Source organism: Mycobacterium deserti (assembly GCF_025345615.1).
GTDB classification, from domain to species: domain Bacteria; phylum Actinomycetota; class Actinomycetes; order Mycobacteriales; family Mycobacteriaceae; genus Mycobacterium; species Mycobacterium deserti.
The window spans coordinates 399,025-511,110 of sequence record NZ_JAODWD010000002.1; the positions used below are offsets into that span (position 1 = coordinate 399,025).

114 protein-coding genes, 1 tRNA gene and 3 pseudogenes (2 of these 118 cut by a window edge) are annotated in these 112,086 nt (G+C 66.6%); 47 read left to right on the plus strand and 71 right to left on the minus strand.

What is annotated here, in order from left to right:
* Window positions 1–367 carry the 3' portion of an STAS domain-containing protein gene (locus N4S67_RS08095; RefSeq protein ID WP_260992435.1) on the plus strand. Its footprint begins 80 nt before the window's first position, so only the last 367 of its 447 coding nucleotides appear in the window; the start codon falls outside the window, past its left edge; its stop codon occupies window positions 365–367.
* A gap of 3 nt (window positions 368–370) precedes the next feature.
* On the opposite strand, the gene N4S67_RS08100 is transcribed toward N4S67_RS08095, so the two are convergent.
* Window positions 371–1,306, minus strand: coding sequence for an NAD(P)/FAD-dependent oxidoreductase (locus N4S67_RS08100; protein WP_260992436.1), 936 nt, complete (start codon window positions 1,304–1,306; stop codon window positions 371–373).
* Between the two features lie 307 nt (window positions 1,307–1,613).
* Between N4S67_RS08100 and cspE the strand changes: the two genes are divergently transcribed.
* Window positions 1,614–1,817: a transcription antiterminator/RNA stability regulator CspE gene (gene cspE / locus N4S67_RS08105; RefSeq protein WP_260992437.1), complete on the plus strand. Its 204-nt coding sequence runs from the start codon at window positions 1,614–1,616 to the stop codon at window positions 1,815–1,817.
* Window positions 1,818–1,897: 80 nt separating this feature from the next.
* Here the strand turns inward: cspE and N4S67_RS08110 are convergent, their stop codons facing one another.
* A complete protein-coding gene (locus tag N4S67_RS08110; RefSeq protein ID WP_260992438.1) occupies window positions 1,898–2,422 on the minus strand; it encodes a DUF5994 family protein in 525 nt (174 codons plus the stop codon).
* Between the two features lie 287 nt (window positions 2,423–2,709).
* Here N4S67_RS08110 and N4S67_RS08115 point away from each other — a divergent pair.
* Window positions 2,710–3,520: pseudogene (locus N4S67_RS08115) on the plus strand (polyphosphate kinase 2).
* 17 nt (window positions 3,521–3,537) lie between these two features.
* Here N4S67_RS08115 and N4S67_RS08120 read toward each other — a convergent pair.
* Window positions 3,538–3,711 carry a CsbD family protein gene (locus N4S67_RS08120; RefSeq protein ID WP_260992439.1) on the minus strand — a complete coding sequence of 58 codons (174 nt, stop codon included), beginning with the start codon at window positions 3,709–3,711 and terminating at the stop codon, window positions 3,538–3,540.
* Window positions 3,712–3,759: 48 nt separating this feature from the next.
* Window positions 3,760–4,569, minus strand: coding sequence for a DUF1206 domain-containing protein (locus N4S67_RS08125; protein ID WP_260992440.1), 810 nt, complete (start codon window positions 4,567–4,569; stop codon window positions 3,760–3,762).
* Between the two features lie 201 nt (window positions 4,570–4,770).
* On the opposite strand from N4S67_RS08125, the gene N4S67_RS08130 reads away from it, so the two are divergent.
* Window positions 4,771–6,210, plus strand: coding sequence for a DUF4185 domain-containing protein (locus tag N4S67_RS08130; RefSeq protein ID WP_260992441.1), 1,440 nt, complete (start codon window positions 4,771–4,773; stop codon window positions 6,208–6,210).
* 4 nt (window positions 6,211–6,214) lie between these two features.
* Here the strand turns inward: N4S67_RS08130 and N4S67_RS08135 are convergent, their stop codons facing one another.
* On the minus strand, window positions 6,215–7,789 hold the full coding sequence (locus N4S67_RS08135) for a diguanylate cyclase domain-containing protein (RefSeq protein ID WP_260992442.1): 1,575 nt from the start codon (window positions 7,787–7,789) through the stop codon (window positions 6,215–6,217).
* A gap of 348 nt (window positions 7,790–8,137) precedes the next feature.
* On the opposite strand from N4S67_RS08135, the gene N4S67_RS08140 reads away from it, so the two are divergent.
* Window positions 8,138–8,425 carry a hypothetical protein gene (locus N4S67_RS08140; RefSeq protein WP_260992443.1) on the plus strand — a complete coding sequence of 96 codons (288 nt, stop codon included), beginning with the start codon at window positions 8,138–8,140 and terminating at the stop codon, window positions 8,423–8,425.
* On the opposite strand, the gene N4S67_RS08145 is transcribed toward N4S67_RS08140, so the two are convergent.
* The 3 genes from N4S67_RS08145 to N4S67_RS08155 form a co-directional block, all read right to left on the minus strand.
* The gene (locus tag N4S67_RS08145) at window positions 8,422–10,230 is read right to left on the minus strand and encodes a serine/threonine protein kinase StpK7 (protein ID WP_260992444.1); all 1,809 of its coding nucleotides are present in this window, start codon (window positions 10,228–10,230) and stop codon (window positions 8,422–8,424) included. The two genes, N4S67_RS08140 and N4S67_RS08145, sit on opposite strands and share 4 nt — an antisense overlap.
* 116 nt (window positions 10,231–10,346) lie before the next feature.
* The gene (locus N4S67_RS08150) at window positions 10,347–10,778 is read right to left on the minus strand and encodes a hypothetical protein (RefSeq protein ID WP_260992445.1); all 432 of its coding nucleotides are present in this window, start codon (window positions 10,776–10,778) and stop codon (window positions 10,347–10,349) included.
* 45 nt (window positions 10,779–10,823) lie between these two features.
* A complete protein-coding gene (locus N4S67_RS08155; RefSeq protein WP_260992446.1) occupies window positions 10,824–13,265 on the minus strand; it encodes a S15 peptidase family protein in 2,442 nt (813 codons plus the stop codon).
* A 177-nt stretch (window positions 13,266–13,442) separates the two neighbouring features.
* Between N4S67_RS08155 and N4S67_RS08160 the strand changes: the two genes are divergently transcribed.
* Window positions 13,443–14,306 (plus strand): VOC family protein, encoded by an 864-nt coding sequence (locus tag N4S67_RS08160; protein ID WP_260992447.1) that lies wholly within the window; start codon window positions 13,443–13,445, stop codon window positions 14,304–14,306.
* 148 nt (window positions 14,307–14,454) lie between these two features.
* Window positions 14,455–15,228, plus strand: coding sequence for an aminoglycoside phosphotransferase family protein (locus N4S67_RS08165; protein WP_260992448.1), 774 nt, complete (start codon window positions 14,455–14,457; stop codon window positions 15,226–15,228).
* Here the strand turns inward: N4S67_RS08165 and N4S67_RS08170 are convergent.
* Entirely contained in the window at window positions 15,188–16,501 is a 1,314-nt protein-coding gene (locus N4S67_RS08170) for a diguanylate cyclase domain-containing protein (RefSeq protein ID WP_260992449.1), read from the minus strand. The two genes, N4S67_RS08165 and N4S67_RS08170, sit on opposite strands and share 41 nt — an antisense overlap.
* A 315-nt stretch (window positions 16,502–16,816) precedes the next feature.
* On the opposite strand from N4S67_RS08170, the gene N4S67_RS08175 reads away from it, so the two are divergent.
* Window positions 16,817–18,124, plus strand: a complete 1,308-nt coding sequence (locus N4S67_RS08175) for an EAL domain-containing protein (RefSeq protein ID WP_260992450.1) — start codon at window positions 16,817–16,819, stop codon at window positions 18,122–18,124.
* On the opposite strand, the gene N4S67_RS08180 is transcribed toward N4S67_RS08175, so the two are convergent.
* Window positions 18,084–19,439, minus strand: coding sequence for a cytochrome P450 (locus tag N4S67_RS08180; RefSeq protein ID WP_260992451.1), 1,356 nt, complete (start codon window positions 19,437–19,439; stop codon window positions 18,084–18,086). The genes N4S67_RS08175 and N4S67_RS08180 overlap by 41 nt on opposite strands.
* Before the next feature lie 86 nt (window positions 19,440–19,525).
* Between N4S67_RS08180 and N4S67_RS08185 the strand changes: the two genes are divergently transcribed.
* Together N4S67_RS08185 and N4S67_RS28105 are read left to right on the plus strand one after the other, a co-directional pair.
* Window positions 19,526–19,930 carry a lipoprotein LpqH gene (locus tag N4S67_RS08185; RefSeq protein WP_260992452.1) on the plus strand — a complete coding sequence of 135 codons (405 nt, stop codon included), beginning with the start codon at window positions 19,526–19,528 and terminating at the stop codon, window positions 19,928–19,930.
* A 392-nt stretch (window positions 19,931–20,322) separates the two neighbouring features.
* Window positions 20,323–20,616 (plus strand): hypothetical protein, encoded by a 294-nt coding sequence (locus N4S67_RS28105; RefSeq protein ID WP_449288832.1) that lies wholly within the window; start codon window positions 20,323–20,325, stop codon window positions 20,614–20,616.
* A 7-nt stretch (window positions 20,617–20,623) separates the two neighbouring features.
* Here N4S67_RS28105 and N4S67_RS08195 read toward each other — a convergent pair whose 3' ends face one another.
* Window positions 20,624–22,174 (minus strand): alkaline phosphatase D family protein, encoded by a 1,551-nt coding sequence (locus N4S67_RS08195; protein WP_260992454.1) that lies wholly within the window; start codon window positions 22,172–22,174, stop codon window positions 20,624–20,626.
* Window positions 22,175–22,515: 341 nt separating this feature from the next.
* Between N4S67_RS08195 and N4S67_RS08200 the strand changes: the two genes are divergently transcribed.
* Both N4S67_RS08200 and N4S67_RS08205 read left to right on the plus strand, forming a co-directional pair.
* Window positions 22,516–23,448 carry a cyclopropane mycolic acid synthase family methyltransferase gene (locus tag N4S67_RS08200; protein WP_313959931.1) on the plus strand — a complete coding sequence of 311 codons (933 nt, stop codon included), beginning with the start codon at window positions 22,516–22,518 and terminating at the stop codon, window positions 23,446–23,448.
* 99 nt (window positions 23,449–23,547) lie between these two features.
* Window positions 23,548–24,399 carry a cyclopropane mycolic acid synthase family methyltransferase gene (locus N4S67_RS08205; RefSeq protein WP_313959932.1) on the plus strand — a complete coding sequence of 284 codons (852 nt, stop codon included), beginning with the start codon at window positions 23,548–23,550 and terminating at the stop codon, window positions 24,397–24,399.
* Window positions 24,400–24,407: 8 nt separating this feature from the next.
* Here the strand turns inward: N4S67_RS08205 and N4S67_RS08210 are convergent, their stop codons facing one another.
* Window positions 24,408–25,658 carry a KasA/KasB family beta-ketoacyl-ACP synthase gene (locus tag N4S67_RS08210; RefSeq protein ID WP_260992456.1) on the minus strand — a complete coding sequence of 417 codons (1,251 nt, stop codon included), beginning with the start codon at window positions 25,656–25,658 and terminating at the stop codon, window positions 24,408–24,410.
* 278 nt (window positions 25,659–25,936) lie between these two features.
* On the opposite strand from N4S67_RS08210, the gene N4S67_RS08215 reads away from it, so the two are divergent.
* Together N4S67_RS08215 and N4S67_RS08220 are read left to right on the plus strand one after the other, a co-directional pair.
* Window positions 25,937–27,211: a glycoside hydrolase family 5 protein gene (locus N4S67_RS08215; RefSeq protein WP_260992457.1), complete on the plus strand. Its 1,275-nt coding sequence runs from the start codon at window positions 25,937–25,939 to the stop codon at window positions 27,209–27,211.
* Between the two features lie 40 nt (window positions 27,212–27,251).
* Window positions 27,252–27,734, plus strand: coding sequence for a hypothetical protein (locus N4S67_RS08220; RefSeq protein WP_260992458.1), 483 nt, complete (start codon window positions 27,252–27,254; stop codon window positions 27,732–27,734).
* 6 nt (window positions 27,735–27,740) lie between these two features.
* On the opposite strand, the gene N4S67_RS08225 is transcribed toward N4S67_RS08220, so the two are convergent.
* The 5 genes and pseudogenes from N4S67_RS08225 to N4S67_RS08240 all read right to left on the minus strand — a co-directional run bounded on the left by N4S67_RS08225 (window position 27,741) and on the right by N4S67_RS08240 (window position 34,411).
* On the minus strand, window positions 27,741–29,153 hold the full coding sequence (locus N4S67_RS08225; RefSeq protein ID WP_260992459.1) for a S1C family serine protease: 1,413 nt from the start codon (window positions 29,151–29,153) through the stop codon (window positions 27,741–27,743).
* Between the two features lie 88 nt (window positions 29,154–29,241).
* Window positions 29,242–30,885, minus strand: a complete 1,644-nt coding sequence (locus N4S67_RS08230) for an alkaline phosphatase D family protein (RefSeq protein ID WP_260992460.1) — start codon at window positions 30,883–30,885, stop codon at window positions 29,242–29,244.
* A gap of 166 nt (window positions 30,886–31,051) precedes the next feature.
* Window positions 31,052–33,463 (minus strand): annotated as a pseudogene (locus N4S67_RS08235) (arylsulfatase).
* A gap of 331 nt (window positions 33,464–33,794) precedes the next feature.
* A pseudogene (locus tag N4S67_RS28110) lies at window positions 33,795–33,946 on the minus strand (DUF1622 domain-containing protein); the annotation flags it as partial.
* 382 nt (window positions 33,947–34,328) lie between these two features.
* A tRNA-Tyr gene (locus N4S67_RS08240) sits at window positions 34,329–34,411 on the minus strand.
* A 100-nt stretch (window positions 34,412–34,511) separates the two neighbouring features.
* On the opposite strand from N4S67_RS08240, the gene N4S67_RS08245 reads away from it, so the two are divergent.
* Both N4S67_RS08245 and N4S67_RS08250 read left to right on the plus strand, forming a co-directional pair.
* A complete protein-coding gene (locus N4S67_RS08245; RefSeq protein ID WP_260992461.1) occupies window positions 34,512–35,003 on the plus strand; it encodes a YajQ family cyclic di-GMP-binding protein in 492 nt (163 codons plus the stop codon).
* A 30-nt stretch (window positions 35,004–35,033) separates the two neighbouring features.
* On the plus strand, window positions 35,034–36,059 hold the full coding sequence (locus N4S67_RS08250) for an NAD(P)H-dependent glycerol-3-phosphate dehydrogenase (RefSeq protein ID WP_260992462.1): 1,026 nt from the start codon (window positions 35,034–35,036) through the stop codon (window positions 36,057–36,059).
* A 74-nt stretch (window positions 36,060–36,133) separates the two neighbouring features.
* Here N4S67_RS08250 and N4S67_RS08255 read toward each other — a convergent pair whose 3' ends face one another.
* From N4S67_RS08255 to grcC1, 3 genes are all read right to left on the minus strand, one after another.
* Entirely contained in the window at window positions 36,134–36,682 is a 549-nt protein-coding gene (locus tag N4S67_RS08255; RefSeq protein WP_260992463.1) for a hypothetical protein, read from the minus strand.
* 56 nt (window positions 36,683–36,738) lie between these two features.
* Complete coding sequence (gene htpX, locus N4S67_RS08260; protein WP_260992464.1) at window positions 36,739–37,617, minus strand: zinc metalloprotease HtpX; 879 nt, start codon at window positions 37,615–37,617, stop codon at window positions 36,739–36,741.
* Between the two features lie 63 nt (window positions 37,618–37,680).
* Window positions 37,681–38,688: a nonaprenyl/(2E,6E)-farnesyl/geranylgeranyl diphosphat synthase gene (gene grcC1 / locus N4S67_RS08265; protein ID WP_260992465.1), complete on the minus strand. Its 1,008-nt coding sequence runs from the start codon at window positions 38,686–38,688 to the stop codon at window positions 37,681–37,683.
* A gap of 21 nt (window positions 38,689–38,709) precedes the next feature.
* On the opposite strand from grcC1, the gene menJ reads away from it, so the two are divergent.
* A complete protein-coding gene (gene menJ, locus N4S67_RS08270; RefSeq protein ID WP_260992466.1) occupies window positions 38,710–39,930 on the plus strand; it encodes a menaquinone reductase in 1,221 nt (406 codons plus the stop codon).
* Here the strand turns inward: menJ and N4S67_RS08275 are convergent.
* A complete protein-coding gene (locus N4S67_RS08275; RefSeq protein WP_260992467.1) occupies window positions 39,927–40,196 on the minus strand; it encodes a hypothetical protein in 270 nt (89 codons plus the stop codon). The genes menJ and N4S67_RS08275 overlap by 4 nt on opposite strands.
* Window positions 40,197–40,217: 21 nt before the next feature.
* Here N4S67_RS08275 and N4S67_RS08280 point away from each other — a divergent pair, with 21 nt between their 5' ends.
* Window positions 40,218–40,643 carry a GAF domain-containing protein gene (locus N4S67_RS08280; protein WP_260992468.1) on the plus strand — a complete coding sequence of 142 codons (426 nt, stop codon included), beginning with the start codon at window positions 40,218–40,220 and terminating at the stop codon, window positions 40,641–40,643.
* Between the two features lie 63 nt (window positions 40,644–40,706).
* Here N4S67_RS08280 and N4S67_RS08285 read toward each other — a convergent pair whose 3' ends face one another.
* The 6 genes from N4S67_RS08285 to N4S67_RS08310 form a co-directional block, all read right to left on the minus strand.
* Complete coding sequence (locus N4S67_RS08285) at window positions 40,707–41,624, minus strand: TauD/TfdA dioxygenase family protein (protein ID WP_260992469.1); 918 nt, start codon at window positions 41,622–41,624, stop codon at window positions 40,707–40,709.
* 24 nt (window positions 41,625–41,648) lie between these two features.
* The gene (locus tag N4S67_RS08290; RefSeq protein WP_260992470.1) at window positions 41,649–42,710 is read right to left on the minus strand and encodes a PhnD/SsuA/transferrin family substrate-binding protein; all 1,062 of its coding nucleotides are present in this window, start codon (window positions 42,708–42,710) and stop codon (window positions 41,649–41,651) included.
* 25 nt (window positions 42,711–42,735) lie between these two features.
* Complete coding sequence (locus N4S67_RS08295; RefSeq protein WP_260992471.1) at window positions 42,736–43,467, minus strand: ABC transporter ATP-binding protein; 732 nt, start codon at window positions 43,465–43,467, stop codon at window positions 42,736–42,738.
* A complete protein-coding gene (locus N4S67_RS08300) occupies window positions 43,454–44,308 on the minus strand; it encodes an ABC transporter permease (protein ID WP_260992472.1) in 855 nt (284 codons plus the stop codon). Before N4S67_RS08300 ends, N4S67_RS08295 begins: the two co-directional genes overlap by 14 nt.
* A gap of 1 nt (window position 44,309) precedes the next feature.
* Window positions 44,310–45,248 (minus strand): TauD/TfdA dioxygenase family protein, encoded by a 939-nt coding sequence (locus N4S67_RS08305; RefSeq protein WP_260992473.1) that lies wholly within the window; start codon window positions 45,246–45,248, stop codon window positions 44,310–44,312.
* A 95-nt stretch (window positions 45,249–45,343) separates the two neighbouring features.
* Window positions 45,344–46,030 carry a demethylmenaquinone methyltransferase gene (locus N4S67_RS08310; RefSeq protein WP_260992474.1) on the minus strand — a complete coding sequence of 229 codons (687 nt, stop codon included), beginning with the start codon at window positions 46,028–46,030 and terminating at the stop codon, window positions 45,344–45,346.
* 69 nt (window positions 46,031–46,099) lie between these two features.
* On the opposite strand from N4S67_RS08310, the gene N4S67_RS08315 reads away from it, so the two are divergent.
* Window positions 46,100–46,924 carry an SDR family oxidoreductase gene (locus N4S67_RS08315; protein ID WP_260992475.1) on the plus strand — a complete coding sequence of 275 codons (825 nt, stop codon included), beginning with the start codon at window positions 46,100–46,102 and terminating at the stop codon, window positions 46,922–46,924.
* A gap of 23 nt (window positions 46,925–46,947) precedes the next feature.
* On the opposite strand, the gene N4S67_RS08320 is transcribed toward N4S67_RS08315, so the two are convergent.
* A complete protein-coding gene (locus N4S67_RS08320) occupies window positions 46,948–48,075 on the minus strand; it encodes a glycosyltransferase family 4 protein (RefSeq protein ID WP_260992476.1) in 1,128 nt (375 codons plus the stop codon).
* 135 nt (window positions 48,076–48,210) lie between these two features.
* Between N4S67_RS08320 and N4S67_RS08325 the strand changes: the two genes are divergently transcribed.
* Entirely contained in the window at window positions 48,211–48,879 is a 669-nt protein-coding gene (locus N4S67_RS08325) for a DsbA family protein (RefSeq protein WP_260992477.1), read from the plus strand.
* On the opposite strand, the gene N4S67_RS08330 is transcribed toward N4S67_RS08325, so the two are convergent.
* The 8 genes from N4S67_RS08330 to N4S67_RS08365 form a co-directional block, all read right to left on the minus strand.
* Window positions 48,866–49,363, minus strand: a complete 498-nt coding sequence (locus N4S67_RS08330) for a DUF3592 domain-containing protein (RefSeq protein WP_260993050.1) — start codon at window positions 49,361–49,363, stop codon at window positions 48,866–48,868. The two genes, N4S67_RS08325 and N4S67_RS08330, sit on opposite strands and share 14 nt — an antisense overlap.
* A gap of 92 nt (window positions 49,364–49,455) precedes the next feature.
* The gene (gene menD, locus N4S67_RS08335; RefSeq protein ID WP_260992478.1) at window positions 49,456–51,117 is read right to left on the minus strand and encodes a 2-succinyl-5-enolpyruvyl-6-hydroxy-3-cyclohexene-1-carboxylic-acid synthase; all 1,662 of its coding nucleotides are present in this window, start codon (window positions 51,115–51,117) and stop codon (window positions 49,456–49,458) included.
* Window positions 51,118–51,119: 2 nt separating this feature from the next.
* Window positions 51,120–51,902: an alpha/beta fold hydrolase gene (locus N4S67_RS08340; protein ID WP_260992479.1), complete on the minus strand. Its 783-nt coding sequence runs from the start codon at window positions 51,900–51,902 to the stop codon at window positions 51,120–51,122.
* 15 nt (window positions 51,903–51,917) lie between these two features.
* Window positions 51,918–52,295, minus strand: a complete 378-nt coding sequence (locus N4S67_RS08345; protein WP_260992480.1) for a nitroreductase family deazaflavin-dependent oxidoreductase — start codon at window positions 52,293–52,295, stop codon at window positions 51,918–51,920.
* On the minus strand, window positions 52,292–53,164 hold the full coding sequence (locus N4S67_RS08350; protein WP_449288831.1) for a DJ-1/PfpI family protein: 873 nt from the start codon (window positions 53,162–53,164) through the stop codon (window positions 52,292–52,294). The genes N4S67_RS08345 and N4S67_RS08350 overlap by 4 nt, the downstream gene beginning before the upstream one ends.
* A 9-nt stretch (window positions 53,165–53,173) precedes the next feature.
* Window positions 53,174–54,142: a GlxA family transcriptional regulator gene (locus N4S67_RS08355; protein WP_260992482.1), complete on the minus strand. Its 969-nt coding sequence runs from the start codon at window positions 54,140–54,142 to the stop codon at window positions 53,174–53,176.
* A gap of 53 nt (window positions 54,143–54,195) precedes the next feature.
* A complete protein-coding gene (locus N4S67_RS08360; RefSeq protein WP_260992483.1) occupies window positions 54,196–55,356 on the minus strand; it encodes an LLM class flavin-dependent oxidoreductase in 1,161 nt (386 codons plus the stop codon).
* Complete coding sequence (locus N4S67_RS08365; RefSeq protein WP_260992484.1) at window positions 55,353–56,315, minus strand: o-succinylbenzoate synthase; 963 nt, start codon at window positions 56,313–56,315, stop codon at window positions 55,353–55,355. Before N4S67_RS08365 ends, N4S67_RS08360 begins: the two co-directional genes overlap by 4 nt.
* Window positions 56,316–56,564: 249 nt before the next feature.
* Between N4S67_RS08365 and N4S67_RS08370 the strand changes: the two genes are divergently transcribed.
* Complete coding sequence (locus N4S67_RS08370; protein ID WP_260992485.1) at window positions 56,565–57,047, plus strand: TspO/MBR family protein; 483 nt, start codon at window positions 56,565–56,567, stop codon at window positions 57,045–57,047.
* Window positions 57,047–57,676 (plus strand): SOUL family heme-binding protein, encoded by a 630-nt coding sequence (locus tag N4S67_RS08375; protein ID WP_260993051.1) that lies wholly within the window; start codon window positions 57,047–57,049, stop codon window positions 57,674–57,676. The genes N4S67_RS08370 and N4S67_RS08375 overlap by 1 nt, the downstream gene beginning before the upstream one ends.
* Before the next feature lie 165 nt (window positions 57,677–57,841).
* Here N4S67_RS08375 and N4S67_RS08380 read toward each other — a convergent pair whose 3' ends face one another.
* From N4S67_RS08380 to N4S67_RS08435, 12 genes are read right to left on the minus strand one after another with little or no spacing between them, the layout of a single operon-like run.
* Complete coding sequence (locus tag N4S67_RS08380) at window positions 57,842–59,410, minus strand: long-chain-fatty-acid--CoA ligase (protein WP_260993052.1); 1,569 nt, start codon at window positions 59,408–59,410, stop codon at window positions 57,842–57,844.
* Between the two features lie 43 nt (window positions 59,411–59,453).
* On the minus strand, window positions 59,454–61,061 hold the full coding sequence (locus tag N4S67_RS08385; RefSeq protein WP_260992486.1) for an amidohydrolase: 1,608 nt from the start codon (window positions 61,059–61,061) through the stop codon (window positions 59,454–59,456).
* A gap of 44 nt (window positions 61,062–61,105) precedes the next feature.
* A complete protein-coding gene (locus N4S67_RS08390) occupies window positions 61,106–61,888 on the minus strand; it encodes a mannan-binding protein (protein ID WP_390893288.1) in 783 nt (260 codons plus the stop codon).
* A complete protein-coding gene (locus N4S67_RS08395; RefSeq protein ID WP_260992487.1) occupies window positions 61,885–62,514 on the minus strand; it encodes a tetratricopeptide repeat protein in 630 nt (209 codons plus the stop codon). The genes N4S67_RS08390 and N4S67_RS08395 overlap by 4 nt, the downstream gene beginning before the upstream one ends.
* A gap of 14 nt (window positions 62,515–62,528) precedes the next feature.
* Window positions 62,529–63,779, minus strand: coding sequence for an MlaD family protein (locus N4S67_RS08400; protein WP_260992488.1), 1,251 nt, complete (start codon window positions 63,777–63,779; stop codon window positions 62,529–62,531).
* Window positions 63,776–64,996: an MlaD family protein gene (locus tag N4S67_RS08405; RefSeq protein ID WP_260992489.1), complete on the minus strand. Its 1,221-nt coding sequence runs from the start codon at window positions 64,994–64,996 to the stop codon at window positions 63,776–63,778. The genes N4S67_RS08400 and N4S67_RS08405 overlap by 4 nt, the downstream gene beginning before the upstream one ends.
* Window positions 64,996–66,105 carry an MCE family protein gene (locus N4S67_RS08410; RefSeq protein WP_260992490.1) on the minus strand — a complete coding sequence of 370 codons (1,110 nt, stop codon included), beginning with the start codon at window positions 66,103–66,105 and terminating at the stop codon, window positions 64,996–64,998. The genes N4S67_RS08405 and N4S67_RS08410 overlap by 1 nt, the downstream gene beginning before the upstream one ends.
* Window positions 66,102–67,148, minus strand: coding sequence for an MCE family protein (locus tag N4S67_RS08415; RefSeq protein ID WP_260992491.1), 1,047 nt, complete (start codon window positions 67,146–67,148; stop codon window positions 66,102–66,104). Before N4S67_RS08415 ends, N4S67_RS08410 begins: the two co-directional genes overlap by 4 nt.
* Window positions 67,141–68,196, minus strand: coding sequence for an MlaD family protein (locus N4S67_RS08420; protein ID WP_260992492.1), 1,056 nt, complete (start codon window positions 68,194–68,196; stop codon window positions 67,141–67,143). The genes N4S67_RS08415 and N4S67_RS08420 overlap by 8 nt, the downstream gene beginning before the upstream one ends.
* Window positions 68,193–69,800: an MlaD family protein gene (locus N4S67_RS08425; RefSeq protein ID WP_260992493.1), complete on the minus strand. Its 1,608-nt coding sequence runs from the start codon at window positions 69,798–69,800 to the stop codon at window positions 68,193–68,195. Before N4S67_RS08425 ends, N4S67_RS08420 begins: the two co-directional genes overlap by 4 nt.
* Window positions 69,801–70,658 (minus strand): MlaE family ABC transporter permease, encoded by an 858-nt coding sequence (locus N4S67_RS08430; RefSeq protein WP_260992494.1) that lies wholly within the window; start codon window positions 70,656–70,658, stop codon window positions 69,801–69,803.
* A gap of 1 nt (window position 70,659) precedes the next feature.
* Window positions 70,660–71,511 (minus strand): MlaE family ABC transporter permease, encoded by an 852-nt coding sequence (locus tag N4S67_RS08435; protein WP_260992495.1) that lies wholly within the window; start codon window positions 71,509–71,511, stop codon window positions 70,660–70,662.
* Window positions 71,512–71,835: 324 nt separating this feature from the next.
* On the opposite strand from N4S67_RS08435, the gene N4S67_RS08440 reads away from it, so the two are divergent.
* A complete protein-coding gene (locus N4S67_RS08440) occupies window positions 71,836–72,300 on the plus strand; it encodes a YciI family protein (protein ID WP_260992496.1) in 465 nt (154 codons plus the stop codon).
* Window positions 72,301–72,309: 9 nt separating this feature from the next.
* Here N4S67_RS08440 and N4S67_RS08445 read toward each other — a convergent pair whose 3' ends face one another.
* Genes N4S67_RS08445 through N4S67_RS08455 form a run of 3 tightly spaced genes read right to left on the minus strand, consistent with a single transcriptional unit; the run spans window position 72,310 to window position 74,782 of the window.
* Window positions 72,310–72,639, minus strand: a complete 330-nt coding sequence (locus N4S67_RS08445; RefSeq protein ID WP_260992497.1) for a DUF3253 domain-containing protein — start codon at window positions 72,637–72,639, stop codon at window positions 72,310–72,312.
* Complete coding sequence (locus N4S67_RS08450; RefSeq protein ID WP_260992498.1) at window positions 72,639–73,223, minus strand: TetR/AcrR family transcriptional regulator; 585 nt, start codon at window positions 73,221–73,223, stop codon at window positions 72,639–72,641. The genes N4S67_RS08445 and N4S67_RS08450 overlap by 1 nt, the downstream gene beginning before the upstream one ends.
* Before the next feature lie 47 nt (window positions 73,224–73,270).
* Complete coding sequence (locus N4S67_RS08455; RefSeq protein WP_260992499.1) at window positions 73,271–74,782, minus strand: MFS transporter; 1,512 nt, start codon at window positions 74,780–74,782, stop codon at window positions 73,271–73,273.
* Between the two features lie 114 nt (window positions 74,783–74,896).
* On the opposite strand from N4S67_RS08455, the gene fadD8 reads away from it, so the two are divergent.
* Window positions 74,897–76,507, plus strand: a complete 1,611-nt coding sequence (gene fadD8, locus N4S67_RS08460) for a fatty-acid--CoA ligase FadD8 (protein WP_260992500.1) — start codon at window positions 74,897–74,899, stop codon at window positions 76,505–76,507.
* Here fadD8 and N4S67_RS08465 read toward each other — a convergent pair.
* Entirely contained in the window at window positions 76,504–77,106 is a 603-nt protein-coding gene (locus N4S67_RS08465; protein WP_260992501.1) for a nucleoside/nucleotide kinase family protein, read from the minus strand. The genes fadD8 and N4S67_RS08465 overlap by 4 nt on opposite strands.
* Window positions 77,090–77,299, minus strand: coding sequence for a ribosome modulation factor (locus N4S67_RS08470; protein ID WP_260992502.1), 210 nt, complete (start codon window positions 77,297–77,299; stop codon window positions 77,090–77,092). Before N4S67_RS08470 ends, N4S67_RS08465 begins: the two co-directional genes overlap by 17 nt.
* 156 nt (window positions 77,300–77,455) lie before the next feature.
* Here N4S67_RS08470 and N4S67_RS08475 point away from each other — a divergent pair, with 156 nt between their 5' ends.
* The 5 genes from N4S67_RS08475 to N4S67_RS08495 are packed head-to-tail and all read left to right on the plus strand — an operon-like array spanning window position 77,456 to window position 81,198.
* Entirely contained in the window at window positions 77,456–78,676 is a 1,221-nt protein-coding gene (locus tag N4S67_RS08475) for an RNA polymerase sigma factor (RefSeq protein WP_260993054.1), read from the plus strand.
* Between the two features lie 9 nt (window positions 78,677–78,685).
* The gene (locus N4S67_RS08480) at window positions 78,686–79,372 is read left to right on the plus strand and encodes an HAD family hydrolase (RefSeq protein WP_260992503.1); all 687 of its coding nucleotides are present in this window, start codon (window positions 78,686–78,688) and stop codon (window positions 79,370–79,372) included.
* Between the two features lie 2 nt (window positions 79,373–79,374).
* A complete protein-coding gene (locus N4S67_RS08485) occupies window positions 79,375–79,827 on the plus strand; it encodes a nitroreductase family deazaflavin-dependent oxidoreductase (RefSeq protein ID WP_390893289.1) in 453 nt (150 codons plus the stop codon).
* A 10-nt stretch (window positions 79,828–79,837) separates the two neighbouring features.
* Window positions 79,838–80,290 carry a nitroreductase/quinone reductase family protein gene (locus tag N4S67_RS08490; RefSeq protein WP_260992505.1) on the plus strand — a complete coding sequence of 151 codons (453 nt, stop codon included), beginning with the start codon at window positions 79,838–79,840 and terminating at the stop codon, window positions 80,288–80,290.
* On the plus strand, window positions 80,287–81,198 hold the full coding sequence (locus tag N4S67_RS08495; RefSeq protein WP_260992506.1) for a 1,4-dihydroxy-2-naphthoyl-CoA synthase: 912 nt from the start codon (window positions 80,287–80,289) through the stop codon (window positions 81,196–81,198). The genes N4S67_RS08490 and N4S67_RS08495 overlap by 4 nt, the downstream gene beginning before the upstream one ends.
* Here N4S67_RS08495 and N4S67_RS08500 read toward each other — a convergent pair.
* The gene (locus N4S67_RS08500) at window positions 81,189–82,163 is read right to left on the minus strand and encodes an AraC family transcriptional regulator (RefSeq protein WP_260992507.1); all 975 of its coding nucleotides are present in this window, start codon (window positions 82,161–82,163) and stop codon (window positions 81,189–81,191) included. The genes N4S67_RS08495 and N4S67_RS08500 overlap by 10 nt on opposite strands.
* A 71-nt stretch (window positions 82,164–82,234) precedes the next feature.
* Here N4S67_RS08500 and N4S67_RS08505 point away from each other — a divergent pair, with 71 nt between their 5' ends.
* The 7 genes from N4S67_RS08505 to N4S67_RS08535 all read left to right on the plus strand — a co-directional run bounded on the left by N4S67_RS08505 (window position 82,235) and on the right by N4S67_RS08535 (window position 88,683).
* Window positions 82,235–83,227: an SDR family NAD(P)-dependent oxidoreductase gene (locus tag N4S67_RS08505; protein ID WP_260992508.1), complete on the plus strand. Its 993-nt coding sequence runs from the start codon at window positions 82,235–82,237 to the stop codon at window positions 83,225–83,227.
* 93 nt (window positions 83,228–83,320) lie between these two features.
* Window positions 83,321–84,205, plus strand: coding sequence for an SDR family oxidoreductase (locus N4S67_RS08510; RefSeq protein ID WP_260992509.1), 885 nt, complete (start codon window positions 83,321–83,323; stop codon window positions 84,203–84,205).
* A 30-nt stretch (window positions 84,206–84,235) separates the two neighbouring features.
* Window positions 84,236–85,189: an ATP-binding cassette domain-containing protein gene (locus N4S67_RS08515; protein WP_260992510.1), complete on the plus strand. Its 954-nt coding sequence runs from the start codon at window positions 84,236–84,238 to the stop codon at window positions 85,187–85,189.
* Complete coding sequence (locus N4S67_RS08520) at window positions 85,186–85,926, plus strand: ABC transporter permease (protein WP_260992511.1); 741 nt, start codon at window positions 85,186–85,188, stop codon at window positions 85,924–85,926. The genes N4S67_RS08515 and N4S67_RS08520 overlap by 4 nt, the downstream gene beginning before the upstream one ends.
* Window positions 85,923–86,702: an ABC transporter permease gene (locus N4S67_RS08525; RefSeq protein WP_260992512.1), complete on the plus strand. Its 780-nt coding sequence runs from the start codon at window positions 85,923–85,925 to the stop codon at window positions 86,700–86,702. The genes N4S67_RS08520 and N4S67_RS08525 overlap by 4 nt, the downstream gene beginning before the upstream one ends.
* Window positions 86,703–86,723: 21 nt before the next feature.
* Window positions 86,724–88,289, plus strand: a complete 1,566-nt coding sequence (locus N4S67_RS08530; RefSeq protein ID WP_260992513.1) for a long-chain-fatty-acid--CoA ligase — start codon at window positions 86,724–86,726, stop codon at window positions 88,287–88,289.
* Between the two features lie 22 nt (window positions 88,290–88,311).
* Window positions 88,312–88,683, plus strand: coding sequence for a VOC family protein (locus tag N4S67_RS08535; RefSeq protein ID WP_260992514.1), 372 nt, complete (start codon window positions 88,312–88,314; stop codon window positions 88,681–88,683).
* Window positions 88,684–88,686: 3 nt separating this feature from the next.
* Here N4S67_RS08535 and N4S67_RS08540 read toward each other — a convergent pair whose 3' ends face one another.
* The 3 genes from N4S67_RS08540 to N4S67_RS08550 are packed head-to-tail and all read right to left on the minus strand — an operon-like array spanning window position 88,687 to window position 90,569.
* On the minus strand, window positions 88,687–88,992 hold the full coding sequence (locus tag N4S67_RS08540) for a DUF3349 domain-containing protein (RefSeq protein WP_260992515.1): 306 nt from the start codon (window positions 88,990–88,992) through the stop codon (window positions 88,687–88,689).
* A gap of 13 nt (window positions 88,993–89,005) precedes the next feature.
* A complete protein-coding gene (locus tag N4S67_RS08545; RefSeq protein WP_260992516.1) occupies window positions 89,006–89,290 on the minus strand; it encodes a hypothetical protein in 285 nt (94 codons plus the stop codon).
* Window positions 89,291–89,321: 31 nt separating this feature from the next.
* Window positions 89,322–90,569, minus strand: a complete 1,248-nt coding sequence (locus N4S67_RS08550) for an inorganic phosphate transporter (protein ID WP_260992517.1) — start codon at window positions 90,567–90,569, stop codon at window positions 89,322–89,324.
* Window positions 90,570–90,795: 226 nt separating this feature from the next.
* On the opposite strand from N4S67_RS08550, the gene N4S67_RS08555 reads away from it, so the two are divergent.
* From N4S67_RS08555 to N4S67_RS08565, 3 genes are all read left to right on the plus strand, one after another.
* Window positions 90,796–91,098, plus strand: a complete 303-nt coding sequence (locus N4S67_RS08555) for a DUF3349 domain-containing protein (RefSeq protein ID WP_260992518.1) — start codon at window positions 90,796–90,798, stop codon at window positions 91,096–91,098.
* The gene (gene menE, locus N4S67_RS08560; RefSeq protein WP_390893323.1) at window positions 91,095–92,246 is read left to right on the plus strand and encodes an o-succinylbenzoate--CoA ligase; all 1,152 of its coding nucleotides are present in this window, start codon (window positions 91,095–91,097) and stop codon (window positions 92,244–92,246) included. Before N4S67_RS08555 ends, menE begins: the two co-directional genes overlap by 4 nt.
* Before the next feature lie 61 nt (window positions 92,247–92,307).
* Window positions 92,308–92,925: a pyridoxamine 5'-phosphate oxidase family protein gene (locus N4S67_RS08565; RefSeq protein WP_260992519.1), complete on the plus strand. Its 618-nt coding sequence runs from the start codon at window positions 92,308–92,310 to the stop codon at window positions 92,923–92,925.
* A gap of 31 nt (window positions 92,926–92,956) precedes the next feature.
* Here the strand turns inward: N4S67_RS08565 and N4S67_RS08570 are convergent, their stop codons facing one another.
* Entirely contained in the window at window positions 92,957–93,784 is an 828-nt protein-coding gene (locus tag N4S67_RS08570) for a GNAT family N-acetyltransferase (protein ID WP_390893324.1), read from the minus strand.
* A gap of 111 nt (window positions 93,785–93,895) precedes the next feature.
* Here N4S67_RS08570 and N4S67_RS08575 point away from each other — a divergent pair, with 111 nt between their 5' ends.
* The 4 genes from N4S67_RS08575 to N4S67_RS08590 are packed head-to-tail and all read left to right on the plus strand — an operon-like array spanning window position 93,896 to window position 98,078.
* Window positions 93,896–95,251 (plus strand): hypothetical protein, encoded by a 1,356-nt coding sequence (locus N4S67_RS08575; RefSeq protein WP_260992521.1) that lies wholly within the window; start codon window positions 93,896–93,898, stop codon window positions 95,249–95,251.
* Between the two features lie 52 nt (window positions 95,252–95,303).
* Window positions 95,304–96,581 carry a molybdopterin-dependent oxidoreductase gene (locus N4S67_RS08580; RefSeq protein WP_260992522.1) on the plus strand — a complete coding sequence of 426 codons (1,278 nt, stop codon included), beginning with the start codon at window positions 95,304–95,306 and terminating at the stop codon, window positions 96,579–96,581.
* A gap of 1 nt (window position 96,582) precedes the next feature.
* Window positions 96,583–97,044 (plus strand): hypothetical protein, encoded by a 462-nt coding sequence (locus tag N4S67_RS08585; RefSeq protein ID WP_260992523.1) that lies wholly within the window; start codon window positions 96,583–96,585, stop codon window positions 97,042–97,044.
* Entirely contained in the window at window positions 97,041–98,078 is a 1,038-nt protein-coding gene (locus N4S67_RS08590) for a hypothetical protein (protein WP_260992524.1), read from the plus strand. The genes N4S67_RS08585 and N4S67_RS08590 overlap by 4 nt, the downstream gene beginning before the upstream one ends.
* Here the strand turns inward: N4S67_RS08590 and N4S67_RS08595 are convergent.
* From N4S67_RS08595 to N4S67_RS08605, 3 genes are read right to left on the minus strand one after another with little or no spacing between them, the layout of a single operon-like run.
* The gene (locus N4S67_RS08595) at window positions 98,075–98,704 is read right to left on the minus strand and encodes a class I SAM-dependent methyltransferase (protein WP_260992525.1); all 630 of its coding nucleotides are present in this window, start codon (window positions 98,702–98,704) and stop codon (window positions 98,075–98,077) included. The two genes, N4S67_RS08590 and N4S67_RS08595, sit on opposite strands and share 4 nt — an antisense overlap.
* 1 nt (window position 98,705) lies before the next feature.
* Window positions 98,706–99,377: a TIGR04282 family arsenosugar biosynthesis glycosyltransferase gene (locus tag N4S67_RS08600; RefSeq protein ID WP_260992526.1), complete on the minus strand. Its 672-nt coding sequence runs from the start codon at window positions 99,375–99,377 to the stop codon at window positions 98,706–98,708.
* Window positions 99,374–100,027 carry a glycosyltransferase family 2 protein gene (locus N4S67_RS08605; RefSeq protein WP_260992527.1) on the minus strand — a complete coding sequence of 218 codons (654 nt, stop codon included), beginning with the start codon at window positions 100,025–100,027 and terminating at the stop codon, window positions 99,374–99,376. Before N4S67_RS08605 ends, N4S67_RS08600 begins: the two co-directional genes overlap by 4 nt.
* Window positions 100,028–100,133: 106 nt before the next feature.
* Here N4S67_RS08605 and N4S67_RS08610 point away from each other — a divergent pair, with 106 nt between their 5' ends.
* Window positions 100,134–100,817 carry a response regulator transcription factor gene (locus tag N4S67_RS08610; protein ID WP_260992528.1) on the plus strand — a complete coding sequence of 228 codons (684 nt, stop codon included), beginning with the start codon at window positions 100,134–100,136 and terminating at the stop codon, window positions 100,815–100,817.
* Window positions 100,807–101,832 (plus strand): sensor histidine kinase, encoded by a 1,026-nt coding sequence (locus N4S67_RS08615; RefSeq protein WP_260992529.1) that lies wholly within the window; start codon window positions 100,807–100,809, stop codon window positions 101,830–101,832. Before N4S67_RS08610 ends, N4S67_RS08615 begins: the two co-directional genes overlap by 11 nt.
* A gap of 12 nt (window positions 101,833–101,844) precedes the next feature.
* Here the strand turns inward: N4S67_RS08615 and N4S67_RS08620 are convergent, their stop codons facing one another.
* Window positions 101,845–103,179 carry an adenylate/guanylate cyclase domain-containing protein gene (locus tag N4S67_RS08620; RefSeq protein ID WP_260992530.1) on the minus strand — a complete coding sequence of 445 codons (1,335 nt, stop codon included), beginning with the start codon at window positions 103,177–103,179 and terminating at the stop codon, window positions 101,845–101,847.
* A gap of 22 nt (window positions 103,180–103,201) precedes the next feature.
* Window positions 103,202–104,548 carry an adenylate/guanylate cyclase domain-containing protein gene (locus N4S67_RS08625; RefSeq protein ID WP_260992531.1) on the minus strand — a complete coding sequence of 449 codons (1,347 nt, stop codon included), beginning with the start codon at window positions 104,546–104,548 and terminating at the stop codon, window positions 103,202–103,204.
* Window positions 104,549–104,626: 78 nt separating this feature from the next.
* Between N4S67_RS08625 and N4S67_RS08630 the strand changes: the two genes are divergently transcribed.
* Window positions 104,627–105,073 (plus strand): nitroreductase family deazaflavin-dependent oxidoreductase, encoded by a 447-nt coding sequence (locus N4S67_RS08630; RefSeq protein WP_260992532.1) that lies wholly within the window; start codon window positions 104,627–104,629, stop codon window positions 105,071–105,073.
* A gap of 58 nt (window positions 105,074–105,131) precedes the next feature.
* Here the strand turns inward: N4S67_RS08630 and N4S67_RS08635 are convergent, their stop codons facing one another.
* From N4S67_RS08635 to N4S67_RS08660, 6 genes are read right to left on the minus strand one after another with little or no spacing between them, the layout of a single operon-like run.
* Window positions 105,132–106,256 (minus strand): NAD(P)H-dependent flavin oxidoreductase, encoded by a 1,125-nt coding sequence (locus N4S67_RS08635; RefSeq protein WP_260992533.1) that lies wholly within the window; start codon window positions 106,254–106,256, stop codon window positions 105,132–105,134.
* A gap of 13 nt (window positions 106,257–106,269) precedes the next feature.
* A complete protein-coding gene (locus N4S67_RS08640) occupies window positions 106,270–107,085 on the minus strand; it encodes an alpha/beta hydrolase (RefSeq protein ID WP_260992534.1) in 816 nt (271 codons plus the stop codon).
* Window positions 107,086–108,117, minus strand: coding sequence for an NAD-dependent epimerase/dehydratase family protein (locus tag N4S67_RS08645; protein ID WP_260992535.1), 1,032 nt, complete (start codon window positions 108,115–108,117; stop codon window positions 107,086–107,088). It abuts the gene before it with no gap.
* On the minus strand, window positions 108,114–108,890 hold the full coding sequence (locus N4S67_RS08650; RefSeq protein ID WP_260992536.1) for an S-methyl-5'-thioadenosine phosphorylase: 777 nt from the start codon (window positions 108,888–108,890) through the stop codon (window positions 108,114–108,116). Before N4S67_RS08650 ends, N4S67_RS08645 begins: the two co-directional genes overlap by 4 nt.
* A gap of 14 nt (window positions 108,891–108,904) precedes the next feature.
* Window positions 108,905–109,174 carry a hypothetical protein gene (locus N4S67_RS08655; RefSeq protein ID WP_260992537.1) on the minus strand — a complete coding sequence of 90 codons (270 nt, stop codon included), beginning with the start codon at window positions 109,172–109,174 and terminating at the stop codon, window positions 108,905–108,907.
* 45 nt (window positions 109,175–109,219) lie between these two features.
* On the minus strand, window positions 109,220–109,438 hold the full coding sequence (locus tag N4S67_RS08660) for a hypothetical protein (RefSeq protein ID WP_260992538.1): 219 nt from the start codon (window positions 109,436–109,438) through the stop codon (window positions 109,220–109,222).
* Between the two features lie 44 nt (window positions 109,439–109,482).
* Between N4S67_RS08660 and N4S67_RS08665 the strand changes: the two genes are divergently transcribed.
* Window positions 109,483–110,358 (plus strand): 1,4-dihydroxy-2-naphthoate polyprenyltransferase, encoded by an 876-nt coding sequence (locus N4S67_RS08665; RefSeq protein WP_260992539.1) that lies wholly within the window; start codon window positions 109,483–109,485, stop codon window positions 110,356–110,358.
* A 37-nt stretch (window positions 110,359–110,395) separates the two neighbouring features.
* Here the strand turns inward: N4S67_RS08665 and N4S67_RS08670 are convergent, their stop codons facing one another.
* Both N4S67_RS08670 and N4S67_RS08675 read right to left on the minus strand, forming a co-directional pair.
* On the minus strand, window positions 110,396–111,526 hold the full coding sequence (locus tag N4S67_RS08670) for a DUF1214 domain-containing protein (protein ID WP_260992540.1): 1,131 nt from the start codon (window positions 111,524–111,526) through the stop codon (window positions 110,396–110,398).
* Window positions 111,523–112,086, minus strand: the 3' portion of a protein-coding gene (locus tag N4S67_RS08675; protein ID WP_260992541.1) for a TetR/AcrR family transcriptional regulator. It continues 12 nt past the right edge of the window; only the last 564 of its 576 coding nucleotides appear in the window; its start codon lies beyond the right edge, outside the window; it ends in the stop codon at window positions 111,523–111,525. Before N4S67_RS08675 ends, N4S67_RS08670 begins: the two co-directional genes overlap by 4 nt.

Sequence of the window (112,086 nt, forward strand, 5' to 3'; positions counted from 1 at the left end):
GTTCGCCGTCAGACGGCTGTCGTCGTCGCGGCTGGCTGTCGCCGTCGTTGGTGATCTCGACGCCCTCAACGGGCGGGCACTGGGCCGCTACGTCGAGCAGCACACCGGAATCTCCCGGCAACTGGTGCTCGACTTGCGTGCCGTCGACTTCGTCGGCACCCAGGCGTTCACGGCGCTGTACTACATCAGCGTGCACTGCGCTCGCAATGACGTCGACTGGATCATCGTCGGGAGTCACCCGGTGCGACGCCTGCTGTCCATCTGCGACCCCGACCACGAATTACCACTTGTCGCCAGCCTCGTTTCGGGGCTGGCAAGGCTGGACCGCCTCGCGCAGTGCCGGCAACACGTGCCGTCGGCGGGTTAGCGTCTACGTCGGCGGATACGGCAAACCGAACTCGTCAGCCAGCAAGCTCTGCACGATGATCATGGCCGCCTGCGCGCCGGCGGCGATCGCGCCTGCAAGATGCGGTTGCTCGGTGCAGACATCGCCCGCGGCGAACACCCCGCCCGCTTCGGTGCGGTGAATCTGGTCGACACTGATGGCGTCCGCGGCGAGCGGCCCTGGCGTACACGAGGCACCCAGCTGCTCGGCCAGCGGTGACCGCTGCTTCAGCGGCGCCTCCACCAGAAGGCCGTCGCGCTCGAGCCGGGTGCCGTCGGCAAACGCGATCGCGGTCAATTGTCCTTCCTCGCCGATCAATTCGACGACGCGGCGGTCGTCGATCGTCACTCCTGCCGTCCGCAGCGCATCCTCGTCCTCCGACGACAGCTGCGAGTGCCCGTCCGTCAACGACACCACGTCGTCGGTCCACCCCCGCAGCATCAAGGTTGAGTGCACCGCCTCCTCACCCGCGGCGAGTGCGGCCAGCCGCTTGTCCCGCATCTCCCAGCCGTGGCAGAACGGGCACTGAAACACCGACGTCCCCCACAACTCGGTCAGGCCGGGGATCTCCGGCGGGCAGTATTGCATGCCGGTCGCGAGCAGCACGCGCCGCGCGTGGATCACTTCGCCGTCGTCCACCTCGAGCTCGAAGCCGTTGTCGACGCGTCGGCCGACCTCGACACTGGCGCGCCGGTACTCCACGCTCGGATACGACGACAATTCGTCGCGACCTGCTGCGTACAGCTCTGCCGGCGGGCGCTGATCGAACCCGAGCAGGCCGCCGATGCCCGACGAGGCGCGGTTGCTCTGCTGGTCGGCGTCGATCACCACGGTGCGTCGGCGGGCCCTGCCCAACACCAGCGCGGCGCTGAGGCCGGCCGCGCCCGCGCCGACCACAGCGCACTCCCACTGACCACTCATCCGGTACCTCCGACATCGGCTTCGTCCTCGCCCCAACGGTGACGTAAGGGGCATTCGCGTTCCGGTCCGCAGAAAGTTCCCGGGTGGGTCGACGGCAAACCTCCGTTGTCCAATCGGTCAGATTTCGGTCGAATGGCCACACCGCGGGGTCACGTCTGGACGATGTGTGCGCAGATTCAGAGGGCGTTTCGGCCCAGGGCGCCTGTTTTCCTAGGCCCCAACGTCTTTCAATGGTCAGTTGATTAGTGTGCTAAACTTTTTACGGATGTTTTTGGTACATCCGCAAGGAAATGAAAGAAGTAAGTAGATGACACAGGGAACTGTGAAATGGTTCAACGGCGACAAGGGCTTCGGCTTCATCACGCCTGACGATGGTTCGAAGGACGTCTTCGTCCACTACTCGGAGATCCAGGGCAACGGCTATCGCTCGCTTGACGAGAACCAGCGCGTCCAGTTCGAGATCGAGCAGGGCGCCAAGGGCCCGCAGGCAGTTGGGGTCACTGCCGTTTAGTCGGCCTCACACGTGACAGTGGGCTGGTGCGGAATATTTCCGCACCAGCCCATTTTCGTCTGTCTGCGCCCGCTCCATCACTAGTCGTGAACAGGTTGGGCGGCAACGGGATCCGTTGCATTCTCACCGTTCATGTGTGTTGTCCAACGGGCGCTTTCGGCCTCCGCAAGGCGAATCACGGTATTTGCGGTTTCCAACAGTTGCGCTTCACGCCCTGGTTCCGGCGCCGGCATCGCCGCCGCGCAGCGCATCACCATCGTGCCGAGGGCCTGCGGTGTCAGATGCGGAACGACGAGCAGCCTCAAGCACCCGTCGCGACCGGTCACTGCCATCAGACGGGGCCGTCGGTGCTGCGCACCGCGCACCAACCCCGCGCCCGACGCGATCGTGCTCAGATCCATCGCGGCTTCGGAGTTCGACCAGTTGACGCAGATATCGAGGACTTCGCCGAGGGGACGATGCATGAGCTGGATGAATTCAGGCAGCTCACGCGCCACCGCCGCACTGTGCGGCCACCAGGCCCCGTCGATGTCGCCGCCCAGGTCCCGCGCGAGCGACAGCCTGACAGGACGGGCTAGACGCCGGGTTCCCGTCAGCCCGTTCATGAGGGGGACATATCAGTCTTGCCGGTCTGAGAACGAGGGGAGCTGCACCGCTTCTGCAGCGTCTTCCTTGCTCGGTTGAACTTCCGGCTTGTACGGGTGTGAGAAAAGATCGGTTGATTCCATAAAGAGTCCTTGAGAGGTAGGGACGGGCCCGCATAGGGGGTAAAAGCTCACGGCGCCAGAAACGAGACTCAAGGTTGTTGAGGCGAAGCGCCTTGTCCAAGGGTACACCCATACCGACGTTTGCCGTTCGTTCAGTACCGGGTACGACACCCGAGAGGACGTCAATGACTACTGCTGATGCTCAGATCGACCTGGAAGCGCTCGCGACCGCCGAGCACGAGTACACCGTCGACGACGAGGATGACGACGATCCGGTCCTGGTCGACCGCGCCGGCAATCCCACCGAAACGTGGCGCGAGCGCTACCCGTACGACGAGCGCATGCCCCGTCCCGAGTACGAGGAGCGCAAGCGGGCGTTGCAGATCGAATTGCTCAAGCTGCAGAAGTGGAGCAAGCGCACCGGTGCCACGAGGCGCCCGCGTCGTCGCGCTGGAGAAGCCGACGGATCTCGAGAAGTCACAGTGGTACTTCCAGCGCTACGTCACGCACCTCCCCACAGCCGGAGAGATGGTGTTCTTCGACCGGTCCTGGTACAACCGCGCCGGAGTCGAGCGGGTCATGGGCTTCTGCACGCCCCAACAGCACGCCGAATTCATGCGGCAGGCGCCGGCGTTCGAGCAGATGCTGGTCAACGAAGGCATCCACCTGATCAAGTTCTGGTTCTCGGTGTCGCCAGCCGAGCAGCGAACCCGATTCGCGATCCGTCTCGTTGATCCACTTCGGCACTGGAAGTTTTCGGACATGGACATGGAGTCGGTCAACCGGTGGCACGCCTACACGGAGGCGAAGGAGGAGATGTTTCTTGCCACCGACACCGACGCCGCGCCGTGGATCGTGGTCAAGAGCAACGACAAAAAGCGCGGACGCATCAACGCCATGCGCTATCTGCTGTCGCGGTACGACTACGACGACAAGGACGACGACGTCGTCGGCGAACCCGATCCGCTGATCGTGGGCCGGGCCCTGGAGGACTAGCGGCGGACGAAGGCCGGCTACTTTTTGAAGGCGTCCTTGATCTTCTCGCCGGCGTCCTTGAGGTTGGACTTGGCCTGGTCGCCTCGACCCTCGTCGCGGGTGCGCGCGTCGCCGGTGGCGTTGCCCAGGGCTTCCTTGGCCTTACCGCCGACGTTCTCGACCTTGTTCTTTGCTTTATCGGTTGCACTCATGGCCAGGGAGTACCTCCTCAGTGTGCTGCGGAAACGTTCGAAAGGCCCTCACATGCGTGAGTAGCGGGCCAAGGCGAAGCTGTACAGGCCGTAGGCTGCGAAACCCGTTGCGGCGAGAAGCAATATCACTTCGCCGAACTGGGCCCGCCCCAGGGACTCGACCGCGCCATCGAGACCCGTCGCCCTGGCCGGATCGCTCAGGTATGTCGCCACGATCCGCGAAAGACCGGCAGCGGTGACCACCGCTCCTTCGGCGACGTGGCCACAGACACCCAGTACGGTGATCAGCCGCCCACCCGGCAGATTGAGGTCGTCGAGGAACTTCCGCGATGCGCCTTTGTGGACGTAGTAGCTCCCGATCGCGGCGATCACCAACCCAGTGAGGACCAGAATGGTTTTGCCGCCATCGCTCTGCATCAACCGCGCGCTCAGACCAGCCGTCTGCTGACTACCGCGCCGACTGGCGCCGACCGCGAATTGGACCGCAGTGACGGCCACGGCGAGATAAACGAGCGCCAAACCGAAGGCCTTGAGCCTGTTGAGAATCGGCGAGTGCCGACGATGCGCATCAGCGCTTTCCCCGGGATGCAGTCCGAGCACCGTCTCAGCGAGTCTCCACATCGCCAGAGCGATGAGTCCCGCCGCGACCACCCACAGCGAGACGGCCCCGCCGCCCTCGGTCGCGAGCGTGGCCAGCGCACCTGCCTGGTCGGCTTCTCCCTCGGAGCCCAGGGCGATGCGCGCGATCATGTAGGCGACGAGAAGATGGAGCACCCCGCTGATCGGGTAGCCGGCGCGGGCGATGAAGCGCACGGCACGGCTGCCCGTCGCGCGGTGCACCGCCCCCTTGAACGTCACGCCATGTCCAGGCCGAACATCCCGCTCAACTACCCGAGGCATGGGGCACTGAAACGGCCGGACCTCGCGCGCCGCGGGGTTGCGACACGGTCACGAACGCGTACCGAACGGTGCACCAATGATCACTTTGGTCAGCCTGATCACTAACGTCACATCAGCCCGCTGACGTCATAGCGACGTCCGCCTCTGGAAAGGTGTGACATGTCGCCGCGTCATCGAATCGTCCCGATATCGATGGCGTCGTCGGCCGCACTCACCCTGAGCCTCGCGATGGTCATCGCGCCGCCCGCCGCCGCCGACCCGTGCACCGGTGCCACGGCCGCCATCCAACCTCCGGCCGCATCCAACACCGAAGCCACCCCGTCGCTGCCATCGTCCTCCAACGGCAGGCCCGTCGGCCAGCAGCCCAGCGGCGCCGACGAGGACGCCCCGCTGCCCCGACTCGGCCATGTTTCCGAGGCGCTGCTCGGCGTGTTGAGTCCGCGCGAAGCGCAGGTCGACCAGCAAGCTGCCGTCGACCCTGTCCAGCCCTCACCGAACCCTCCGCAGGCCAACGAGATCCAACCCGCCCCTGCTGCCGCCCCGCCGCCACCCCCTGCCCCACCCGGCACCTCGCTCGTCGGTTGGGTCACCGGGCCGGAAAGCCCGAACAACACGGTCGGCCGCTTCGCGGTCACCGGCACCGACCTCGGGATCATGTGGGACAACGGCGATTCCGATAACCGCCAGATCCTCATGGCCTTCGGCGACACCTACGGCTATTGCACCGTCAAGGGCCAACAGTGGCGCTACAACATGCTCTTGCGCACTCAGGACGGCGCACTCGCCAAGACCATCGCGGTGCCCGACGGCCAGGTGTCCAACAAATACTCCGGATCCCCACTGTGGGCGCCGGGCCTGTCCAAACAGATCATCAACAGCACGAAGTGGGCCTCCAACGAGACCGGCATCATCCCGACCAGCGGAATCTCCGTCGGCACAACGCAATACCTCAACTTCATGTCAATCCGAAGCTGGGACAGCCCCGGCCGCTGGACGACGAACTTCTCGGCCATCGCCGTGTCCCCCGATAACGGTGAGCACTGGGGCATCTATCCGGGAACAGTCCGCACGGCCGCCCCGGACCGCGTTTCCGGCGTCACGCACGTCCCCGGGAATGAGAACTTCCAGATGGGCGCGTTCCTGCGGCCCGGCCCCGGCGACCCCTACCTCTACTCCTTCGGCACCCCGTCGGGTCGCGGCGGGTCGGCGTTCATCTCGCGTGTCCTGCCGGCCTATGTGCCCGCCCCGACGAAGTACGAGTACTGGAACTCGGCGCAGAACGCCTGGGTGCCGAACAACCCCGGCGCCGCCACGCCGGTCATCCCGGGCCCGGTCAGCGAGATGTCGGCGCAGTACAACGCGTATCTCAAGCAGTACCTGACGGTCTACGGCAACGGCAACAACGACATCGTCGCCAGGACCGCGCCCGCCCCGCAGGGACCATGGAGCCCTGAGCGACTACTCGTGCCCTCCTCGCAGTTCCCGGGTGGGGTGTACGCGCCCTTTCTGCACCCGTGGTCGACGGGAAGAGAACTCTATTACAACGTCTCGCTGTGGTCGGCGTACAACGTGATGTTGATGAAAACGGTTCTGCCGTAACGGCTCAGCGACGATTACGGCCGGCGCGCTTGGCCTCATACATCGCGAGATCGGCGTCACGCAGGATCTCCTCCGCGGTCCGGCGGTCGTCTGCGAGCACCTCGACCAGACCCACACTCGCCCTTATCGGGGTGGTCGTCGAAGCGATCGAAACCGGACGAGCCAAGTGTCGCTTCAACTTGTCCGCCAAGTCCTCGGGTGGCGCGGAATCGCAGATCAACACGATGAACTCGTCGCCGCCAAGCCGGCCCACCACGTCGCCGGGCCCGACGAACTCCAGAAGCCGATCGGCGGTGGCACACAACAGATCATCGCCCGCCTTGTGTCCCAACGTGTCGTTCGTCGCCTTGAGGTCGTCCAGATCGATATACACCACCACCGTCCTCACATGTTCGGACGCGGCAATCTTGCTCAGCACGTACTCCCTGTTCGGCAGGCGAGTGAGCGGATCGTGGGTGGCGCGGTAGACCAGTTGTTCGGAGGCCGCGCGTTGATCGGTGATGTCGGAGAACGTGATCAGCACGTCGGACTGTCCTGGCAACCCGGGGTGAAGCAGCCGACCGCAAGACGTCAGCCAGGCGCGGTGTCCTTCCACATGGTCGAACCCCAGGACGAGGTGACTAAACGGTTCACCCGTGCGAATGGTGATCTCCGCGGGGCGCTGTCCCGGTGGAATATTGTTGCCGTTCGCGTCGTACAGTGCGAATTGGCCAGTGCGCTCGAAGAAGTCGGTTCCTATCTGATCCTGAGAGATGCCGACCAATCTCATCGCCGCCGGGTTGAGCGACTTGATCATGCCGTTCTTGTCCAAGACGACGACGCCTTCCTCCAGCGACTCCACAACGGACGCGAAGTGCTGTTCGGCACGGCGCTGGGCCGTCAGATCGCAGCTCACCAGCACATAGCCGGTGTCGATGCGCGCCACCGACACTCGCACGTCCAAGGCCGTGCCGTCGGTGTGGTGGTGAACGGAATGGAAGACGCCGCCGCCGGAGCTCGTCATCACACCGAGCTCGGCGCCGAGTGCTTCGATGGCCGGCATGCCGATCGCCTCCTTGGCGCAGCGGCCATAGATCGTCTCGGCCGCTCGATTCCAGCTCTTGACGACATAGTTGTCGTCTATGGCGATGATCGCGTCGCTGATCCGATCGACCAGCGCCGCCTGGTAGCGCAGTGTCGCCTCCGCCGCGCGTTGCGCGCTGACATCGCGGCAGATGACTTGATAGGCCCGTTCGCCTTCCCACAGTGTCAGCACCGAGACCGCTTCGACGTCCAGCCTCGTGCCGTCGAGGCGGACCATCCGCACGATCCACGGCTCGGAGCAGTCGCCGATCTCACGCAGTTCGGCGGCACGCTCCGATACCGCCTCGATCGAGTCGAAATCGATGAAGTCAGTCAATGGCCGTCCGATGAGCTCGTCGGCCGAAGCGGCCCGCATCCATTCCAGACCCGCCTCGTTGACGTAGTGCAGGCGGCCGCGCTGGTGCACGCAGATCGCGTTCGGGCTGTGGTCGACGAGCCGGCGGTATCGCTCTTCGGTCAAGCCGTGGTCGGTGCGTTCGACGTCTTCGCGTGACAACTGCGTCGCAACCCCTCCCCACGTGCTTTGCTGCGGTCACAGTAACGCTCTGCCTGGCGGTTGCGGCAGCGAACGACAACTCTGTCTTGGCCTCCACCAAGTAATTGACTGCTCCGCCAAAAACCGCAACGTGACGTTGCCCGGACGCGCCGAATTCTCATCATCGACACCAGCGGCGACCGCGCATGAGCGATTTTCGCTGGGTTCGACGGTGCCCGTCCTAAACGTTTGCGGAACAGTTATCGACGCGCGCTTTATCGACTGGGGCTGCGGTTTTTGTGTTCGGCAGGTGATTGCCCACGTTAAGATCACACTAGTATCGGGGTCACGCCGCGGCTTGGGGGCGCGATGCGTCGGGTGCAGTGGCCGATCGCTGTGTGCGCGGTCGTTGGTGCCCTGCTGGGGGGTGCCAACTGCACGGCGATTGCCATCGCCGACTCCGGCGATCACCAGTCCGGTCGCAGTGCAGACAGCAACCACGGCGACGCCGACACCGACGAACCGACGGTCCGTGCCGTTGGCGTGCTTTCGGGCAGTCCCGGCGACGGCTCGGAGGGGTCGGGCGTCTGCGTCGGTTATCGCCAGGCCGCCGCGGCACAACACCTGCGACACCGCGGCGTGCAGCGCTTCGGTTAGCGGGTGGCGCCGTTGACCACCGGCGTGGAGATCATGCCCTTCTCGACGCCCCACATCACCGCGATCGTCCGGTACTCACCGGTCGAGATCAGGTGCGCCAGCGCTTGGCGCAGTGACTCGGCCAGCGCTGAACCCTTGGCCACCGGCCATCCGTAGGGAGCCGAGTTGTAGACCTCGCCTGCCGCCTCCAGCGCGCCACCCGAGGTCTTGATTGCGAACCCCGCGACGGGTGAATCGGCCGCCATCGCATCGACTTCGCCGTTGACGAGGCCTTCGTTCAGGTCGTCCTGGCTGACGTAGACCACCTTCTCGATCGGCGCCTGACCGGCCGCCACACACTCTTCGCTCCTGTTCGGAATGTCCTCTGTCTCTTGCAAAGTCGCGTACGAGACCCCCACGCGAAGCCCGCAGGACTTCGACGGGTGGATTCCCGACCCGGTCCGCTGCGCCCACAGCGTGCCGGCCTGGAAGTACGTCACGAAGTCCACCGACTCCTCGCGGTCCTTGGTGTCGGTGAACGACGACATCCCGACGTTGAAGTCACCCGCACGCACCGACGGCAGAATCGCCTCGAAGGCCGTCTCGCGGTACTCCGGCGCCAATCCCAGCGTCCGCGCGACCGCATTCATCAGGTCGACGTCGAAACCGACGATCTGTCCGCTGGCGTCCTTGAACTCGTTGGGGGCATACGGCGTGTGCACGCCGACGACTAACCGCCCGGTCGACCGGATGTCCTCCGGGACCGTCGCAGCGATCGCCTGCACCGCACCCGGCGCAGGAACCGGCGTCGCCGGTGCCGTGCTCTCCGCGAAGCCGGCGGGCCGCGCGTCGCCGCCGCCGCCCCCGCGCCACTGAAGCACGCCGAACGTCGCCAGCGCGGCGACCAGGACCACTGACCCGGCCACCGCCAACACCTTGCGGGACACCTGCGGTCGCTGTCGTTGGGGGGAGCGCCGGGCAGCGTGCCGTCCACTGCCGATGGTGCGCACGCGCGCATCGAGCGCACTGCGCGCCGCCGCGGCCAACTCGCCTGCCGACTGGTAACGCTTGGCCGGCTTCTTCGCCATGCCCTTCGCGATGACCTCGTCAAACGCCGCAAGCTTCGGGTTCATCGCCGACGGCCGCGGTATCGGTTGCGTCATGTGCCCGGCGATCTGTTGCTCGAGGCTGTCCGCCGGATACGGCCGCGCACCCGTCAGGCATTCGTAGAGCACACACGTCAGCGCGTAGATGTCCGACGTCGGATCCACGGGCTTGCCCTCGAACCGCTCGGGGGCCATGTACGCCATGGTTCCGAGCGTGCTGCCCGCCGTCGTCAGACCCTTCTCACCGGCTGTACGGGCGAGCCCAAAGTCGATGAGGTACACGAAGTCTCGACCCGTGATGAGAATGTTGGACGGCTTCACGTCGCGGTGGATCAGGCCTGCGTCGTGCGCGGCGTCCAGCGCCGTTGCCACCTGCTCGACGATCAGCACCGCGAACGACGGGTCCAGCGGCTTGCCGGCGTCGCCGAGCATGGTGCCCAGGTTGCGGCCCTCGATGAGCCGCATGTCCAGATAGAGCCGGCCGTCGATCTCGCCGTAGCCGTGGATGGGCACCACATGCGGGTCGTTCAGGCCGGCGGCGGCCTGCGATTCGCGCCGGAAACGCTGCTGAAAGGTTTCGTCGGTGGCCATGGAGGGCGGAAGTACCTTGAGCGCGACGATACGGTCGGTTTTGGTGTCGTAGGCCTTATAGACCTCACCCATCCCGCCTCGGCCGATCAGCTGGTGCAGCTGATAGTGCCCGAATGGTGTCGCTTCCACCGCTTCACTCCTCGGCAGCGGCTTTCCCCCGCCTCATGTGTCGATCGAAAACTACACCACGTTTGCCAGCGCTGTAACCGCGCTCGTCAATTTCGCGCGAGGAAAACGTCAGCTCGTCACTGCGGTTCGACGAGCCGCAGATAGCCGAGCCCGTACGGTTCGAGGAGCACGTCGCCCGGCCAACTAGGTCCGGCTCCGCGGACGAACTCACCGCTCATCGCCAGCGCTTTGACCACTGCGCCCTCTTTCTCGAACACGAGCAGGCTGCCCGAGGACCCGTAGTAGTCGTCTTCGAACACCAGGTCGCCCACGATGTCCTCGACTTCTTCCCGCGCATCGCCTTCGTAGAAGACGTGCACCTCATCCCAGTCGAAGTCGGTGAGGTCGCGCAACGGCCTGGGGGGACCGCCGTCCTCACTGAACGCGTTGAGTTTCACCTCGACGGGGTCTTCGAACGTCAGCTCCACCGCGGGCCGCTTGAGAAGCCCGCAGCCCGCCATGGCGATGCAAGTGAACACGATGACCAGTGCGGCCCGAAACGCAGTCACCCATCAAGTTTCTCAGGACTCGAGGTGCCGGCGTGTCACCAATTCTCAAGCCGCAGTGGTGATCGCATCCGCATTCGACGGGATCACCGCCGCGGCGTCCGCCGTCGGCAGCGACAGGTGAATGTTCGACACGTTGACCTCGCCCGACGCCCAGAACGTCTGGTACGGCACCGCCGACGCGACGATCTGAAGCTTCACCGACTCGTTCGCCAGCAGTGTGTGCGCCACCATCTCCAGTGGGATGTCGACCTCGTGCTGCTCGCCGTCCAGCGTCACCTTGATCGGTGTCACCTGATTGCCCAGCACCAGGCCCGTCTTCGTGTCGACAAGTTGTGCGTAGATGTGCTGCGCGACACCCGTTCCGGAGTACGTGAACTTCAGCCGCGGTGCGCCGACGAGATACGTGGTCTGGCTGGCCGTCGCGGTGACCTCCACCGCGTTGGTCGCATACGCGCCCGACAGCAACCCCAGTAGTCCGTTGATGGGCCCGGCCTCGAACGCCCGCCAGTTCGGACCCGACCCACCGAACAGCAGCGCCATCGGCAGCTTCCCGCCCTGCCCCGACGCGACCTGGAGCGGAACACCCGCCGGCGGCAGATACTCGTCCGACTCGTACTCGTCGCCGTGCTGATCCACCCACTCGAACTTCCGGCCGGTGTCGACGTTGCGGCCCATGACGTACTTGTTCAGCCAACGCATCGTCCGGTCTTCGATCAATTCGCCGTCGTTGTGGCTGGAGATGCAGGCGCCGTGCCCGCCGCAATACCACACCACCTTCAGAACGACGTTGTCCTGCAACGCGATTGCGTTGTTGTGTGCCTCCTGCAGAGTAAACAGCGTGTCGACCGTGCCCTGGAACAACAGCGTCGGCGCCTCGATCTGGTCCAGCAGCGCGAAGGGACTCCGCTCGTCGAGGAAGTCCTGATCCCGTTGCGGCAGTTGGCCGGTGAACAGCGCGGTGAACACCGCCGTGTAGGTCTGCAAATTGACACGCGCGCCGGTGAACAACAGGGCCGCGGTGAGCAGTGCGCCCCAGCTCGTCTTCGGTGCGCCCGCCTTGTACAGCGAATCGTTGAGGTTGTGCCACGCGATCGTCGGCACGATCGCGTCGACACGCTTGTCGATCGCCGCGGTCACCAATTGGATGCCGCCGCCGTAGGAGGCGCCGACCATGCCGATGCGCGGGTCGAGGTAACCCGCATCGAGCCGCGCTTCGGGCTGGGCGGCGATGAAGCTGATGATCGCCTGCATGTCCTTGCCCTCGTAGTCGGGGTGGTCGATCTGCAGCACCCCACCCGAACTCCACTCCCCGCGCGGGTCCCAGGTGACCACGTTGTAACCGTTGCGCAGCAGTGGCGCCATACCGATGACCTGGTTGGGCAGGAACGGGTTGTCTTCGGCGGTCGGCACCGTCTCCCCCGGCAGCGACAGCCCGGGACCGTTGAGGATCGTCGGCGCCTTGCCACTCTCGTCGAACTTCCACGCCGGGAAGAAGTGGACGTAGATCGCGGTGCCGTCCTCGGAGATGACCTTGTAGTCGCGCGGTGTGCTGCCGCCAGTCCATCCAAGCGGATACCCGACGATCGGATGCAGAACGTCGCCGATGAACGGAATCGCCTTGATGACCCCGACAATCGGTGTCACGAACGCCGGCCCGAAGAGCGGGATCTGCTGAAGCGGCTGCAGCAGCGGCGTCATCGGGATCGCCCTGACGGGTACCGGTGCGAACGCCTCTTCGACCTCTGCGGCGACAAGGCTCATCGTGACCGGATCGACCGCCTTGTCGAGCTTCGGTGCCTCGTCGGTGAACTCGCGGCGCGCCGCGGCCGCCATCGTCCACGCCACCGGTGAGTCGACCGGGCCGCTCGGGGCGTTGCCTGCGAAGGGATCGACGAACGCGTCGACCAGACGCGAGACCGCGACCGTGATCGGGTCGACGGTCTGTTCGGGCTTCGTCTTGGTCGACGTCTTGGTCGACGTCTCGGTCGACGTCTCGGTGGTGGTCGGCAGTTGCGCGCCGACGGGGGCCGGCGTCGGTTCGGCCGGCACAGCGACAGGTTCGGGTTCGGCCTTTCGCTCGGGTTCGGCCATGGGCGCGGCCGACGCCGGCGGCTCCGACGTCGTCTTCGGTCCATCGTCGCCGCGTTCGGTGACGGCCGCCTTCTCGGTCGCCTCCTGCTTCTGCTGCTGTGATTCCCTGTCGCGTCTGTTGGATCGCCGCTCGGAAGCGGCGGCGTCCTTCGGCGCCTTGCCGTCTTTCGACGTCTCCGGGCCGGACGTCTCGTTACCGTCCGACGCGTCCGACGCGTCAGACGTGTCAGACGTGTCAGACGTGTCAGACGTGTCCGATGTGCTCGATGTGCTCGATGTGCTCGATGTTTCCGACGGCTCGGCCCACGCCACACCGGGGCCGGTGAACACCGCCGCCCCGATGCCGAGGGCAACCGCCAGCCCGCCGATTCGTCCGATGTATTTCCCCGCTCCCATACACATGTACTTACCGGGGAGTCAGGACCGCCGTGGCCGTTCCGGGCGAATCGCCCGGGTTTGTCGATTGGCTCGGGGGTATGCGACCGCGAGGAAGTCAGCCCACTGCACCGACCACCTAACTGATAACAGTCGTCACGCCGGGGAGTTCTCACCGCGGGCGTGGACAATGTCTGGGTGAACTCCCACCAGCAGGACGCCGAAGAGAACACGGCAGCTCAACGCAAGTACCCGGCCGGCGTCCCGTGCTGGATCGACACGGAGCAGGCCGACGTCGACGCGGCTGAGCACTTCTATACCGGGCTGTTCGGCTGGACGTTCACCGACGCCGTCCCGGCCGCACCCGGGAGTTACCTGATCGCCACACTGGACGGACGTGACGTGGCGGCGATCGGTCCGGCGGCGTCCGGCATTGGGGCACAGTGGAACACGTACATCGCGGTCGACGACGCGACTGCCGCGGCGGCACAGGTGCGCGCCGCCGGCGGCGCGGTCACCATCGATCCCGTGGACGCCGGTCCCGGTGGGCGGCTGGCCGGATGCACTGATCCCGCGGGCGCGAAATTCCGACTGTGGCAAGCGCGTCGTCGGCTGGGCGCTCAACTCGTCAACGGGCCGGGTTGCTGGAACTTCAGCGATCTCCACACCGCCGAGCCCGTCATGGCGGCCGCCTTCTACACATCAGTGTTCGGTTGGCAGTTCGACGATCTGGGCTTCGCGACGATGATCCGACGGCCGGGGTACGGCGACCACCTCGAAGCTACCGTCGACCCCGACATTCGCGAACGGCAGTCCGGCATCTCCGCGCCGCCGGGCTTCGAGGATGCGATCGCCTGGCTGGCGCCGTTGACCGACGGCAGCGACCGCTGGCACGTCACGTTCACCGTCGCCGATCGCGACGACTCAGTGGCCGTCGCCGAGAAGCTCGGCGCCACTGTGTTGTCGTCTGACGACACAGAATGGACGAAAGCCGCCACGGTGCGCGACCCCCAGGGCGCCGAGCTGACGCTGAGCCAGTTCACGCCGTCCCAGGGACGGTAGCGCACACAGCATCGGCGTCGAAGGGGCGGCGCTGCCTCCCTCGAGGGGGAATCGTCGGCTCCCCCGCAGCGGTCGTCAACGCGATCTATCATGCGAGGGGTGTGCGGGCTCGAGACCGTCCGGTGATGTGCGACGCGCTGCTGACGGCTTGACCACGCGAGAGCTGCTGGCGCAGTGGCAGCTTCGCGACGACGGTGAACCCATCGTCGGGCGCTTCTCCGTCGTGCATCCAGTCCGCACCGCCGACGGCTCACGTGCCGCGCTCAAGATCGGTCAGTCCGAGCACGAACACATCGTCCTGCGGCGCTGGGGCGGCGACGGCGCCGTGCGGCTACTGCGGGCGGACCCTACCCGCCAGGCCCTACTGCTGGAGCCGCTGCACACCGACTCGCTCGAGGCGTTGCCCGACATCGACGCCTGCGACATCGTCGCCGGCCTCTACTCGCGCCTGCACATCCCCGCCGTACCGCAACTACGCACGCTGCCAACGCTTCTCGGCGAGTGGGCCACCGACTTCGACTCACTGCCCCGCAGTGCGCCTATCCCGCACCGGCTCGTCGAACAGGCCGCAACGCTGTGCCGCGAGCTGGCGCAGCAGCCCGCCCCCACCGTCGTGCACGGCAACCTCCACTACGCCAACGTGCTGGCGGCCGACCGGGAGCCGTGGCTGGCGATCTCGCCCACACCGGTCAACGGCGATCCACACTACGAACTGGCCCCGATGCTGTGGCACCGCTGGGACGAGTTCGCCAGTGACATCCGCGGCGGCGTGCAGCGCCGCTTCTATCGCCTGGTCGACGCGGCGGGCTTCGATGAAAACCTCGCGCGCGCCTGGGTACTGGTACGCGTGCTCAGGGAAGCCACCCGTGCCCGCGCCGACCTCACCAGGTTCGTCGCACTCGCAAAGGCGGTGCAGGACTGAATGCGCGTCCCGCTCTCTTGACCTCGTACATGGCCCGGTCCGCGTCGCGCAGGATCTCGATTGCTGTCCGCGAGTCGTCGGGCTCGACTTCGATCACGCCGACACTCGCCCGGATCGGCATCTCCGTACCGACGATCACGATCGGCTCCGCCAACAGATGCCGCACCCGGTCCGTCAGACCGGCCAGCCGGCGACGCCTCGAACCGAACATCAGGATGACGAACTCGTCGCCGCCTAACCGTCCGACGACGTCGCTCGCGCCGACGGCCCTGCGCAACCTCGCCGCGGCCGCCTTCAACAATTCGTCGCCCGCTTCGTGACCCAACGAATCGTTGGTGCTCTTCAAGTTGTCGAGGTCGATGAACAACACAGCTCGCAGCGGCGCGGCGCCGGCCGAAGCGAGCGCGTCGCCGATCCGGCGCAACACATAGGCGCGATTGGGTAGACCCGTGAGCGGATCGTGGTTGGCCTGGTGCATCAGGATCTCGACCTGCGCGCGCTGAGCGGTGATGTCGGAGAACGAGATCAGGATGTCGGAGTTGTCGAAGTCGTCGGGATTGAGCAGTCGGCCACTGGTGAGCAGCCACTTGCGTTCGCCACTCGGCAGGTCCACCCCGAAGACCTCCCGCGTGAACGACAAACCCGCGCGCGACAACCTCTTGGCGGGCTGCCGCTCGAAGGGCAGCTCCACCCCGTCGACGTCGTAGATGGCGAAGGACTCCGCTCCGGTCGCAAGACTCCCGGTGATGTGCTCGCGGCGAAGGCCGAGTATCCGCAGCGCGGCCGGATTGATCGACTTGATGGATCCATCGTGGCGCACCACGAGAACACCGTCTTCGAGGTGTTCCACGACGGCCTCGAAATGCTCAGCCGCATCGGCGGATTCGTTCGGGTGAGTTTCACGGAAGACAACCTGGTAGGCGGGGTGGCCTTCCCACACCGTCAACGTGGCCACGGTATCGACCTTCATGGCGCGGCCATCGAGGCACAGGATTCGCGCCGGGGTGGGCGCCGATGCGTCGCCGATGTCCTCCAGCTTCGCAAGATTCGCCCGCAGCGCGGGCAGAGCGGAGGGTTCGACGAAGTCGGCCACCGAACGGCCGACCAGTTGTGCACTCGAATCGGCGGCAACCCAACGCACCCCGACGGCGTTCACGTACACCAGGCACTCGTCCTGGATCACGCAGATCGCGTCGGGGCTGTGGTCCACCAGCCGGCGATACCGTTGCTCGCTCAGGCCGGTGTCGGTTCGCTGGTCGACCAGCTTCGCCACCGCGGCTACCCTTCGTCGCGCAGTTCTGCCTCTCTACGGTCACCATTCCACCACAGGTCACACATTGCTTGTCACATCGAAGCAAATCCGGCGCGTCCGCGCACCGCGGCTCTGAGGTCTACTTACGAGAGCGAAAACGACTACAGCAAAGCGCAACACGTTAGCGAAATACTTCAAGATCGCTGTCGGTCGGCTTACTCTGAGCTGCAATACCGCATCACCTCGCCGACCAAGGGGAACCGTGGCAAAACTCCACTGCGCTACGGCGGTGCCGCCATGCCTTCTCGCGAGGCACCGAACAGGAGCGATGCACCGATGACCCGGCCGCACCTCGTGCCCCCGGCAACGGACCTACCCCCGCCGGGGCCAAGGCCTTCGCCACACGAAGGGTTGATCAATCAGCTCGGCTTCCGTCCCGACGCCGGAGTGGACGCCGCGTCGACCGGTGTCGGTCTGATGCCCATGTTCCAACCCGTGGTGTCACTGCCCGATGAGGGTGTCGTGGGCTTCGAGGCGCTGGCGCGGTGGCCGGTGTTCGCGTCGGTGACGCCGCAGAACGTGTTCACCTTTGCCAACCAGTCCAGGCGTGCCGACGACCTCGACCGGCAGTGCATCGAAGCCGCAGCCCAAGCGGCACTGGACGCCGAAATGCCCCGGGGCAGCATGCTGCTGCTCAATACCGAGCCGTCCGTCGCGCACGTGCGCCGCAGCCCGCACTCGGCGCTGAGCCAGGCGTGCGAACGGTTCCAGGTGGTTTTCGAGCTCACCGAGCGTCAACTGATCGCCCACCCGCGGGCCCTGCTGGACAAGGTGTCCGCGATCCGCGACGACGGCATCGCCATCGCCGTCGACGACGTCGGCGCACATCCCGAGTCGCTCGCCGTGCTCGACGTCGTGGCCCCCGACATCGTCAAGCTCGACATGACGATGATCCAGAGCAGCCCACAACGAGACCGCGCGTACACGCTCACGGGGGTGCTCGCCTATCAGGAGCGCACGGGCGCGCTGATCATCGCCGAGGGTGTGGAGAACGACGACCATCTCGAGCAGTCGATGGCGTTCGGCGCCAGCCTCGCACAGGGTTTCCGGTTCGGCCACGCCGCGCCGCTGAACCGGCACCAATACACCGCGGAGCCGCCGCGGCTGCTGCACACGAATGGATCGCAGGCTGCGCCGCCCGCCGATCACGACCGCAAGGCACTTCGGGTGGCACGCAGGGAGATCGTCGCGGCGCTCGCCCGACACATCGAGGACCAGGCGCGCCACGCCGTTGACCATCCGATGGTGCTCGCGGCGGTGCAGCGACCCGAGGACTTCACCGTCACGTCGCGTCAGGTCTACAACGATCTGGCGATGACGTCGCCGCTGGTCGCGGTGTTCGGCCGCGGCATGCCCGTCGACATCGGCGTGGGCATCCGCAGCGTCGAACTCGAAGCGGGCGACCCGCTCTGCGACGAATGGGTGCTCGTCACCCTCGGCGCGGACACCTGCCGAGCGCTGGTCGCCCGTGAACTTCCCACGCACGACAAGTGCGATGGCGACCGCCGGTACGAGTTTCTCATCACCAGCGACCGGGCGATGGTCACGAAGGCGGCGAAAAGCCTGTTGGAACGGGTTCCGTAGCAACCGGACGTTTAGCCCGAATCGTGACGCGTGCACCATGATTCGGGATGAGTATGACGTGCTTGACCTTCTGCGACTCGTCCGCGGCGGTGGTGGTCGCGAAGTCCACCCGCCGCAGAATCTCACCGAGTACCACCCGCATCTCGACCATCGCGAAGGTGGCGCCGAGGCACCGGCGATTACCGCCGCCGAACGGGAACCACGTTGTCGGGCTCAGGGTCGCACCGACCATCCGGTCCGGATCGAACCGCTCAGGATTTGGGTAGATCTCCGAATCCTGATGCACCAGACCGATTCCCGGCACCACCATCACCCCGGCGGGCAACCGGTGGCCCGCCACCTCCACCGGTTCTGTGAGGATGCGTCCGACGTCGAACACCACCGGACGGATGCGCAGCGTCTCCTTGGCGACCGCGTCGAGGTACTCGTCGTTGCCTGCCTCGGCAGCCTGCACCGCCTTGGTCAGAATCGCCGGGTGGCGGGTGAGGCGTTCGATCGCCCACGACAGGCCCGTCGCCGTCGTGTCGTGGCCGGCAACCAGCAGGGTCATCAACTGGTCGCGCAATTCCACATCCGTCATCGCGCGCCCGTCCTCGTCGGCAGAGCGCACCAGCATCGCCAGCGCGTCGGTGCGTTCGTCGAGGTTCGGGTCGGCACGCCGCTCACCAATCTCGGCATACAGCAGGCGGTTGGCATCTTCCATGCGCCGCTTCAGCTTTCGCCACGGGCGACGCCGTAGCAGGTCGGGATTCAACAGGGCCAGCGACGTCCACGGGGTCACGTTGAGCAGGGGCGGGATGACCGCGCGCAGCGCCGCCAACCGGGCGGGGTCGCTCGCGCCGATGACCGTCCGCAGGATCACCTCGAGCGTGATCTCGGACATCTTCGGCGCAAGCGCGAACGGTCGACCGACGGGCCACGTGGCGACATTGGCCGCGGTGATCTCGGCCATCACTTCGACCTGGCGCGCGACGGCGTCACGGTGAAACGGCGGCAGCATCAGCCGGCGGCGGTCGCGATGCACGTCGTCGTCGATCACCAGAACCGATGACTCGCCCAGCAATCCGCGCAACATCGCGTTCGCCTCACCGGCATGAAAGACACGGGGATCGCCGGCGAACACCTTCTTGATATCGGCGGGATCGGATAAGTAGACCAGCGTGCCCATCGGCGCGACTCGCAGCGTGAACACCTTGCCGTACCGGCGCCCGCACGCGGAGACGAGCCGCGGCCAGTACTGCATGAAGAGCAGCGATTGGACCGCCGCGGGCAGTCGCGGGCCCCGGGGCAGCGTCGCCGCCGTTGTTGGACTCATGCCTAATAGTGTACGAGCGATCCTCCGTCATTCAAGGCCCGATCACTCATTCGACGGGTTAGCGTGACGTTCGAAGGAGGACGCTGATGAAGAAGTCAGTCGTTGCGGCGGCCGCGTGCATATTCGTCGTCGGATGCTCGGGCGAACCCCAGGTCGAACCGCAACCCGGGGAGGTCGTCGTTGACGGGACCACGCACGCCGCGGACTCCACCAAGTGCGGGCAGGACGAGTGGCGGCTGCGGATAGACACGATCGCCGGCCCCACTGAGTCGCGTGCTTACCTTCGACTCGACGGCGAGACACCCTCGGTCGACGGGGTGACCTTCTCCAGCCCGGAGGGGTTCAACGGCACCGCGGGCGACGGGGTCGGCTCAGCGGAAGTCACGGTCGCGCAAGGCATCTACACCATCAGCGGCACGGCGGAGGGCTTCGACCGCGCGAAGCCGACCGAGAAACGTTCGGCGAAATTCCGCATCGAAGCTCCCTGCTGAGGCGCTTACCTGGGCACTCGGTGCAGCACGAAGCCCCGCAACAATCCAATTAATCTTTTGGTTTCAACTTTGGGCCGACGGGTTACATCCCCGCCATGCTGCAGAAACACTGGAAACTCACACCCGCGCTTCTGGCCGGTGCGGCCGCAAGCGCGATCGCGCTGGCCCCGTTCGCAGTTGCAGGTGGCCCGCCCGGATGCGTCGATCCGTACGGCACCGGTTGCGCGGCACCTCCGCCGCCGCCTCCGCCGGCCCCCGGATATGTGGTGCCGCCGCCTCCGCCCCCGCCCGGATTTGTGGCACCCGGTGGTGTCGCGGGACCTGGCGGCGCGGCGGGCGCGATCCCGGGTGGACCGGGCGGCGTCGCAGGACCTCAGGGCGCTGCCGGCGCGATCCCGGGCGGACCGGGCGGCGTCGCAGGACCTCAGGGCGCTGCCGGCGCGATCCCGGGCGGACCGGGCGGCGTCGCAGGACCTCAGGGCGCTGCCGGCGCGATCCCGGGCGGACCGGGCGGCGTCGCAGGACCTCAGGGCGCTGCCGGCGCGATCCCGGGCGGACCGGGCGGCGTCGCAGGACCTCAGGGCGCTGCGGGCGCCATCCCAGGCGGACCGGGTGGCGTCGCAGGACCGGGTGGCGCCAGCGGATGTCTGCCGGGTGTCGGCTGCGCGGGCGTCCCGGCTCCGTAGCGGGCCATCACAGCGAGTGCAACACCGGCGCGCGGTCGGGTATCCCGAACGTCGCGCCGGTGTGCACTTGGCCGCCCGGCCGTGAGACGACCGGCACGATCCGAAAGTCCGCGCGAATCTCCCCCGCCGTGACTCGGGCGCGCACATAGCCACGGCGGCCGCTGAAATACCGGATGTGGGGGTTCTCCGACAGCACGGCCGCGGTGTCGGCCGCAACGTCGGACCCGTCGCCGCCCGAACTGATCGAGGTGGTGACGAGTTCGGTGGCGACCACCGGTGACGCCGGGTCGGCGAAACGCTGATGGACTTCGGCGGCCCAGTGTGAGTGGATGTCGCCGGTGAGCATGACGGCGTTGCGCACCGGCGAGTTCACGATGCCGGCCACGATCCGGTCCCGATTCGCGGTGTACCCGTCCCACGCGTCGGGGTTGTACGTACGCGCCGGCCCCGGCGTGAGGTCCATCTGCGAGAAAAAGACCTGCTGCCCGAGGACGTCCCACCGCGCCCTCGACTGCTGAAAACCGTTCAGCAGCCACCGCTCCTGCTCGGCGCCCGTCATTGTCGCGGACGGATCGCGCCGCTCGACGCAGTCGGTGCGGGTTCTGTCGCCGCACGCTTGGTCGGTGCGGTACTGGCGCGTGTCGAGCATATGAAACGTTGCGAGGTCCCCCCACGGCACACGCCGGTACAGCTGCATGCCGGCACCGGTGGGCATGGCCGACCGGCGCAGCGGCATATTCTCGTAGTACGCGCGCAACGCGGCAGCCCGCCGCACTCCGAACGCGGGCTGCGGGGTGTCCGGCACGTCACCGGCCCAATTGTTGGCGAGTTCGTGGTCGTCGAACACCACGAGCCACGGCGCAGCGGCATGCGCCGCCTGAAGGTCCGAGTCGGTCTTGTACTGGGCATAGCGTTGCCGGTAGTTGGCCAGCGTCGCGGTCTCCGGCCCCACATGACGACGGACGCCGCCGTCGCGACCGGCATACTCGTAGTGGTAATCACCAAGGTGCACAACGAGATCCGGGTGCTCCTCCGCGAGCCTGCGGTAAGCGGTGAACCAGCCCTGCTCGTAATTCGAGCACGACGCGACGCACATCGTCATCGGCGTCAGCGACCCGGGATCGGGTGCGGTGCGGGTGCGGCCCGCTGTAGAGAGGTAACCGGCGGCGCGGAACCGGTAGAAGTAGTCGGCAGCGGGCCGCAGGCCGGCGAGTTCGACGTGCACACTGTGCGCCGATTCCGGCGTCGCGGTGATGGTGCCGCGCTGCTCGACGCGGGAGAAGCGCTCGTCGGCGGCCACCTCCCAATCGACGTCGACCGGTTGCGCCGGCATGCCGCCGAACCCGTCGTCGGCCAGGGGGTTTGGCGCCAGTCGGGTCCAGATGACCGCGCCGTCGGGGGATGGGTCACCTGATGCGACTCCGAGAGTGAACGGGTCAGCGGGAACGCGGGCGAGACGCAGTCTGTCGCGCGGGCCGGTGGAGAACCCGGCGACCGGCAATGCCGCGAGCACCACCGCACCTTTGAGAACCGCGCGACGGCTCGGAACCACAGACACGGCCGAGTGTCAGGAAGCAACCTTTCGCGGCGGTGACGGGCAGTCGTCAGGTGTCCGCACGCGGTGATGCCGTCGCGCGAACAACGTGTGACGGGCACTCATCGCGGCGGTGTCCTCCCGGCGCCGGTCCGTCGGAAGTTTGCGGAATGGCACTGAAAACGGACTTCTCAGGCCATTCACTCATTTGCCAAGATTTTCATGTGCGTCAACCGGATTGGGCTATATCAGCCACGCCGCCGCGAAGTGTTCAGTGCGCGTTTGATACGCGGTACGCTCGACAAGTCGTGCGAAGAAACTTGCACGCTTGTCAATAACCGATTCAAGTCTCATCAGGGCGGACAGTGACGAATACACCCAGTGCATCGCCGAAGGCCGAGTCCAAGTGGTTGTCGAAGTCGGCGTCGCAGACGCGCGGGTCGGACAAGAAGGAAGTCCAGTTCCACTACGACATCTCCAACGACTTCTTCAAGTTGTGGCAGGACCCGACACAGACCTATAGCTGCGCGTACTTCGAGAAGGACGACTACACACTCGAGCAGGCGCAGATGGCCAAGGTCGACCTGTCCCTCGGCAAGTTGGGTCTGCAGCCGGGGATGACGCTTCTGGACATCGGCTGCGGCTGGGGTTCGACGATCATGCGGGCCGTCGAGAAGTACGACGTGAACGTGATCGGACTCACGCTGTCGGAGAATCAGAAACAGCACATCGAGAACCACTGGTTCGCGAATTCGACCAGCAAACGGAAAATGGAAGTCCGCCTGCAGCCGTGGGAGGAGTTCGAGGGCCAGGTCGACCGCATCGTGTCGATCGGCGCATTCGAGCATTTCGGCTTCAACAAGTACGACGACTACTTCAAGAAGACGTTCAACTGGATGCCCGACGACGGCGTGATGTTGCTCCACACGATCATCATTCCGAGCGACGAGGAGATCAAAGCAAAGAAGCTGCCGCTGACCATGTCCAACGTGCGCTTCATCAAGTTCATCATGGACGAGATCTACCCCGGTGGGCGTCTTCCGTTGGCCGCTCAGGTGACCGACGCAGCCACCCGCAACGGCTACACCATCACGCGCGAGCAGCACCTGCAGCCGCACTACGTCAAGACACTCGACACGTGGGCGGCCAATCTCGAGGCGAAGAAGGACGAAGCCATCGAGATCACTTCGGAAGAGGTGTACGAACGGTTCCGCAAATACCTCACCGGGTGCGCCGACCTGTTCCGCAAGGGTTACACCGACGTCGCGCAGTTCACGTGTGAAAAGGCGCCCGCTTAGCCATCTTACGAAGACTGCGATACAACTTAGGCGGTCAAAACATCGGTCGCATTTCCCAGAGGAGGCCAACCGGAGATGTCGGATAGTTCGGGGACGACAATGAAGGTGGCGTACGAAGATGTCCAAGCTCATTACGACATCTCCAACGATTTCTTCGGCCTTTTTCAGGACCCGACCCGCACCTACAGCTGCGCGTTCTACGAGCGCGACGACATGTCCCTCGAAGAGGCGCAGATCGCCAAGATCGACCTGGCGCTCTCGAAGTTGGACCTGCGTCCCGGAATGACGCTTTTAGACGTCGGCTGCGGCTGGGCGTCGGTGATGAAGCGCGCCGTCGACACGTATGACGTCAACGTTGTCGGCCTGACCCTGAGCCGCAACCAGAAAGCCCTGGGCCAACAGATTCTCGACGAGATCGAGACCGACCGCAGTCGGCGCGTATTGCTGAAGGGCTGGGAGGAATTCGACGAACCCGTCGACCGGATCGTCAGCATCGAGGCGTTCGAAGCGTTCCCGAAGTCGCGCTACAAGGCGTTTTTCGACATGTGCTACCGGATCATGCCCGACGACGGCCGGATGGTCCTGCAGACGATCATGGGTCATCCGCTCAAGCGTTGGCCGGAGATGGGCATCCCGATCGTGATGTCGGACTTGAAGTTCATGCGGTTCATCTCCAAGGAGATCTTCCCCGGCGGCTCGGTTCCGTGCGACGAGGACGTCGTCGAATTCAGCGAGAATGCGGGCTTCACCGTCGAGAAGCTCGAGACGATGACACCGCACTACGTGCGCACCCTGGACACCTGGGCCCAGGCGCTGGAAGCCAACAAGGACAAGGCGATCGAGGTGACGTCGCAGGAGGTCTACGACCGCTACATGCGGTACCTCGTCGGCTGTTCGGACTTCTTCCAACGCAACGTCAGCTACGTCGGGCAGTTCACGCTCACCAAGTGATGCGGTAGTCAGTACTTCCCGAACGTCAGCACCACGTTGTGCCCGCCAAGGCCGAAGGAATTCGTGACCGCGTAGCGAAAGTCGCCCTGGCGCGGCCCGCCCGCCACCACGTCGAGGTCGATATCCGGGTCCGGATTCTCGAGGTTCAGAGTCGGCGGGACGACACCGTCGCGCAACGCCTGCACCGTCAGCACGGCCTCGACTGCGCCCGCGGCGCCCAGCGAGTGGCCGAGTGCGCCCTTCGGCGCGTAGACCGCGGGGGCGTGGCTGCCCATGGCGTTGCGGATGGCGCACGCCTCGGCCAGGTCGCCGAAGTCGGTGCCTGTCGCATGCGCGTTGACGTGGTCGACGTCGGTCGGCGTCAGCCCGGCCAACTGGATCGCGCGGGTGATGGCCTCACCGGCCTGCACGCCGCTGGGATCGGGCTTGATGATGTCGTAGCCGTCGGACGTCATTGCAGCGCCCAGCAGCCTCGCGAGGATCGGCGCACCGCGCGCCTTGGCGTGCTCCTCGGTCTCGACGAGCATCAGTGCGCCACCCTCACCGAGCACCATGCCGTCCCGGTGGGCGTCGAACGGGCGGGGGGCGCCTTGCGGGTCGTCGTCACTGATGGACAGGCTTCCCTGCTCCAGGAATGCCGCGACGGGCACCGCCTCGATCTGCGTCTCGACACCACCGCAGATGACGATGTCGGCTTCGCCGAGGATGAGGTGCCGCCACGCCTCCGCAATGGCTGCGGCCCCCGAGGCGTCGGCCATGAGGGGCGAAATGATACCGGCTTTCGCCTGGCGGTCCAGTCCTACCGCGGCGGCCGGGGCGTTGGGCATGTACATCTGGACCGCCAGCGGTGACACCGCGCGCAGGCCCTTCTGCCGCCAGTCGTCGTATTGCGCCGGGATCTCCTCCGTCGAGCCGAGAGCGAGTCCGATCGAGACTGCGAGCCGGCGGGTGTCGACCTCCGGTGCGCCGCTTGCCTCCCAGAGACGGCGGCCCAGGACCGTGGACATCTTCTGCATGTATGCCAGCCGGCGCAGTTCGACGCGGTTGAGGTAGGTGTCGAAGTTCTCGACGAGCTGGCCGCCGATTCGGACAGGCGACTCGAGTTCACCGATGAACCACTTGTCCAGCGCGCGAATGCCGCTTCGACCCTGCTGCAGCAGCTGCCAGGTGGCCTCGGCGTCGGCGGCCAACGCGGTGGTCGACGCGACGGCGGTGACGACGACGTCGGGCAGTCCCTCGCCGGTTCTCAACGCTGCCATCTTGGTAAGCCCCTGATCTTGTCCGATGACGTTGCGAACGACCAGTTCACATTTTAGAACTTCACTCGCGAAACGGGAGATGCGATCTGCGCCCTTCTGCACCCGCCGAGCACGGCGTGCCGTACACACCTGATGTCGCAGACAGCAACGCCGGCGCCAGTAGCTGTTTCGTGCCCTCCCCGCCTACCTGGCCGCATGCCGTGATCACAGGTAGTTTGGTGCGTGAACGGCGTCAGATCGCCGACATCTTCGAACGATCGGTGATTGCGCTAACAACTATGGCAATGACATTGTGCCGCCTGCTGAGCATCGCGACACTCATGGTGCTCGCCGTGGCCGGCTGCGTCGCTGAGCCGCCGCCCGAGCCGGTCAAAGGTCCGTATCTGCGCGGCGTCAACACCATGACGTTTCTCTGGTTCGAGGGCTATGAGGACCAGGCAGGCAACGAGTCGCCGGCGTCGTACGAGTTTCTGGCGCGCCACGGGATGGCGACCGTGCGGCTGCCGATCTCGTGGGAACGGATTCAGCCCCAACTCGGCGGCGAACTCGCACCGGTCGAGGTGGCCAGGCTGCGCACGGAGATCGCGCGGGCCCACCAGGCAGGCCTGGGCGTCATCGTCGACCTGCACGCCGGCTGCCGACATCGCGGTCCGGACGGGGCCACCAAGATCTGCGGTACTGGCATCTCCGCCGAACAGTTCAGCGACGTCTGGACTCGGCTGTCCCCCGTACTGCGCAACGACCCGGGCGTCGTCGCCTACGACATCATGAACGAACCGCACGACCTCGTCGGCGACGAGAACGGCCGCGCCGACGCCGAGATCTGGGAAGAGTTCTCCCAAGCCGCGGTCGACGCGCTTCGCGGTGCCGGTGACAGGCACCGGCTGATGATCGAGGGCGTCAGCTGGTCGAACGTCGACACCTTCGGAACGTTGCATCCCACACCGTGGATCACCGATCCGCTCGACAACGTCGTCTACTCCGCGCACCAGTACTTCGAGCAGGCCGGCCGCTACACGGTGTCCGGCGACGACGTGCCGCAATGGCGGTACTCGTTCTGGGCGAAGCGATTCGAGAGCGACGGCACCACCGGCGGTCGACCGTTCGACGAGTGGAATCTGCAGCGCCTGGAGCATTTCGTCGACTGGCTGGCGCACCACCAGGTGCGCGGCGATATCGGTGAGGTCGGGTGGCCGTCGCATCAGGAGATGGTGGCGGCGGGCATTCCGGCCGCCGAGGCCGCCGACGAAACACGACAATGGAATTCCCTGGCCGACAGGTGGTTTGCCATCGCAGACGCGGCGTATCTGTCGGTCACCTACTTCGCTGCCAGCGGGCTCCAGTTCATCGAATTCCCCGGTTCACCGCCGGGCCTACCGGAGGCCAACGCGGTGTTCGTGCACAGCGGCGGCAACGGCGAGCTGCGCGACGCTTCGGGTCAGCTGCTGCTCGACGCGAACGGCGACGTGCAGCCTCGTGTCGTCGACACCGCCAACTCGCAGTACGACGTGCTGTCGAAACACCTGTCGCGTACTGACCTTCCCGTCGACTGATCCGCCGCCGAAGAGCCTGGGCGTCTCCTACCGTGAGCGCATGGCAGATCAGTCATTCGCAGTCACACTGGCGCATCCCCATACGGCGCTCCTGCGCGCCGTGAACCCTCTTGTGGGTCGGCTTCTGCGCAGCCGGCTCGCCGGATCGCTGCGTCGGCACTTGATGGTCGTCAACGTCACCGGACGCAAGAGCGGACGGCGGTACTCGATCCCGCTGAGCGCACACCGGATTGACGGTGTCCTGTACGCGTTGACGAGCGCGGCGTGGAAGAACAACTTCCGCGGCGGCGCCGACGCGGAGGTGGTGCACGACGGGAAGACCGCGTCGATGCGCGGCGAACTCATCACCGACCCCGGTGCCGTCGCCGACGTGTCCCACCGCTGCGCACAGTCCTGGGGCGTCAAACGCGCGCAGACGATGATGGGGCTGAAGTTCCGCGACGACCGCATTCCCACCGTCGAGGAATTCGAGGAAGCGGCGCGGCGCGAGCGGTACGCGGCGGTGCGGTTTACGCCCGCTTAGCCGTCCCTAGTCAGACGTCGCCTTGCCCGCTTTCGGAGTGACGGAGAGCGTCACGGTCTTGTCGCCCCGGACCACCTCGATCGGCGCAGCCTGCCCGATCTGAAGCTGGCGTACCGCCACAGCGAACTCGTCGACATCGTGAACCGGTCGGTCGCCGAGTTTGACGACGAGGTCGTCCTTCTGCAGTCCCGCATTTTCGGCGGGGTCGCCGGGGACCACGCTGAGCACTTTCACGCCCGACTGCAGCGAGTCGTCGCCTTCAGGGCTGCCGTCGGATCCGATTTCGATCCCGAGAGTGGGGTGCGAGATCTTGCCGTCGCGGATCAGCGTCTCGACCACGCTCCGAACTTCGTTGACCGGTATCGCGAAGCCGAGGCCGCTGGCGCTCTCGCTCAGGGACTTGCTTGCGGTGTTGATGCCGATGACTTCGGAGTTCATGTTGACCAGCGGCCCGCCGGAGTTGCCGTGGTTGATCGAAGCGTCGGTCTGCACCGCGGCGATGACGACATCGTCGGACCCATCACCGGGAATGCGCACCGCCCGGTTCAGCGCGCTGATGATGCCCGCCGTGTCGGTGCTGCGCAGGCCCAGCGGCGCCCCGGCGGCGATCACCTCGTCGCCGACGCGCAGCTTGTCGGAATCCCCGAGCCGACCGACGGTCAAGTTGTCGACGTTGGTCACCTTGAGAACGGCCAGGTCGGTCGCGGGGTCGCGGCCGACCAGAGCGGCGGGAACCTGCTTACCGTCGTTGAAGATCACCGAGATCGTGAACTTGTCCTTTTGGCCGGCGGCGTCGGCGATCACGTGGTTGTTGGTGACGACGTATCCGCGGCTGTCGACGACGACGCCGGAACCCTGTGATCCGGCCTCGCTGCTCATGGTCTCGATCGTTACTACCGAATCTGCGACTGCCGCAGCGACTTTCGTGAGCCTGCCTTCGGGCAGCTCGCCGCTGTCGGTGCTGGACAGCGGAACCTTGGGGATGGTGAAAGCTTCGATGACCTCGGAGGTCTTGCGCCCCACCCAGCCGCCGACGAGTCCGAAGAGCAAAGCAAGGACAGCGAGAACGACCAGCGCGGTGTAGGTCAGCCGGCCGCCGAAAAGCACGTCGCGTACGCCGAGCTTCTTGACCGGCACGGCGGGCGGTGCAGGAGCGGTCGGAACCGGCGCGGGCGCAGGCTCGGGCGGGAAGTCGACGGGGTCCTCGACGACCATGCTGCGGGTCTCGGGCTGGCCGAAGACGTCAGCGAGCACCGCGTCGGGGGCCTGATCGGTGGGCGTGTACTCGCCTCGATCGACCCGTCGGTCGGGTGCGGCGAAGGCACCGCTGACGCCGTCGGGCCGGCCGAAGGCGCGCTGTTGCACCTCGTCGATGGTGGGTGGCGAGGTGTCGCCGCCGGACCGGTTCTTTCTGCGCACTGGACAACTCTCTGTAGCTTGCGCACCAGACTACCGACGGCCGTCGGACGGACCTCGACACCAATGACGCCCCGGCTCAGTGCACGCCTCAGGGCCGGCTGAGCACGACCCGACCGACTTCCTCCAACGCATCCGGGCTTCGGGGCTGCTCGAACCGCACCTCGGCGCTACGGCCGTCTACCTGGATGGTGGCGATGGTGTTGCCGAACAACGGACCGCAGGTGTTCGACCAGCGCAGCGGAAGCGGCGGGATGCCGCGGCGACGGGCCCACCACCGGAACAAGGTGGCAGCGGGCCGTGTCCAACCCAGGGTGAACACCGGCTTGATGAACAGCGGCACATAGTTGTGCACCGGCGAGCACACCAACTGATGCACGGCCGCGCCACCGGGCTGGGCATCACCCACCCACTCGGCGCGCGCGGCATAGCTGTGGTGCACGTCGCCGGACAGCACGCTGACCGTTGCCGGCCCGTTGGGATGGCCCGCGATGCCGGCGATCATCTCGGCGAGTCGCAGGAATGAATTGCAAAAGGCGGGCCAGTGCTCGAAATCTGCTGTTTGACGAACCTTCTCGGCGAGTCGTCCGCGCCGTCCGGGTCGATTGGCGTTGCGCTCATTGACCGACTCCAGATCACCGATTGCAGGCGGCATCAGCCACGGCACCGACGAGGCCAGCATCAGATGGTCCAGCTCGTCGACTCCTTCGGCCGCCTGGGCCTCAAGCCAACCGAACTCGTGCTCCCCCATCATCATGCGTTCGCCCGACTCGAGGATCCGGCCGTTCCGTGAGTCGATCATGATGAGCCGGCTGCGACCGAGATCCCATCGATAGCTGAACCGGACACCCTTGTTGCAGTCCACCTCGCTGTCGGCCCGGTCGGCCAGATCGACCAGCTGCGGCCAGGTGTCGCCGTCGGTTGCCAACAGTCGCCGATAGTCCTCGTCGTCGGCCAATTCGGCCGGGCTCATGTTGCCCAGATGCTGATACACCCAGTAGGACGCCAGTCCGGCTCGGATCCGATCTCGCCACCAGGGCTTCTTCTTGACGTCGGCGCGCCAGGCCGCGGACGTGTTCCAATCGTCCCTGATGTCATGATCGTCGAAGATCATCGCGGTGGGGACCGTCGACATGAGCCACCTGATCTCCGGGTCCCCCCACGAGTGTCGGTAGAGCCGTTCGTATTCGGTGAAGCTCACGACCTCGTCCGGCGGGCGTTGGCCTTGCCGGTTCAGGCGGGTGCGGCGACCGGCCATGCGTTTTCTTGAGTCCGGGGTGAGCTCATCGGCGTACAACTGATCTCCGAGCAGGATGAGCGCCTCGGGCCACTCGTCGATGGGCTGTGTGGCCATTCGGGTGGCGTATACGTCCAGCGCGTCGAGTCCGAGTTTGGAATCGACCTTGTGGTCGTCGGTCTTGGGGTATCGGCACGATCCGAAGATCGCCTGCAGCCGGTGAGTCGACGCGGGGCCGCGCGTCCGGATGATGCTCGGCGGATAGGGCGAGTCCGCGAACGGCCAGACCAGTTCACCGTCGACCTTGACGTCGTATTCGGTGACGGTGTCCGGGGTCAGGCCCGTCACCGTGACGAGGGCGTAGTGATGGCCCTGTACGGCAAACGTCCGCGCTGAGCAGCCGAGGACCTCGACGGTTGCCGCGTTCTCGGTCTGCACCCACACCAGCGCGGTGGTGTCGGAAACGTGTCGTAGGGCGGGGCCGAGCAAGAGTGCCACTGAACCACCCTACGGACGCGACGGCACATCTACCGTCCGCCCCCCAGGACGGGCGCACCGTCGCCAACGTCTCGGCGCTTGTGATACTCGAACGGAGACGAGCGAACGCCCGCCGTCTCACCCGTTACGCCGTCCGGCATGGGTTGACGGCGAGGTCGGCCGGTGACTACTGGCGCGCCATCGCGATCCGGAAACGTTCGTCTGGCTCGATGTAATGGTCGGCATCCTTGGCATCGTCACCCAGATCGATTCGTACCCACTCGATCTTGCCGGTGAACTTGCTGGTGTGGGCGGTGTAATCCGGGCTGACGGTGGTGCCGGATTCGTAGCCGATGTCGGTGGTCTCGTCGGCGGAGAAGATGAACCCCTGAGTTTGGTCGACTCGACCCTTGCCGACTTCATTGCCGTCGTAGTAGAGGGTGACGTCTCCGCCCTTGCCCATGCCACCGCCGTCGTAGGCGAACTCCATGCGAACCTGGGTGGCGCCGGACGGCATCGGCTGGGTGGCTTCCACCTCGAAGGACTTGATGCCCAGCACGTTGTAGTGGAATTTGGCTTGCCCATTCTTGGCATAGAGGCTCCACCCGCCGAAACGGCCGCCCTGGGCGATGATGACACCCTGGGCGCCTTCGTCGCCCACCTCCACCTCGGAGGTGACGGCGAAGGACTTGTTCTTGATATCGACGACACTGTTCTCCGACAACCGCCCCATACCGGGGAACAGCAACTGGCTGTTGCCTTTGATCAGTGATGGCCGGCCGGCCGAGGTGGGATTGATCCGTTCGATCTGACGGTCGTCGAGCGGCAACACGTTGTACTTGACCGCCTCGATCAGCCAAAGCCGCTGCAGCTCATGCAGTTTGTCCGGGTTCTCCTTGGAAAGGTCTTTGGCTTGCGTCCAGTCGCTGTTGCCGTCGTAGAGTTCCCAGACGTCGTCGTCGAACGCCGGCATGGCCTGTCCACTCATCTGCCAGGGAGTGCGGTGCTTGGTGACCGCACTCCACCCCTTGTGGTAGATCCCGCGGTTGCAGAACATCTCGAAGTACTGGGTTTCGTGCCGCTCGGCGGCGTCGGCGTCGTTGAAGCTGTACAGCAGGCTGGTGCCCTCGTACGGACTCTGCATCACCCCGTTCACGATCGTCGGCTGCGGAATCCCGGCTGCCTCCAAGACGGTGGGAGCCAGGTCGATGACATGGGTGAACTGATTCCGTATCCCGCCCTTGTCATCGATCCCCCTGGGCCAGTGCACGATCGTGCCGTTGCGGGTGCCGCCCCAGTGCGACGCCACCTGCTTGGTCCACTGATAGGGCGTGTCCATCGCCCAGGCCCAACCCACCGCGTAATGGCCGTAGGAGTTCTCACCGCCGAAATTATCGAGCTTGGACGCCAGGAATTCGGGCGTCTCGAGGTCGGCCATGCCGTTGAAGTTGGCCATTTCGTTGAACGCGCCCTGCAGCGTGCCCTCCGCCGAAGCGCCGTTGTCGCCGATGATGACGTAAACGAGTGTGTCTTCCAGTACCGGTCCGAGCGCATCGATCAACCGACCGACGTGATGGTCGGTGTGCTCCAGAAATGCTGCGTACACCTCCATCTCGCGTTCCAGTGCCGGCTTGAGGGCAGGATCCATGTCGTCCAGGCCGGGATTTCCGCGTGGCGTGGGGTGAGCACGGCGTCAGCTGCGATGACACCGAGTTCCTTCTGCCGCTCGAAGGTGATCTCGCGCTGCTTGTCCCAGCCGTGCGCGAACTTGCCTTTGTACTTGTCGATCCACTCTTTCGGCACGTGATGCGGCGCGTGGGTCGCGCCCGGCGCGAAGTACATGAAGAATGGTTTGTCAGGCAGCAGCGCCTTCTGCTGTCGTACCCAGCTGATCGCCTTGTCGGCCAGATCCTCTGTCAGGTGATAGCCCTCGGCCGGGGTCTTCGGCGGCTCGATAGGCGTGGTGCCCTCGTACAGGGCCGGGTCCCACTGGTTGTTCTCCCCACCGATGAACCCGTAGAAGTACTCGAATCCGCCGCCACCGGACGGCCATGCGGTGAACGGACCCGCGGGGCTGGTCTGCCAGACAGGCACCTCGTGACACTTTCCGAACTGCGCCGTCGAAAAGCCGTTCAGCTTGAGCGTCACAGCCAGCGGCGCTTTGGTGTTCGGCAACACAGAGGTGTATCCGGGTGCGGCGGTGGCGGTTTCGGTGATGTTGCCCATGCCCACTGAGTGGTGGTTGCGCCCGGTGAGCAGGGCCTGCCGAGTCGGCGAGCAGAGCGCAGTCGTGTGCAACCGCGTGTACTTCAACCCCTCGGCGGCGAGCTTGTCGAAGTTGGGGGTGTCGCACGGTCCACCGAAGGCGCTACTGGCCCCGAAACCGACGTCGTCGATGAGGACGACGAGCACATTGGGCGCCGTCGCAGGCGGACGCACGTCCTTGATCGGCGGATAACTGGTGTCGGGATCCTTCGCGTCGTACGTCGTCAGGCCGATATGCGACGTCGGGAATGGGAAGGATGTCGCGCCGGACGCCGGACTGGTCCGGCCTACTGGCGTGAGCCTGGCCGTCACCCTGCGCTGACGAAGTGGGCATGGTCGTCCTCTCGTGCATAGTTCGGGGCTGCGACGGCGCTACCGCGACACCGACGGTCGTGAGTGGCCCGCAGGTCGGCGCTCGACCGGAGTACTACCGGCAACGATGAATGCCATTGGCTTGCATCAAGGTTCGGACCTCAATCGACGATCCCAGCGGGGAAACGAGGATTCCTGGCGCACATCGACGAACGGAACGCATGCCCTCTCCGCCCGAGACATGATCATCGAATCGGCGACATGTCACGAACAACATCTTGGTTGGCCCGATACCTGAGACTAAATCCTCCGGTCCGTCTCCGGAGGCAATTGGCCGCCCCGTCGATGGTGGTTTACGTGTCCTTTTCCCAATCGGCTCGACGGGATTCGCGTGCGGCCCGCGCCAATAACTGGGGGCCGGTGGTCAGCGACGGTGTCGAAGTGACGGTCTTGACGATGTTCGCGGCCACCAACAACTCCAGCCAAGACGAATCGCTCCGCCCAAAATGTCTGCGTAGCCCTCTGTCGAAGATTGCTGCTAAGTGCATCCGTCAAGTTATCTGTCCTGCAATGCATCCCGGACGGGGTATCGGCGGCGTTCACCGAATGGACCAGCGCCGCGGGCGGCGCGGCCTTCGCCCTCTCATGCCGGCGGTGTGACGGGCGGCGCGTCAACGATCGCGGCAACTACGATCACAGACGTTCGGGCGATTACGCCACCGCTGCGACCGCGAGAGTCGCCTATACGCCGGCCGGGAGGGATCCTCATCCCCGAACAGGTCAATCGTCGAATGGCCTACCTGAACATCCAGCGCACTAGCGTCACGAGGGTGGTCTAGCTGGAATTGCGCGCAGGGTCAGACGGCTCAAGAAGCCGTTGACCAGGGTGGCAGGTGCAGGATTCGAACCTGCGTAGGCGTAAGCCGACGGATTTACAGTCCGCTCCCATTGGCCGCTCGGGCAACCTGCCTGGGTGCTGCACCAACCTCGCGGATTTGGTGCGACTAGCAGGGTACAACGAGGATGGGCCAAGAACGAAAACGCACCCGAGCTAGAGGAGGACGCGGTCCATGGCGGATTCATCGTTCGACGTCGTCAGCAAGGTCGACCGCCAGGAGGTCGACAACGCGCTCAATCAGGCCGCGAAGGAACTGTCGACGCGCTTCGACTTCCGCGGCACCGACACCACCATCGCCTGGAAGGGCGAGGAGGTCATCGAGCTCGTCAGCTCGACCGAGGAACGGCTCAAGGCCGCCGTCGACGTCTTCAAGGAGAAGCTCGTCCGTCGCGACATCTCGATGAAGGCCTTCGACGCCGGCGATCCGCAGCCGAGCGGGAAGACCTTCAGGCTGACCGGCACCCTCAAGCAAGGCATCGACAGCGAGCACGCCAAGAAGATCACGAAGCTCATCCGCGACGAGGGACCCAAGGGCGTCAAGGCGCAAATCCAGGGCGACGAGATCCGGGTTTCGTCGAAGAAGCGTGACGACCTCCAGGCCGTCATCGCCCTGCTCAAGGGCGCGGACCTCGACGTGGCGCTGCAGTTCGTCAACTACAGGTGAATCGCAGCAGCCAGCCCTAGTCTGATCGGCATGGCACCTGCGCAACGCGAACCCAATGTCGTCGTCCTCGGCGGCGGATCCTGGGGCACCACCGTGGCCTCCATCTGCGCCAGGCGTGGGCCGACGCTGCAGTGGGTGCGTTCCGAGGAGACTGCCAAGGACATCAACGAGAACCACCGCAATTCGAAGTATCTGGGCGATGAGGTCGAGTTGGCCGACACCCTGCGTGCGACGACGGACTTCTCGGAGGCGGCCAACTGCGCGGACGTCATCGTGATGGGCGTGCCGTCGCATGGCTTCCGGGCCGTACTCGAGGAGCTCGCCAAGGAGCTGCGGCCGTGGGTGCCGGTGGTCTCGCTGGTGAAAGGACTGGAACAGGGCACCAATTACCGGATGAGCCAGATCGTCGACGAGGTGTTGCCAGGCCATCCCGCGGGCATCCTGGCCGGGCCGAACATCGCGCGGGAAGTGGCCGACGGATATGCGGCCGCCGCGGTGTTGGCGATGCCCGATCAGCACCTGGCCGCGAGGCTTGCAGAGTTGTTCCGCACGAAGCGCTTTCGGACCTACACCACAGACGACGTCGTCGGTGTCGAGATGGCGGGCGCGTTGAAGAACGTGTACGCAATCGCGGTCGGAATGGGCTATTCGCTTGGCATCGGCGAAAATACGCGCGCGATGGTGATCGCGCGCGCGTTGCGCGAAATGTCCAAGCTCGGCGAGTCTATGGGCGGGCACCGCGACACGTTCGCCGGGTTGGCGGGCATGGGCGATCTCATCGTCACGTGCACGTCGCAGCGCAGCCGCAATCGCCACGTCGGTGAGCAGTTGGGTGCGGGCAAGTCGATCGAGGAGATCATCTCGGCGATGAACCAGGTCGCCGAGGGCGTCAAGGCGGCCAGCGTGGTCATGGAGTTCGCGAACGAGTACGGGCTCAACATGCCGATCGCGCGCGAGGTCGACGGCGTGGTCAACCACGGCTCATCGGTCGAGGAGGCCTACCGCGGGCTGGCCGCCGAGAAGCCCGGCCATGAGGTGCACGGCGCGGGGTTTTGAGCCCGCGTTGTCAACGACAGAGTCGGTGATAGGTGGGCAATCGTTCGCATGCACTGGCGACGGCTGTGCGCCGTTCAGTTGATGAAGGGGTTGGTGCCCTCGGGTCGCACGAGTAGCGGGTCGACGCCTTCGTTGATGATGTAGCTGCCTGCCGGCGTCAGCACGAAGCCCGACTGATTGCGGCTGTCGGTGCACGTGGTGGCCGTGCCGTCGTTGCCGCAACTCACCGTCTGGTAGCTGATGCGCGACCCCGACGGCAGCGGCTTGGCGTCACCGGCCACCCCGGCGAACACATCGCCTGCCGAGTTGGCGAATGTCGGCTGGCCTGGGCCGCCGCTGACGAGGTTCGCCGCGTTCGGCGCCCCGGGTAGCGGCCCGCTGCAGCCGTAGCCGCCGTTGCGCTGCAGCACGCACGTCAGCCCGTCGGGGGTCTTGAACGCGTACCACTGGTTGTCCATCACCGCGTATTCGGACAGCTTCACCGGTGCGAACGCGTTGACATTGGGCGGAGGGGGTGGCGGCGGTGGTTCTGGCGGCTGGGCCATGGCAAGGCCCGGCACACCGATCAGGGCCGCCCCCGCAGACCCGACGACGCCGATCAGCACTCTGTTCAGCACGCACACACCCTAAATGGTGCAGATGAGGCGCGCAGCGCTACTCCCCCATTTGCACTAGGACGTCAGTAGTGGCCTGGGCCGCGGCCTGCCATCGCCTCGAGCCGGGCGATCCGCTCCTCGATCGGCGGGTGCGTCGAGAACAGCTTGCCGATCTTCTCGCCGGACCGGAACGGGTTGGCGATCATCAAGTGAGCCTGGTCCGCCAGCTGCGGATCGGGTGGCAGCGGTGCCTGCTGCACGCCCGAACTGATCTTGCGCAGCGCGCTGGCCAGTGCCAGCGGGTCACCGGTCAGCTCGGCGCCCGATTGGTCGGCCTGGTACTCACGTGACCTCGACACCGCCAATCGAATGACCGTCGCCGCGATCGGCCCCAGCAGCGAAACCAGAAGAATCGCAAACGGATTCGCGCCGCCGTCACGGTTGCCGCCGAACATGCTCGCGAAGAACGCTAGGTTGGCCAGCGCCGTGATGATCGATGCCATCGCCCCCGCCACACACGAGATCAGGATGTCGCGGTTGTACACGTGGCTCAGCTCGTGCCCCAGCACCGCCCGCAGTTCGCGCTCGCTGAGGATGTGCAGGATTCCGGTGGTACAGCACACCGCCGCGTTGCGCGGGTTGCGACCGGTCGCGAACGCGTTCGGCGCTGCCGTGTCACTGATGTACAGCCGCGGCATCGGCTGGCGTGCCGTGGTCGCCAGTTCGCGCACGATGCGGTACATCACCGGCGCCTGCATCTCGTTGACCGGCTGGGCGTGCATCGCCCGCAGCGCCAGCTTGTCGCTGTTGAAGTACACGTAGACGTTCATGCCGACGGCGAAGAGCACGGCGAGGAACATGATGTTGCGCCCGAACATCGCCCCGAGGCCGACGATCAGCCCGGAGAACACCACCAGCAACAGGAACGTTTTCGCCCTGTTGGCATGCGGATGCCAAGTCATCAGCTATTCCTCCTCGGAACTATTCGCTGATTCAACGCCCGGGCTGCCGCGGCGGGTTCCGTGTCAGCCGTGCCGGTTCACCGTGTAGTCCACGAGGGTGATCATCGCCTGGCGACCGGGCCCTTCAGGCAGATTGGCCAGCTCATCGCGGGCTTGGCGGGCAAAATCCGCGACGGTTTCCTTGGCCCGTGCCATGCCCTGTGATTCTCGCAACAGCCGCAGTGCCTCGGCCACGTCGTCGTCGCCCGCCACCGGACCAGCCAGCAGCTGCCGCAGCCGGTCCGCGTCCGGCCCCGTCTCGCGCAGCGCGTACAGCACCGGCAGAGTGTGGACGCCTTCGCGCAGATCGGTACCCGGCACCTTGCCCGACTCGTCCGGGTCGCTGTCGATGTCGATGATGTCGTCGGAGATCTGGAATGCCGTACCGACGATGCCGCCGAGTCGGCTCAACCGTTCGATCTGCTCCTCGTCGGCGCCGGAGAACGTCGCGCCGAACCGGCCCGAGGCCGCTATCAGGCAGGCGGTCTTTTCGTAGACGACCTTTAGGTAGTGCTCGACGGAGTCGACGTGCTCGGCGGCGCCGCGGGTTTCGCGCATCTGGCCCGTGACCAGTTGGGCAAACGTGTCGGCGATGATGCGCACCGCCTCCGGCCCGAGTCTGCTGACGAGGCGCGAGGCCGTGGCGAACAGGTAGTCGCCGGCCAGGATCGCGATGTTGTTGCTCCACCGGGCGTTGGCGCTGGGCGCCCCGCGCCGCACCTGCGCCTCGTCCATCACGTCGTCGTGGTACAGCGTGGCCAGGTGCACCAGCTCGATCACGGCCCCGGCGACCGATACCTGCCAGGCGTTGGGCTCGGGTCCGAGTTGGGCTGAGAGCACCGTGAACAGCGGACGGAATCGTTTTCCGCCGGCCTGGAACAGGTGCTGCACCGCCTCGGACATCAGCTCGTCGGCTTTACCCAGCTCGGTGGCCATCAGATCTTCGATGCGGGCGACGCCGTCGCGGACATCCTGTGCGAAGGCGGGGTCTCCGAAGTCGACTCCTGCCACCACACTCGCTGGCGTCCTCACCCTGCCAACATACTGGGAACCATGGACACGCGAGCCGACGTGGTGGTCGTCGGGGCCGGACCGGCCGGTTCCGCCGCGGCTGCCTGGGCATGCCGCGCCGGACGCGACGTGCTGGTGATCGACTCCGCCCAGTTCCCCCGCGACAAAGCCTGCGGCGACGGGCTGACTCCCCGCGCGGTCCACGAGATGGAGCGGCTCGGTCTCGGCCCGTGGCTGTCGGGCCGCATCAAGCACCGAGGGCTACGCATGGCCGGGTTCGGCGCCGACGTCGAGATCGAGTGGCCCGGCCCCTCATTTCCGCCGACGTCGAGCGCGGTGCCTCGAACCGAACTCGACGACCGAATCCGCATGGTCGCTGCCGACGAGGGCGCGAAGATGATGCTCGGTGTGAAAGCCACTGGCGTGCAGCATGATCCGACCGGCCGGGTCACATCCCTGCAGTTGGACTCCGGTGCCGAGATCGGCTGCGAGCAGCTGATCGTCGCAGACGGCGCACGGTCGACACTTGGCCGCGCCCTGGGTCGGCAGTGGCATCAGGAGACCGTCTACGGCGTGGCGATCCGCGGGTACATCGCCACGCCCAGGGCCAACGAGCCGTGGATCACGTCGCACCTGGAGTTGCGTTCACCCTCCGGAGACGTGCTTCCCGGCTACGGCTGGATCTTCCCACTGGGCAATGGCGAGGTGAATATCGGAGTGGGGGCACTGGCGACCGCCAAGCGACCTGCCGACGCTGCGCTGCGGCCGCTGATGTCGTACTACACGGGCCTGCGCCGCGACGAGTGGGGCTTCGACGGCGAGCCACGCGCCGGCCTGTCGGCGCTGCTGCCGATGGGCGGCGCGGTGTCGGGGGTGGCCGGTCGGAACTGGATGCTCATCGGCGACGCGGCCGGGTGCGTCAACCCGTTGAACGGCGAGGGCATCGACTACGGGCTGGAGACCGGACGGCTGGCCGCCGAACTGCTGGACAGCGCAGACCTCACCTCAGCGTGGCCGTCGGTGCTCACCACGCACTATGCGCGGGGGTTCTCCGTGGCGCGACGCCTGGCGTTGCTGCTGACGGTCCCACGGTTTCTGCCGTCGACCGGGCCGATCGCCATGCGATCGGAATTCTTGATGACGGTCGCCGTGCGGGTGATGGGCAATTTCGTCACCGACGAGGACGCCGACTGGGTGGCCCGGGTGTGGCGCAGCGCCGGCCTCGCGTCGCGGCGTCTGGACGCCAGGCCGCCGTTCAGCTAGTCCGGGTCCTTGCTCCTGGCTTGCGCGCGCTTGGCCATGGCTGCCGCGATTCGCACGTCGCCCGGCACCTTGTCCTTTCCGGCTGAACCGGCGAGCCTCAGTGCGATCAGCACGTCGGCGGCGGTGATGAAAAGGCCCCACCAGTACGCCCACTTCATGGACGGATCGGGCTGCGTCGTGAAGAAGAGAATCAGGAAGATCGGCCCGACGATGCCGAACACGAGCGTGCACGCCTGAAAGAACAGGTATCGCTTGAACGTTTCCATGGCGGTTGCAGAATAACGCGGATGAGCAGTGTCTACCGTGCGCCGATGCGGTCGCGCAGCGCCGATTTCGATGCGCAACAGGCGATCGACCGCGCACTGGCGTGCGGCCTCGTCGGGTTCGGGGAGGCGAATGCGGCCGGCGATCGCCTCGAGCGGCGTATCGCGCGGTTCGCCGACATCGACGAACGCGCGTTCGTGTGGACTCGCGACTCGGACAACCTGTACTGGCTGGGCCGCATTGCCGGTCCCTACTTCTACGACGCCGACGGTGCGAGTGTCGATCTGGTGCACGTCCGAGCCTGCCGATGGTTGGCTGAGCCGTTGTCCGAAGCCCAGGTTCCCGCCGCCGTCGTCGCGACATTCGGCCGGGGTGGACTCAACTTTCAGCAGACCCACAGCGACACCGTCGCCGACGAGACGGAACGGATCTGGGACCGCTTCGCCTAGCTGACCTAATGGACTAAGCCGCAACGCATATGCGGATGTCGACCGGCTACGGCCCTCAGACCGTCAACTAGCCGCCTCGAATGGTTCGCCGTCGAGCGCAATCGAAGCTCTGCCGTCGGGTCCGACGGGAACATCGCCCACGAGTGTGACGCGGTACAGGCGACGGTCGTGGTCGAGTGTCAAGTCCGACGGCGCCAGGTGCACGGTCGCGCGGTTGTCCCAGAATGCGATGCTGCCCGCTTCCCACTTGAAGCGCACGGTGTATTCGGGCCGGGCGAGTTCGTCGTAGAACAGCCCCAGCAGGCGCCGACTCTCGTGAGGCGAGATGCCGACGATGTGGGTCGTGAAGCCGGGGTTTACATAGAGCGCCTTCTCGCCGGTCTCCGGGTGCACGCGCACGACCGGATGCTCGGTGAGCAGCGGACGGTCCTGTATCCGGCGCCGATAGTCGTCGGTGGCCGTCGCCCCGTCCGGCGGCGAGAACCGGTGCACCGCGCGCAGCCCGTCGGCGAGTCGGCGCAACGGCGCCGACAAGCCCTCGTAGGCGGCAACGGTGTTGGCCCACTGGGTGTCTCCGCCGTACGGCGGAATGACTTCGGCACGCAGGATCGACGCCGCGGGCGGATTGACCGCGGCGGTCACATCGGCGTGCCAGTTCGGCTTGTCGAAGCCCGAGCCACGAAAGCGCGCCTTGAACCGGTCCCGGAAGATCGGATAGATCGTCGAGTAGTTCGGGTCGGGTATCGCGTCGAAGAGCGGATGCGCAGGTGTCGGCGCACCGAAGGCACGCGCGAAGCGCAGATGGTCGTCGTGGCCGATGAACTGATCGCGGAAGAACACGACCTTCCACCTCAGCATGGCCGCGCGGATCTCGGCGACCTGCTCCTCGTTCAGTGGTGCGGTCAGATCCACCCCGCTGATCTCCGCCCCGGTCCACCCCGACTGCGGTTGAACGCTGATCGCCGTAGCTGCCAATGTCATTTCGATTCCTCTCTGTTCGCCGTCTCAGGATTCGATCGGCCTGGGTGTCACGCCGTCGATTTCGTTCTGTGCGGTGACGATCGCGTTGTAGCGACCGTCGACGTAGGGCTTCAGGTCGACGTGCGTCTTTGTGACCCCGGAGTCGAACAGTCCGTCGGCGACCTGTTGAAACAGCGCGGTGGACTCGGCATCGATCGGGTAATACGTGGTGAGGCCGTCCTCCTCGTACAACTTCTTGCCCTGGTCGTGGGTGATGCCTTGCTGCTCGACGTAGTAGGCGTTGATCCACTCGTCGGCGTGGCTGTCCTTCCAGTTGTTCGCGGCGACCGCCCGGCCCACGTAGTCGCCGATCGCCGCCGCTTTGGCTGGATCGTCGAGGACGTCCCTGCGCACGATCAGAGTCTGGATGCCGGTGTTGATTCCCTTGCCGTCACCGAGAATCGGCGGTTCGCCCAACTGGTAGTACTGGTTGCCGAGCACGATCGCCGCGTCGACGGCTCCCGCCGCGAACGTCGGAACCACCTCCGTCCCAGCCAGTTCGACCGGCTGCACATCTGTGGCGAGGTCGAGCCCGTGCCGTTTGAGCAATGCCGCGGTGATCATGTGCCGACCGGAGCCCGGCGGGTACGCCACACGCTTGCCACGCAACTGCTCGATGGACGTGATCCCGCTGTCCGGACGACCGACGAGGTAGTAGCCACCGCTGGTGCCTGGGTTCGCCTGCAGCCCAATGGTCGCCAGATCGGTGACTTCGCTGTCGACGGCTATCGGCACCGGCGCCTCGCCGATAGACCCGACGTCCGCTGCGCCCGAACGCAACGCTTCGATGACCGCGGCGCCGCCGTTGAAGTCGGCGAACTCCACGGCGTACGGCGCGTCCTTGCCTGCGTCGGCCAGATTCCACGGCAACGACTGGGTGGAGTTCTGTTCCGCAACGACGAGTTTCGTCGCGGCGGGGACGTCGACGGTATTGGCGATGCGCACTGAGTCGATGGCTTGGTCCGCGTCGTCGTCGCCAAGACCGCAAGCGGCGGTCAGCAGGGTGATCGCCAGTGCGGCCGGCAGTTTCCACCGTTTCTTCAGCATGGATGATTCCTCTTCTCTCCTGGTGTCAGATGTGGGGGCCGTCGATGACGCCGAGTTCGGCCAGCAGTCGGGTCCGCAGCGTGGCGAATTCGACAGTTTCGCGTCTGCGTGGCTTGGGCACCGTCACCTCGACGTCGAGGGAGAAGATGCCGTCGGTCAGAACGACGATGCGGTCGGCGAGCAGGATGGCCTCGTCGACATCGTGCGTCACCAGCAGAACTGCCGGTGTGTGACGGCGGCACAGGTCCTGCAGCAGTGCGTGCATCTTGATGCGGGTGAGCGCGTCCAGTGCGCCGAAAGGTTCGTCGAGCAGCAACAGTTCGGGTTCGCGCACCAGGGCGCGAGCCAGCGCGACGCGCTGCGCCTCCCCTCCCGACAGCGTGCGCGGCCACACCTTGGCCTTGGCGGCCAGGTTGACTTCGGACAGGGCGGCGAGCGCCTGCCGGCGCACCGCGGTGGTCGACGGTAGACCGACGGTCACGTTGGTCAGGACACGCTGCCAGGGCAGCAGTCGCGGATCCTGGAACACGATCGCGCGGCGCTCGGGTACACGCAGATACCCGTCGACGTCGCTGTCCAATGCACCGAGCGCGCGTAGGAATGTGCTCTTGCCGGAGCCGCTGCGACCGAGGAGTGCGACGAACTCGCCCGCTCGGATCAACAGGTCCAGTCCATTCAGAATGACGTTGTCACCGAACTTCTTTCGAAGACCTTCGACGACGACAACGGTGTCGGTGAGCGTGTCAGTCACCGTCATAGGCCCGTCTCCAGGTCAGCAGCCGGGCCTCCAGGAAGCGGACGGTCAGGATCGACAGCAGGCCGAGCCCGGCGTAGACGGCGATCAGCACGAAGACCACGTCGACTTGGAAGTACTCTCGCGCGTCGGTCATCATCCGGCCGAGGCCCTTCTTGGCGTTGATGGTCTCGGCGAAGATGAGCGCCAGCCACGACGCGGTGAGCCCGAGTCGCAGGCCAACCAGGAAGCCGGGCAACGAGCCGGGGACGATGACCCGGTAGATCAGCTCGGTGCGCCCGGCACCGAACGATCGGGCGGCCTCGACCAGGCCGGCGTCGACGCTGCGGATCGCGCTGAAGGTGTTGATGTAGATCGACACCGCCACTGCGATGGTGATGAGGGTGATCTTGGGTACTTCGCTGATGCCGAACCACACGATCAGCAGCGGAACCAGGGCGAAGTTCGGAATCGCGTTCAGTACCTCCATGTTCGCGTCGACGAAGTTCTCGCCGACCCGGGACAGTCCTGCGATCAGCGCGAGACCCAACCCCAGGGCGATGCCGATGCCCAGCCCGTAGCCCACCCGCAGCAGGCTGGTCGACAGATGTTCCTGCAGCGACCCGTCGGCGACGAGCTGGTACCCAGCGCGCACAACCCGGGTCGGTGGGGGCACCGTACGGTCGTCGAACGCGCCCGTCGTCGAGAGAATCTGCCACAGCCCGACGAGTAGTACCGGGCCGAGCAGGCGCTGCAGTTGACGCGGGACGCGCTGGCTGCGCAGTCCTTTGCCAGGCGCCGACCTCGGGTCGACAAGCCTGGCATTCGCGTCCGCGGCGGGTGGCCGCGAGATGACGATGGCCATGTCAGGCAGCCCCGAAGAAATCACCTGAAATCAATTGCGACAAAATGCCTTTCGGTCCCACCGGGATATCGCCGACCAGCGTGATCCGGTGGAGCACGCGATCGCCCTCGACGTGCTCGAAGTCGCGAGGGGCTAGGTGCAGGGCGGCCCGGTTGTCCCAGAAAGCCACGCTTCCCGGCTCCCACTTGAACCGCACGGAGTACTCCGGCCGGGCGATCTGCTCGAACAAGAGGTCGAGCACGTGCCGGCTCTCGCGCGGCGACAGGTCGACTATTTCACGGGTGAAGGACGGGTTGACATAGACCACCCGTTCCTCGGTCTCGGGATGGACCCGCACCACGGGGTGGATGGACGCCAGCGGATTGCTGCGGACGTGGTCGCCGATCTTCTCGGAGCTGCGGTCGGCGGAAAACGTTGCCCCGAAGCGGTGTTCAGCCCGGAGTTCGTCGATGAACTCACGCACCGCAGGTGCGAGTCCCTGATACACCGCGGCGACGTTGACGAACTGGGTGTCACCGCCGTAGGGCGGTACCGTCTCGGCGCGCAGGATCGAGTGGGACGGTGGATTGATCAGCGGTGTGACGTCGGCGTGCCACTGGGGTCCGTTGGGGCTCTGCTTCTTGCGGTACTTCGTGCCGTACCGGTGATCATAGGCGGCCGGTGAGACGGTGTGGATCTGCGGGAATTCCGGTGGGGCGGAATCACCTTCGTATGGGTGCCCGGGCGTCACATCGCCGAACTGCGTACCGAAGGCGATGTGGGCGGCGTGGTCGAGCGTCTGGTCGCGGAAGAACACGACCTTCCATTGATGCAGCGCGTCGCGAATGCCGGCCACCTCGGCGGGCGAAAGAGGCGACGACAGGTCGACTCCGGTGATCAGCGCGCCGGTATAACCCGACAGCGGCGTCACCTGTAGACGGGTCTCTGTAACTGCGGTCATGCACAAGCTCCCTCGAAAGCGACTGCGATATCGACGCTTCGACGCTAACGAGATGCCGTGCGGCTGGAACCGGTTGAAATCGGCGTGAAATGAACTCAGGACTTCGTCGCGGCATGCAGCGCGACGATGCCGCCGGAGAGGTTACGCCACCGCACAGCTTGCCAACCGGCATCAGCAATCCGGTGAGCCAGCGACGGTTGATCCGGCCACGCCCGGATCGACTCGGCGAGATAGACGTAGGCATCGGGATTGGATGCCACCGTTCGAGCGATCCGCGGCAGCGCCCGCATCACATATTCCTTGTAAGCCGTAGCGAACAACCGGTTCGCCGGCGTGGAGAACTCGCACACCACCAGCCGCCCGCCTGGCCGGGTGACACGCGCCATCTCACGCAGGCCCGCGACGTGGTCGACGACATTGCGCAGGCCGAAGCTGATCGTCACCGCGTCGAACACCCCGTCGTCGAACGGCAACCGCGTCGCGTCCGCGCCGACCTTCGGCACGTCGCGTTGGGCACCGGCGGCCAGCATCCCGACCGAGAAGTCCGCGGCGACGCACCACGCCCCTGACTCGGCGAGTTGCACGGTTGACACCGCGGTGCCCGCTGCCAGGTCGAGCACCTTGTCTCCCGGCCCGACACGCAGCGCGTTGCGCGTCTCGCGCCGCCAGAACCTGTCTTGTCCGAGCGACAGCACGGTGTTCGTCAAGTCGTAGCGGCGCGCCACGGCGTCGAACATCGACGCGACCTCGTGCGGATCTTTTTCCAGCGTCGCGCGGCTCATGCGACCCACGGTAGCTGTGAAGTTGCTTGAGGCGGGAATGGGGAGCCGTCCCTCGGGCATTCTGCGGATATGAGCAAAAGAGTTTGGTTCATCACCGGAACATCGCGTGGCTTCGGACGTGAGTGGACGATCGCCGCGCTGAATCGCGGCGACAAGGTAGCGGCCACGGCGCGCGACGTGTCGAGACTGGACGACCTGGCGTCCGAGTACGGCGACGCGCTGCTGCCGATTCAGCTCGACGTCACCGACCGCGACGCCGATTTCGCGGCGGTCAAACGAGCCCACGAGCACTTCGGGCGGCTCGACGTCGTCGTCAACAACGCCGGCTACGGGCATTTCGGCTTCATCGAGGAACTGACCGAACAGGAGGCCCGCGCCCAGATCGAGACCAACGTCTTCGGCGCGCTGTGGGTGACGCAGGCGGCGCTGCCGTACCTGCGGGCTCAGCGCAGCGGGCACATAATCCAGGTGTCGTCGATCGGCGGCATCACCGCGTTCCAGAACGTCGGCATCTACCACGCGTCGAAGTGGGCGCTCGAGGGGTTCTCGCAGGCGCTGGCGCAGGAGGTCGCGCCGTTCGGAGTGCACGTGACGCTGGTCGAGCCGGGCGGGTTCGCCACCGACTGGGCGGGTTCGTCGTCAAAGCGGTCCACGCCGCTGCCGGACTACCGCGAGGTGCATGAGGAGGCCGAGCGGATTCGAAGCCAGCGAGTCTCGAAGCCGGGCGATCCGCAGGCGTCAGCGCGGGCGCTACTGAAGGTCGTCGATGCCGAGAAGCCGCCCCTGCGGGTGTTTTTCGGTGAACTGCCGCTGCAGCTGGCCAAGGCGGACTACGAGAACCGACTCAAGACCTGGGAGGAGTGGCAGCCGGTCGCGGTCGAGGCGCAGGGCTGATCCGCCAGCGAGTGACTAGCCCGCTAGGCGGCCTTGAGGCGGCGGCGGCCGATGACGTCTTCGTAGTGACCCAGTAGCTCGTCACAGATCGCCGGCCACGTGCGGTTGAGCACGCTGCGGCGCGCGGCAACCGAATAGCGCTGACGTTCGGTGAGCAGATGCTCGACGGACTCGGCCAGCCTGCCTTCGAATTCGTCGACCGGCAGCAGCAGCCCGGTGCGGTACGGAACGACGAGATCGCGCGGCCCGCCCGCGTTGGGCGCCACCACCGGCAGTCCCGACGCCATCGCTTCCTGCACGGCCTGGCAGAACGTCTCGTGCTCGCCCGGGTGCACGAAGGCGTCCATGCTGGCGTACGCCGCGGCGAGCTCCCGGCCGTACAGTGCGCCGACGAAAGTGGCTCTCGGCATCAGAGTTTCGAGCTTCTGGCGGTCGACGCCGTCTCCGACGACGACCACCTGGAGATCGTCGCGGCCGGCGAGGGTGGCCAACCGCTCGACGTGCTTCTCCGGCGCCAGCCGGCCGACGAAGCCGACGATCGGCTTGCCCTCGGGCGACCACTGCCTGCGCAGGTGCTCGTCGCGTGCCGAGGGCGCGAACCCGGTGATGTCGACGCCGCGAGCCCACTTGTGCACGCGCGGAACGCGATGCGCTTCAAGGTTTTCGATCGCGGCAGTCGACGGCGCCAGCGTCCGGTCGGCGCGGCTGTGCAGGTGCCGTGTCCACGCCCAGGCCGCGCGGGAGGCGAATCCGACGCCGTAGCTCTCGGCGAAACCCGCGACATCCGTTTGGAACACCGCGACTGTCGGCACGCCGAGGTGGCGGGCGGCGTGCAGCCCGCCGTAACCGAGCAGCGCAGGCGACGCCAAATGCACGACGTCCGGGTCGAATCCGCGCAGGACGCTCACCATCCGCGGACGCGGCACTCCCAACGGCAGTGAGGTCACCTTGGGAAACATCTTCGACGGGACCCGATGCACCCGGATGCCGTCATGGACCTTGTCGGCCGAAGGCTCACCACGCGGTGTGTCAGGGGCAATGACGAGAGCCTCGTGTCCGATGCGGCGCAGATGCTCGAGCACCCGCAGCACCGAGTTGGTGACGCCGTTGACATTCGGAAGGAACGACTCTGCGACGATTGCAACGCGCACGCCCAGATCGTCTCAGCGGCGGCTGTCGGCAAGGTTGCCCGCGGGAATACGACACGCAAAAAGCTGGTGCCGATGATCCGGTGCAGCACACCCGCCGCGTGAAGTAATCTGCGCACCAGAGAGGGGCGGTTCGACATGCGCATTCGGGCGATCGTGCTGGTGGCGCTCGGCGTTCTGCTGGCCGTTGTCGGCTGCTCGAAACAGGTTACGGGCGCCGCCGTCGAGGACCCCAGCCAACCGCCGCTGGCATTGAGCGAGGACGGCTTCGGCATCGCCGCAGGCTTCGACGACGCCCCGGTGCGGATCGAGATCTTCACCGAACCGCAGTGCACGCACTGCGCGGATCTGCAGGCCGACTTCGGCGACCAACTCGCCTACTACATTCGCGTCGGCCAGTTGAAGGTGACCTACCGTCCGCTGACGTTCCTCGACACGAGCGCCGACGGCCACTCCGCGAAGGTGGCCAACGCGATGTTCCTGTCCGCCGGGGGCGACGCGACCGGTGCGCAGTTTCAGCGGTTCGTTCAGGACCTGTGGGAGCATCAAGAGCCCTACGGGCCGGGACCGAGTGATCAGGAGATGGCTGACATGGCCATGTCGGCCGGTATGTCCTCCGACGTCGCCACGCGTATCGCGGGCGGCGAGTCGGCGGTCAACATCGCCGACATGGACGACGCGAACTTCCAGTACCTCATGGAGATCGACACTTTGGACACCGGCACGCCAACGGTTTACGACCCGGTGACCGACGAGAAGCTCGACATCTACGACAACGACTGGCTGATCAAGCTCATCCAGTCCTGACGCGACGGCGTTCGAGATAGCCGACACCCAGCAGTGCGGCGACGGCGATCAGCCAGCCGACCACCGCGATCGACCCGGCCGGGATGATCGCCAGTGACGCGTCACGGTCCTGCACCCGCACGAGATCCGGGTTGTTCGTGTCGTATTCGACGTATATGCGCATGCCCGCTTCGAGTTCGGACGGATACAACACGCCCAACTCCGGGCGGTAGGTCACCCGGTCGGGGGTGACGAACTCGATCGTCGACCGCCGCGGCCCGGCGTTGAGAACCTCGGCGGCGGCGACGCCCATATGGCGTTCGATCTGACGGTCGTTACGCCACGCGCCCATCACCATCAACGCCGACTGCAGCGTCACCAGGCACGCGGCGATCACGATACCGATCCGGATGCGACGAAAGATCTTCTGCGAACGCGTTTCCTGCGGGTCGCGCGACAGTCGCGGAATCAGCTTGCGGCCGAACGCAGATACTCCGTTGACCATTGCCGTCGCCGTCACGGCCACCGACTTGTTCGCTCGGCTCACACCTGCCGACTTGTTCGCTCCGCTCACACCTGCCGACTTGTTCGCTCGGCTCACAGTGCCGCCCTGATCGACGCGTGCAGTGCCCGCAGCGACGACCGGTCGGCCTTCACCTCCAGCACGCGCATCCCCTCGTGAGGCTCGTCGAGCGCCGCGCCGAGTTCGCCGACCTCGATCTGTCTGCTGTCGACGTGATAGGCCCGGCAGAGCGCGCCCACGTCGACATCGTGCGGGGTACCGAAGATCCGCGACGACACATCGGAGTACCGCGGATCACCCTGCTCGAGCAACTCGAAGATGCCGCCGCCGTTGTCGTTGGACACCACGATGGTCAGGTCGCGTGGCACCGGCTCCGTGGGCCCGATCAGCAGTCCGGAGCTGTCGTGCACAAACGTCAGGTCGCCGAGCAACGCGATGGTCCGGCTCCTGCCGCTGCCACCGCCCGCCCGGTCATGCGCCAGCGCCGCGCCGATGGCCGTCGACACCGTGCCGTCAATGCCCGCCACACCGCGGTTCGAGCGCACTTTGATGTCCTGCGTGTTCAGCCCGACCAGCGCCGCGTCGCGGACGGGGTTCGACGCGCCGAGCACCAGCTGGTCGCCCGGCCGGACGGCACCGGCGACTGCGGCCGCCACATGCAATCCGGTGGTCAACGGGTGCGCATCGAGCTGGCTGCGGACCGCATTGACGGCCCGTTCGTTGACCTCGGCGCAGCGGCGCAGCCAAGCCTCCGACGGCGACCCGGTGGTGATCGCGCGGGTGCCGGTGGCCTGCGAGTTTCCCGACACGTCGGGCCAGCGCGGGCCAGTGGTCAGCGCGTAGACGGGCACCGACGAGTCGGCGAGCAGGGTCGAGACGGGCCGGTGCAGCGTCGGGCGCCCGAGCATGATGACCTGCCGCGGGCGGACCAACCGCAACGCGAACGGGTGCAGCGGGTTGGCGGCAGGCGGCGCGGTGGGCTCCGCGACGGTCGGCAGTTCGGCGAGATTCGGGTGCTCACCCGCGCCGTGGCCCGCGATCACGACGGTGTCCGGGCTCAGGTCGATGTCGAGCGGCTGGTCGAAGGCCACCGGCGGCGTGTAGGTCCACGGCTTACCGTCGGGACGCCCCTCGGGAGCATAGCGCTCGGCGGGGTCTGCCATATCAGAGACGCCGGGCACCAGCGGCTCACGCAGCGGGATGTCGAACTGCACGGGCCCGGCGTTCGCGGACCGAGAGCCCTTGGCCGCCACCAGGACTCGACACGTTGCCGAGCGCCACTGCGCGTTGAGCGCGTCCAGTTTCTCCGGTGCATCCTCGGCGAGGCCGAGGCTGATCGACTCGCGGACCTGGGTGCCGAAGTAGCCGAGCTGCTCGAACGTCTGGTTGGCGCCGGTGCCGAGCAGCTCGTAGGGCCGGTTGGCCGCCAATACGATCAGCGGCACCCGCGCGTAGTTGGCCTCGACGACCGCGGGTCCGAGGTTGGCCACCGCCGTGCCCGACGTCATCGCAATACAGACCGGCGCCCGGTCGGCGATGGCCAGCCCGATGGCCAGAAAACCTGCGGTGCGCTCGTCGATGCGGACGTGTAAGCGCAGGCGCCCGGCCCGGTCGGCGTCATGCAGCGCAAACGCCAGCGGCGCGTTGCGCGAGCCGGGGCACAGCACGACGTCGCGGACACCGCCGCGGATCAATTCGTCGACGACCACACGGGCCTGCGCCGTCGAAGGGTTCACCCCTACAGACTATCGGCGAAGAATTCGAGCACCGCGGCGTTGACCGCCTGCGGCTGCTCGATGAAGCCGAGATGGCCCGCGTCAGCGATCTCCAGGTAGCGGCCCCGGGGGATGGCGTCGGCGACCTCGCGGCCGAGGTGTGGCGGCAGCACGACGTCGTCGGCGAACCCGATGACCAGTGTGGGTGCCGTAATACTTCGGTAAGCCGGCAGCCGATTGCCCTGAGGGCCGACGCCGAGCTGCGTCCGCAGGCCCGGGGTGACCTTCGTCGGCCACATCATGAACATGTCGATCCAGTCTCGGACCTTGTCGTCGTCGTTCAGCGTCCTGGGCGAGAAGCTCTCCAGCAGACGGATTTTCGCGTCGTAACTGGGCGGCAATTTGACTCCGGCTTCGGCGAACTCCCATTCCGCGTTGCGGAAGAACTCGCGGGCGCGGTCGGCACGGCCGCGGGTGGCCATCAGGACCGCCTTGCTGACCAGCTCCGGCCGGGCGAGCATCAGTTCCTGCGCGATGAACGAACCCATCGACACCCCGACGAGCCGTACCGGCGCGGCACCGAGCTTCTCGATCAGCGCGGCGGTGTCGGCAACCATGGTCTCGGTGGTGAAACCGCTGGCCTTCTCGGTGGCGCCGATACCGCGGTTGTCGAACGTGATGCAGCGATACCCGGCCCGCTGGAACGCGGGCACCTGATGTAGGTGCCAGGTGCGGCCGGCGCCGCCGCGACCGGCAATGAACAGGACTGCATCACCGCTGCCGCGGTCGTCGTAGGCCAAATTCACCCGGCCGACGGTACTTCAATCAGCTTCGGTGAACGCGACCACCGGTATGCGGCGGTTGCCGGCCATCTGCTCGTAGGACGCGTAGTTGGGCATGAACTGCTTGGCCAGTTCGAAGAGCCGGTCGCGTTCGGCGCCGGTCATCTCCTCGCCGACGAAGGTGCCCCGGTAGCCGCGGGACGCCAAGGTGACGCGGGGGTTCGCCTTGACGTTGTGGTACCACGCCGGATGCTTGTCACCGCCGTAGTTCGAGGCGATCACGATCACCCGGCCACCGTCGGTGAAGTACGTCAGGGGTGTGCTGCGCTGCTTGCCGGTCTTCGCCCCGGTGTGGGTGAGCAGCACCTCCGGTATCACCATCGACATCGACACGTGCCCGTTGGTCAGCTTGATCACGGCACGGTCGAGGCGCCATCCGTACCGGCGCAAGAAGTCCTGCGCGAGACGGACCCGCGTGAGGCGTGCTCCGGCGGCAACGAGCCGTGACGGCGAATCGGGTGAAACCTCGGGAATGCCCACGTCCGCGACGGTAGCGCAGCGGGTCGTTTGCGGGACCGGCCGCGTGCCCGATCGATCGCTGCATCCCACATCAGCCGCACCGACGGCAGCAACTGCCCCTGCTGCACGGTGTCTCTGCTGAGCAGCGCGGTCGCCGCCGCTCTTGTCGCCACCGACGCCTTGGAGACATGTCCGGAGTCATACGGCGGCTGCGGGTCGTATTCGATGATGAGTTGCACCGCCTTGGCCTTGGCGTCGCCGCAGATCTGCCCGTACAGCCACATCGCGAGGTCGATCCCTGCGGACACCCCCGCCGCGGTCACGATTTTGTCCTCGTGCACGATCCGCTGATCCCCCACGGTCTGGACGCCGAACGGCTTGAGCATCGGCAGCGCCATCCAGTGTGACGTGGCGCGGCGACCGTCGAGCACACCCGCGGCGGCCAGGATGACCGAGCCTGAGCACACCGATGTCGTCCACGTGGACGTCTCATGCGCGCGGCGAACCCAGGCGAGCACCTTCTCGTCGCGGGCGTGCTCGAAGGACGAGATCCCACCGGGGATCAGGACGATGTCGGGCGACGGCGTCTCGTCAAACGAGTGCGTGGCGCCGATCAGCAGCACACCTGAGTCGGCGGTGATCGGCCCCGGCGCGTGCCACACGAATCTCACGTCGGCGTCAGGCAGGTTGCGCAGCACCTCGTAGGGACCGATGAAGTCCAGCGCGGTGAACCCGGGGTACACCATGAACGCGATCTGCATTGCCATCTCCTCGGTTTAGGCGAACGTCTTGCGGTACTGGTCGGGGGAGACGCCCAGTCGGCGAATGAAGTTGCGGCGCAATGTTTCCGCGGTGCCGAATCCGCAGCGCTCGGCGATGACCGTGACGGTGTCGTCGGTCTCCTCGAGCTGGCGACGGGCGGCTTCGGTGCGGATACGTTCGACGTAGGCGCCAGGTGCTTCGCCGACCTCGATCGTGAACACGCGCGTGAAGTGACGCGGGCTCATGGCGGCGCGGCGGGCCAGCTCCGTAATGCTGTGCAAGCCACCGGGTTCGGATTCGATCGCTTCCTGGACCGCGCGGATCGGCTCGCGTTTGGCGCGCGGCATCCACACCGGCGCGGCGAACTGCGTCTGCCCACCAGGGCGTCGCAGATACATCACCAGCCAGCGAGCCACCGTTTGCGCGGCGTCGGTGCCGTGGTCGTCCTCGACGAGCGACAGGGCCAGGTCGATGCCGGCGGTGACGCCCGCCGCGGTCCACACATTGGCCGAGCTGCGGACGAAGATCGGCTCGGGATCGACTCTGACTGAGGGGAACTCGCTTGCGAGTTGATTCGCAAACGCCCAGTGCGTGGTCGCGCGGCACCCGTTGAGCAGCCCCGCTTCGGCCGCGAGGAACGCTCCCGTGCAGACCGTGACGACGCGCCGCGCGTTCTGCGCGACGGTCTGGATCCAGTTGAGGATGTCGGGGTTCTTGCAGACATCGACGACGCCCATGCCACCGGGGAGGATCACCGTGTCGACGGGGTGCTGCGGATCCGGGAGGGTCTGGGTGACCAGCGCTAGACCGGAACCGGTGGCGACGGGTTGGCCGGTCTCCGAGACGACGGACACGCGGTAACCGTCGTCGGGCCTGCCCTGGGCCGCGAGGTACGTCGTCGCACCGGTGAACACCTCGGCCGGGCCGACCAGATCAAGAGCCTGAATGCCCGGGAAGCCGAGAATCAGCACGTCGCGGACCATTCATTCAGTGTCGGCGACGGATCGGGTGGCGTCTACGCCACGGACCCCACAAATCAGGACATCGCTGGGAACAGACGTTTCAGTCCGCTGACAACGTTGGTGAAGGACAGTTGCGACGCGATGCCGTTGCGAAGGCTCGGTTGCGCGATCGTCTGGTTGACCACGACGAGATACCGCACGCCGCACCTGCGCCATTGCGCCGCCTGCTGCAGCACTTCGTCGACGGTGCCGGTCAGGAAGATCTCTCTCAGCAGCGATTGCGGGACTCGCGCAATGTGTGAGAGCACTGTCTCCTCATCGAGCGTCTGCGGCAGGTGGTCCTGCGCGCCGCTGAATCCGGCGCCGAGCGGATGGGTCTGCCCGTGCCGCCCCCACACCTCATCCGAGGCGTTGAGCGCCCACGTCTTCATGATGTCCGCATCGAGCGCCTCGTCGACGTCGTCGCTACTCCTGCCTGTGACCACCAGCATCCACAGTGCCGGCGTGATCGACATCGGGTCTCGGCCCGCATCGGAAGCCGCGGCACGGATGATCTCGAGTCGCTGCGCATAGTCTTCGGGCCGCTGCGGGAACGCAGGAAACCAGCCGTCGCCGTAGCGACCCGCCGCGCGCAGCATCCGCGGTCCGTGCGCGGCGACCCAGACATCCGGCCACCTGCCCTTGTACGGCGGCAGGTCAAACAGCGCGTTGCGCAGCGGGAAAAACGGCGAGTCCCTGTTGACCAGTTCACCTTTCGAACTCCACAGGGCCCGGATTGTCGCCATCGCCTCCTCGAACCTGGCGACGGGCTTCGACCACTCGACGCCGTACGGTTCGTTGCCCTCCCGTTCGCCCGGGCCGATGCCCAGGATCGTGCGGCCTCGCGTGAGGTGATCGAGTGTGACGGCCGCCTGCGCGGTGACCGCGGGATTGCGTCGGCCCGCGTCGGTAACCCCGATACCGAGGCGCAGGCGGGCTAACCGGTTTCGCGCGGCGATACTGCCGAGCATGGTCCACGGCTCCAACACCGCGTCGGGGGACGGGACGAGACGGCTAGGTCCCGCGTACTTCGGCGTCCACAACACCCGCGGAAACAAGCTGTTGACATGGTCGGGAACCCAGAACGAATCCACCCGACTGGCAACCGCGGACAAGTAGTTGCCCCGGGTGACGAAGTCGGCCCGCGGGCGGGCGAACACCAACGGATCCATCAGACCGACACTCGATCTGCTCATCGAGTCTCCTCGTAGCACGCCGTGATCCGATCGATCCACCACTGCCGCCGCTGCGGCGCGGCGGCCAAATCCTGCAATCGCGCCTGATCCGGCGCCACGGGTGCGACGGGCAGGTACCCGTCGACAGGCGCCGCGGTGTCGGCGACGTCCTCGACGAACAGTCCCCCGGTGCCCAGCCCGCATGCGTACCGCAACTCCGGCAACGCCGCCGCCGCCAACAGACCCCGCCCGATCCCGACCGCCGAGTCGAGTGCGCTCGACACCACGACCGGAATGTCGATTTGCCCTGCGATCGCCAGCATCCTGCGGACACCGCCCAGCGGGGCGACCTTGAGCACCGCGATGTCGGCGGCGCCTTCGCGCACGACACGAAGCGGGTCCTCCGCCTTGCGGATGCTTTCGTCTGCGGCGACCGGTATGTCGATGCGGCGGCGCAACTCGGCCAGCTCGGGCACCGTCGCACAGGGTTGTTCGAGATACTCCAACGGGCCGTCGGATGTCAAAGCCCTTGCCGCGCTGACTGCTTCGTCAACGCTCCATCCCCCGTTCGCGTCGACGCGCACAGTCGGCACGGCCGCACGCACGCCATTGACCCGCGCCACGTCGTCGGCGAGCGTCTGCCCGGGCTCGGCCACTTTGACCTTCGCGGTCCGCGCGCCGGGGAATCGCGCGAGCACGTCGGCGATTTGCGCGGCGTCGACGGCGGGCACCGTCGCGTTGATCGGGATGCGGTCGCGCCGCACCTCGGGAGCGGGCTCGAACGCGGCTTCGAGCGCTGAGGCCAGCCAGTGTGCGGCCTCGGGTGGCTCATACTCGGGGAAGGCTCCGAACTCACCCCAGCCCGCGGGACCGTCGATCAACGCCACCTCGCGAACCATGATGCCGCGGAAGCGCACTCGCATCGGCAACGCGACGACATGCAGTCGGTCCAGGACGTCGTCGAGCTGCACGTCTCTCATCCTGCCTTGTCGGGCCCGCCTCTACAGCAGGAGGGCTTACGCGGTGCGACGCCCGCTGACCAGCGCCCTTGAATCACGCGTTGTCAGGATGGTCGCCGCATACCCAGAGTCCCTCGGAGGTAGGACGAGGCGCGCCCGGGGGCGCCCACCGGCCGTCATACTTCGGTCACCGTCTCAGTGTTTATCACACCGCCCTGCAGGTTATGTTTCAGTCACTTAACTATTTTTGCTCGACGGCAAGGAGCACTTGTGCAACGGAGAACACTCATCCCGTCGGCACTGGCAGTGACGGTTACCGCGGTGATCGGCGGGCTGGCGAGCCGACCCGCCCAGTCCTCGTGGTACGCCACGCTCCGAAAGCCGCCGTATCAGCCGCCGCGACAGGCGTTTCCGATAGTGTGGCCGATGCTTTACGCCGACATCGCGGTGGTGTCGTCGGCCACGCTGGATGAGTTGGCGCGGCAGGGTAGGAGCGACGAGCGTCGCCGCTACATCGCGGCGCTCGTCGCGAATCTCGTGTTGAACGGCAGTTGGTCATGGCTGTTCTTCGACCGCCGCATGCTGGGCACGGCCGCCATCGCCGCCGGAGCACTGACGGTCAGCAGTGCCGATCTGACGAGGCGCTCCGTCGCGGTGCAGGGTGCGAAGGCGGCGCCGCTGGGTCTATATCCATTGTGGTGCGCGTTCGCGACGGTCCTGTCGTCGCACATCTGGTTCCTGAACACACGCTGATGGGCATCGTCGAATTACCAAAGCAAGTGGTCGAATCCGTGTTGTCGATCGCCGGTGTCAGAGTCGGCACCGAGGAACCGCACTACCTGGCCACCATACTCACCGACAACGTCCAGATACGGCGCTACGGTCCGCGCGTCGCGGCACAGACGGTGGTCGACGCCGACGAAGAGCATGCGCGCAACGTCGGCTTCCGCAGGCTTGCCCGCTACATCTTCGGCGGCAACCACCACGACGAGTCGATAGCGATGACTGCGCCCGTCAGTCAGCAATCGGGCGAGAAGATCGCGATGACGGCACCGGTGGCGCAGTCCAGCGAGGGCGGACGGTCCACGATTCGTTTCTTCATGCCGTCGAAGTGGTCGATGGCGACCCTGCCTCAGCCCGATGACGACGAGGTGGCGCTTGTCGAACTACCCGCGGAGACCTACGCAGTGCAGCGCTTCACCGGCGATCGCAGCCCCCAGGCCGTCGCCGCGCGAACCGAGGAACTTTTGAAGACACTGCGCGACAACGGTGTCGAGCCTGCCGGAGAGCCGCTGGCATGGTTCTACGACCCACCGTGGACGCTGCCGTTCCGTCGCCGCAACGAGATCGCGATTCCGGTCGCTGCGGGCCGCTCGAAGTAGAACGGCGGTTCTGAACCCCGGCGAAGTCGCAGGCGATGCCGGTCACCGTCACCAAACCCGAACCCCGAATTGCCCACCTCAGAACGACTTTGTCGTTCTCGACGACTTCGTCGGTGAGAGGTGGGCACTTCGGCACTTCATCTGCCTAGCCTCGCCGAACCGGCCCTAGACCGTCGTGCGGTCGCGGCCCTCCCAGTACGGCTTGCGCAGGTCCTTCTTCAGCACCTTGCCGGTGGGGTTGCGCGGCAACTCATCTGCGATGTCGACGCTCTTGGGGCACTTGTAGGCCGCCAGCCGTTCCCGCGCGAACGTGATGAGATCCTGCTCGCTTGCCTCGCCCTCGAGCTGGACAACGGCCTTGACCACCTCGCCCCACTTGTCGTCGGGCACCCCGATCACCGCGACGTCGACCACGGCCGGGTGCTCGGCCAGCACCCGCTCCACCTCGATCGAATAGATGTTCTCGCCGCCCGAGATGATCATGTCCTTGAGCCGGTCCTCGACAAAGATGTAGCCGCCGTCGTCGACGCGGCCGATGTCACCGGTGCGGAACCAGCCGTCGTCCGTGATGGCCTCGGCCGTGGCTTCCGGCTTGTTGTGGTAGCCCTTCATCAATTGCGGAGAGCGGAACCACAATTCGCCCTGCTCCCCCGTCGCAACGTCTTCGAGCGTGTCGGGATCGACAACGCGCACCTCGGCGTTGGGCACCAGCGTCCCCGCGCTGGACAACCGCTCCTCCTTGCCGGGGTCCCGGTGCGCCTCGGGCAGCAGGTGGCTGATCACACCGCACAGTTCGGTCAACCCGTACGCCTGCATGAAGTCGGTGTTGGGCCAGGCCTCGAGTGCCTGCCGGAGCAACGGCAGCGGCATCGGCGACGCACCATAGGCGAAGGTCTTCAGCGCGCCGAACAGTTTGACCGCATCCTCGCCCGAGTCCAGCACCTTCGCCAGCACGGCGGGCACCAGGAATGTTCGGTTGGCGCCCTTGAGGATTGCCCCCGCCAGCGACATCCCGTCGACCTCGCGCGTCATTACGCTCGTGACGCCGTCGTGCAGGCCGAACTGCACATACGACGAGCCTCCGACGTGGAACAGCGGCATCGACACCATGTTCTTGTCGCCTTCGTCGAACTCGAAACCCTCGTGCGCGTTGACGGTGTGCGCGATCAGGTTCGCCTGCGTCAGCTCCACGCCCTTGGGTCGGCCCGTCGTGCCCGAGGAATACATGATGATCGCCACGTCGTCGGGTTCGACGTCCTCGCCGCGCCCAGTCGGAGTGGCCGCGGCCAGCATCGCCTCGTACTCGTCGCCGTCCTCACCCTCGGGCGTCACCTCGATGACGTGCTCGACATGGGTGAGCTTGTCGCGGATCTTGTCGACGGTCGGCTTCAGCTCCTTGCCGACGATCAGCAGCTTGGCATCGGAATCGTTGACCACGTAGTCGAGTTCGTCGGCGGCCAACCGGAAATTGATGATCGCGTTCGCGGCACCGAGGGACGCGGCGGCCAGCGTCAGCTCGACACATGCGGGATGGTTCTTGTCGAGGAACGCCACGACGTCCCCCCGCCCGATGCCCCGCTCCTTGAGCGCGCCGGCCAGTCGGCGTACCCGGTCGTCCCACTGCGACCAGGTCCAGGTGCGGTCGAAATAGGTCATCGCCTCGACATCGGGGGTGGTCTTCGCCCAGTGGGCGGTTCGTTCGTCGAGGAAGCGGGGGTCGGGAAGTCCAGACAGGTCAGGCATGACCAAAGCCTGCCATGACAACAGTGGTTGTCAATTAGAGTTGGCCATAAACTTGCCGGCCCGCCAAGAACGTGGCGCGTACCTCCAAGTCGGCGATCTGCTCCGGCGCCACGGTTCGCGGATCGGCCGACAGCACTACCATGTCGGCGTACTTGCCAACCTCCAGCGAACCGATGATGTCGTCGGCGAACAGCTGCCAGGCCGCGTCGATCGTCTGGGCCCTGATCGCCTGCTCGACCGTGATTCGCTCCTCGGGCCCGATGACCCGGCCGCTGGGCGCGGTGCGGGTGGCCGCGACGCTGATGTTGCGCAGCGGCTCCTCCGGGGTCACCGGCGGGTCGTTGTGCAGCGAGATGCGCATGCCCGTCTTGACCGCGGAACCGCACGGCATCCAGCGCATTCCGTGTTCGGGCCCAAACAGGCCGTCGACGATGACGTCACCCCAGTAGTGAATCTGGTCGACGAACAGGCTGCACGTCACCCCGAGGTCGTGCGCCCGCTGCAGTTGCTCGTCGCGGATCGCGCCGACGTGCTCGAGCCGCAGCCGATGGTCGTCGCGGGGCCAGCGCCGTAGCGCGTCGGAGTACACGTCGAGGATGGTGTCGACGCCCGCGTCGCCCTGTACGTGGCAGGCCATCGGCCAGCCCTTCGGGAAATACGCGTGCACGATCTCGGTGAGCTGCTCGCGGGTGTAGTTGGCATGGCCGCACGAACCAGGGGCCACACCGATGATGCGGACGTCGTCGGTGTCCAAATACGGAAACGACAGGTTGATGTTGCCGATCCACGGCGAACCGTCGACCCAGATTTTGATACCCACCTGGCGCACCATGTCGTCGCCATTGACCGGCGTCGCGTCGGTGGCCATTGCGGCGTTCGAGATCTCGTACACCCGCAGCCGCACGGACAGCTCGTCGCGCATCTGGTCGAGCACCGGACGGAACATCGGGTCGAACGCCATCTCCGAACACGTCGTCAGCCCGGCCCGGGCTAGCCGCCCCAGTTCCGCGCGCAGCATCGCTGGATAGTCGCTGGGGTTTATCGCGTCGGGCAGCAGACTGAACACCGCGCCTGTCTCCTCGGCCGTGCCGTCGAGGTCGCCGTTCGCGTCGCGCCCGTATCGCGCGCCCTTCGGATCGGGGGTGTCGCGGGTGAGGCCCGCGCGTCGGGCTGCGGCGCTGTTGAAGAATGCCTTGTGCCCGGAGTTGTGCACGATCACCAGCGGGGTGTTGGGCGCCTGTTCGTCGAGCCATGCCAGCGTCGGCTCCGGCAAGCCGCGTTGCAAGAGCGGATCCCAGCCGTTGAGGTAGGCCCCGTCGTCGCCCTGCCTGTCGACTTCGGCATGGATCGCGTCCACGACGGCGGACGCGTCGCGCAGCGTGACCGGCCGGATGTCGACCATCCGGTCGGACAGCACGATCGCTTCCATCAGCGGATGCCCATGCGCCTCCACCAGACCGGGCATCACGCAGCCGTCGCCGAGGTCGAGCGTCCGCGTTTGCGGCCCGCTCCAACACTCGATCTGCTCCCTGCTGCCGACCGCCACGATGCGGCCGTCGGCCACCGCGAGCGCTTCGGCGGTCGGCTGCAGATCGTCGACGGTGAGGACGGTTCCGGTCAGCACGAGATCGGCAGTGGACATCCGATCAGTATGGTGGTGCGCACTTGTGGCGGTGGGGCGTTCGGCTAGGCCCCGCCGAACTCGGGACGCAGTATCGAGCTGAGCGCTGCGAGCGGGATATGGGCCTGCGCGGTACCGCCGTCGATCGACCACTGCATGTGCCCCGGCGTGTAGTTGAGCGGGGTGTCGTGTGCGACAGGGTAATCAGGTAAGTACAGGATCAGTTCGTCCCCGCTGAGCGCCCACGCACGGTAGCCGCCCGAATACACCTTGTCGGGTGTCCACCGATCCGCGACGAACGGGTACGTTCCGGGTTGGTGCGGCGGTGGCGCCTGGTCGAGCGCAGTGACGACGAAGGGATGGGCCAGTGGAGGAATCGCCGCCAGCGGGTCGACGCCCGGCCGCACCAGATCGGCCAGCTGAAGTCGACGACCCGCGGCCATGTCGAAAGTGAATGTGCGGTAGGCGTTGTTGAAGTCCGGGCCGTCCGCGTGATAGGTCTCGCGGAACACCGCCGAGAGTACGTTGCCGCGGCGGAAGATCTGGAAATTCTCCTCTCCGTAGCTGTCCGCAACCATCTTGACGGCGGCAGCGCGCCAGTTGTTCATCAGCGTGCTCAGGTAGTCGCGGAGCACGGGGCGGGTGGTCGGATTGTCGACGAGGTCCGGTATTGCCATCTTGATGTCGCGGACCGCCTTGCGCTCCGAGAGCACTGTCGTGCGACAGTACTGGCCGTCCCATTGACCCCCGAGTTCACCGCAGAACGACGGGGCCGCAGCGGAGACGGGTGCGGCACCGAGAACTGCGGCCGCCGCGAGTATGAGACCGACGACCGCGCGGTGGATCACGGTAGCTCGACTTTGCTTGCGCGCCAGGAATTGTCGATGTTCTCCATCGTCATCTTGATCCGGCTGCGGTCGACACGCGGGTCGGGTACGTTGGCGTTGGACACCGACTGGTCGACGAACAGCAGGACGACGACCTTGTCCCTGGTCGCGGACTGCACCGCCGAATCCAGGACGACGCCATGCGCGGTCGCCTTGTTGTCGATCAGCAGCTGTCGCAGTTGCATGCTGGATTGGGAGTACATGTCCTTGAACTCACCGGTCGACCCGTCGAGCACCTGCGCGAAATTCTCGTCGACCTTGGTGGAGTCGATACTGGTCAAGATCTCCGCGTACGCGACGGCCGCTTTCTGGGCCTCTTGGCCCGCCCGGTCGATCTGCCGCTCTTGCCACAGTTGCCATCCCAGGAATCCCGAACCAGCAAGTCCAACAATGACAATCGCCGCAGCAGCGCCGAGCCGCAGTCGCCGCCGCCCCCGGTTGCTCCCGCCGCCTTCGTGCTCACCGTCCGCGGTCTTGTCAACGTCCTGTTCGGTTTCGTCGTCGACCGACTCAATGTTTTCCTCAGGATCCAGCTCTTCGGCTGTATTGGTGTCGTGATCGTTGTCGGTAGTCACAGACAAGGTCATCTCCTCATGGTGATTCAGCGCGGTGGCTCGATGGGCAGGGTGGGGCCGCCATACGGCGTGGGAATCGTGAACCGGCCCTTGGGTGTCGGATCGGTCATCCGGCCCAGGTCGGCGCCGGGAGGCGGTCCGGCGGTGTCGTCGTCGGCGGGGCGCGGGGCATTCCTCGCTCCGCGGATCATCACTCCCGGGTGATCGTCGCGGCAGTAGGTGTACATGAACGGCTCGGGGTAGTCGGCTGACGACGGCGGGCGACGAGGCGTTCCATAGTCACAGGCGTACTGCGGGTAAATGTCCCCGGTCGCCCACAGGCCGTGGTCGTGCATGGTGCTGCCGATCGCGTCCAGTACCGATGTGCGATGAGTCGGGAACAGCGCATTCAGCGCGGGCACGCGAAGGTAGAGCAACCGCGATGTGGTGGTCAGATTCCCGAGCAGTTGCACCATGGTGTCGGAGTTGTCGACGAACAAAGCGTCGATGTCCGACAAGGTATCCGGCGCCTCATTGGTGAGTCTGCGATAGCCCTCACGCATCGTGTTGATCCCAGCGAAGCTCTCGCTGAGATTGTCTGCGGCGACGTCGATTCCCGCATTCTTGTCTGCGGCGAGCGTGAACGCCGTGCGGCTGTTGCGCAGCATGCTGGTGGTCTCCGGCAGCACCGAGTCGAGGGTGGACAGCAGGAACGTACCGCCGTTGATGATGTCGGCAAGCTTGCGCGGTCCGTCCTTGCTCATGCTGAGTTCGGATTTGATGAGCTCGATCTTGGCCGTGTCGACCTGGGCCAGCGCGCCGTCGGCATCGGCGAGCAGTTCCGCCAGACTGACCGGGACGCTGGCCCTGCCCTGGGTGATGGTGCTGCCGTCGCGTAGATAGGGTCCGTCATTGGACTGCGCCACGAAATCGATGTACTGCTCGCCCGCCGGCGAAAGGCCCGACACGCGTACGTCGCTCGACTCCGGGATGGGCACCGAGGAGTTGACGTTGACGACGGCGTTGACGCCTGACGGCGTGATGTCGAGCCTATCCACCCGCCCCACCCGCACGCCGCGCAGCGTGACGTCCTGATTGGGGAGCAGACCCGCGGACTCCGGGAGCTCGACGGTCACCCTGTAGGTCGATGCCAGCGGATTCACCTGCAGCGCAACAAGCGTCAAATACCCGACGGCCACCACCAGCGTCAGGATCAGCGCACCTGCAGACAACCACGCCCGCCGGCGGTGACCGGCGCGCACCACGGCGACAATGCGATCGGCGATCGCGGTGATCATCGTGGCGCCTCCGCGGGCAGCGCACCCGGTGGCGGCGCGTCCGGTGGCGGCGGCGCAATCACCATCTGCCCCGGCTCGGTCGGACTGGGTACGACGGGCACTTGCGGCACTCCGGGGCCCTTACCGACGATCTTCTCCTGCAGCCGGTAGAGCGTGTACTGCAGCGATCCGACAAGCTGGTGCCAGTTGTAGCGCTTGGGGCCGTGCAATCCGGGGTCACCGGCGAACCCGATGTCGGGTATGGATCCCAGGATCAAGCGGTCGACGCTGGCGTTGACCGCGATGGCGTTGCTGGTGGTTGCCTTGACGAACGGCGGCATCAACCTGTTCAGCGCGTACAGGGTGGCGTCGGGGGTGAGCACGACGTCGTTCCACGCCCGGGCGACCTCGTTGGCGTCGGCGATCATGCTCCGGCCGCTGGTGTCGGTGCCCGCGATCGACGGGAACTTGCGCAGCTGATCGGAGACGTCGCCGACCTGCACGACAAGCTCTGCGATCTGACTGGTGTGGGCAGCCAGGGTGTCGGTCGCGGGACGGGCCTCGGCCATGACATCGGCGATCGTCTGGTTCTTGGCCTCGATGGCGCCGACGAGCCGCGATGTCTCGGTCATCGCGGTGGCGATCTGATCCGACCGCGCGTTGAGCCTGCCGAGGGTGTGGTTGGTCTTACGAATGAGGGTGCCGAATGCCTCACCCTGATCGCCGGTCGCCTTGCCCAGGCCGTTGACGATGTTGGTGAAGTTGCGTACCGCGCCACCGTTGACGAGGATCGCGGCCGAGCTGAGCACCGATTCGACCGTCGCGGCCGCGGTCGTGGAGTCCAGCTCGATGGCGTCGCCGTTCTGCAGCAGTGGCGCACCGGGGTCCGCGGGAGTCGGCGGTTTGACGGCGATGAACACGTCACCAAGTGGAGTCGCCGAACGCAGCTCGGCGGTGCTGCCCTGCGGCAGCCGAACCCCGTCCATGATGCGCAATGTGGTCACCGCGGTGTAGTTGCGGGCCACCATCGATTCAAGTTGGCCGACGTCGGCGCCGGCAAGTTTGACCTTTGCGTTGGCCGGCAGATTGAGCGCGTTGGAAAACACCGCCGTCAGCGTGTAGCCGCCGGTGCCTACGCCGGGCGCGGGTAGCGGCAGGCTCGCCAAACCCTCTGAAGCGCAACTGGACACGGTAAGACAGACGACCGCGGCCAGAACGGTTACTCGCTGGCTGGTCATTACTTCTGCCCCATCGCGGCGAGACCGTCGAGCATGTAGGTAAGTCCGAAGTCCGGTCCGAAGTCCTGCAGTGTGCCAGTGCTGCAACCCAACTGGCGCAGGCCCATCATGTTGCAGACTTCTTTGATCGTTTGGGTTTCGAAGAGCACCCGGTCAGTGAGAACCTTGACCCGCGCGGCCCCGTTTCTCTGATCGATGACGTTATAGAGGTTGTCCAGCGTCATCGGTGCCAGGTCGAGGAACTCGGCGAGGTCGCGCTCGTGTTCGACGGTCGTGTTCAGCACGACGTCACCGTTGGCGAGAATCTCCTTGATGTCGTCGCGGTGAATCTCGAGCACCTCGCCCGCCTGGACAAGCACGTCGTTCAGTTTCTTCCCAGTGGTTCCGCTTCCCAAGTCCTCGTCAGCCAGGACCTGGCTGAGTACGCGGACATTCGAGCCGAACTCGCGCAGCGTCGTATCGTTGGCGGCGGCCGCGTCGAGCAGAGAGCTCACGTTGCGGACGATCGTCGTCAGCTGGTCGCGGGTCACTTCACCGCCGTCGGCGCTCAGCCGCAGGGCGTTCGACAATTCCCCGAGCGCGTCCTTCATCTGTTGACCGTTGCCATCTGCGATGGCGGCACTGGCGTTGACGAGGTCGGCAACCGGACCGTTGCCCCTACCGTCACCACGCAGCGAAGTCGACAGCTTGTCCAGAACGTCGAGAACACGCGCGAATTCGACAGGAGTCTTGGTCCGGTTCAGCCCGATGGTGTCGCCGTTGCTCAATGTCGGCCCCCCGCGATAGGGCGGCGTCAGCTCGATCTGGCGGTCGGTGAGAATCGAATTCGAGATCGTCACCGCCTGGGCATCCGCGGGCACCTGAACACCCTTGTCCACCGTGAACTCGACCTCGACGTACGCACCCTTTGGGGTGATCTTGGTGACCTTGCCGACCGGCATGCCGAGCACCGCGACAGTGTTGTTCTCGTAAAGCCCCGCCGCATTGTCGAACTGGGCGGTGAGCGTGACGGTATTCAATCGGTCCTTGGCGAAGGTCCAGCCCACCGCGGCCATCACTACCGCAAGTACGAGGACGACGGCGCCGATCGGGATCACTCTTGTTCTCATTTGCAGTCCTGGAAGTACGGAATCATGTTGAACTGCTCGGCCCGTTCGCTGATGGCACACATCCAGGAGTCGACAAGCAATCCGTTGGGAGCGTTGAATCCGACCGCGTTGCCGGTGCCGGTGGCATTGGCCAGACCGCGCAATGCGACAGGGCCGGATTGCAAGGTGCTGCGCAACAAGTCGTCGTGCTTTCCGAGCATGCCGGACAGCTCACGGACATTACGGAGCAAGTCCTCGAGCTCAGGGCGGTCGTCGATGACGATTCCGCTGAGCGTTTCGACGAGGTTGGTGAGCGCATCCATCATCGCGTGAAAGGTCGCGCGTCTGGTTACGAACTCGCCGACCAGCGTGTTGCCCTGCCTGATCAGACTTCCGATCGTGGCCTGCTGACGGTGCAGCGTGTTCGTCACCGTCTCGGTGGTCTCCAGCAGCGAGCCCAACTGGTCGCGCCGTTCGGCGATGATCGTCGAAAGCCTGTGAGTGTTGGTCAACGCCTGCGGAATAACCGGGGGCAGGGTTTGCAGTTGCTTACCGAGGATTCCGAGCGTTTCGGCGAACCGGTCCGAGTCAACCTGCTCATAGGTGGTTGTGACGTCGGCCAGCGCCTCCTGTAGATCGTATGGAACGTCGGTGTGCTCCAGATCAAAGGTGTTGTCGGGCACCGAACCTTCCCCCGCCGGCTGTAGCGACAGATAGCGGGATCCGAGGATCGTGGTGATTTTGATGATGGCTCGAGATTGGGCACCCAGAGGTACGTCGCCGCGGACCCTCAGGCCCGCTTCGACGTGGTCGCCGGCTAATTCCATGCTGGTCACTTCCCCGACAGGGATACCTGCGATCGTGATCGGGTTGCCCACCTGCAGTGCCGCGGCCTGCAAGAAATGGGCCGTGTAGTGCCGGTACCCGACACCGGCGACCTTGACCAACAGCATCGCGCCGATCAGTAGGGCCACCACTGTGACAGCGACGACCCCGAGCCAGGTCTTGTTGCGATTCTCCAGCGGACGCCGTATCCGTCGCTGCTGCGGTGATCGATCAGCCATCGGCCATATTCCTGCACTTCGGGGAGTATTGCGTGCCCTCTCCGGGAGAAGCGGCGTCGACGATGATCGGGATCACGTCGTTGAGCCCGGGGAAGAAACCCTGGATGTTGAGGTCGCATGCGTACGCGTTGGCGTACGGACCTTCGTTGGTGATGCGCGCAAATCCCTTGAGCAGCAGCGGAAGATTCGCGCCGGTGAACGCCAGCTGCGGCTCGAGGCCGACCATGTGCGAGGCGAACCCCGGCTCCCGGGTGACGAGCTCATTCAACGGCGGGTACACCTCGTCGGAGATCGTCGAAAGTTGACGCACCACTTTCGCCATCGACCCCATCGACGCCACCAACTCGGGGCGCCGAGCATCGAAAGTGGATACGACGCTGCGGGTTTCGGAGATGACATGGTCGAGGTCGTCGTTGTGCCTGGCCAAGTTGGCCACCACGGTGTTCAGATCGGTGATGACGTCACCGAGTTCTTCGTCGCGTCCGGCGAACGATTCCGTCAGTTGCGAGGTCTGGTCTACAAGGGCGGTGATGGATCCCGCGTCGCCCTGCAGCGACTGCACGACTCCCTTGGTGAGGTTGTCGGCGTCGCGGGGGTTGAGCAGGCTGAACAGGGGCTCGTAGCCGTTGAGAAGGGTGTCCACGTCAAATGATGGGTCTGTGCGTTCGACCGGGATGACACTGCCCGGCGGCAGGGCCCCCGGTTGTCCCAGATTGCCCAGGGACAAGCCAAGATAACGCTGGCCGACGATGTTCTGATAGGTCACCGACGCGACGGTGGTCCCGAGCACCTGCTGGTCGGCCCGCACGACGAAGGAGACCTTCGCCAGATCACCTTGCAGTTCAATGCTTTCGACACGGCCGACGCGTACTCCCGCCATCCGGACGTCATCACCCTCGCGCAGGCCGAATACGTCGGAGAAGACGGCCGCGTAGGGCACGGTCCCACCCGCGACGTCGCGCCGCAGCGTGACATAGACGAGCCATGTCAACGCCACCGCCACGATCATGAACATCGACAGACCGATCAGTGCACCGCGGTGTCTCATCGAGGCTCCCCCGAATCAGTTGCGACCGAGACCGTCGTGCCCCGAGCGACCGGTCCGAGCAGCAATTGGGTCGCGGTGGACGCCGGTCGGCCTGTGGCGATCGCCAGTTGGGTCCGCTCGTACTCACTGCCGACTGGACCCACGTTTCCGCCGTAGGACGCGGGCGCGGCCTCAGCCGGCAGTGCAGGCGAAGCGGGCGCTGCATCCCTCGAGTTGGGGGCGGTTGGGTCTGCCCACGGCTTGGGAGCCACGGGCGCCGCTGGTGACAGCGGCACCGGTGGGGGCGGCGTCGGCACCAGCGCCGGATTGGCCGTGCCCGGCACCGGTGGTGCGGGCGGCATCCACGGCGGCAGTGGCGGATTGGGATCGGCCAGGCTCGGATTCGGGTTGATCAACGGTGGGCCGACGGCGACCAGGTTGCCGTGCTCACCCAGGACCGTGCCGGGCGGTGGCGCCAGATCCGCGGGTGGTTGGTAGTTCTGCGGAATCAGCACGTCCGGCAGTTCGGGCCGGGTCGGAACCAGTGGTGCTGTGAAGCAACTCGGCCCCTTCAGCTCTCCGTACTGCGGGCAATCCGCACGGCTGTAGGTGTGGCTGGGCGTGAACGACAGGTTGATGCGCATATTGCCGATGTCTCGATCGTGAATCCACACGTGTTCGAAGAACTTGTCGGCCAGTCCGTTGAGCTTGACGAACGCGGGAACGAAGTGGTGCGAGGTCTGCGCCAGGACTCCCATCACCGGCGTGAACTCCCCGGTGATCTTCACCAGCCGCTCGGCGTGGTTGTTCAACGCGGTGTGCGTTGTCCCCATCGTGTGCACTCCGCCGGCGACAAGGGCGTCGAGCTGCGCGCGCTGTTCGACAAGGGTCTGCATTGGCTGCACCGCTTGATGCAGTGAGTCCAACAGCTCAGGTGCGGTCGCCTGCAGTCCCCTGGTGGCGTCGATGAGCGAGGAGACCGTCGTCGCATCGGGGTTGGTGGACACGATCGCATCGAGTTGGTCGATCAATCGGTTCAGCTGCGCGCCTGCGGTCAGCAGTTCGGTGCGCTGACCCTCCGTCGCGGCGTTGACGGCGGCCAGGATGCCAATGGATTTGTCCTCCCGGCCCCGACCGGTCGCAGCGAGGATGTCGCGCAGCTTGCTGATGGTGGTCTGGAAGAGGACCGTTGGCAGCTCGGTGTCCTCGGCGATGTGCGCACCGGCGCGGATGGCAGGTCCGGGGCCCCGGTCGACGAGCTGCACCGAGGACACCGCGAACACATTGCTTGGCACCACGCGCGCGGTCACGTCGGCCGGAATCGACTGTGCGTATTCGGGTTTGAGGTCGATGTGGACGAAGTTCGGATTGCCGTTGGCGGCCGGTGTGACGCTGTCCACCATACCGACGAGCACGCCGTGATATTTGACATCGGACCGTTGCGGCAGACCGTCACCGACGTTGACGAGGTCCGCGACGACTCGGACGTAGGGATCGAGTCGGCCCGTCGACTTGATCAACAGTGCCGCGGTGACCAGCGCCGCCACCAGTAGCAGTGCGACACCGCCGCCGAGCAGCTGGCGATCGGACGGCCCACGCCCGTCCGGCTCAAGGGAATTGGTCACCTATCCCCCGAACCGTGCGCCGGCGTCGACGGACCACAGCGCCATTGTCAGCAGCATGTTGACCATGATCACGACGGTGATGCTGGCCCTCATCGCGTGACCGGCGGCCACTCCCACACCCTCCGGCCCCCCGCTGGCGTAGAAGCCGTAGTAGCACTGCACGGTCGATGCGATCCACACGAAGATGACGGTTTTGATGAGCGAGTAGACGATGTCTTGACCGGCCAGCATCAGCGAGAAGTAGTGCAGGTACGAACCCGTCGAGCCGCCGCTGATGATGTGCACGACGACTTGCGTCGTCAAGTAGCTGACGGCAAGGCAGGCGACGTACAGCGGAATCACCGCGACCACCGACGCCATCAATCGCGTGGTCACCAGGTACGGAATGGGGCGGATGGCCAACGAATCCAGGGCGTCGATCTCTTCGGCGATGCGCATCGATCCCAGTTGCGCGGTGAAGCGGCAGCCGGCCTGAGTGGCGAACGCCAGTGAGGCGGCGATCGGTGCCAGCTCGCGGGTGTTCACCAGGGACGAGATGATGCCCGTCGCGGGACCCAGACCCAGCAGATCGAGAAAGTTGTAGCCCTCGATACCGACGAGTGCTCCGACAGTGATGCCGAGGACGATCGCCACCCCCGCGGTACCTCCGCCGACCACCAATGAGCCTTTGCCCCAGGCAATGTCGGAGAGCAGCCGGACGAACTCGCCCCGGTAGTGGCGCAGGGCGATCGGCACCCCCGTCAACGCCCGGACGAAGAACACCAGCATGTGCCCGAGCCGGATCACCGGCGTGCTGAATCTCCGGTAGATGCGGACCGCCGGAACGAGAACCTTCGGTCGGTAAGGGGCCACTGTCATATCACAGACCCACCCGCGGAAACATCATGATGTAGAGCTGGCTGACGACGACGTTGACGACCATCAGCACCAGGATCGATTCGACGACCGCCGCGTTCACCGAGTTCGCGACGCCGGTCGGCCCCCCGACCGTGGACATCCCCTTCTGACACGACACCACTGCGACGATGGCGCCGAAGATCACCGCCTTGACCAACGCGATGACCAGGTCCCCGGTGGTCGCGAACGAGGCGAAAGTGGCGACGAAGCTACCCGGTGCGCCGTTTTGGAAGTAGACGTTGAACAGGTAGCTGGCCAAAAAGCCGACGAAGCAGACCACCCCGGTGAGTGCGACGCCCACCATGATGGCCGCGGCGAAGCGCGGCACGACGAGTCGACGGATCACCGACACCCCCATGACCTCCATGGCGTCGGTTTCCTCGCGCATCTTGCGCGAGCCGAGATCCGCGGTGATGGCCGATCCGACGGCGGCTGCCATCAGGATCGCGGCGGTGAGCGACGCGGCCTGCCGAATGACCGCAAGCCCGCTGGCGGCTCCGGCCAGGGAAGTGGCCCCCACCTGGCCGGCCAACAATGCGAACTGAATCGAAAGGGTGACGCCGATCGGCAGTGCCACAAGGACCGTCGGCAGCACGGCGGTGCCGGCCATGAACGCGCCTTGGCGGATGAACTCCTGCCATTGAAAGCGACCGGTGAAGAGGTCGATCAACAAGTACTGGAGAGTGCGGGTACCCAGCACGAACTGGTCGCCGACCGTTGTCAGCGAGGCCAGCGGGTGACGCCGGACGTATCCGGTGCTCCAGTCGGAGATCGCATCTACGCCGTCTTGTGCACCGGCGTGCCGAACCGACAACCGTCCTCCCCCATGTGACTCGTTGATGCGACGGGCTAGGTTGCGCCCCCGGTGGTCGTCAGGACGTAACAGAATAGAGATTCACATAATAAACACGAATTGTCAGCTGAACCCGCAAATCGCCTGGCAGTCACACTCGAACTTCATCAGCATGGTTGTTAACTTCGCCACGATGGTGGGTGAGCCAGGTTGGTTCTGACGAGATCCCCGAGAAACTCCTCAGAAAAAGTTTCCGGCGCGTGTCGATTTCGCAGGGTTGCCGTTCGACGTGTCAACGAGGGCACGATGAAGCGAGCCCCTTCCCCACTAGAAGGAGACAGAACAATGGCGCGTTACATGCTGATCATGCGGTCCACCCCCGAAGCCGAGGCGGCCATGGCCGAAGCCGAGGTCGACTTCAACCAGATCATCGAGGAGATGGGCCGGTTCAACGAGGAGCTCATCAAGGCCGGCGTCATGCTGGCCGGCGAGGGCCTGACCGGTCCCGAGGAGGGCTTCGTCGTGGACTTCAACGCCGACCCGCCTGCGGTCACCGACGGTCCGTACACCGAGGCCAAGGAACTGTTCAACGGGTTCTGGATCCTCGACGTGTCGTCGAAGGAAGAGGCCAAGCAGTGGGCGCAGAAAGTTCCGCTGGGCAAGGGCGTCAAGCTCGAGGTGCGTCGGGTCTCGGAGAGCACCGAGTTCCCGATGGACAACCCGTGGATCAAGAAAGAGATCCAGTGGCGGGCCGACCTGGCCGAGAAGATTGCGGCGCAGGCACGGGCGGACGCCGACCGGCTCGCCTAGGACACGGCGTTACTTGGCGCGGATCCGGATGGGTCCGCGCCAAGTCGCGTCTGGGTGGAGCACCTCGCCCTTCTGCGTGATCTCCACGTCGCCCTGTCGAGCCAGATCCCTGGCGATGGCGCGGGCGTCGTCCATGAGGTCGCGCCAGTTCTGGCCGCCGACGGCGCGCGCGGCGTCGGAGGGGCAGGTACTGCTCGACGGGCCGCGTCGGTGGGCCAGCGCCAGAATCGCCGATTCCAATCTCTCCACGACGGGGCCATCGCCGAGGGCAATGTCTGCGTACCGCGCTGCGGGACCGCCCGCGTCGGCGATGCTCTTCAGTTCGATGCGGAGCGCCATCACGTCGCCCGTCGGTCGTGACGCGAATCCGTCGTCGTCCCGCGCGCGAGGGTATGCGCGAGGACGGCTCGGATGTGCTCGACGTCGGGCCGGCCGTCGTCCAGAAGGATTGCGGTGCACAGGCCGTCAGACGCGGCCACGAATGCGTCGATGGCGTCGGCGTCGGACGTGAAGCCGCGGGCGAGTTCAGCGACGTTGTCGCGCCAGCCGCGGGCCAATTCACGAAGGATCGGGCGCCGTGCGGCGAGGGTCGACAGCTCGCGCTCCGCCAGTGCCCGCTCGCGGCCGGGTCCGGCGGACTCCGCGATCAGTTCGGCGAGGCCACGAATACCGTCGCCGCCGCCGTCGATGATCTCCCGGATGCGTTCGGAGTAACTTTCGGTGACGGTGCTCAGCGCGGCGACGAGTAGATCGTCCAGCGTTTGGAAGTAGTAGGCAGTCAGGCTTGCCGGCACACCTGCCTCCCGCGCCACGGTGCGGTGACTGATTCCGGCGGCCCCGTCGCGGCGCACGACCCTCAACGCCGCGTCGATGATCTCGGCGCGGCGCCGTTGACCCCTGAGCTTGCGGCCGTCTGTGACCACGACGTCTTCGGTCAGCGCAACCTCCTCGTCGCCAGGTTAGTGGGCCGTCAGGGCTCGGAGTTCGTGACCGGGCGGATGTGCCGCAACATCGTTGCGCAGACGACGGTCACGATTCCGACGGCGAGAGCCGCAACGACCGCTGCGGTGTTGAACCCCGCCATGAAGGCGGTGTGCGCGTTGCCGACGACGTGGGGCCCACGCTCCGCCGCGACGGCGACGGCGGAGGAGAGGTCCTCCCGCACATGGTCGGCCACGTCAGGGGAAGTGTTAACCGGAATGTCGATGTTGGCCCGATACATGACGGTCGTGAGGCTGCCCAATAAGGCCACGCCGACGGCCAAACCCAGTTCCTGAACCATCTCCGACATCGCCGCGGCCGACCCGGCCTTGCTGGGCGGCGCCGCTCCCACAACGATGTCTGTACCCAGGGCGGCGATCGCGCCGAGTCCGAGATACACCAGGGCAAACCCGACGGCCACGGTGATCGGCTGACCTGCGCCCGTCGTCGCAAGTAGCGCATACCCGACAAGCGAGAGTGCGAGGGTAACGGCCATGACGACGCCCGGGCGGGCACGCCGGGCCACCAAGGGCGCACCAATTGCGGCGACGAACATCGCCATGGCCGGCGGGCCCATCCACAAACCTGACTCCGTCGCCGAGAAACCCTCAATCAACTGCAGATACTGGGTCACCAGCATCATCACGCCGCCGACACCAATTAGACCGATCAACAGGACGCAAAGCGCCGCGGTGAAGGCGCGACTGGTGAACAACGTCATGTCGAGAAGCGGTGCCGTCAGCACACGCTGGCGGAGCACGAACAGCACCGCCGACCCTGCCCCGACGACGGCGGCGATCAGGGACTGAATGTCGATCCCGTCAACGGCCACATGCTTGACGGCGTAGACGATCGGCAGAATCGCGGCTAAAGACAGCGCGACGCTGACGATGTCAAAACCACCCTCGTGCGGCGCCTTGTACTCCGGCAAGACAATCGGCGCGGCGGCGACGAGTACCGCCACCAGTGGTACGGCGACTAAAAACGCTGAACCCCACCAGAAGTGGGCAAGCAACAGCGCACCGACGAGTGGTCCGGCCGCCATACCGAGCGCGAACACCGTTGCCCACACCCCTATCGCCAAGGCGCGCTGGCGCCGATCGGCAAACATGTTTCCGATCAACGCCAGCGTCGACGGCATCAAGGTCGCTCCGGCCACGCCCAACAGCGCACGAGCCACTATCAGCCAAGTCGCGTCCGGCGCGAACGCTGCGGCGATCGAAGCGAAGCAGAATGCGACGGCGCCGATCATCAGTAGCCGACGCCGCCCGATCCGGTCGCCCAACGTGCCCATTGTGATCAGGAATCCGGCGATCATGAGACCGTAGACGTCCATCACCCACAGCATTTCGGTGGCGCTGGGGCGCAGATCCGCCGCAAGGCTGGGCGCCGCCAGATACAGGACGGTCACATCAAGACCCAGCAGTGCCGTCGGCAGCGCCAACAGCCCGAGGCCCACCCATTCGCGGGTTCCGGCGGGCCGCGCAATGACGTCACTCATCGATTTCCCCTTATCCGCAGAAATAAGTTGAACAATAGTTCTATTTGTTGATTTGTTCAACTAACGCGGAGAGGCCTTGCCATGGGGACTGGAACACGTTCTAGTCTGTCGGGTATGAGTGACGATCTGCTGCGCCATCCCATCCATTCCGGTCACCTCACGGTGGGCGCGCTGAAGCGGAACAAGGACAAGCCGGTGCTCTTTCTCGGCGACACGACCCTGACCGGCGGGCAGCTTGCTGACCGCATCAGCCAGTACATTCAGGCATTCGAGGCACTGGGCGCCGGCTCGGGCAGCGCCACCGGGCTGTTGTCTCTCAACCGGCCCGAGGTGCTGATGATCATCGGCGCCGGGCAGACCCAGGGCTATCGGCGCACCGCACTACACCCTCTCGGCTCGCTCGACGACCACGCCTACGTGTTGAACGACGCCGGGGTCACGTCGCTGATCATCGACCCGAACCCGATGTTCGTCGAGCGGGCGCGGGGGCTTCTGGAGAAGGTGCCAGGTCTCAAGCAGGTACTGACCATCGGGCCGGTGCCTGAGGCATTGGCCAGCGAGGACGTGGTCGCCGTAGACCTGAATGCCGAGGCCGCCAAGTACTCGCCGCAACCCCTGGTCGCCGCGGACCTGCCGCCCGACCACATCGGCGGCATGGCTTACACCGGCGGCACCACCGGCAAGCCCAAAGGCGTGATCGGCACCGTTCAATCGATCACAACCATGACCACGATCCAGCTCGCCGAGTGGGAGTGGCCCGAGCAGCCGAAGTTCCTGATGTGCACACCGCTGTCGCATGCCGGCGCAGCGTTCTTCGTGCCGACGATCATCAAGGGCGGCGAACTGGTCGTGCTGACTAAGTTCGACCCCGCCGAGGTGCTGAAAACCATTGAGGAGCAGAAGATCACGGCCACCATGTTGGTGCCGTCGATGATCTATGCACTGATGGACCACCCGGACTCGCACACCCGCGACCTGTCCTCGCTGGAGACCGTCTACTACGGCGCATCGGCGATGAACCCGGTGCGACTGAAAGAGGCGATCCGCCGTTTCGGCCCGATCTTCGCGCAGTACTACGGCCAGTCCGAGGCGCCGATGGTGATCAGCTACCTGGCCAAGACCGACCACAACGAGAAGCGGCTCACCTCCTGCGGGCGCCCCACGGTGTTCGCGCGGACGGCGCTGCTCGGCGAGGACGGCCAGCCCGTCAAGCAGGGTGAGGTGGGTGAGATCTGTGTGTCCGGGCCGCTGGTCTCGGGTGGCTACTGGAACAAGCCCGAGGCGACGGCCGAGACGTTCCGTGACGGCTGGATGCACACCGGCGACCTGGCCCGCGAGGACTCCGACGGCTTCTGGTACATCGTCGACCGAACCAAGGACATGATCGTCACCGGCGGCTTCAATGTGTTCCCCCGCGAGGTGGAAGACGTTGTCGCTGAGCACCCTTCGGTCGCGCAGGTGTGCGTGATCGGCACACCCGACGAGAAGTGGGGCGAAGCAGTGACCGCCGTTGTCGTGCTGCGGCCCGACGCCGACCGCGGCGAGGACGCGGTGGCCCGCATGACGGCGGAGATCCAGGCAGCGGTCAAGGAGCGCAAGGGTTCGGTGCAGTCGCCCAAGCAGGTGATCGTCGTCGACTCGGTGCCGATCACGGCGCTGGGCAAGCCTGACAAGAAGGCCGTGCGCGCGCAGTTCTGGGAGGGTGCGGGCCGAGCGGTCGGCTAGCCGCGCACGACGAAGTCGGCGCGGTCCCGAGCGCGCTGGATGCGGCCGGCGTTGTGCTCGTCGACGTCACGCACCCACGCCTCGGCCTGGTCGGGCGACTTACCGAACTCGATGTGGCGGGCGACGAGGCGGCGGTGCCGCTCTTCGGGTGCGACGTCGACGTACCAGACCTCCGACAGCATCGCGCGAACGGCGGGCCACGGTGGCTGGTCGTCGAGCAGGTAGTTGCCCTCGGTGACCACCAGCCGGGTGTCGGGCGCGACGGGGATGCTGCCTGCGATCGGTTGTTCGATCTCCCGGTCGAAGGCGGGAGCGTAGACGGTGTCGTCGGGCATGGCACGAATGCGTTGCAGCAGAGCGAGATAGCCGTGCCCGTCGAACGTGTCGATGGCACCTTTGCGGTTGATGCGGCCGAGCTGGGCCAGCACGGTGTCGGCGAGATGGAAGCCGTCCATGGGCAGCTGAACCGCTCTGTCGAACGTCTGCGCCACCGCCGTGGCCAGCGTGGACTTGCCCGCGCCCGGCGGGCCGGTGATGCCGAGGACGACGCGGCGCTGGTGTTCGAGCAGCGCCTCGACGCGACTAGTCCAGGAGTGCATCGATCTCGGCGGCCAGCCGGGCGACACGCTCTTGTTCGCTGGGGATGCCGCGGTTCTCCTCAGCGGCGCGTTGCCAGCCAAGCCGCCACATGCGCGCGACGGCCCGGTCACCGAGGCCCGCATACGGGTTCACGACGGTATCCGGGAAGGCTTTGCGCCCTTCCCGATACGCGGTAACCAGCCGGTGCGCCATCGCTGATAACTCTGCTGCTGTTGGCGCCACATCGGCCGCCATTTCTGCGGCGTGTCGGAGCAATTTGCGTCTCCCGAGGTTCGGTGTGGACCCACCTCGGCAGAATGGGTCACCGTGGCTCCCGAGATCCAGCAGACCGTCGACGCCGTGTGGCGGATGGAAGCCGCCAAAATCGTCGCCACCCTGACGCGTGCGGTCGGCGATGTCGGGCTCGCCGAGGACCTCGCCCAGGAAGCGCTCGTCGACGCGCTAGAACAGTGGCCGTCCTCAGGGGTGCCGCGCAACGCGGCCGCCTGGCTGACGACCGTCGCCAAGCGCAAGGCCATCGACTTCTGGCGGCGACAGGACAACCTCGACAGCAAGTACTCCGCGCTGGCCCACGAACTGGAGACCCAGGTCAGCGATTCTCCCCAAGCATGGGATCCGGACCGCATCGACGACGACGTGTTGCGGCTGGTGTTCATCTCCGCGCACCCGGTGCTGTCGCGCGAGGGCCAGATCGCGCTCACGCTGCGCGTCGTCGGCGGCCTGACCACCGAAGAAATCGCACGGGCGTTCCTGACGTCGAAGGCGACGATCGCCGCGCGCATCACCAGGGCCAAGAAGACGTTGTCGGCGGCGAAAGTGCCGTTTGTAGTGCCCGACCCGTCGGAGTATCCGCGGCGGTTGTCGGCCGTGCTCAGCGTGATCTACCTGATCTACAACGAGGGCTACTCCGCGTCCTTCGGCCAGCACTGGATCCGAGATGAACTGTGCAGCGAAGCACTGCGATTGGGACGCGTGCTGGCCGCTCTGATGCCCGACGAGCCAGAAGTCCACGGCTTGCTGTCTCTGATGGAATTCCAATCGTCGCGGTTCGCCGCCCGCACCGACCGCGACGGCAGGCCGATCCTGCTGGAGGATCAAAACCGCACCCGATGGGACCGCGCGCAGATCCAGCGCGGTGTCGCCGCGTTGGAGCGTGCCGCTAGCGCGTTGCAGCGCAGGGGTGTTGGGTGGGGACCGTATGGGCTGCAGGCCGCCATCGCCGAGTGCCATGCCACCGCGCCCACCGCGGCGGACACAAATTGGAAGCGGATCGTGCTGCTCTACGACGGCCTGCTGCAGGTGGCGCCGTCGCCGGTGGTCGCACTGAACCGGGCTGTCGCGGTGGCGATGGCCGACCCCGTGTCGGGGCCGGCTTCCGCGCTGGCGATCGTCGACCAGTTGGCCGGCCTCGAGGAGTCCTACCTGCTGCCCAGCGTGCGCGGTGAACTGCTGATGCGATTGGGGCGCGGCACCGAAGCTGCCGACGAGTTCGACCGGGCCGCCAAGATGGCCGACAACGAGCGTGAACGGGAAGTGTTGGCCGACAAGGCCGCTCGGGCGCGTGGTTAGCATGGTCCGGTGAGCGAGATACGCGCCGTGCTGTTCGACTACTCCGGCACGCTTTTCCGACTCGAAGAGGACGACAGTTGGTTCGACGGCATCACGGTCGACGACCGTCAGATCGAGGGCCACGTCCGGACCGAATTGATGCGCCGGATGACGGCGCCCACCGGCCAGCACGTCGACATGACCCCAGAAGCGCACCACGCCTGGACCAACCGCGACCTCGCGCCACACCTGCACCGCGAGGCCTACCTGCACGTGCTGCGTGAATCCGGTGTCGGAGACGAACACGCCGAATCGCTGTACGGCATCATGGTCGATCCGCTGAACTGGACGCCGTATCCGGACACCGCAGACGTCCTGGCGGGGCTGCACCGGCGAGGCATCGGGACGGCGGTCGTGTCGAACATCGCCTTCGATGTGCGCCCCGCCTTCGCGTCGATCGGGGCTTCGGATTTCGTCGACGAATACGTGCTCTCGTTCGAGGTCGGCGCGGTCAAGCCGAACGCCGAGATCTTTGCGACCGCGTTGACGCGCCTCGGGGTCGCAGCCGAGGATGCACTGATGGTCGGAGACAGCGGCGAGGCGGACGGCGGCGCCCGCGCACTGGGCTGCGGTTTCGCACTCGTTGACCCGTTGCCCACCGCCGAACGCCCCGCCGGGCTGCGCAATGCGTTGGCCGACTTCGACATTGAGGTGTGAACATGTCTGACCGCATCCGCGCACCGTGGTGGCTCAAGCCGGCGAACCGGGTCTACCGAACGTTGCTGCGGCGCGGAATACGGATCGGCCCCGAGCATTCGGTGGTGTTGACCGTGCTTGGCCGAAAGTCGGGTAAACCCCGCTCGACACCGGTCACCCCCCTGCACGTCGACGGTCAGCGCTACGTCGTCGCCACTTTTCCCGCGGCCGATTGGGTGGCCAATGTCCGGGCCAAGAACACGGTCACGATGGCCGACGACGGACGCACCGAGAACATCCGCATGGTCGAACTCGAACCTGCGCAGGCCGCACCGGTGTTGCGCTACTTCGGCGAACAGGTGCCGTCGGGCGTGACCTTCCTGAAGAGGTCGGGGCTCGTCGACAAGGGCACCCCCGACGAAGTGGAGGCGCTGGCCGGACGCCTGCCGGTGTTCCGCATCGACCCCGTCACGTAGCGTCGGAGCCATGTCCAACAGTCCGCTGCCGTGGTGGCTGAAGTACGTCAACAAAGTGATGGTGGGCCTGCAGAAGGCGGGTGTCGGCTTCGGCGGCAAGGGGCCCGTCGTCCTGACGCTGCCGGGGCGCAAGACCGGCAAGCTGCGCAACACCCCGGTGACGCCGATGATCGTCGACGGCAAGCGCTACGTCGTCAGCGGCATACCCGGCTCGGACTGGTCGGCCAACGCCCGCGCCGCCGGGGAGGCCACCCTGCACCAGGGCCGCCACGGTGAGCGCGTTCGCATCGTCGAGATGTCGGTCGAAGAGGCGCGGCCGCTGCTGCGCGAGTTCCCCATCAAGGTGCCGACCGGTGTCGGGTTCGTCAAGAACGCGGGACTGGTCACCGGGCCCAACCCCGACGAGTTCGAAGCGCTCGCCGGTCGCCTGGCCGTCTTCCGCCTCGACCCGGTAACCGCATGAGCGGCAACCCTTTCGACCCGTCCCTATGGCAAGCAATCGACGGGTTCGGGTTGACCGACCTGACTTATCACCGCCATGTCGTCGACGGAGTACCCCAGCCGACGGTGCGCGTGGCGTTCGACCGGCCCGAGGTGCGCAACGCGTTTCGACCGCACACCGTCGACGAGTTGTACCGCGTGCTCGACCATGCGCGGATGTCGCCGGACGTCGGCGTGATCCTGCTGACCGGCAACGGCCCGTCGCCGAAGGACGGCGGTTGGGCGTTCTGCTCCGGGGGTGACCAGCGCATCCGCGGCCGCTCCGGCTACCAGTACGCATCGGGCGAGACCGCGGAGACCGTGGACCCCGCGCGGGCCGGCAGGCTGCACATCCTCGAGGTGCAGCGGCTGATCCGGTTCATGCCCAAGGCCGTCATCTGCCTGGTCAACGGGTGGGCCGCAGGCGGCGGGCACAGCCTGCACGTCACATGCGACCTGACGCTGGCCAGCCGCGAGCACGCCCGCTTCAAGCAGACCGATGCCGACGTCGGCAGCTTCGACGGCGGTTACGGCAGTGCGTATCTCGCGCGTCAGACCGGGCAGAAATTCGCGCGCGAGATCTTCTTCCTCGGCCGCGCCTACACCGCCGAGCAGATGTTCGCGATGGGCGCGGTGAACGAGGTCGTCGACCATGCCGACCTGGAGACCGTCGGCCTGCAGTGGGCCACCGAGATCAACGCCAAGTCCCCGACTGCCATTCGAATGCTGAAGTTCGCGTTCAACCTGATCGACGACGGCCTGGTCGGCCAACAGATATTCGCCGGTGAGGCAACGCGATTGGCATACATGACCGATGAGGCGGTCGAGGGCCGTGATGCGTTCCTGGAGAAGCGCGACCCCGACTGGAGCCAGTTTCCGCGCTACTTCTGAGCGCTGAGCGCGACCGGCACCGACCGCGGTGCCGTCGGAAACTCATCACGGACGCTGGCACGGTAGCGCAGCGGCGACATGCCGACTTCACGTTTGAACGCGTTGCTGAACGCGCTCTCCGACGTGTACCCCAGGTCGATGGCCAACGGACCGACCCGCGTGTCGCCGCGCCGGAGCGCATGCTGGGCCAACTGCATCCGCCAGCCGTTGAGGTAAGTCAGGGGCGGTACTCCTGCGACCATGCGGAACCGCTCGGCGAACGAGGTGCGCGACATCGCCGCGGCGCGCGCCAAATCCTCGAGCCGCCATGGCTTTCCGGGCTCGGCGTGCATCAGCTCGATCGCGGGGCGCAGCCGTTCGTCGGTGAGTAACCGCAACCAACCCGGCGGCAGTTCGTCGGCTTGCGCGAGGTAGGCACGCAACACCTCCAGCAGCAGCAACTGCCCGTGTTGCTGAACGGCGAATGCGGCGCCGATCCGACCGCCGGTGACCTCGTCGACCAGGCGGTTGAGGATCGCGTGCAGGTTCGAGGCCGCCTCGGTCGCCGACGCGCGGACGTGGCCGACGGCGGGCAGGGCGCGCCTCAGCAGCGCCTGCCCGGCCGGATTGACGTCGACATGCCCGCCAAGCACCACATCAGCGTCCGGACACTCGGCCTCCCCGACTCGCACGAAAGGATCCGACTCGCTGAGTACGAGTTCCTGCGGGAGTCCAGTTCCGGCGCCACCCTCGAGTACCAGCCGCTTGCACCCGTTGAGGATCGCGACGTCACCCGCCTCGAGCACGATCGGCGTGTGCATTCCGTCGGCTGTCAGCCGCGCGCGCCCGCACACCATTGCGACGAGCTTGAGCGGATCGTGGATGTCGAACCGGCTGATCCAGTCACCCCGAACGGAGAAGCCGCCAGACACCAGGCCCTTCACCTCGATGAGGTTGAAGACGTCCGACAGTTGATCACCGGCCACGTCCGTACTATCGCGCAGAAAATCCGGACTCACAACCATGGGAAGTCCGACGACGGTGCGTTGCAGACGACATGACCAACACACAGCACTCTCTCGGATCCGGATTCACCGCGGCCTCGACGGCCAACGATGTCCTCGACGGCATCGACTTGGCCGGCCGCAACGTCATCGTCACCGCGGGACACGTCGGGCTCGGCCTGGAGACCACCCGCGCGCTGGCCGGCGCAGGCGCCTCGGTTCTCGTCGCGAGCCGCAATCCCGACAGCGCCACCGCGGCACTGGCCGGCATCGACGGCGTGACCGTCGACCAACTCGACCTCGTCGATCCCGCGTCGGTGGACGCGTTCGCCGCCCGCTACCGCGACTCAGGACGTCCGCTGCACATCCTCATCAACAACGCCGGCATCATGGGCGGCGATCTGGTGCGCGACGCACGCGGTTACGAGGCGCAGTTCGCCACCAACCATCTGGGCCACTTCCAGCTGACCACCGCCCTGCTGCCCGCACTGCGAGCGGCCGGGGGCGCCCGCGTGGTGGCGGTCTCGTCGTGGGGCCATCACCTGTCCGACATCCGCTGGGACGACCCGCATTTCGAACGGGACTATGACGGCATGGTGGCTTACGGCCAATCGAAGACGGCCAACGTGCTGTTCGCGGTGGAGCTCGACCGCCGGTGGGCGCAGGACGGCATCCGCGGATACGCGCTGCACCCGGGCGGCATCGTCAACACCAATCTCGGCCCGTCCTTCTCCAATGACGACTGGAAGGCGATGGGCTTGGTCGACGATGCCGGCGCTCCGATCATCGATCCCGAGAACGACATGAAGACGCCGGAGCAGGGCGCGTCGACGACGGTGTTCGCCGCGACCAGTCCGCTGCTCGCCGACATCGGCGGGGTTTATCTGCAGGACAACGACATAGCGCCCCTCGAGGTGGATGCGCTCCCGGTCACCGTCGACTTCGGTGGCGAGCAGTTCCGCACCTGGGCCGGGGTGGCGTCCTACGCCGTCGACGCGGAGTCGGCGCAACGGCTGTGGGATCTCAGCGAGCGGCTCGCCAAGTAGCCCTGATCGCCGAAATGGAATTCCCGGCGGTCAAGCGGGCCGCTTGATGACCGGGAATTCCATTTCGGCGCAGGTGGCTACACTTCAGGACTCGTGAGCAAGAGCCCGCTGCGGCGGTTGGCCGATCGGATGCTGCTGACCAGCATGCGTCCGCCGATCGCGCCAGAGCTGCTGCAATTTCAGCCCGGCCGCGAGGTCGTCGACCTGCGCGGCAAGCGCATTCTGCTCACCGGCGCGTCGTCGGGCATCGGGGAGGCCGCCGCCGAGAAGTTCGCCCGCCGCGGCGCGACCGTCGTGGTGGCGGCGCGCCGCCAGGAGCTGCTCGACGAGTTGGTCAGCCGTATCACCGACGCAGGCGGTGACGCGTGGGCGCACGCATGCGACCTGTCCGACCTCGACGCGGCCGACGCCCTCGTGGACCGCGTCGAGCAGGAGCTCGGCGGCGTCGACATCCTGATCAACAACGCGGGCCGGTCGATCCGCAGGCCGCTTGCCGAGTCGCTGGAACGCTGGCACGACGTGGAACGCACGATGGCGCTCAACTACTACTCGCCGCTGCGGCTGATCCGTGGGCTGGCGCCGGGCATGCGCGAGCGCGGTGACGGCCACATCATCAACGTTTCGACCTGGGGCGTGCTCAGCGAGTCCTCACCGTTGTTCTCGGTGTACAACGCCTCCAAGGCGGCCCTCACCGCGGTCAGCCGGGTCATCGAAACGGAATGGGGCGCCGACGGCGTGCACTCGACGACGCTGTTCTACCCGCTGGTGCTCACGCCGATGATCGCCCCGACGCGCGCCTACGACGGCCTTCCCGGGCTGACCGCGGACGAGGCCGCCGACTGGATGATCACCGCGGCGCGCACGCGGCCCGTGCGCATCGCGCCTCGGATGGCCGTCACGGCCCAGGCCGTCAACAGCGTTGCGCCCGGGATCGTCGACGCGGTCATGAAGCGTCAGCGCGTCCAGCCCTCCAGCTAGCTAGTTAGGTTAGGCTGCCATACTTTCGGGGTGGCCGATTACGCGATTGAGTTGGACGCCGTCACCAAGAGGTTCGGGGAGTACGACGCCCTGCGCGGCGTGACGTTCTCGGCGGCCACCGGCTCGGTGCTCGGTGTGCTCGGGCCTAACGGCGCGGGCAAGACCACCACCATCAACATCCTCTCGACGCTGATCAAACCCTCGACGGGCCGCGCGGCGGTGGCGGGATTCGACGTCGAGAAGCAGGCCGGGAAGGTCCGCGAGAGCATCGGGCTAACCGGCCAATACGCCGCGATCGATCATCTGCTCACCGGCCGCGAGAACCTGGTGCTGTTCGGCCGGATGCGCGGGCTGAACCGCAGGGCCGCCCGGGAGCGCGCCGACGAGTTGCTCGCCACCTTCAGCCTCACCGACGCCCGTGACAAGCGCGTCTCGACCTACTCCGGAGGCATGCGGCGCCGGGTCGACATCGCCTGCGGGCTGGTCGTCCCCCCGAAGGTGGTGTTCCTCGACGAGCCGACGACAGGCCTCGACCCGCGCAGTCGCCGCGAGGTGTGGGAGCTGGTGGGCTCGCTGTCCAGTCAGGGCATCACGACGCTGCTGACAACGCAGTATCTCGAGGAGGCCGACGCGCTGTCGGACTCCATCGTGGTGATTGACCGCGGCGAGGTGATCGCCGACGGCACCGCCGAGGAACTCAAACACCGCGTCGGTGGCAGCTACTGCCAGGTGACGCCGGTGAACCCCGCCGACGCGCCACGCATCGTGGCGGCGCTCGACGGCATCGGCGGCCTGGAGTTCGACGGCGAGGCCGGCACGGTGTCAGTGCCCGCGCCAGACGGTTTCGCGACGATGTCGGAGGTATTCGGCCGCGTCGGTGCGCTCGACGTCGAACTCACCGACATCTCGCTGCGCAAGCCGTCGCTCGACGAAGTGTTCTTCAAGCTGACCGGCGCACCCGCCCCGTCGACCGCCGACGCATGAGCGCACTCGCCGCACTGACCGAGCGCTCGGTACGCAACACCGTGCGCGACGGCGACCTCATTTTCGCCATCGGCGGGCCCGTGGCCTTCTTCCTGTGTTTCAACATCACGCTGCGCCACGTCATCGACACCGGCGACATGAGTTATCCGCAGTACATCCTGCCCGTCATCGTGGTGCAGGCGATGATCTTCACGGCGATGACGACCGCCGACCGTTCCGCGCGAGATCATGTGAGCGGCATGGGCATTCGTATGCGAACGATGCCGATGGCCGCGCTGGTCCCGGTGAGCGCACGGATGCTGTCGGCGTTGGTGCGAGCGGTGGGGGCGCTGACCGCTGCGATCGTCACCGGCTCCCTGTTCGGCTTCCGCTTCGGCGGCGGGCCGCTCGGCGTGCTGGCGTTTCTCGGGTTGGCACTGGTGTTGTCGCTGGCGTTGTCGCTCGGTGCCGACGCGATGGGATCGGTGGCGACCAACGCAGAAGCGGCCGGGCAGGCCCTGCTGATCCCGCAGCTGCTCCTGGTGATGTTGTCCACCGGCATCGCCCCCGCGTCGGCCTTCCCGAGTTGGCTCGGCTGGTTCGTGCGCAACCAACCGGTGTCTCAGCTGGCGGAGACGCTGCGCGGCCTCGCGGTGGGCGTGGTCCCGGCGAACCTGCTCATCAGCGTGGGGTGGTGTGCCGGACTGCTGCTGGTGTTCGGCGTTCTGGCCGTGCGTCTGCAACGGAGGTACTCATGACGGCAGCAGCGGAGCTGGCACTTCAGAGCCGGCTTCAGGCCGGGCGACTGCTGCGCGGCTGGACGCGTGAACCCGTCGTGCTGATCCAGTCGTTGATCTTCCCGACCTTCCTGCTCTTGGTGTACCACCTCGTGATCGGGCAGTCGATCCTGAACCTCACCGGCGACAACAGCCTCTACGGACTGGTGCCGATGTGTGCGATCACCGGGGCGCTGTTCGGAGCCATCGGGGCGGGCGCGGCCATTCCCGACGAGCGGGAGTCCGGGTTGCTGAGCCGGCTGTGGGTGCAACCGGTGCCGCGGGCCAGCGCACTGTCGGGTCGGCTGCTGGCCGAAGCCGCGCGCGCGGTGATCGGCTCGGCGGTGATCACCGCGGTCGGCGTGGCGATGGGGCTGCGCTTTCGCGAAGGCCCCTTGGCCGCATTGGGTTTCGTTGTCATACCGATGCTCATGGTCATCGGGTTCTCCGTGGTGATCGTGGCATTCGGCGTCCGCTCCAACGGCAAGAACATCATCACGGGCCTGTCGACGGTGTGCTTTCTGCTGCTGTTCTTCAACTCGGGCATGGTGCCCGTCGACGTGTTCCCGGGTTGGGCTCAGCCGGTGGTGCGGGCGCAACCGATGTCGCCGGCCATCGAGGCGATGCGCGGGCTGGCCGAGGGCGGTCCGGTGCTGTGGCCGGTGCTGCAGTCGGTGGCGTGGGTCGTCGCCTTGATCGCGGTGTTCGGACCGACGGCGGTGCGGGGCTACCGAACGGCGGCGGAGTCGGGCGCCTGACGTCCTGGTAGAACCGACGGCATGTCTCGCCCCGACATCGTGACGATCGCCGACATCGTCCGCGTCCACGGCGAGAAGAACCCGAACGCGGTGGCCCTGGTGGCCAGCGGGCGCACCATCACGTTCGCCGAACTCGACGCGCGTTCGAGCCAGGTCGCCCAGGCGTTCGCCGCGTCCGGTGTCGGGTTCGGCGACCGGGTCGCGTTCGTCGAGAAAAACGGCGTCGAGTTCTTCGATGTCGTGTTCGGACTGGCCAAGCTCGGCGCCGTCGCCGTTCCGGTGAACTGGCGACTGGCGGCGCCCGAGATGCTGCACATCATCAAGGACGCGGGTGCTCGCGCCGTGGTCGTGGGATCGGAGTTCTTCGGGCACATCGAAGCGGTCGAGGACCAACTCAGCGGGGTCGAAATGGTGCTCGCCATCTCCGACCACGCCCGCTGGCCCGCCTTCGACGACTGGTTGGCCGGCCACCCCACCGACGACCCCGGCGTCGAGTCCGCGTCCGACGACGTCGCCCTGCTGATGTACACCTCCGGCACGACCGGCGCGCCCAAGGGCGTCATGCTGACCAACGGCAACTACATCAGCAAGTCCGCGGGCATCGCGGCTCATTGGCGATTCACCAACGACAGCGTCGCGCTCGCGGTGATGCCGATGTTTCACCAGGCCGGGTCGGGCTGGGCGCTGGTCGGCCTGCACGAGGGCTGCCCGACGGTCGTCCTGCGTGACGTCGAACCGGCCGCGATCCTCGACGCGATCGCGCGCCATCGGGTCACCAACATGCTGCTAGTGCCCGCGGTGATCCAAAAGCTGGTCATTGCAGACGATCTCGGCGCGGTTGACATCTCGAGTCTGCGGACCGTCGTGTACGGGGCGTCGCCCATCACCGACGACGTCCTACTCAAGGGCCTCGAGCGGTTCGGGTGTGAGTTCATCCAGGTGTACGGCATGACCGAGTCGACCGGCTCGATCACCCAACTCGACGGCGACGACCATGACCCTGCCCGGCGGCCGGAGTTGCTGCGCTCATGCGGGAAGCCCTACCCCTGGATCGAGATTCGGATCGTCGACCGCGACGGCGTGGACGTCGCGCCCGGCAGCGTCGGCGAGCTGTGGACGCGGTCGCGGCAGAACATGGCCGGCTACTGGAACAACCCCTCGGCGACCGCGTCGACCATCACCCCCGACGGCTGGCTGAAGACCGGCGACGCCGGCTATCGCGACGAGCACGGCTACGTCTATCTGTACGACCGCGTGAAGGACATGATCGTCTCCGGCGGCGAGAACGTGTACCCGGCCGAGGTGGAGAACGCCTTGATGGCGCACCCGGACGTCGGCGACGTCGCCGTGATCGGAGTGCCCGACGACACGTGGGGCGAGGCGGTCAAGGCCGTCGTCGTGCCGACTCCGGGTTCCTCCCCCGCGCCGGACGAACTCATCGCCTTCGCCCGCGAGCGGCTGGCCGGCTACAAGCTGCCCAAGTCCGTCGATTTCGCCGACGAACTGCCCCGCAACCCCAGCGGCAAGATCTTGAAACGACATCTGCGCGAGCCCTATTGGGAAGGTGTGCAGCGTCGGGTCCACTGACCGACGTGATAGACACAATCCTATGGAGATTCTGGCCAGTCGGATGCTCATTCGGCCGGCGGACTATCAGCGCTCGCTGGTGTTCTATCGCGATGAGCTCGGGTTGGCCATCGCTCGCGACTACGGCGCGGGCACCGTTTTCTACGCCGGCCAGTCGCTGATCGAGCTCGCCGGCCACGGCGGACCAAAGGCCGGCGGCAGCATGTGGCTGCAGGTGCGTGACGTCTACGCCGCCGAGAAAGAACTGGCCGGCCGGAAAGTGCCGATTAAGCGCGAGGCCCGCCAGGAGCCGTGGGGACTGCACGAGATGCACGTGATCGATCCCGACGGCGTTCTGCTGATCTTCGTGCAGGTGCCCGAGAATCACCCGTTGCGCCGCGACTCCCGGCAGTAGTACTCAGCGCGCGGGTGCTGCGAGCGGCCAGCCCACAGAGGCCAACCGGGCCGCAACCTGGTGAATCTCTTCGGGATTCGGCTCCTGTGTGGTGACCGCGTGGATCGCCGTGCGGATCTCGTCCTCGGTCACCGAGTCCGATTCGCTCGCCTTGAGGACTGATTGGGCCGCCCTGACGACCTCCTCCTCGGTGAGAGACCGCTTCAGCAGGGCGAGCAGCGCGAAGTAGTCCTTCGGCGGCACGCCCTCCGGGTAGCCGCGGTGCAGCCACGACAGCACGCTGTCCAGGACGCTCTGGTTCTCAGTCATGGGAGTCTTCGGCTCATTTCTTGGGCATGAACGGGAACAGGTCGATACCGGTGTGGTGGATGATCGTCGTCCTGGTAATCCACAGGACCGCGGTCAGGATCACCCAGCCGACGAACACGAACAGCGCGATGCCCAGGAACTTCAGCATCGGGTTCGGCGCCACCGTGGTGCCGTCGGCATGCCGACCGCCCGCTCCGTTCGAGTAGGCCACCAGGCCGCCCGCGAAGACCGCTGGCAGGCCCGCGCCGAGGACCAAGCCGATCACGAGGACCTTCAGAACGCTTTCGATGTAAGTCATTGCTCCTCCTATCCGCCCCTTCGCGTGGCGGCTAGACCGCGGCCGTCGGCTTGGAATCCGCAACGGCCTCACGCATGTCCGCGGGCACGACGGAGTTCGTCGACTCGTCCCAATCGGCGTTGACGTTGTTGTGGTCCACCTTCTGCTGCTGCGCGCGCCACCACATCCAGAAGGACAGGCCCACCAGGACGAGGAAGATCAGCCCGTCGCCGGCGAGCGTGGATCCCGTGAGCGACGTCACGCTGTCCGACAGCCAGTACGACAGCGCGCCGACCAGTCCGGCGGCGGGCAGGGTGACCAGCCACGCGACTGCCATCCGGCCCGCCACGGCCCAACGGACCTCGGCGCCCGGCTTGCCGACCCCGCTGCCCAGGATCGAACCGGTGGCGACGTGCGTGGTCGACAGCGCCATGCCGGCGGCGCTGGAACTCAAAATGATTGCGGCCGAGGAGGCTTCGGCGGCGAAGCCCTGCGGTGACTCGATCTCGACCAGGCCCTTGCCCAGTGTGCGGATGACGCGCCAGCCGCCGAGGTAGGTGCCAAGACCGATGGCGACCGCACAGCTGAAGACGATCCAGAACGGCAGGCCCTGCTCCTTGACGTCGCCGCTCAGGTGGCCGGTGGTGATGAGCGCGAGCGCGATGACACCCATCGTCTTCTGCGCGTCGTTGGTGCCGTGCGAGAGCGCGACCAAAGAGGCCGTGGCGATCTGGCCCCAGCGGAAGCCCTCACGACGCCGGCTCTCCAACACCCTGCGGGTGATGCGGTAGACCAGCCAGGTGCCGCAGGCGGCCACGAGGCACGCGATGACCGGCGCGGCGATCGCCGGGATGAGCACCTTCTGGGTGATGCCTGACCAGTTGACACCAGCCGTTCCCAGCGCGGCGAGGCCGGCCCCGATCAGACCACCGAAGAGAGCGTGCGACGAGCTGGACGGGATGCCGAACAGCCAGGTCAGTAGGTTCCACAGAATGCCGCCGATCAGGCCGGCGAAGATGATCGTCAGGCCGGTGGACGCGTCGATCGACGGGATCAGTTGGCCGGTCTTGCTGTCCTGCACCTTCAGCACCGACGTGGTGACGGTGACGGCGACCTCGACCGAGAGGAACGCGCCGACGAGATTGAGCACGCCTGCCAGCAGCACGGCCGTCTTGGGCTTCAGCGCGCCGGTGGCGATCGACGTCGCCATCGCGTTGCCGGTGTCGTGGAATCCGTTGGTGAAGTCGAAGGCCAGTGCTGTCGCGATCAGCAGCACCAAGATGATCAGCTCTGCGCTCACGGCGCTCATTCTGCGGCCTGAATGAACGATTCGCCTAGCCGACAGCCACTTTCGGCCCGCGTGTCGAGCAGGCGATTTGCCGAACCGAACAATGAGTTCATCGACTGTTCACCGGGCGGGTGTGAGACGTTTGCCTGCCACGTCGACCCCGGCCCGCCCGGGTCGGCACTAGCATCATGCAATCGACGCAAAGCCGACGACAATGCGACACGCGGGGAGGGAACCAGTGACGAACTTTCTGGCCAAGATCGTCGCGTGGATCACCTCCGGCTACCCCGAAGGTGTCCCGGGGCCGGACCGGGTGCCGCTGTTCGCACTTCTCAAGCGCCGCCTCACCGATGGCGAGGTCAAGGCGGTCGTTGTCGAGCTCAATGGCCTCGGCGAGTTCGACGACGCCGACATCGGCGTGCTGATCACCCAAATCACCGACACGTTGCCGACTCCGGAGGACGTCGAGCGTGTTCGGGAACGACTGGCCACGCACGGTTGGCCGCTCGACGACCCGCGCGACCCCGAGGACATCCCATAGCCAACCTGCAGGCCGTTGCCGTGCCGACCGGTGCGTCGGCACTGTCGCTGCTGACCGCGGTGGAGCAGGCGCTGGCCGGACGCGTGTCGCTTCTGCCGGTACCGGCCGACGACGCGCGTCAATCACTCTTGCTCACAACGACTTTGCGCGCCAACGCGCCAATCGACGACGACGTGGCGATGGTGGTATCGACGTCGGGCACGACGGGCGTCCCCAAGGGGGCGATGTTGACGGCCGCCGCGCTGACGGCGAGCGCGCACGCCACCCATCGCCGCCTCGGTGGACCGGGCCGTTGGCTGCTCGCATTGCCCGCTTACCACGTGGCCGGCCTACAGGTGCTGGTGCGCAGCGTCGTCGCGGGAACCGCACCTGTCGCGGCGTCTGGCGTCGACGAATTCGCTGCCGCCATCGACGCATTGGGGTCCGGCCGGCGGTATGCGTCGTTAGTCGCGGCGCAGTTGGACAAAGCGCTGAGAGATCCGTCTGCCGCCGCGGCGCTGGCCACGTTGGACGCGGTCCTGGTCGGTGGCGGCCCGATGCCCGCCGGAGTTGCCGAAAAGGCGTTGGCCGCAGGTGTTTCTGTGGTGCGAACCTACGGAATGAGCGAAACCTGCGGGGGGTGCGTGTACGACGGCGTGGCGCTCGACGGAGTGCGGGTGCGGGTGGACAGCGGAGCCGCGGCGGCATCGGGCCCGGGCCGCGTCGTGCTGGGCGGCATGACGCTGGCCAAGGGCTACCGCAACCCGGTGTCGCCTGATCCGTTCGCCGAGCCCGGCTGGTTTCGAACCGATGACCTTGGCGCAGTGACGGATTCGGGAGTGCTGTCGATTCTGGGTCGCGTCGATGATGCGATCAGCACCGGCGGTCTGACGGTGCTGCCCCAACTGGTCGAAGCCGCGCTGGCGGCCCACCCTGATGTGGCGGAGTGCGCGGTTTTCGGGGTAGCCGACGAACGGTTGGGACAGCGGGTGGTCGCGGCCGTGGTACCGGCAGGCGCCGCGTCGCCCTCGCTGGACGAGCTGCGGCGACACGTGGCGACTACATTGCCCGCCACGGCCGCGCCGCGCGAGATGCACGTCGTCGACGAATTGCCGCGGCGCGGCATCGGAAAGGTGGACCGTGCCGCGTTGATCACCCGATTCAGCTGAGCTTCCCGGTGGCCGCTGGGGAGCTGGCCGCACCGGCATGCTCGGCATGCATGATTGAGTCATGCACCGGGAAGTGAGCACTGCCGACGAATTGCGCGACATCGTCGGGCACCCGAACGAGTACGTCGCCAACAAGGTGAAGCGCCGCCTGGCGCCTGTCCAGCGCGACTGGCTCGCCCATTCGCCGCTGTGTTTCGTCGCGACGACCGACGCCGACGGGCGCGTCGACGTCTCCCCCAAGGGCGATCCGCCCGGGTTCGTCCACGTCATCGACGACACGACGATCGCGATTCCCGAGCGGCCGGGCAACAAGCGCGTCGACGGCTATCTCAACGTGTTGCAGCAGCCGCATGTCGGCACCGTCTTCGTGATTCCGGGCCGGGGCGACACGTTGCGGATCAACGGCACTGCGCGGGTGCTGGCCGACGCCGACTACTTCGATGCTCTTACGGTCAAAGGCAAGCGCCCTATTCTTGCGCTGGAGATCGCGATCGACGAGGTGTTCTTCCACTGTGCGAAGGCGTTTCTGCGCGCCGACGCCTGGGTGCCGTCGACCTGGAATCCGACCGCGGTGCCCAGCGTCGCGCAGATGGCGAAGGCCGTGCTGAAGACCGACGTCGACCAGGAAGAACTCGACCACTACTACAGCGAAGCCAACACCCGCACCCTGCTGTACTGACCCTTCTTCGCGCGACCGCGCACTCCGCCTGTCACTTGACGAGAATCGCGCGGGTGTAGAGCAAGTGGAAGCCGCGACGTTGCACGTTTTGCTGCGACTTCGACCCCGGCTGCGTGGTGACCACCGCGATGTCACACCCCGCGCCCGCCGCGTCGGAAAGCCGAGCTGACAGCAACGCGGTCTGCACGCCGCGCCGGCGGTAGGCGGGCGCCGTTGCGGCGCCGGTGAGCTGAGCGACCCCGTCGGCGACTCGCATGCCCGCTCCGCCCGCGACTTCGCCGTCGCAGTAGGCGAGATACGGGGTGGCCCCCGCTTTCTCCATGTCCCGCTCGGCGCGTTCGACGATCTCGCGCGGAAAGTCCTCGTGCGAGACCACCCCTTGGTCGTCGGGATGAGCGAAGCCCTCGACCACGACGTCCAGCCAGGCCGACAGGTCGTCGCACGCGCGGACCTCGACACCAGGCGGGGCGACTGGCTGCGGGTCGCCGGATAGGGACCTGCCGAGCACGTTCTCGTAGGAGACGAGTTGATATCCGCGCCGCGTGAACGCGGACGCCACCGCGGGTTCGCCGAGGTTGGCCAACTCGACCTGCACGGGCGTCTCGCGTGTCGTATATGCCTGCTCTATCTCGCTCAGTGCCTCGTCATCGGGGACGCCGCCGAAGCCCAGGCCCACCACCTTGTTCATCGGCGAGCCGGCCTCGGCGAAGCACGCCGCGCCGCCCGCGACAGGAAGAACGAAAGATGCTGCGCCGGAGCGTAACCGGGCGGCCTCGGTCGCGGCGTCGATGAGCTGCCTCTCGGCACATTCGATGCGTCGCGCCAGCTCTGTGCTGCAGAACAACGGCGAATCCTCGATGGTCACCGGATGACCATACTGAGCAGGTCAAGCGAATTCGCCGGCACGCGATCGAAGGACGGTGGGGTGAGTATGGTCGTGACATGAGCGCGACCGCGGAGCCGAGGATTCGTGCGAGTCGGTCGTAAGGAGGCGACGGCGGTCGCCGTCGCGGTGGTTCTGGTCGTCGCGGCGTTCGTCGTACCGCATCTACACCTCGGCATCGTCACCCCTCTGATCAACGCCACCCCGCAGCGTTTGCGCGACTTCGCGGGTACCGCGCCGATCTTCGGATGGTGGGACGCGCACGTCGGGTGGGGCACCGTCCCCGCCGTGGTGATCGCGGTCGCGGCGGTGCTGTGGGGTCAGTCGGTGGCGCAGCGGTTGCCGTGGCGTTGGGTGCCGTGGGTCACGTGGGCGACGGCGGGCGCATGGGCGTTCTCACTGGCCATGGTCGACGGGTGGCAGCGCGGCTTCGCGGGCCGACTCACCGCACGCCACGAGTATCTGCAACAGGTGCCGACCGTCACCGACGCCGGCGAGGCGGTCCGCACCTTCGCCAGCAGAATCCTTGACTATCAACTTGATTCGTGGATCACCCATGTGTCGGGCCATCCGCCCGGCGCGCTGTTGACGTTCGTGTGGCTGGACCGTATCGGGCTGGGCGGTGGCGCGTGGGCGGCTGTGCTGTGTCTGTTGGTCGGATCGAGCGCCGCCGCGGCCATCGTGGTGGCGGTGCGCGCGCTGGCCGACGAGGTGACCGCGCGGATGGCGGCGCCGTTCGTCGCGGTGGCGCCGACGGCCATCTGGATCGCCGTCTCGGCGGACGGCTACTTCGCCGGCGTCGCGGCCTGGGGAATCGCACTGCTGGCGCTGGGTGTTCGACAGAAGGTCCGGCTACCGGTGCTGGCAGGCGCAGGTGCCGGGCTGCTGCTCGGCTGGGGAATCTTTCTCAACTACGGCCTTGGGCTCATGGCTTTACCCGCGATCGCGGTCCTGCTCGCAGCCGTGGACTGGCGTGCGGCGCTGCGCGCCTGCCTTCCCGCGGTGCTGGCCGCCTTGGCCGTCGTCGCGGCGTTCGTCGTGGCCGGCTTCTGGTGGTTCGACGGCTACACCCTGGTGCAGGAACGCTACTGGCAGGGCATCGCCCTCGACCGGCCGTTCCAATACTGGTCGTGGGCCAACCTGGCGTCGGTGGTGTGCGCGATCGGACTGGGCAGCGTGGCGGGCATCGGCAGGGTGTTCGACAAAACGGCGATCAGGCTACGGCCGGGTCTGCACCTGGTCGTGGTGGGCGCGCTGCTGGCGATCCTGTTCGCCGACCTTTCGATGCTGAGCAAGGCGGAGACCGAACGCATCTGGCTGTCGTTCATGGTCTGGCTGCCTGCCGCCGCGGCACTGCTACCGCCGCGTTCGCAGCGCTGGTGGCTGGCGCTCAACGTCGCGGGCGCCCTCGCGCTGAACCATCTCATTCTGACGAACTGGTAACGGATTCCGCGCAACCGCACACAGCACCCGCGTGAGACGGGACCCTGAACTGATGGACGACGGCAAGCGCCGCGCGCAGCGATCCCGGGTCGCGCGCTCGGCGCCGTTCCGTAGCCCCCTGCGCGGTCTGTGGTTGACGTCGGCGTTCGGGGCCGTCCTCCTGGTGACTCTGCCGATCGTGACCATCACCGGGCTGTTGTCGTACATCGCATACGGGCCGCAGTTCGGGCAGGCCATCCCCATGGATGTCGGCCGGCTGAAGCTGCCGACGTTCGACTGGCCGACCGATCCGTCCTGGCTGTACCGGCTGAACCAGGGTCTACATGTCGGGTTGGGGTTGGTGCTGATCCCCGTGGTGCTCGCCAAGCTCTGGTCGGTGATCCCCCGGCTGTTCGCGTGGCCGCCCGCACGGTCGATCGCCCAACTCCTGGAGCGTATCTCGCTGCTCATGCTGGTCGGCGGAATCCTATTCGAGATCATCACCGGCGTCCTGAACATCCAGTACGACTACATCTTCGGTTTCAGCTTCTACACCGCCCACTATTTCGGGGCATGGGTTTTCATCGCCGGTTTCGTCGTCCACCTCGCGATCAAGATCCCGCGCATGCTGACCGGTTTGCGGTCGATGCCGCTGCGAGACGTTCTGCGCACCAAGCGCGTCGACACCGTGCCCGAGCGCTACCAACCCGACGGGCTGGTCTCCGTCGATCCCAGCCCGCCGACGATCAGCCGCCGCGGCGCCCTTGCGCTCGTCGGAGGCGGGGCGCTGTTCATGGCGGTGATCACCGCGGGGCAGACGATCGGCGGGATCACCCGTCAGACCGCACTGCTGTTGCCGCGGGGCCGTACCCGCGGCTCGGGACCCAACGACTTCCAGGTCAACCGCACCGCAGGCGCGGCGGGCATCACCGCCGACGCGACCGGACAGCGCTGGCGGCTGACGCTGACCGGCGGACCCGCGCCCGTCGTATTCGACCGCGAGACGCTGGCGGCCATGCCGCAGCACACCGCCCGGCTACCGATCGCCTGCGTCGAAGGATGGTCCACCACCGAGACGTGGACCGGGGTTCCGCTGCGCGAACTCGCCCGGCTGGCCGGTGTCCCGAACCCCGCATCGGCGTTCGTGCGATCGGTGGAGCGGCGCGGCGCGTTCAACCGGGCCACCCTTCAAGCCAACCAGGTCGCTCATCCGGATTCGCTTCTCGCGCTGCGCGTCAACGACGCCGACCTGTCCTCCGACCACGGGTTCCCGGCGCGGATCATCGTTCCGGCTCTGCCCGGGGTGCACAACACCAAATGGGTCGCCTCCATCGACTTCAGGACGGCGTGAGGTGTTCCGCAGAATCTACGGTTCGCATCCGCTGCACCTGCTGACGTTGATCGCCGGCTTCGCTCTATTCGGCTATGTCGTCGCCACCGTCGGTCCTGCGGCGCTGTGGAACACGCGCACGTGGTGGCAGTCGGTCCTGGTGTGGTTCGCCGCGGCGGTCGTCGCGCACGATCTGCTGCTCTTCCCCGCCTATGCGCTGGCCGATCGAGTTCTGTCGTCGACGCGGCGCATGCCGCTACCGGTGCCGGTGCTGAACTACCTTCGCGTACCTGCGCTGGCCTCCGGCCTGACCTTGATCGTCTTTCTGCCCGGCATCGTCGGTCAAGGCGCACCGGCATACGTTGCGGCCACCGGTCAAACGCAGGATCCGTTCTTCGGCCGGTGGTTGCTGCTCACCGCCGCGCTATTCGCGGTGAGCGCGCTCGTCTACGCGGTCCGACTGGTCAGTGGAGGTCGAGAGTGAGGGTGGGCAAGGCGATCTCGCTCATGGCGGCGGTCCTGTTCGTGGCCGGATGCGCGGACGACCCACCAGCGCAACCGACGTCGTCTTCCACGCCGGTCCCTCCGGCCGAACCGGCCCGCGCAGGCGCGCCCGCGGTGCCGCCGGCCGGCAGGGTCACGCCCCTGCCGAGCGGGCCTGAGGGCATCGTCATCGGTACCTCGGGCATGGCGGCGATCGCCGTGCGTGACCCTGCGGCCATCGTGCTGGTCGATGCGTCGACCGGCGTTGTGCGACAGACAATTCCGGCCGCAGGCGCCGCCCGCCACCTCAGCCTCGCCGGACCCGACGGCCCGGTGCTCGTGCCGTCGGAGACGTCCGACACCCTGTCGGAGATCAACCTCACCGACGGCGCCACGGTGTCGACGACCCCTGGTGTCGGACGCCAGCCGCACGACGCCGTGCGGACCGCCGACGGCACGATCGTCGTCACCAACGAGCGGGGCGGTGGGGTGATCTTCGTTCGCGACGGACGCGTCGTCGCGTCGCTTCCCGCGGGCCCGCCGCAACCCGGCGGGGTCGCCGTCGTGGGGCGCTACGCCGCGGTCGCCGACGTGCAGGGCAACGGCGTCTGGGTGTACGACGGGTCGACCCGCAGACAGGTCGCCCGCGCGCAGATCGGCACGAAGCTGACCCATGCGATCGGACTGTCCGGCGGGCTGGCCGCGTTCGCCGACACCGACGGTGACGCGGTTCTGATCGAACGTATCGATCCACAGGTCACCGAGGTCGCCCGGATCGAGTCGCCGGGCAAGCCGTATGGCCTGGCCTTCGACCCGCAGCGCGGACTGCTCCACGTCACGCTGACCGCCACCAACCAACTGCAGGTGATCGATCTTTCCGAGGCGGCGAGCCCACGGCTGCTGGGCGTGCTTCCAACCGTACAGCAGCCGAATTCCGTTGCGGTGAACCCCCGTTCGGGCGCGGTGCTGGTCACCGGCAGCGGACCTCGAGGCAGTCTGCAGATCATCTCGCCCGACCTGCTGCCGAAGGGCTAGGCCGCGGTCAGGCTGGCCACCACCCGGCTTCCGATCGGATGGATTCCGGTCAGCGCCAGGCCGGCTTCCTCGGCCAGTTCGGCGGCACAGTCGATGCCGACCGACGCCCAGCGGAACCATGGGCCGACCGTCCGCGACGACTCGAGCCGCACCCATCCGGTTCGCAGCCCCGTGGTCAGCGCGTCGAATTCGGCGAGGCAGCGGCCGCCGTGGCCCAGTAGCTCCGACGCGCGTGCGAGCACGCGAAGAGGGTCACCGCCGAGCCCGACGTTGCCGTCGGCGAGGAGCACCGTCTGCCACCGCCCGGCGCCCGGCAGCGGGCCGAACACGTCGCGGCGCAGAACCGGCGCACCCTTGCGTTGCGCCATACCGACGGCGGTGGCGGACTGGTCGACGCCGAGCGCCGGTAGCCCGCGCCGGATCAGTTCGGTCACCAATCGACCGGGACCACAACCCAAGTCGATGGTCGGCCCACTGCACAGGTCGATGAGCGCCTGGTCGAACTTGCCGTCGGCGTGCCTGCCGCCGAGCCACCGGCGGACGGGCAACGCGCGCAGTTCTCCGTCGTCGCGGCGAACCCAACAGCGTTCTCCGTCGAGCGCGCGGTCGTAGAGGTTGCCCCACATGTCAGACCCTCACCGTCCGGGTCGCGCGCACGAACCGGCTACCGGACGCGCACACGCGGCGCACCGCGTCGATGTCGTCGACGGTGTCGACGTCGGCCAATTCGCCCACGAGGTGAACGTTGACGCCGCGGGCGTACAGCGCGGCCAGCGTCAGCGCGCCGGTGTCGCGCCGCGACATCGGGACCGCCCGCAGGCAGTCGGCCATCGACGCGTCCGATACGCCGAGCACCCACCACCCGCCGTCGTCGGCGAGGCCGAGCACCGCCTGCGCCTCGAGCAGTTCCTCTGCGCATTCGGCCAGGATCTCGGCCGACACCTGCGGGGTGTCCATGCCGATCTGCAGCACCGCACCGTTTCCGGCGGCGGTGGCAGCATCGGCGTGCGCGTTGGCGAGACGATCGGCGAAGTCCTCTCCGCGCTGAGGTACGACGGTGAACGCCTCGAGTCGTCGGCGGATGTCGGCCGCGGCGCAGGCGTCGTCGAGATCACCGGTCAGCGCGACCACACGGGCCTGCACGGGGGCCGCGGCCACCGCGTCAAGCGTGTCCAGCAGCGCTGCCGCGGCGATGTCGGCGGCGCCCCGATCGCCCACCGACGTCGCGAGGCGGGTCTTGGCCAGTCCTGGCACCGGGGCCTTGGCGACCACGAGCGCGACCACGGGAAGCACCGTCACGAGATCACCCGCCAGAAATCCACCGCAGCGGTGACACTGCCCTTCAGCGAACCGCTCACTTTCGACTTCCCTCCGGTTCGCGGGCCGTAAGCCACGTCCAGTTCGACGACATTCCAGTTGGCCTGCGCCGCTCGCACCAATAACTCGAGCGGGTACCCAGAGCGCCGGTCGCTAACCCCGAGCCCCAGCAAATCGGTTCGGCGGGCAACGCGCATCGGCGCGATGTCGTGCACGGCCAGCCCATGCCGGGTCCTCAGCCGCCAGCACACCGCAGCGGTGCCGAGCCGCGCATGCCACGGCCAGCGCAGGCCGGGCGCCGCGCGTCGCCGTCCGATCACCATGTCCGCGCCGTCGAGTTCGGCGACAAGGGCGGGAAGCGCTCCTGGATCGAGTGACCCGTCGGCGTCGATGACCGCGACGATCGGAGTCGTCGCCGCGACGACCCCGGCGTGTACGGCCGAGCCATAGCCGGGTTGGGCCTCTTCGACCACCTCGGCGCCGTGCTCGCGGGCCACGTCGCCGGTGCCGTCGGTGCTGTTGTTGTCGACCACCAGAGCGCGGTATCCGTCAGGCATTTGTGCCAAGACCCCGGGTAGCGATTCCGCCTCGTTGAGGCACGGCAGCACGACTGTGACCGGACTCTCAGGCATATCTCCGAAACCTATGCCGTCCAAGACGCCGTCGGCAACGAATCAACAATGACGAAACCATGACATAGGCGCAGGTAGCGGCGCCGCGAGGCGAGGGTCGAGAAATATGACACGGGTGTTGATTGCCGACGACGACAACGTCGTGCGCGATGTTGTGCGCCGCTATCTAGAGCGTGACGGTCTGGATGTGGCGGTCGCCAACAACGGCAGCGAGGCGCTGCGTCTGCTCGGGTCCGAGCGTATCGACGTCGCGGTGCTCGACGTCATGATGCCTGGTCCGGACGGTTTGACCCTGTGCCGGACCCTGCGTCAGCGCGGTGCGTACAACGTGCCCGTGATCCTGCTGACTGCGCTGGGCGAGCAGGAAGACCGGATCGCGGGGCTGGAGGCCGGCGCCGACGACTACCTGACCAAACCCTTCAGTCCCCGCGAGCTCGCGTTGCGGGTGCGCTCGGTGCTTCGACGTTCGCCGTCACCGAGTGCTCGGACTCCGATCGACATCACCGTCGGGGATCTGAGCGTGTCCACGGCGGCGCGGTCGGTGACGGTCAGCGGGTCACCGGTCTCGCTGACCAACCGCGAATTCGACCTGCTGCTGTTCTTCATGACGCATGCTGACACGGTGTTCACCCGCGAGGAGTTGCTCAAGCGGGTGTGGCACTGGGACTTCGGCGATCTGTCCACCGTGACCGTGCACGTCAAGCGGCTGCGGTCCAAGCTCGGCGATCAACACCGTGTGCAGACGGTGTGGGGTCGCGGCTACCTGTGGAGCAGTCCGGGTGCCGACTGACCTGTGGGAGATCGCGTGGTGGGCGTTGGCATGCTCGGTGCCTGTGGTGGTCGCGGGCGCGCTCATCATTCGCCTGGCCCGCTCCTGGTCGCTGGCGGTCAGCATGGTGGCGCTGGTGGTCATACCGGTGCTCGCAACGTTCACCGGTGTCCTCGGCGCCAGCGGGTTCATGGCGACCGAGACGTTCGAGCGCACAGCCATCGTGCTCGTGATCGTGTCGGTGGTGACGATCCCCGCGGCGGTGATGCTGGGCCGCTACCAGGCTCGGCGCACGGTCTGGGAGCAGGAGATCCGCGACGCCGAACGCGCAGCAGAACACTCACGGCGCCGACTGGTGGCGTTCGTCAGCCACGACCTGCGCACCCCGCTGGCGGGAATTCGCGCGGTGGCCGAGGCGATCGCCGATGGCGTGGTGCCCGACGACGAGGTGCGGGTGCACGCCAAAACGATTGAGCAGGAATCGATTCGACTAGCCGAAATGGTCGACGACCTGTTCGAGATGTCCAAGATCAACGCCGGGGCGGTGCAGCCGGCGTTCGACAAGGTCGCGCTCGACGAGGTCGTCGACGATGTACTGGCCGCGCACCGGATCGCCGCCGAACGCGCCGGCGTGTCGTTGAACGCCGAACTCCCCGCCAACCCGGTGCAGGTGCTGGGCAGCGACCGAGCACTGGTACGGGTGCTGTCGAATCTGGTGGCCAACGCGATCGCGCACACGCCGGAGGGCGGTCGGGTGTCGCTGGCGCTCGGCTGTGACGAGAGCGGCGCGTGGGCGCGGGTCGACGACACCGGGGTCGGCATCTCCGAAGCGGACCTGCCGCGGGTGTTCGATGTGGCTTATCGCGGATCGAATGACCGTGTGCCGCGGGCGGATTCGTCACTGCCCAGCGGCTCGGGGCTGGGGTTGGCCATCGCGGCCGGGCTGGTGCAGGCGCACCGCGGGACGCTGTCAGCGCGCAACCTTGCGACCGGAGCCCGCTTCGAGGTGCGGCTGCCGTTGGCGGTCGACGACTGACCTTGGCGAGGACTATTCGACCGCGAAGACGCGCCACGGTCCGGGGACGCCCTTGAGGTCATGCTCACCCCGGTCAGTGAATCCGAGTCGCGAGCCGAGTACGAGCGGAGGGATGACACCCGACACCAGCACCTCACGGGGTCCGGCGAGCGACATGATGCGCGCGGCGACATGTACGGCGATGCCGTGGATGTCGCCGTTCGCCTTCTCGATCTCTCCGGTATGGAGGCCGACGCGAATCTTCAGACCGATGTCGCCGATTGCATCGCGGATCGCACAAGCACACTCGATCGCCCGCGCTGGGCTGTCGAACGTCGCCAGCACGCCGTCGCCGGTGAATTTGACGACTTCGCCGCGCCAGATGTCGACTTGTCGCTTCACCACGCGGTCGTGCTCAGCCAGCGCAGACGTCCAGGCCACATCGCCGAGTTGCGCGGCGCGCTGGGTGGATTCGACGATATCGGTGAACAGCACTGTGGCCAAGACGCGGTTAGACGGTTTCGCGCCTCGTGTGCCGGTAACAAATGACTCGATTTCGTCGACGACGGAATCTGCGTCGCCGGCGAACCACGCGCCGTCGTCTCCGTCGAACTCGACCAGCCGCGCATCGGGGATCCGCTCCACGAGGTTCAGTGCATGTTCGCGTCGCACATCACGATCACCGCGGCGGCGCATCACCAGCGTCGGCGCCTGAACGCTCTCCAGTAAGGGACGGATATCGGTACGCAGGAACAACTCGAAGAGCGCTGTCATAGTTGCCGGCCCGCCGGCAAGTCTTTCGCTGCGCGCCCACCAACGCCGCTTAGCGGCATCGTCTGCCCAGCTAGGCGCCATGAGGTCGACGACGGCACCGGTTCCGATGTTGTCTTTGAGCTCGCCGAGATATTTGGCGAGCACCGGTTCGGGAATTCCGAAGGTGTGATCGGGGGCGCGGAGGAACCGCGCGAAAGCACCCCAGAGCACCAGTGAGCGCACCCGGCTGGGATGAGTGGCGGCCAGCTGTATGACGGGCAACGCAGAGGCCGACAGCGAGAAAACCGACGCGGAATCGCTTTCAGCGGCGTCGAGCACGGCGACGAGCCCGTCGGTCCAGGACTGCATCGCGGGATTGTCCTTGGCCAGCACCGCATCCGAGCTCCCTACCCCGAGCAGGTCCGTGAGGATGACCCGAGAGAACGATGCCAAGCGGTGGAGTAGACCGGCGATTGCCGGCTCGTCCCACAACAAGTCGATCGGGAACGTGCCCGTGGGGACAAAGAGCAGATTGGGGCCGCGCTCACCGATGACCTGGTAGGCGATGCGCGCATCGTCGCCCCGCGTGTAATGCGTCTCGGGCGTGCGCGCCATGGCATGAGCATGCCACTGACGGCTAGGCGCGGACGTCCTTCACGGCGAAGACCGGCCAGGTGTCCGGCACGCCTTTGAGCTGATGGCTGCCGCGGTCGGTGAACGCCAGCCTGGACCCGAGCACGAGCGGTGGGATGACGCCCGACACGAGGACTTCGTCAGGCCCGGCGAGCGACATGATGCGTGCGGCGACATGTACTGCGATGCCATGGATGTCGCCATTGGCCTTCTCGATCTCTCCGGTATGGAGGCCGACGCGGACCTTCAGACCGATGTCGTTGACCGCGTCGCGAATTGCGCATGCACATTCGATCGCCCGGGCAGGACCGTCGAACGTGGCGAGGACGCCGTCGCCGGTGAACTTGACGACCTCTCCGCGCCAGCCCGCCACGTGCCTCTCGATGATGCGGTCATGCTCGGCGAGAGCGGACGTCCACGCCTCGTCGCCCAATCGCGCTGCGCGCTGGGTGGATTCGACGATATCGGTGAACAGCACGGTCGACAGCACGCGATTGGACGGTGGGGCGCCGCGTTGACCGGTGAGAAACGTCTCCACCTCGTCGAGCACCCTGTCGGCATCACCGGCGAACCACACGCTGTCGTCTCCGTCGAACTCGACCAGCCGGGCGTCCGGGATGCGCCGCGCGATGTCGTGCGCGTGCCCCTCGCGCACATGGCGGTCGCCGCGCCTGCGCAACACCAATGTCGGTGCCTGAATGCTGGAAAGCATGGGCCGGACGTCGGTGTGGGCGAATACGTTGAATGCTTTGACCCATTCCCCCGGCCCACCGGCGAGGCGCTCGGACCGCGCCCACCAACGTCGTCTGACGGCGTCGTTGGCCCAACTCGGCGCGAGCACGTCGACGAGCGCGCCCGTCCCGACGTCGCGCCCGAACGCCGCGTTGAACCGGGCGAGCTGCGACTCGGGCAATCCGAAGGACTGATCGGACTGGCGCAGAAAGCAGGCGTACACACTCGCAAGAACCAGAGAGCGCACGCGCTGGGGATGGCTCGCCGCCAGCAACATGACGGAGAGTCCCGCCTCCGTCATCGCGAAGACCGACGCGCGCGTGCTGCCGGCCGCGTCGAGCACCGCAACGAGACCGTCGGTCCACAGCTGCATCGACGGGTTGTCGGCCGGCACCGAATCGGAGCTGCCGATCCCCAGCAGATCCGTCAGGATCAGTCGGCTGAACGACGCCAGCCGGTTCAGGTGTGCAGCAGCGGTGGGCTCGTCCCAGATCAGGTCGATGGGGAAATTCGGGCTGGGGACGAAGAGCAGGTCAGGTCCGCGGTCGCCGACGATCTGATACGCGATGTGGTGGTGGTCACCGTCTCGCGCATAACGCGTCTCCGGGACCCCCGCCATTCGACGAGCATGCCAGCTGACAGGTGACTTCGTGGCCGAGCGTTGTATTTGAGTGATCACTCAACTATGGTCGACGGCATGACCACGAAGACCGCACGCAAGGCACGGCGCAAGTTCAAGTTCGAGCGCCAACTCGGCCGCTCCGTCATGAATCCGGTGGTTGCCGCACTCGACCGCATCGGCATCCGGTCGTCTCTCGTCGTCGACCTGGAGACCACCGGCCGCAAGACCGGCGAACCGCGCCGCGTGCCCCTGGCCGGTCGCGCCGACGACGCGGGGGTCTGGGTCATCTCTCAGCACGGCCGCCGCGCCGGCTGGGCTTACAACATCGCGGCCGACCCACGGGTTCGCGTCCGCGTCAACGGCCAATGGCGCACCGGCACCGCAACTTTCGAGCCTGAGGACGACGTGCGCGCCCGCGCCCGCAGCTTCGGAGGGGCTGGAAAGCTGAGTCAGTCAGCCGCGGCGATGACCATGCGCGCGATGGAGAGCGACCCGATCTCGGTGCGGATCACCTACGACTAGCGATTTGGGCGCGCTAACGATCGTTCAGCGATCGTTAGCGCGCCGAAATCGCAATCGGTCAGTCGGGCAGGGAATTGGTCAGCCGCTCTGCGGCCGCCAGATAGTCCTCGATGAACTCGCGGACCACCTCGCGCGCCGGCTTCACCTTGTTCATCAGGCCGACGCCCTGCCCGACGAAATAGGTCGCCAGCGCCTGAGCGCCCGGATGCCCCTGCGCCGCCAGCACGTCGATGCGCCGGATCACCGGCTCGGCGATCATCGACTGCAGCGGAAGCGGCAGCGGCTTCTGCCCGCCTTCCTGCGGCAGCCACGCGTCCGTCCAATCCGATTTCAGCTGCCGCGCAGGCTTTCCCGTCCGCCCCGCCGAGCGAATAGTGTCGCGCGACGTCGCCGCCAAGAACTTCTGCACCGTGTGCGGCGCCGTCTCGGCCTCCTCCGTCGTCAACCAGACCGACCCGGTCCACGCACCCGCGGCGCCCATCGCGACGGCGGCGGCCATCTGCCTGCCCGTGACGATTCCACCGGCCGCGAGCACCGGGATGTCGCTGCCGATCGCCGCCAGCGCCTCCAGCACCTCGGGGATCAGCACCATCGTCGTCACTTCGCCGCAGTGGCCGCCCGCCTCGGTGCCCTGCGCGACGATCACGTCCACTCCGGCATGCACCTGCTTGACCGCGTGTTCCTTCGCCCCGACCAGCGCCGCGACGGGCACACCGTGCCGCTTGCCCGCTTCGATCATGTAGTCCGGCGGCACGCCGAGGGCGTTGGCGATCAGCTTGATCGGATGACTCATCGCGACGTCGAGCAGTTCCCTGCCGGTGTTGCCCGACAGCGACGCACCACCCATCCGGGCCTGCTCAACCTCGATGCCGTGCGCGGCCAGGACTTCGGCGACGTAGTCCCTTGCGGTCTGCGGGATGCGCCCGGCGAGGTCGTCGGCGGTCAGCTTCTCGCCCTTACCCTCGTAGGTGGCGGGCACGATCAGGTCGACGCCATAGGGCTTGCCGCCGACCTGGTCGTCGATCCACGCCAGCTCCTGGTCCAGCTGTGCAGGCGTGTAGGCCGTGCCGCCGAGCACCCCGAAGCCGCCCGCGTTGGTCACCGCGGCCACGACATCGCGGCAGTGACTGAACGCGAACAGTGGGAAATCGATACCGAACTGCTCGCAGATGGCCGGCTTCACGCCACCAGTATCACTAAGTCACACCGGTCTGCGACAGGAACCCCTCGATCTCGGCGAGCATCTGCCGCCCGTTCAGTAGGGCCGGGTCGTTGTGCCCCACGCCGGGCACCGACAACCATTTCTTGGGTTCGTTGCCCGCGTCGTACAACCGCCTGCTCAGTTCGCCCGGCACTATGTCGTCGCGGTCCCCCGCGATGACTAACAGCGGCACCCGCACTGAACCGATGCGGTCGATCGAGGGATAGCGGTCCAGCAGAAGACGTCGCACCGGCAGCCATGGATAGTGCACAGCGGCCACATCCGGCAGTGACGAGAACGGCGAACGCAGGATCAACGCCGCCGGCGGGCGCTCCGTCGCCAGGCCGACTGCCACTGCGCCGCCGAGGGATTCACCGAAATAGACGATCTTCTCGATATCTTGCTGCGCGGCCAGCCACGCCTGAGCGGCGCGCGCATCGGCGGCAAGGCCGCCTTCGGTCGGCTTGCCCGGATTGCCGCCGTAGCCGCGGTAGTCGAACAGCAAGACCGACAGGCCCATCGTGTTCAACGCCGCGGCCAGTTCGACTCGCATCGACCGGTCGCCGCCGTTGCCGTTGCACACCAGCACCGCCGTATCGGCATCCCGAACCGGGAAATACCATGCGCCAAGCGCGATCCCGTCGTCTGACTGCAGGATGACGTCGCTACCGTTAGGCAGGAAAGTCGCAGCGGGCGGCACCGGACCCGCCGACGGAAAGTAGATCAGCCGCCGCTGCTGCGACCAGATCACCGCGAGCACTCCTGAAGCCACGAGCGTGACGATAACGACAACGATCGCTGCGCGACGCATCTAGCCCCGCAACGGCGCGAACGCGAACTCCCGCAACCCGTCGCGCGGGTCGACGGCTGCGTGAAAGCCGAGCACCTCGCCGGCGCGCGCGGGGTCGGCGACGATATGCCGGACGTCGCCGCTGCGGTACTGGCCGGTGACCACGGGCGGCGCCTCGCCGCGTGCTTCGCACAGTTCCGCGGCCACCTCCATGATTGAGATCGGCCGTCCCGAGCACACGTTGAAGGCGTCGAATCCGCCGAGCTCCGATTCGACGGCCACGACGTTGACCGCGGCGACGTCGTCGACGTGGACGAAGTCACGCATCTGTCCGCCATCCTCGAAAACCCTTGGCACGTCCCCGGACTCGAGCTGCGAACGGAAGATCGCCGCTACCCCCGAATACGGTGTGTCGCGCGGCATGTACGGCCCGTAGACGTTGTGGTAGCGCAGCGCGACGACGGACCCGCCGGTGGCCTCGGCCCACGCCAGCGCGTAGTGCTCCTGGGCGGTCTTGCTCGCGGCGTACAGGCTGCGCGGCCGAAGCGGCGCGGCCTCGGCGACGAGGCGCCAGTGCACCGGCTCCCCACACACGGGGCACCGGTGCTCGAATACGCCGGCATCCAGGTCGGCGCGGGTGCGGGGCGGCGGATCGATCTGCCCGTGCTCGGGGCAGTCGTAGCGGCCTTGCCCGTAGACCACCATCGACGACGCGAGCACCAGTCGGGTGCATCCCGCGGCGAACATCTCGGCCAGCAGCACTGTCGTCCCGTAGTCGTTGTGACTGCCGTACGACGGTGCGTCGGCCGCGTTGACGCCTGCTCCGACCACCGCCGCCTGATGGCACACCACGTCGACGCCTTCCAACAGCGGCGCGATTGCGGCAGCGTCGCGGACGTCGAGCACCCGGCAGCCGGCCGGGGCTTCGGCGCCGGCCCCGTGCGCGGCGTCGAGCATCGCGTCCACCGCGACCACGTCGTGTCCCGCGTCGCGCAGTGCGGCGGCGATGCGGGTTCCGATGAAACCGGCCGCGCCGGTCAGCAGGACCCTCACGGCAGATCGAACGGCAGTTGGACGCCCTCGTGCGGCAGGCAGTGCGTGCACGAATTGACCTGGTCTGTATTTTCCACGGCCTCGTGTACGAGCTTCTTGAACGGCACCAGATTGCGCTCGAATTCGGCGAACACGTCGACGGCGCGGACGCCTGCTCCCGACTCGATACCCGCGTCCAGGTCGGTGACCAGAGCGATCGCGGCATAACACATTTCGAGCTCTCGGGCCAGCACCGCCTCCGGGTAGCCAGTCATGTTGACCAGCGTGAAGCCCTGGCCCGCGAACCACTGGCTTTCGGCGCGGGTGGAGAACCGGGGACCCTGCACCACGACCATGGTGCCGCCGTCGACCACACCGGGCAGGTCGGCCGCGGCCGCGCGCAGCGTCGGGCAGTACGGGTCGGCGAACCCGACGTGAATGCCGCCGGAGTCGAAGTAGGTGTCGTCACGGCCGGAGGTGCGGTCGACCAGTTGATCGGGCACCACCATCGAACCGGGGCCGAGGTCCGCGGTGAGGCTGCCGACCGCGCACGGCCCGAAGACCCGTCGCACCCCCAACGCGCGCAGCGCCCACATGTTGGCGCGGTAGGGCACCGTGTGTGGCGAGAATTCGTGCTTGACCCCGTGCCGCGGCAAAAAGGCGACCTCATGCTCGCCGACGGCGCCGACGGTGATGGGCGCGCTCGGTGCGCCGTACGGTGTGTCCAAATTGACACTGCGGGCGTCGGATCCGAAGAACGAGTAGAAGCCGCTGCCGCCGATGACACCTAACATGCAGCCATTGTCCGTCAGCCCCGGTAGAAGTTGACCGGCGGCAGCGGGCGGATACCGCCGCCGCTGTTGCGGGCGTCGAATCGGACCGTGTCGCTCGTTTGCGCACCTAACGTCAGCGTGCCGACCGAGCGGAAGCGGCCGATGACGCCGCTGACCAGGAAGCGGAATCCGTCGTCGGAGGCACGAACCCCGACGAGGCGAGCAGGAAATGCTGGTCCCGGGCGGGGCCGTACAGATCGGGCAGCTTGACGCAGACGGGACGCCGCTGTCTCGGTCTTGGTCACGCGAAGCAGATATCCGTGCAGGACCGCGGCCAAACTACTGCGCGCTTACGCGTCGGTGATGTCGTCGGCCAGTGTCTTCGACGCGCGTCTGGCCCCGTCACGGATCTCGAAGACGTCCGTGGCGAAGCCGCCGATGGCGTTCGCGATGTCCTTGACGGCCGTCGTGATGATCGAGGTCACGTCGCCGACGGTCGATGCGCCGGACTCGACGATCTCCTGCAGGGCGTCCTTGCGGATCTCCGCCTTACTGAGTCGGTCGTCCATGCGCTCAGTCTGCCACGGTTCGATGCCATGCGAGACTGACGCTCGTGGCCAGTTTCGCCCAGTGGGTCGAGGGCGCCCGTCCGCGGACGCTGCCCAACGCGATCGCGCCGGTGATCGCTGGCACCGGCGCCGCCGCCTGGCTGCACGCCGCGTCCTGGTGGAGGGCATTGCTCGCGCTCGTCGTCGCGGTGGCGATGATCGTCGGCGTCAACTACGCCAACGACTACTCCGACGGCATCCGCGGCACCGACGATGTGCGGGCGGGGCCGCTGCGCCTCGTCGGATCCCGCTTGGCCACACCGCGATCCGTGCTGACGGCGGCCATCGTGAGCCTCGCGGTCGCGGCGGTCGCGGGTCTGGTGCTGGCGTGGTTCAGCGCGCCATGGCTGATCGCGGTCGGCGTGGCGTGCATTGCGGGCGCGTGGTTGTACACCGGCGGTTCGAAGCCGTACGGCTACCTCGGACTCGGCGAGGTCGCGGTGTTCGTGTTCTTCGGTCTTGTCGCGGTGCTCGGAACGCAGTTCACGCAGGCGCTGCGGATCGACTGGGTCGGCGGCGCGATCGCCGTGGCGATGGGATGCATGTCGTCAGCGGTGCTGGTGGCCAACAATCTGCGCGACATCCCGACCGACAGGGAGTCGGGCAAGATCACGCTGGCGGTGCGACTCGGAGATGCCCGAACGCGGGTGCTGTATCAATTGCTGCTTGCGGTGGCGTTCGTGCTGACGCTCGCGTTGATGCGGGCGACGCCGTGGGCCGCGGTCGGATTCGTGGCGCTTCCGCTGGCAGTGCGGGCCGCTGCGCCGGTGCGCAAGGGCCTCGGCGGCCGGGAGTTGATCCCGGTGCTGCGCGACACCGGCCTGACGATGCTGGTGTGGTCCGTGGCCGTCGCGCTCGCTCTTGCGATTTCGGTGCGCTAGCGGTCGGTGAGCGAACGTTTGGGCACCGAAATCGCCATTAGGTGACGGCGGTCGGGGCGTCGACGGTCTTGACCAGATGCACGTCGGGCCGTGCGGGCACCGCGTCGGCGAGAAACCAGCGACACGCCAGGTTGCCCCGCGGATAGTCCACCGTGGTAATCGAATTCGGATGCCCGGTCATTCCGCGGGAAATGACGACCGTGACCGATCCGTCGGAGTTCGGCACCGCGCTGGAGCCGTTGACCGACGTGCGGGCGTCGGTGATTCCGGCCATGAACTGGTTCCACACCACCAGGTTCCAGAACCGACACGTCGGGGGCCGGTGGGTGACGACGAGCGCCTCGTCGTCCTCGAGCACGAAGCTGCCGTAGGCGTAGCACGCGTCGCGCGCCGACCAGCCGAAGTTGGCGTCGGGCACCTGGTACGGATCGGCGAATTCGTTTGCCACCTGCGAGATCTCATGGCCCAACTGATGCGCATCGTCAACCCGCACCCCGACTGCCAGCGGCACGATCGCGAACATGGTGCGCAGCCACGCCGCACTGGCCCGCAACGCCGCCGCGGTGCCTGCATCGCCGTGGCGGATGGGGTCGGGCTCGTCGAGCGCCTCGATCTGCCAAGACACGGGGCGGCCGATCAGCGGGTCCGCCTGATAGTCGCGGGTCACCAGCACCACGCCGTCGTCAGTGGGGCCATAGTCGAACGAGAAGTTGCCGTCTGCATCGATGTCGAGGTCGTCGTCGCGGATGAGCGCGACCACCCGGTCCGACCAGGCACCCGGCGACGGCTCGTTGTAGGCGGTCACCGAGAAGTACACGCTGTCGCCCTTGTTGCCGCTGATTCGGTAGCGGCGCTTCGGGTCGACCGGACACATGAGGTAGTAGGCGTCCGTGTTGTCCCCACCCCACCGGCGGTCGCGGCGGAACGGCGTGTTCAGCTCCACCCACACCGGCCTGCTCGGCTCGGCGAACAGGTACGTGTCGAACGCGACGCCCAACGTCGTCGCGAGCATGCGGTAGCCGTCGGCGATGTGGCGGTCGTCGGTGACCGCGCGGTCGCCGTCGAGGAACGTCCGATCGAGGCCGCCCAACGTGTCGAGCAGTTCGCGCCACGCCGTTGTGGAGTCGTGGTGCGGCGCCGGCTCGCCGGCGACATCGAGGTTGGTCATGCGCCAATGCCTTTCGTGATGAGGAGCGCGGTGTGCTCGACCCAGTCGTCGTCGAGCGCGTCCCGGCGGGTGAGCAGTCGAAGAAGCGTGATGCCTGCCATCGCCTCGACGACCTCTGCCGCGGTGACATCCGGCCGGACGTCGCCGTCGGCCATGGCCCGGTCGAGCCGTTCGGTCAGGCCGCGCGACAGGATGTCGGCGAAGCGTTCCAGCAGTGCCGTGTGCAGGGTCGCGTCCGCCGCCATCTCGGCCACCAGACCGGGCAGCGCAGCACTCGCGGCCGGTGTGGTCAGCACGGCGGCGGTCCGGCGCACCATCTCGCGTACGTCGCCCAGCAGCGATCCGGTGTCGGGCAGCTCGGTCGCGGTGCCGATGGGGAACACGGCCTCGTGCACGAGATGCGCCTTGCTCGGCCACCGCCGGTAGATGGCCGGCTTGCTGGTGCCGGCCCGGCGCGCGATCGCGTCGACCGACAGCGAGGCGTACCCCGTTGCGCCGAGCAGTTCGACCGTCGCGTCCAGCACCGCGCTGTCGATGCGGGGATTTCGGGGTCGCCCAAG

Coding starts and splice junctions, on each gene's coding strand:
- N4S67_RS08100 (WP_260992436.1), bottom strand. CDS start 1,306: ATGAGTGGTCAGTGGGAGTGCGCTGTGGTCGGCGCGGGCGCGGCCGGC.
- cspE (WP_260992437.1), top strand. CDS start 1,614: ATGACACAGGGAACTGTGAAATGGTTCAACGGCGACAAGGGCTTCGGC.
- N4S67_RS08110 (WP_260992438.1), bottom strand. CDS start 2,422: ATGAACGGGCTGACGGGAACCCGGCGTCTAGCCCGTCCTGTCAGGCTG.
- N4S67_RS08120 (WP_260992439.1), bottom strand. CDS start 3,711: ATGAGTGCAACCGATAAAGCAAAGAACAAGGTCGAGAACGTCGGCGGT.
- N4S67_RS08130 (WP_260992441.1), top strand. CDS start 4,771: ATGTCGCCGCGTCATCGAATCGTCCCGATATCGATGGCGTCGTCGGCC.
- N4S67_RS08140 (WP_260992443.1), top strand. CDS start 8,138: ATGCGTCGGGTGCAGTGGCCGATCGCTGTGTGCGCGGTCGTTGGTGCC.
- N4S67_RS08155 (WP_260992446.1), bottom strand. CDS start 13,265: ATGGGAGCGGGGAAATACATCGGACGAATCGGCGGGCTGGCGGTTGCC.
- N4S67_RS08175 (WP_260992450.1), top strand. CDS start 16,817: ATGACCCGGCCGCACCTCGTGCCCCCGGCAACGGACCTACCCCCGCCG.
- N4S67_RS08180 (WP_260992451.1), bottom strand. CDS start 19,439: ATGAGTCCAACAACGGCGGCGACGCTGCCCCGGGGCCCGCGACTGCCC.
- N4S67_RS08185 (WP_260992452.1), top strand. CDS start 19,526: ATGAAGAAGTCAGTCGTTGCGGCGGCCGCGTGCATATTCGTCGTCGGA.
- N4S67_RS08205 (WP_313959932.1), top strand. CDS start 23,548: ATGAAGGTGGCGTACGAAGATGTCCAAGCTCATTACGACATCTCCAAC.
- N4S67_RS08210 (WP_260992456.1), bottom strand. CDS start 25,658: ATGGCAGCGTTGAGAACCGGCGAGGGACTGCCCGACGTCGTCGTCACC.
- N4S67_RS08215 (WP_260992457.1), top strand. CDS start 25,937: ATGGCAATGACATTGTGCCGCCTGCTGAGCATCGCGACACTCATGGTG.
- N4S67_RS08220 (WP_260992458.1), top strand. CDS start 27,252: ATGGCAGATCAGTCATTCGCAGTCACACTGGCGCATCCCCATACGGCG.
- N4S67_RS08245 (WP_260992461.1), top strand. CDS start 34,512: ATGGCGGATTCATCGTTCGACGTCGTCAGCAAGGTCGACCGCCAGGAG.
- N4S67_RS08250 (WP_260992462.1), top strand. CDS start 35,034: ATGGCACCTGCGCAACGCGAACCCAATGTCGTCGTCCTCGGCGGCGGA.
- htpX (WP_260992464.1), bottom strand. CDS start 37,617: ATGACTTGGCATCCGCATGCCAACAGGGCGAAAACGTTCCTGTTGCTG.
- menJ (WP_260992466.1), top strand. CDS start 38,710: ATGGACACGCGAGCCGACGTGGTGGTCGTCGGGGCCGGACCGGCCGGT.
- N4S67_RS08275 (WP_260992467.1), bottom strand. CDS start 40,196: ATGGAAACGTTCAAGCGATACCTGTTCTTTCAGGCGTGCACGCTCGTG.
- N4S67_RS08280 (WP_260992468.1), top strand. CDS start 40,218: ATGAGCAGTGTCTACCGTGCGCCGATGCGGTCGCGCAGCGCCGATTTC.
- N4S67_RS08285 (WP_260992469.1), bottom strand. CDS start 41,624: ATGACATTGGCAGCTACGGCGATCAGCGTTCAACCGCAGTCGGGGTGG.
- N4S67_RS08290 (WP_260992470.1), bottom strand. CDS start 42,710: ATGCTGAAGAAACGGTGGAAACTGCCGGCCGCACTGGCGATCACCCTG.
- N4S67_RS08295 (WP_260992471.1), bottom strand. CDS start 43,467: ATGACGGTGACTGACACGCTCACCGACACCGTTGTCGTCGTCGAAGGT.
- N4S67_RS08300 (WP_260992472.1), bottom strand. CDS start 44,308: ATGGCCATCGTCATCTCGCGGCCACCCGCCGCGGACGCGAATGCCAGG.
- N4S67_RS08305 (WP_260992473.1), bottom strand. CDS start 45,248: ATGACCGCAGTTACAGAGACCCGTCTACAGGTGACGCCGCTGTCGGGT.
- N4S67_RS08310 (WP_260992474.1), bottom strand. CDS start 46,030: ATGAGCCGCGCGACGCTGGAAAAAGATCCGCACGAGGTCGCGTCGATG.
- N4S67_RS08315 (WP_260992475.1), top strand. CDS start 46,100: ATGAGCAAAAGAGTTTGGTTCATCACCGGAACATCGCGTGGCTTCGGA.
- N4S67_RS08325 (WP_260992477.1), top strand. CDS start 48,211: ATGCGCATTCGGGCGATCGTGCTGGTGGCGCTCGGCGTTCTGCTGGCC.
- N4S67_RS08330 (WP_260993050.1), bottom strand. CDS start 49,363: ATGGTCAACGGAGTATCTGCGTTCGGCCGCAAGCTGATTCCGCGACTG.
- N4S67_RS08350 (WP_449288831.1), bottom strand. CDS start 53,164: ATGGCAATGCAGATCGCGTTCATGGTGTACCCCGGGTTCACCGCGCTG.
- N4S67_RS08355 (WP_260992482.1), bottom strand. CDS start 54,142: ATGGTCCGCGACGTGCTGATTCTCGGCTTCCCGGGCATTCAGGCTCTT.
- N4S67_RS08360 (WP_260992483.1), bottom strand. CDS start 55,356: ATGAGCAGATCGAGTGTCGGTCTGATGGATCCGTTGGTGTTCGCCCGC.
- N4S67_RS08365 (WP_260992484.1), bottom strand. CDS start 56,315: ATGAGAGACGTGCAGCTCGACGACGTCCTGGACCGACTGCATGTCGTC.
- N4S67_RS08375 (WP_260993051.1), top strand. CDS start 57,047: ATGGGCATCGTCGAATTACCAAAGCAAGTGGTCGAATCCGTGTTGTCG.
- N4S67_RS08385 (WP_260992486.1), bottom strand. CDS start 61,061: ATGTCCACTGCCGATCTCGTGCTGACCGGAACCGTCCTCACCGTCGAC.
- N4S67_RS08395 (WP_260992487.1), bottom strand. CDS start 62,514: ATGACCTTGTCTGTGACTACCGACAACGATCACGACACCAATACAGCC.
- N4S67_RS08400 (WP_260992488.1), bottom strand. CDS start 63,779: ATGATCACCGCGATCGCCGATCGCATTGTCGCCGTGGTGCGCGCCGGT.
- N4S67_RS08405 (WP_260992489.1), bottom strand. CDS start 64,996: ATGACCAGCCAGCGAGTAACCGTTCTGGCCGCGGTCGTCTGTCTTACC.
- N4S67_RS08410 (WP_260992490.1), bottom strand. CDS start 66,105: ATGAGAACAAGAGTGATCCCGATCGGCGCCGTCGTCCTCGTACTTGCG.
- N4S67_RS08415 (WP_260992491.1), bottom strand. CDS start 67,148: ATGGCTGATCGATCACCGCAGCAGCGACGGATACGGCGTCCGCTGGAG.
- N4S67_RS08420 (WP_260992492.1), bottom strand. CDS start 68,196: ATGAGACACCGCGGTGCACTGATCGGTCTGTCGATGTTCATGATCGTG.
- N4S67_RS08430 (WP_260992494.1), bottom strand. CDS start 70,658: ATGACAGTGGCCCCTTACCGACCGAAGGTTCTCGTTCCGGCGGTCCGC.
- N4S67_RS08440 (WP_260992496.1), top strand. CDS start 71,836: ATGGCGCGTTACATGCTGATCATGCGGTCCACCCCCGAAGCCGAGGCG.
- N4S67_RS08445 (WP_260992497.1), bottom strand. CDS start 72,639: ATGGCGCTCCGCATCGAACTGAAGAGCATCGCCGACGCGGGCGGTCCC.
- N4S67_RS08455 (WP_260992499.1), bottom strand. CDS start 74,782: ATGAGTGACGTCATTGCGCGGCCCGCCGGAACCCGCGAATGGGTGGGC.
- fadD8 (WP_260992500.1), top strand. CDS start 74,897: ATGAGTGACGATCTGCTGCGCCATCCCATCCATTCCGGTCACCTCACG.
- N4S67_RS08465 (WP_260992501.1), bottom strand. CDS start 77,106: ATGCACTCCTGGACTAGTCGCGTCGAGGCGCTGCTCGAACACCAGCGC.
- N4S67_RS08470 (WP_260992502.1), bottom strand. CDS start 77,299: ATGGCGCACCGGCTGGTTACCGCGTATCGGGAAGGGCGCAAAGCCTTC.
- N4S67_RS08475 (WP_260993054.1), top strand. CDS start 77,456: ATGGAAGCCGCCAAAATCGTCGCCACCCTGACGCGTGCGGTCGGCGAT.
- N4S67_RS08485 (WP_390893289.1), top strand. CDS start 79,375: ATGTCTGACCGCATCCGCGCACCGTGGTGGCTCAAGCCGGCGAACCGG.
- N4S67_RS08490 (WP_260992505.1), top strand. CDS start 79,838: ATGTCCAACAGTCCGCTGCCGTGGTGGCTGAAGTACGTCAACAAAGTG.
- N4S67_RS08495 (WP_260992506.1), top strand. CDS start 80,287: ATGAGCGGCAACCCTTTCGACCCGTCCCTATGGCAAGCAATCGACGGG.
- N4S67_RS08505 (WP_260992508.1), top strand. CDS start 82,235: ATGACCAACACACAGCACTCTCTCGGATCCGGATTCACCGCGGCCTCG.
- N4S67_RS08520 (WP_260992511.1), top strand. CDS start 85,186: ATGAGCGCACTCGCCGCACTGACCGAGCGCTCGGTACGCAACACCGTG.
- N4S67_RS08525 (WP_260992512.1), top strand. CDS start 85,923: ATGACGGCAGCAGCGGAGCTGGCACTTCAGAGCCGGCTTCAGGCCGGG.
- N4S67_RS08530 (WP_260992513.1), top strand. CDS start 86,724: ATGTCTCGCCCCGACATCGTGACGATCGCCGACATCGTCCGCGTCCAC.
- N4S67_RS08535 (WP_260992514.1), top strand. CDS start 88,312: ATGGAGATTCTGGCCAGTCGGATGCTCATTCGGCCGGCGGACTATCAG.
- N4S67_RS08540 (WP_260992515.1), bottom strand. CDS start 88,992: ATGACTGAGAACCAGAGCGTCCTGGACAGCGTGCTGTCGTGGCTGCAC.
- N4S67_RS08545 (WP_260992516.1), bottom strand. CDS start 89,290: ATGACTTACATCGAAAGCGTTCTGAAGGTCCTCGTGATCGGCTTGGTC.
- N4S67_RS08565 (WP_260992519.1), top strand. CDS start 92,308: ATGCACCGGGAAGTGAGCACTGCCGACGAATTGCGCGACATCGTCGGG.
- N4S67_RS08580 (WP_260992522.1), top strand. CDS start 95,304: ATGGACGACGGCAAGCGCCGCGCGCAGCGATCCCGGGTCGCGCGCTCG.
- N4S67_RS08595 (WP_260992525.1), bottom strand. CDS start 98,704: ATGTGGGGCAACCTCTACGACCGCGCGCTCGACGGAGAACGCTGTTGG.
- N4S67_RS08605 (WP_260992527.1), bottom strand. CDS start 100,027: ATGCCTGAGAGTCCGGTCACAGTCGTGCTGCCGTGCCTCAACGAGGCG.
- N4S67_RS08610 (WP_260992528.1), top strand. CDS start 100,134: ATGACACGGGTGTTGATTGCCGACGACGACAACGTCGTGCGCGATGTT.
- N4S67_RS08620 (WP_260992530.1), bottom strand. CDS start 103,179: ATGGCGCGCACGCCCGAGACGCATTACACGCGGGGCGACGATGCGCGC.
- N4S67_RS08625 (WP_260992531.1), bottom strand. CDS start 104,548: ATGGCGGGGGTCCCGGAGACGCGTTATGCGCGAGACGGTGACCACCAC.
- N4S67_RS08630 (WP_260992532.1), top strand. CDS start 104,627: ATGACCACGAAGACCGCACGCAAGGCACGGCGCAAGTTCAAGTTCGAG.
- N4S67_RS08640 (WP_260992534.1), bottom strand. CDS start 107,085: ATGCGTCGCGCAGCGATCGTTGTCGTTATCGTCACGCTCGTGGCTTCA.
- N4S67_RS08650 (WP_260992536.1), bottom strand. CDS start 108,890: ATGTTAGGTGTCATCGGCGGCAGCGGCTTCTACTCGTTCTTCGGATCC.
- N4S67_RS08660 (WP_260992538.1), bottom strand. CDS start 109,438: ATGGACGACCGACTCAGTAAGGCGGAGATCCGCAAGGACGCCCTGCAG.
- N4S67_RS08670 (WP_260992540.1), bottom strand. CDS start 111,526: ATGACCAACCTCGATGTCGCCGGCGAGCCGGCGCCGCACCACGACTCC.